The sequence below is a fragment of the Nostocoides vanveenii genome (genome assembly GCF_039531165.1).
Lineage (GTDB): Bacteria > Actinomycetota > Actinomycetes > Actinomycetales > Dermatophilaceae > Nostocoides_A > Nostocoides_A vanveenii.
Map to the genome: position 1 here is coordinate 1 of NZ_BAAAPN010000045.1, position 115,343 is coordinate 115,343.

Genomic DNA, 115,343 nt, shown 5'->3' on the forward strand with positions numbered 1-115,343 from the left:
GTCCGGGGTCGTGAACGTAGTGTCAGACATGTCGAGGTCTTTCGAGTGGGCAGAGTCGTAACTCCCATCATCGGAAGACCTCGACCCATCAACCCGACACCGACAGGCCCCCACGCCGACAACCGGCTACACCCTCAAATCGGAAGAGCCGGTTATCGTGACTGCGTGATGCGGGCGGGGGAAGTTGAGCCACTGGGCACGGTGGCCAATGTCATCACCGTTGCCCGGACCCTCGCCGGTGTCGGCCTGGGGATAGCGGCGCTGGCCGCGGGCTCGTGGCACCTGCTCATCGCCGCGTATGCCTGCTATTGGATCGGCGATATCTGCGACGGGATCGCTGCCCGCCGGCGTGGTCAGGAAACGATCTTCGGGGCTGTTTTCGATGTCGTTTGCGATCGGGCCTGCACGACGGTGGCGGCAGCGGCATTTGTCGCCCTCGAGCCGCATGCGGCGTGGCCGATCGCGCTCTTCCTCATCCAGTTCTGCATGCTCGATACGATGTTGACGCTGGCCTTCCTCTATTACCCGGGTGTGATCAGTCCCAACTATTTCGCCCGCGTCGATCGCCCGATCTATCAATGGAATTGGTCCCCGCTCGCGAAGGCCGCCAATACGTCCGTCGTTGTCCTGCTGTGTCTGGTCGGCGCGATAGTGCCCGCCCTCCTGTGGGCGGCCGCGATGACCGTCGTGAAGGTGATCTCGCTGCATCGTCTGTATGCGATTCGTCACGGCCGAGTCGAAGCGCGGCCGTCCTCGCCGGGTGCGTCCGCCCCATGATCACCACGCTTCTGGCGGCGATATCCCTCAGCGCAACGAATGCCGTTCCCGTGGCATTCGCCTATGGCATCGGTTCGGCGTTCATCCCGGTGCTCAATGCCGAGGTCTTCGTCGCGGCAGCGGTGGCGGCGATGCGGCACGCCTGGTGGTGGCCGGTCATCGCCCTGGCCCTGGGGCAGACCCTGGGCAAGTGTTTGATGTTCCTCGGGGCGCGGCGGGGCGCGACCTGGTTTCAGGGTCGCGAGCGGCGCCGCGAGGGGCCGGCAGAGCCTGGACCCTGGCGCACCCGGATCGCGCTGTGGAGCCGGCTGATGCTGGAGTTGTTGGACAGGCCTGTGCAGGGCTTTGCCGCGGTGCTCCTGGCCGCGAGTGTCGGCATCCCGCCGCTGGCGGTGGTCAGCGTAGTGGCAGGCACGCGCAAGTTGCCCTTCCCGATCTTCCTGCTCGCTTGCGCCATCGGACGTGTCGGCCGATTCATGACCATCGCCTGGCCGGTGGCTGCGGCCCTGACCTGATGGCGGACCGGCGAGGTTCCTCGCGGTAGCACGAGGGTGATCGTCCTGACCGCGAAACGTGGGTCGTCACAATGTTCCGTGATTTCCCGGTCACTCGTTACCATGACGCCGCCCGCCGTGCTTTTCCGGGCAAACGGCTAACAAGGAAGTTGGAGTCGATATGGCTCGGCAGCGCGGCGCACATGCCGCCCCATCGGCAATGGGTGGTTCGGGGAAATGGGTTGCGGCGGTCGCTGCTTTGGCCGCCACGGGTGGCTTGATCGCCTGGTCACCCTGGAGTTCTTCAGCCTCCGGGGATCCCACGACCAAGGCGGAAGCGACGACCTCGGGCTCGAGCCGCTCGAGCAGCACACCGACCACGAACTCCTCCTCATGTCCCAGTGCCTTCGCGCTATGGGCGGGGGCCGCGGACGACGGGCTGCTCGAGACCGGGTTCGCCGGAAGCGCCGGTGCCGGGTGCCCGATGCCGTAACCGCCGAGTTCACCGCTGCGTCGCCGGAGCAGGCCAAGATCGTCATCGGACCGGCAACGGCACCCACCACCGAAGCGGTGGCCACCTCGCAGGTCGTGCTCGGTATGCCGCGTGAGCTGGCCCGGGCCATCGGTTGGCCGAAGGCCCTTACCCCTGCCACCACCCAGAACCTGCTCAACCGCGATGTGACCTGGAAGAGTCTGGGCCACCCGGACTGGGGGACCTTCCGCATCACGAGCGCCGACCCCACCAAGTCCCTGGTGGGGGCGGTGGGCTTCGGGGCACTGACGACGCTGGCCAATGGAGGAAAATTCCTCACCAAGGCACCGAACTACGCCAATCCCACGAAGGCCGACTACGCCGTCGTGCACTGGGAGCAGCGCATCGAGACCGTCACCGACACCCAGGATGCGGCGGACGCGGCGATGGATGTCGACACCGTCGCGAAGTTTGTGAAGTCGACATCGGCGGTCGTGACGACCGAGCGTGCGGTCATTGCGCACAACCAGGCATTCCGGGCAATCCCTTCGTCGCCGTCCCGCTCCTGGACGGCGCAGCGAGCGTCCCGATTGTCGTGACCCCGGCCGAGTCCGCGGGTGCGGAAGGGGAGGCCTTCACCACATTCCGCACCTCGCCGGCGGGCGCTGCGGCCCTGCGGGACGCGGGCTATCGCAGCCTGATGGGCCAGGAACCGTTTGTCGGGGCAGCGGCCATCGCGCCGACCGCGACCGGGCCATTCCTTTTCACCCAGGAGATGGTCGACGGCATTCACTCCGCGTGGTCGCTGATGCACGCTCGCAACTCCACGCTCGCCGTGATCGACCTTTCGGGTTCGATGCGCTATCCCTTCGGTGACAGCAAGGTCTCCAAGATCGACCTCGTCCGACAGTTGGCGGCCCGGGCCTTCGACCTGGCCTCGCCCCGAGCAAATTCGTCCGTGTGGTTCTTCCACACCGTCGACGGCAAGCCGGTGACCGAGGACACGCTGCCGTTGCAGCGCAATGACACCCCCGTCGGCGGCGGCAAGGTCCACTCCGACGCCATGAAGGCGCAGATCGCGACGGTTCAACCCGGCGGCGGCACTCAGCTCTACCGGGCCGTTCAGGATGCCTTCGGCGAGGCCAACAAGAAGTATGCGGACGGATACCTGAACCAGGTGCTGATCATCTCCGACGGCAACAACGAGGACTCGGGGTCGAGCGTGACCCTGGCCAAGCTGTCGGCCTATGTCAAGGCGAACTACCACAAGGACAAGCCGGTCGTCGTCAACTTCTTCCTCATCGACCCCGGTGAACTTGGGGCCCCTGAAGAAGGTGGCCGCACTGACCGGGGGCATCGCGACGCACGTGACCAAGATGAGCCAGGTTCCCGACGACTTCGCGCAAGCGCTTTTCAGCTCCTGACGTCGGCATCCCGCACGGTCGAGCCCGGAAGGGGCCGTGAGCGCACCGCGCTCACGGCCCCTTCACTATGGCGAGGAGCTACTTCTGCACGAAGACCGCGACTGTCCGGGCCGGAACAGTCGCCGAGCCGGNCCGGGTCGCTGCCGCCAGCTTGCACCGGCGACAGGGCCAACGTCGTGCCGCTCATCCCGGGTACGACCTGAGTGACGGCGTTCGGGGTGGCATTGAACACCACGACCAGGCCTTTGAGCCCTGGGTCGAGGTCCGCGCCCACGGTGTCGTCGATGCGCATGACGATCACCCCGGGCGTGGCGTCCGCGGTGCCGCTGGCCGGGAAGGTGAGCTTCGCCTTGATCGCACCCGTGCTGCCGAGCCGGAAGAGGCGGGTGGAGTAGCGCAGTTCCAGCATCTGCTGGGCCTGGGCGGTTGCCCTGGCAACGTCCTGGGCGGACGGCTTGAGCGCGGCATTGCCCAAGAGCGGCCGCATATACGACCACTTGGCCTCGTTGTCGCCCTTGAGCGGCAGGCCATGGCCAAAGCCGTTGTCGTTGCCGGTCCAGTCGAGCCGGTTGAACCAGTCCCCGCTGTCGTAGGAGTTGCGATCGAGCGACTTGCTGCGCAACAGGTCCGCCCCGGCATGCCAGAAGGACGGCGTCTGCGCGAGCGCGGTCGTCGCCAGCGACAAGGTGTTCATCCGCACACGGTCGGACATCGACGTCGCGACGGGCAGCTTGAAGGTCAAGCTGTCGAAAAGCGTCTCGTTGTCGTGGGCGTCGACATAGGTGATGACTTCGTCGGGGTTGCTGGCATAACCGGCGGGGGAGCCGTTGTAGTCGACCTGTTTGCCGGTGGCGACCTGGCCCGAGGAGTTGAGCCGGAAGCTGAAGTCCTTCAGATTGCCGGCCAGCCCGAGTTGCACCAGGTCGGTGTCGTGCTGGAGGCTCGACGGGGCCCCATCATTGATTGCGGCGCCATTGGGGTCGGTGAACTCACCACTGCCGAAGCCCTGTTTGCGCGGGTCGTCGTCGAAGGGTCCACCGCCGCGGACCGCGTCGCGCAACCGGTCGCTGAAGGTGCCGATATGGGTCCCGCCCAGTTGGCCTTGGGTGGCCTGGGTGAAGAGCGCATTGTTCGCGACTTCACCGAAGTTCCACCCCTCCCCGTAGAGGTAGACCTTGGACCCGTCGACCCCGCTGTTGGCGGTGGTGAGCTTGTTCAGAGCCGCCCGGATCGCGAGCATATTGGCCTTGCTGTGGTGGCCCATCAGGTCGAAGCGAAAGCCGTCGATCTTGTAGTCGCGCGCCCACATGACCACGGCGTCGACCATGATCTGCTGCGCCAGCTGGTGTTCGGTGGCGATGTTCTGGCAGCAGGTCGAGGTGTAGATGTCTCCGCGCGCGTCGAGCCGCTGGTAGTAGTCCGGCACGACCTTGTCCAGCACGCTGGTCGGGGCCAGCCCCGACGTGGGGGTGTGGTTGAAGACCTGGTCGAGGACGACCCGCAGGTTGGCCTTGTGGAGCGCGCCGACCATGGTGCGGAACTCGGCAACGCGCGTGCCGCCGTCGGCCGCCGCGGCGGTCGATGCGTAGCTGCCCTCCGGTGCCAGCCAGTGGAAGGGGTCATAGCCCCAGTTGAAGGCATCGTTGGCGCGGATCGCGTCGATGCAGGCCTGCTGTTGCTCACTGTCCGGCGGGAAGTTGCCCAGGTCACATGCGGGAGTGGTCTGCTTGGCCGGGTCCTCCTGGATCGAGGCGATGTCGAAGGTCGGCAGCAGGTGGATGGTGTTCAAACCGGCGGCAGCGAGGGCCTTGAGGTGCTGCATGCCCTTGCCATTCGTGTTGAACGCGAGATACGAGCCGCGCAACTCTGCCGGCACGCTGGTGTCGCTGATCGAGAAGTCGCGGACGTGGAGCTCGTAGATGGAGGAGTCGACATTCTGCGCAATCCGCGGCTGCGGTGTCCTTGCCCAGACGCTGGGCCGGAAGGCGACGTCCTTGAGGTTGGCCGCGACCGACTTGGTCGAGTTCAGGCTTAGTGCGACCGAGTAGGGGTCGGTGACCTGGACGGTCTCGATGTTCCCGGTGGAGCGAACGTAGACCACGATCTCGTAGAGGTAGCGGGCGTTCTTCACACCGGTCGTCACCGACCAGGACCCGTCTGCGGCGCGCGTCATCGCCGTGCGCTTGGCCGTGCTCAGCGGCGCGTCCCCGGGCGCCGTCGCTGCCCACGTCAGCAGCGTGACCGTCTTTGCCGTCGGCGCCCACACCCGATAGGTGGGGCTGGTGCCGGCGAAGGACGCGCCATACGTGCGCGTCTTGGCGGAGGCGGCGTACAACGCATCCAGGACGTATGCCGTTTGCACCCCCGTCGCGTCGAGTAGCCCGCCCGCATTGGAGTAGAGGGCGACAGCGACTTGACCGCGCAAGATGGTCGGCGCCTTGGCCGCCGTGGTCGACCCCAGGCGCAGGGCGAGATAGCCCTTGAGCTCCGGGCGTGAGGCGGTGACCGAGGAGGGCAGCCCGGCCGGGTCGTAGGCTAGGCCCGCGGACGTGCTGCCCGGCAAGTCCTCGGCGTCGATCGTCATCCCCGCATTCGGTGCCCAGTGCAGTCGCCACTTCAGCAGCGCCGGGTTGGCGCCGTCGGGGACGGCGTCTGCCGGCCACGCCAGCAGGCCGGGCTGCACCCAGAAGGCCCTGGCCGCCTTCAGATTCGGGGCGGCACCCGATGCCGAGGTGGTCACGGTGATCTCGTGGGTCGCGAGGACATAACTGATGGTTACCACGACGCCATCACGAGGCAGGCTGAACGGGACATTGGCGCCGCCGAGCGCGCCGCCGGCCCCGTAGTTCTCGTCCCAGGTGAGGTTGTGGGCGATCTTGAACTCGTAGTCGCCGGCCGGGATCTGGTCGGAGGTCCAGGTGTAGGTGCCGTCACCATCGAGGTCCTGCAGCCAGGGGTTCATGCAGTCCGGCTGCCAGTCGCCGCCCGAGGATCCACCCGTACATCCGAGTTCGGATTGCATCGACCCGGGAGCAGTGATGATCGGCCCCTGGACGTTGCTCGTCACGCCGTGGGTGGCGGGGTCGTAATAGAAGGTGATCTGACCGCCCGGGTGGTGCAGTGCGATGTTGCCGCCGTTCGGCGCGCCGCCCGCTCCGTAGTTCTCGGTCCAACTCTTATTGATGGCCGCCTTGTACTCGTAGTCCCCGGCCGGCAGGTCGAAGGTGCCCTTCCAGATGCCGTCCTTGACATCCAGCGTCAGCTGGTCGAAGGCACAATCAGGCTGCCAGTCGCCCGCATCGGTGCCGGTGCATCCCAACTCAGAGTTGAAGGAGCCGGGCACTGACACGAAGTCGGGCTGCGTCACCGGGCCGATCGACCAGGCAGTGACGCCGGCATCCTTGCCCGGCTTGTCGGACCGGTTACTTCCGGCCACCGGGATGGCCGCCGCCGAACGGGCAGCGATCGAGGAGTCGGCGGGCTGCGTGATGGCGACGGTCGCGCGTTTCGTGCCCTTCGTTCCTGGAGCCGGGACGCCGTCGACAGTGGCATACGAGGACGACGCGCTGTAGTTGCCGCTGGAATCCTTGACCACGACGCGATACTCCAGCAAGGTCCCCGTCGTGAGCCCGGAAACGTCCTGGTAGACGCTGTAGGGCGCCGCGTCATCGGTGCCGATCGTCTGCCACGTGGTCGTTCCGACGGGCCGGTAGGCGAAGGTCGTCTGGGCGAAGGCGTTCTGCGTGGTCGCGGCCGAGATCTGCGCCCGACCCTTGATGACCTCACCGGGCGCCGGCGAGGTCAGGTAGACAGGCGGCGCGGACGTCCGAGCGGCCACCTTCGCGCCGGCCTTGTAGACACGCACGGCGAGTGCCGGGACCGTCACCGACACGCGGCTGCCCGGCCCAGAGGTGAGGGCCGTCCCGCCGAGCAGGGGCGCAAAGCGCACGCCCGTGGTGAAGGTGTCGAAGCTGGCGGACTTGGCGCTGGTCGCATTGTTGACCACGACGAGATATTCGATGCCGCTGGCCCGGTCCACGCGGGAGAAGGCGTAGATGCCGGCGCTGTTGCTGGCATACCGGTGGACCTGTGCGCCATCGGCGAGGGCGGGGTTCGCGGCCCGGAGGGCTGCGAGCTTCGTGAGCTGCTGATAGAGGGGCGCCGTCGTCGCGTATCGGTTGCGGGAGCCGGAGGCGCCGGTGAGGTTGGACTCGCCGGCATACTGCGCGACCTTGGTGGCGAACATGTCCTGCCGGGCATCCTTGTCGCCGCCGGAGCCGATGAAACCCTGCTCGTCGCCGTAGTAGACGACCGGTTGGCCCCGCGTGAGGTACATCAGGGAGTTGGCCAGTTTGACCCGCGCCAGCAGGTCCGCGCCGCTGAAACCCTTGCCCGCGAGCATCATTCCCACACGACCCATGTCGTGGTTGCCGAGGAAGGTCGGGGTCTCGTAGACGTTCGAATCGGTGTCGGTGTACCAGTCATCGGTGCCGAAGAAGTCGCGCAGTGAGGTGGTCTCCTTACCCCCTGCGAAGTTGACGGCATTCGCCTGGAAGCCGAAGTCCAGGGTGGCGGGCAGCCTGCCGGTCGTCGTGTACTGGCTCATCAGCTTCGCGGCGCTCTCGTAGACCTCGCCGAACATGAAGAAGTCGGAGTTGCCGATCGCTGTCGCGTGTTCGAGCACGGCCGGCGCAAAGCGCTGCCAGAACTGCATGTTGACGTGCTTGACGGTGTCGATGCGGAAGCCGTCGATGCCGAGGTCGACCCAGGCGCTGTAGATGTCGGTCATGCCGTCGACCACTTCGGGCCGCTCGGTGAACAGGTCATCGAGGCCGACGAAGTCGCCGTACTCGCTGGACTCACCGGCGAAGGTCGAGTTGCCGCGGTTGTGATACATGGTCCGGTCGTTCAGCCACGCCGGCACCTTGACCGAGGCGTCCGCGGGAGTGCGGAAGGCGGGGGTGTAGGGGAAGGACGTGCCGGGGTCGAGCGTCGGGAAGGTGGTGGCGCCGGCATACGTCTTGTCGTCGAAGGTCTGGCCGGAGGCGTCCTTGTAGGGATAGGCGTCCTTCGAGCGGTAGTCGTCGCTGTGTTCGGCGTAGTCGATGACGTCGGCCGTGTGGTTGGTGATGATGTCGAAGAAGACCTTCATGCCCTTGGCGTGGGCCTTGCTGATCAGCGACTTCATCTCGGCGTTGGTGCCCAGATGGGGGTCGATCTGGGTGAAATCGGTGATCCAGTAGCCGTGGTAGCCTGCGCTGGCGTCGGTGCCGCTGCCCTGGACGGGGCGGTTCTTGAAGCTCGGCGTCAGCCAGATCGCCGTCGTCCCCAGACCCTTGATGTAGTCGAGTTTGTCGGCGATGCCCTTGAGGTCCCCGCCGTGATAAAAGCCCTTGTCGGTGGGGTCGAAGCCGGTGACCAGGCGGTCGCCGCTCAGCCCGCCGCGGTCATTGGCCGTGCTGCCATTGGCGAAGCGATCGGCCATGACGAAGTAGAAGCGTTCCTTGGTCAGCCCATTGCGCAACGAGTTGCCGGCCAGCGCCTTGTCGGCCGCGGTCACCGCACCTGGCAGGTCGGTCGGGGCGAGGCCCACCTTGTGCGTGGTGTCGTCATAGCTGAAGCGCAGTTGCGCGGGACCTTGGATGACCAGGGGCAGGTTGCCGCCACCGGGCCCGCCGTAGCTCTCGTCCCAGCCGTGGTTGATGGCGACTTTGAACAGGTAGCTGCCGGCCGGGACCGTGAAGACCTTCTCGTAGGTCGTGGTTCCCGCGATCGGGGTCAGGTCGGTCGTCGTGCACCCCGGGTCCCAGTCGGCGCCGCAGCCCAGCTCGTCCTGCAACGTGCCGACGAGCGTCGCGGTGCGGTCGGCGGCCGTCGCCTGCGCGACATGGGGGCCGGCCAGGCCGAACACGGCGAGGGCGAAACCGAGAACGGCGGCGATTGACCTGCGACGTTGCATAGTCGCTCCTTGATCGGGGAAGCTGTCGTCGTCACCCTAGTGCAATCACCGACAACGGCACCCCGAGCGACCGGGCACTATCCGGTCCGTCGGCAGGTCAGGGCACGACCGTGCGTCGCATTACCCAGCGCCACTTCGCAATCCGACGATCGCGGGTGAACCCAAGGTCGGCGAATAAGGTCTCGGGACCGGTGTGGAAGTAGGCGCCACGCTGTGGTGCGCGACCATCGACCTGCTCGGGATAGGCCTCGACGATCCCTCCACCGGCGGCGGCTATCTCGTGCAGCGCAGCGTCGACGGCGGCCCGGGCCACCCCGCGACCCCGCTGCCTGCCGGTGGTGAAGATGCACCCGATCCGCCAGGCCGGCAGTTCCGTCACGTCCTTCTCGTAGGCCTTGACGTTCTTGATATTCGGCAGCTCGGCCGGCGAGCCGAACTGACACCAGCCAATGCAGGCGTCGCCCTCATAGACAAGCACATTGGTGCACTATCCCGCGCTCGACGAGAGACTTCTTGGCGGCCCGGTTGCCCTCCGGGCTGCCGGCCGAGAAGCCTTCGGGGTGGAATCCCATGCACCAACAGCCGCCCCACACGCCATGGTTGGTCTCGACGAGTGCGGCGAAATCGGGCCACGTCTCAGCGGTGAGCAGGCGGGTTGTCAACTGCCCGGGTACGGGCGAGTCACCCACGGTCAGGCCTTGCCCAAGCGTCCACACGTCCTATCCTGCCCCTCCCGGCCGGCCCGTCGTTTCCAGCCGCGCCAGCACTAGTGCCCGTATGCCGTGTGCTGCGCTCGCGGACACCTCACCGAGTTGTCGGTGGGACTTTGTAGAGTCGCTGATCGTGACCACGACCTCGAACGATCGGCAACTCCACCGCGACACCCTGGCGGTGCGTGGTGGCATGCGTCGCAGCCAGTTCGAGGAGACGGCCGAGGCGATGTACCTGACCTCCGGCTACGTCTACGCCAGCGCGGAAGAGGCCGAGGCGACCTTCAAAGAGGAGATCGAACGCTTCTCCTATTCGCGGTACGGCAACCCGACTGTCGCGATGTTCGAGGACAGGCTGGCTCTCCTCGAAGGCGCGGAGGCGGCATACGCCACGGGGACCGGGATGGCCGCGGTGTTCGCGGCGCTCGGCGGCCTGTGCGGTGCCGGCGACCGGATCGTCGCCAGCAAGGCACTCTTCGGCACGTGCTACACGATCTGTGCGCAGGTGTTGCCGCGCTGGGGCGTCGAGGCGGTCTTCGTCGACGGCAGCGATCTGAACGCGTGGCGCGAGGCGCTCTCGGTGCCGACCACGGCGGTCTTCTTCGAGACCCCCAGCAATCCGACGATGCAGTTGGTCGACATCGCCGCCGTGTCCGAGATCGCCCACGCGGCCGGTGCTCAGGTCGTTGTCGACAATGTCTTCGGCACGCCGGTCTTCTCCGCGCCGCTGGCCCACGGCGCGGATGCCCTCGTCTATTCGGCGACCAAGCACATCGACGGCCAAGGGCGCACCATGGGTGGCGCGGTGCTCGGTTCGGCGCAGTTCGTCACAGAGATCGCCCAGCCGATGATCCGCAATCTCGGGCTGGCGATGTCGCCGTTCACGGCGTGGGTGCTCGTGAAGTCGTTGGAGACCCTGGACCTGCGAATGGCCAAGCAGGCCGACAACAGCCTGCAGGTCGCGCAGTGGCTGGAGGCCGATGAGCGGGTGGCTCAGGTGTGCTACCCGTGGCTCGCCTCGCATCCCCAGGCTGACCTCGCGCGCCGCCAGATGACCGGCGGCGGGTCCGTCGTGACCTTCACGCTGAACGCCGACAAGGCCGCAACTTTCCGCGCGATGAATGCCCTGCAGATCGTCGACATCTCCAACAATCTCGGCGATTCGAAGTCGTTGATCACCCATCCCGCGACGACGACGCATTTCCGGATCCCCGAGGAGGAGCGCCTGAGCCTGGGCATCACCGAGGGGACGATGCGCCTGTCGATCGGGCTGGAGGACCCGCGCGATCTCATCGCCGATCTGGACAGGGCCTTCGCCCAGCTGGCCTAAGGAGCGGCCTGGAACGAGCCTCAGCCGAGGATGCCCCGGAAATAGGGCGCGACCTCGGCGACGTCCGGCCCTGGCCCGATGACATAGGCCCTGATCCCGCCCTGGTCCTTCGCCCAGGGCGCCATCAAAGCCTTGGTGACGGACAGCGGCACGAAGCCGCCGGGCTCGGTGCCCGCGACGGGGACGATCAGCTGGGCACCCTGCATCAGATCCCACCGGGTGGTCTGCGTCCCTGCGGCATCCTGCCCGTGCAGGCCGATGCGCACGCTCGCCGTATGCCCGTATGCGCTTATCACGGTTCTCGCCGTCTTCCCCGACGCAGCGGCCGCGGTGGCCTTGCGGTAGTCCGTGGCCTCCTGGGCGGACGGCGTCGTCGAGAACAGCAGGCTCGGCGAGTTCCGGGCCGTGTTTGCGAGGTCGTAGACGCACACCGACAGACTCTCGGCGGACGTGATGGTCGTGGCCGATGGGCTCTGACCGGATGGCGGATCGGCGGCACAACCGTTGGCGTCGATCGCCACCTCCCGAGCCGACTCAAGGATGCGGTGCCGCAGATCGGTGTCCTTGCCGAAAACGGTCACGGTCACCTCACCGACCGCGCGGGTCTCGCGCACCACGCCATCGCCATACGTCTGCGTGCCCACGTCAACGGGCGCGCCGAGCCAGGCGGCGTCGACGACTGGGTGGGAGTCGGGCCCGCCGTCGCCGCAGGCGTCGGTCATCATCACCGGCCGACCGACGTATGGCGTGTTGTCCGGCACGAACTCGTCGGTGGAACTGCCCGGCACAGTGAAAGCCCGCAGGCCGCTGCAGTCCATCCGGCCGCCACCATTCCATTCCGGCGTGGTCGGCGTGCCTCCCCAGCCCCACTCGGCAGGCACCCAGATTTGCACCCCGCCATAGGACTCGGGCCGCCAATCCGCCGGTATGCCGTTCGGTCGCGTTGCGCCATCGGCTCCGGTCGCGCTCGCCGCTCCTGTCGCTGACGCCGACCCGCCCAGTGCCGCCGTCGGGTCGGCCGGTGCGGCCGGACCGCGCCATTGCGCAGCGACCGGGATGGCGATGACGGCGGCGGCGACGGCGGCGGGCACGGCCCAGCGCCATGGCGAGCGGGTCGAGCGGGTGCGGCGGGTCGGCAACTCCACCCCTGTGCCGCCCGGGCCACCCCAGCCACCCGCGGCGGCCTCGGCAGCGTCGTTAGCCAGGTCGGCCGCGCTGCGCCCCGCTTTCGTCGCGGTCCGCGGCAACCGCTGGGTCAGCTGCACGGGGGCATCGGCGGCGTGGTGGGTCAGGCCGGCGCGGAAGATTCGCTTCAGGTCGTCATCGTCATAGGTGGTCATCGGTCCTCCTCGGCCAACAAGGTGCGCAGCGCGATCAGCGCGCGATGGATGGGCGATCGGGCGGTCGCCGGCCGGCAGCCGAGCATCCGGGCGATCTCGTCGTAGTCCAGGTCCTCGGAGAAGCGCAGCACCACGGTAGCGCGCTGCTGCGGTGGCAACTGGGCACAGACCCGCCAGACCGCGTCCTGCTCGATCAGGCGCGTGCCATGGTCCGGGTGGTCCAGCACTGCCGGCTCAGCGACGACGACCTGACGCTTGCCGAAGCGGCGCCACGCCGAGATGCGGGCATTGGCGATGGCCCGCCGCACATACGCATCGGCGTCGCCCGGTGACTCCAGTCGCTCCCAGCGCTCGAATGCGCCGGCCAGCGCGCTCTGCACCGCATCCTGCGCGGCCGTCGCCGACCCCGTGACGAGATGCCCGAAACGCAGGAACGCGGGCAGACGGGACGCACCCACGTTTCGAACGTCAGCCCCTCCACGCCGGTCCCCATGCCGTATGCACGCCCGAGCACCGGTTCCTGTTGCACGCGCAGGGCGCAAATGTCCGCCGCACCTGCGGCGCGCGCCCCACGACGGTGGGGTGCCAGCCCGCCCCGCCACGCCTCACCGCGGCAGGGCGTCCAGCACCCACGGCCGGCCCGCGCGCTCGGGGCCGGTCAACGAAACGTCGAATTCCGCCGCCAGCAGGTCCACCAGCGCCGCCGGCCGCCGGGGGTCGGCGGGACTCTCGCACAGTGCTCGAGCCACCAGCCCGCGGGTGTGCTTGGCCCAGTGACTGGCCCCGGGCACGCGCACCGCGACCCAGCGGCCGGCGAGCGGCCCGCTGGGGGCCCAGGTCGCGGCATACGGGCCCGACCGGCAGTCGACGATCAGGCCAGGACCGGCGGCGGGTGCGAGCACGGCGTCCAAAGCCGCCTTCCACCGGTTTGTGGGGCGTCCGGCCCCCGGCAGGTCAGCGTCGATCGCGGTCCGGTAGGGCGCGATTCGGTCGCCCGGGCGGGTCACGCCGTAGACCGCCGAGGAGATGAGCAGGCGGCGTGCGGCTCGCCGGCGGCCCGCGGGGGAGAGGGTGGCCCAGGACAGCGCGTCATACAAAACGCCCGTGTAGATCTCGATCGCGGGCTTGGCGGGTGCGACCCGGAGGCGCAGGTTGGCATCGACTTCCGCGCCGAGCGTCGCCGGCACGCCGAGCACCTCCATCGCGTCCGGCAGACGGGATGCGTCGATCAGCCCGTCGATGATCTCCTCGCGCACACCCGTCAGCGCGGGGAAGGAGAGCGATTCGAGCCGCATCGGCGTTCCCCGTCGCGAGCGGGCCTTGGTCTCCGAGGGGGGCAACAGGATCAGCACGTGCCCGAGTATGCCCAGGGGCGCGGTGCGCACGGCTTACCCCGCGTTCGCAACGGATATTTTCCCGTGCGAACGAGGGGTTTGTGGCATCGGGCGGGAAACCTGCACCGATAGGTTGGCCGTCATGACCGAGCAGCCGATGCGGACGCGATTCAGCGACGAGGGCATCACCCAGGTGCTCGGGGACGATCGGCTCCGGGCACGCTTCGCGGCGATCCGCGCAAGCTTCGAGGTGCCCGAGGATTTTCCCGAGGCGGTCCTCGCGGAGGCCGACGCGGTGGTCACGGCCCCCCTTGATCGGCCCGAGCGCGACGAGAGCGCCATCCCGTTCCTGACCATCGACCCACCCGGCTCGATGGATCTCGACCAGGCCCTGCACATCGAGCGCGCCGAGGGCGGCTTCCGGGTGCGCTACGCCATCGCCTATCTGCCGGCGTATGTCGCGCCAGGCGGGGCCATCGACGCCGAGACGCGCGAGCGCGGGCAGACGATCTACTGCCCCGATGAGCGGACGCCCCTGCATCCGACCCAGCTCAGCGAGGGCGCGGCCAGCCTGCTCCCGGGGCAGGTCCGGGCGGCATACGTCTGGGACATGCACGTGCGTGACGACGGCGAGGGCGACGCCGTCGAGGTCTACCGGGCCCTGGTCCGCAGCGTCGATCGCTTCGATTACGCCCAGGTGCAGGACCTGATCGACGGCGGCACCGAGGACGAGCGTCTTCTGCTGCTGAAGGAGGTCGGGGAGCGGCGGATTGCCTTCGAGCAGCGTCGCGGGGGGGCCAGCCTGCCGATGCCGGAGCAGGAGGTCACCCAGGATGCCGAGGGTCATTTCGTCCTGGGCTTTCGGCCCCCGCTGCTCGTGGAGGAATGGAACGCCCAGATCTCCTTGATGACGGGCATGGCGGCGGCCGAGTTGATGGCCACGGGGGGCATCGGGATCCTCCGCACGCTGCCCGACCCCGACCCGGGCGCGGTGTCCCGCTTCCGGCGGCAGGCGCACGCGCTCGGTATCGTGTGGCCCAAGGACGAGCCCTATGGCGCCTTCCTTCGCCGTCTCGACCGGACCGATCCCAAGCATCTGGCGCTGATCTACGACGCGACCTCGCTCTTTCGCGGGTCCGCCTATCAGGCCTTCGACGGTCAGTTGCCCGACCACCCCGAGCACGGCGCGCTCAACGCGATCTACGCCCACGTCACCGCTCCGTTGCGCCGGTTGGTCGACCGCTTCGGGCTGGCCGTCGCGGAGGCGCTCTCGCAGGGTGGCGAGGTGCCGGCCTGGGCGCGCGAGGCCCTGCCCGGCCTGCCGGCCGTCATGGCCGAGTCGGGCACCCGAGCCAGCGGCGTCGAGCGGGCCTGCACGGATGCGGTCGAGGCCGCCGTTCTCGAGCCCCGGGTGGGTGAGAAGTTCGAGGCCGTGGTCGTCGACAGCCTCGCCAAGGGCCGCCTCCTGCTGCAGTTGACCGATCCCGCGGTCGTCGCCTCGGCCAAGGGGCAGGCCGAGATGGGTGCCGTCGTCACGGCCCAGCTGGTGCGCGCCGAGGTCGAGACCGGCGCCGTGGGCTTCGAGCTCGTCCCCGCGTCACGTGCCGCGAACAACGGGCCGGAGGATTCACGCCCTGGGTTCTGAGCGGCATACGGCAGGTGGTGGAAGAGTCGGCCGATACGCCGGATTCTGTTCCCGCGCCGCGGAATCCGCGACACGGGCGACGGTCATCCATCTCGGGTCGCCGTTGCCGACGACCTCTTGCGTCCTACCCGTGTGCTCGGGCGGGCCGCCCTCGAACGCACACTGTTCGGACTTGCTCCCGGTGGGGTTTACCGAGCCGGCCTGGTCACCCAGGCCGCTGGTGGTCTCTTACACCACCCTTTCACCCTTACCGCACCCAGCACGTATGCCGTGTGCGGCGGTCTGCTCTCTGTGGCACTGTCCCGCGGGTCACCCCGGGTGGCCGTTAGCCACCACCGCGCCCGACGGAGTCCGGACGTTCCTCGGCCGCGGCCCAGGGGCCGCGGACGCGACCGCCTGGCCGACTCTTCCGCCCGTAATGATAGGTGCCCGCCATGGGCGGCCGAGATCGCGCCGAGCCCACATTAGGGTTGGCGGGTATGAGGCTGACCCACCTGGGCCATTCGTGTGTCCTGATCGAGATTTCCGACGCCCGCATCCTCACCGACCCGGGTGCCTTCACCCCGGACCTGACGGGGATCACCGGGCTCGACGCCGTGATCATCACCCACCAACACCCCGACCACTTCGACCAGGCCCGGCTGCCCGCCTTGATGAAGGCCAACCCGCACGCCCGCCTGATCTCCGACTCCGAGAGCCTGATGGTCCTCGGTGGGCTCGGCCTAGATGCCACCGGCCACGACGCGAGCACCGCCAAGATCGGCGAGGTCCACGTGACCCCGATCGGCAAGCAACATGCCCTGATCAACGACGCAGTGCCCCGGGTCGCGAATGTCGGTGTCCGGCTGGAGGCCGAGAACGAGCCGACGATCTATCACCCCGGCGACACCCTCGATGAGGATCCCGGCCGGGTCGACATCGTCCTGTTCCCGCTCAACGCCCCCTGGCAGCTGGCGCGCGATATGGCGGCTTTCCTCAAGCGGATCAACGCCCCGACCGCGGTGCCCATCCACGACGGTCTCCTGCGCAAGAACGGGCGCGACATCTACCTCGACCACGCTCGCAGTTTCGGCAACCGCTCCACCGAGATCCTCGACCTCGCCGGCGAAGGTGAGTACGTCGTTCGACAGGACCTCTGAGCCGGCCGCTCCGCCCCCGGTCCTTGCGCCCCTGCTGCCACGCCAGGCCCGGGTGTTGCTCCTCGGTGTCGATCTGGCCCCGTTGGCAGGCCGGCTGACGACAAGTAGCGCCCATTGCCTGCTTCTCGACATCGATGCCGACGCGCTGCGTGGCCTGCACCTGAACGCACACACGCAACCGGTCGTCGGCGACCCGGGGCGGCTGGCTATCGGCGGCCGAACCGTCGATCTCATCGTCGCCGGCGACCAGGCCAGGCGCCTACCTCGGGCCACGCTCGCGGGCGCGATCGCCGGGTGGTCCGGACACCTGCATCCGGGCGGTCACCTGGTCAGCGCGATCGTCCGCGCACCCACGACGGCATCAGTGCCGGCCGACCGGCTCGGCGAAGCGGCATACGACCGGCTGTGCGAAGCGGCGGATCTTGCCTATCTCGCGCGCTACTCCGACCTGGATGGCGGGCCCTTCCACGACGGGGCCCCGTTCGCCGTCAGTGTGCACCGCAAGCGCTGACCGCCGTGGAAGAAGCGGGGACGTGGCGCATTCCACGTCCCGCACCGCGGAACATGGCACGCGGCACGACTTAGGGTCACCTAAGCTGGTGTCGTGCCGAAGACGCGGTCGGTCGCCGCCAAGAAGAAGTGCTGCAAGGACAAGCCGCGCTGCAAGAAGTGCCCCGTCACGCTCAAGCGCCTGACCGAACTCGGGTATGCCGAGCGGGAGGACAAGCGCACCTACAGCGTGCTGACGACGGTGCCGGCCAAGGCGCTCAAGATCGCCCGCCAGCGCTGAAGCGTCAGTCCTCGAGCCCCTGCTCGTCCCACGCCCGGTCCTCGTCGTCCCAGGCCTTGGTGCGGGCAGCGGCGCTCTCCAGTGCCTTTGCGGCCTCGTCCTGCGTCGCATAGGGACCCATCAGGTCATCGCCCTGACTCTTGTTCTCGTCGGACTCAACCTGACCGCTGACGACGTTGTACCAGAAGGCCACGGGGGGCTCCTTTCGCGTGATCGCGCACCGGCGCGTGCTTAGACTCCACCGTATGCCGCTGACCTACGCAAGTGTGACTCCGGGCGTGATCTCTGCGCGCCGGCCCGTCCCGGGGGCCATCGCTCGCCCCGAGTATGTCGACCGGCCGGCACCCGCGCGCTACACCGGGCCCGAGGTCAAGGACGCCGAGACGATCGAGAAGATGCGGATCGCCGGCCGGATCGCCGCCCAGGCGATGGCGGCGGCGGCAGCGGCCATCGCCCCGGGCGTGACGACCGACGAGATCGACCGGGTCGGGCACGAGTTCCTCCTTGACCATGGCGCCTACCCCTCGACCCTCGGCTACCGCAGCTTCCCCAAATCGCTGTGCACCTCGGTCAACGAGGTGATCTGTCACGGCATCCCGGACTCGCGCCGGCTCGAGCAGGGCGACATCGTCAATATCGACATCACCGCCTTTATCCACGGCGTGCACGGCGACACCGATGCCACCTATGCCGTCGGCGAGATCGACGAGGAATCCCGGCTGCTCATCGAGCGCACCCATGAGGCGATGATGCGCGGCATCAAAGCCGCCACCCCGGGCCGCGCGATCAATGTCATCGGCCGGGTGATCGAGTCGTATGCCCGCCGCTTCGGTTACGGCGTCGTGCGCGACTTCACCGGCCACGGCATCGGCACGGCCTTCCACAGCGGCCTGATCGTGCCGCACTACGACGCCGCGCCGCACTATGCGACGCTGATCGAGCCCGGTATGACGTTCACCATCGAGCCGATGCTCAACCTCGGCACGCACGAGTGGGAGATGTGGGACGACAAGTGGACCGTCGTCACGGGGGACCGCCGCCGCTCCGCTCAGTTCGAGCACACGATTCTCATCACCGAGCGCGGCAACGAGATCCTCACCCTGCCCTGAGCGGGACCGCCGCGTGCACGCCGCGCAAGGGGTCTTAGGCGATGGAGTCACTCCCAGAAGGAGTGCTCCTCGGCCGGGAAAGTGCCGGCGGCCACGTCGGCGGCATACGCGCGGGCCGCGTCGGTCAGGGTGCCGCGCAGGTCGGCATACTTCTTGACGAAGCGGGGCGCGCGGCCACCGCGCAGGCCGGCCATGTCCTGCCAGACGAGTACCTGGGCGTCGCAGTCGGGCCCGGCGCCGATCCCGATCGTCGGGATGTGTAGCGCCTCGGTCACCGCCCTCGCCCCAGGCGCGGGGACCATCTCCATGACGACCGCGAAGCACCCGGCCGCCTCCAGTGCCAAGGCGTCATCCATCAGCTTCTCGGCGCCCGCACCGCGCCCCTGAACCCGGTAGCCGCCGAGCACGTGCTCGCTCTGCGGGGTGAAGCCGATGTGCCCCATGACCGGTATGCCGGCCCGCACCAGCAACTCGACCTCGGGAACCATGGCGGCGCCGCCCTCGAGCTTGACGGCGTGGGCTAGGCCCTCCTTCATGAAGCGGGTCGCGGTGGCGAGGGCCTGTTGCGGGCTGGCCTGATAGGAGCCGAACGGCAGATCGGCGACAACCATCGCGTGTTTGGCGGCGCTGGTAACCGCGCGACACAGCGGCACCAGGTGGTCGACAGTCACCGGGACAGTGGTCTCGAAGCCGTAGACATTGTTGCCGGCGCTGTCGCCGACCAGGAGCACAGGAATGCCGGCCTCGTCGAAGATCTCGGCGGCATACATGTCGTATGCCGTGAGCATCGCCCACTTCTGCCCCTTCTCCTTCATCGACAGCAGATGGGGGATGCGCACCCGGCGCTGCGGTGCCGCCTGGGCGCCGGTGCCATAGGGGGCGGTGGTCTCGGGGGCTGGCGTCGTCATACGCCCGATCCTAGGGTCGGCAGGAAATCAGTCGCGTGCTAGCGGCCCTGGACCGCTCGTCATTGCGATAGAACACCCTGGCGAGCAAAATTGTCGTTACCCCAGGGTAGATATCCGCGGCTCTTCGTGCTTGCCTAAGACCGGTCGCCTACCGACGACCAAAATTCCATGGGAGGAAGCACGTGAAGAGACGGCACGTGGGAGCAGTGTCAGGGGTCGCGGTCGCCGCGGTTGCCCTGGCCCTTGCCCCGTCGAGCGCACAGGCCGGGTCATCGCCGGCCGCGTCGCCGAAGGACAGCAGCATCAAGTTCCGCCCGGGTGGGGACTCGCTCCCCAACCCGCTCGCCGACGCGCAGGCCAAGTTGCGCCAGGACGCGGTCGCCAAGCTGCTCAGCGGCCAGGCCACCCTCGAGGGCAGCGGCGCGAACCGCACCATCAAGATCCCCGGCAGCACCGCCCCGGAGGCGCGCGGCACTGCCGCCGCGAAGGGCCGCTGGGTCTGGTACCCGACCAACCGGGAGGAGACGATCTTCTCCATCCTCACCAATTTCGGGTCCAAGACGATGGCGGCCACCGGTGGCTCGGCCGGCCCGATGAAGAACCAGATCCCGAAGCCGGACCGCAACTGGGACGGCAGCGCGACCGACGACAACAGCACCTACTGGGTCGACGACTTCAACCGCGCGCACTACCTGAACATGATGTTCGGCAAGGGCGAGTCGTTCAAGGACTTCTACCTCAAGCAGAGCCAGGGCCGCTTCCTGGCCAAGGGCGACGTCTCCGACTGGGTCACCGTCCCCTACAACGAGGCCCGCTACGGCCATAACCCGGTGGCCGGCGACGGCACGTCCGAGGCTGACGGTTACTGGAACTACGTCAAGGACACGGGCAACTCCTGGTACGACGCGCAGAAGCAGGCCGGCAAGACTGACGCCCAGATCAAGACCTATATCAAGCAGTTCGACAAGGTCGACCGTTACGACTACGACGGTGACGGCGTCTATAACGAGCCGGACGGCTATATCGACCACTTCCAGGCCATCCACGCCGGTGAGGGCGAGGAGGCCGGTGGCGGCGCTCAGGGCGAGGACGCCATCTGGAGCCACCGCTGGTATGCCTTCTCCACCGACTACGGCAAGACCGGCCCGGCCTTCAACAAGGCCGGCGGCACGCAGATCGGCAACACGGGCATTTGGATCGGTGACTACACCACCGAGCCGGAGAACGGCGGCCTCGGGGTCTTCACGCACGAGTTCGGTCATGACCTCGGCCTGCGCGATTACTACGACACGGCCGACGGCACCGGCATGGGCAACAGCACCGCCTTCTGGACGCTGATGTCCTCGGGTTCGTGGCTAAACAAGGGCGGCGACTCGATTGGCACCACGCCCGGCTACATGGGCCCCCACGAGAAGCTGCTGCTCGGCTGGCTCGACTACGACCTGGTGACCTACGGCCAGAACCGCGACGTCCGCGTCGGCATCGCCAACAAGGACGGCGAGCAGTTGCCGCAGGCCGTTGCTGTGCTCCTGCCGAAGAGGCAGCACGTCGAGGTCTACAACACCCCGTATGCCGGTGCCAGCGAGTGGTGGAGCGGGTCTGGTGACAACCTGCAGAACACCATGTCGCGTTCGCTCGATCTGACTGGCGCCAGCACCGCGTCGGTCTCGGCGATGATGTGGGCCGAGATCGAGGAGGGCTACGACTACCTCTACGCCGAGGCCTCCACCGACGGTGGGAAGAACTGGAATACGGTCTGGAGCTACACGGGCGTCAACCCGAAGTGGGCCCCGGTCACCATCAGCCTCAACGCCTACGCGGGCAAGAAGATCGACTTCCGCTTCCGCTACGGCACCGACGGCGGTCTCGCCGAAGCCGGCGCCTTCCTTGACAATATCGTCGTCAAGAAGGGCTCCACCACGATCTTGACCGATGGCGCCGAGAACGGCGACAACGGCTGGACGCTGAACGGCTTCAAGCGGACCACGGGCACCGAGACCGTGCTCTCGACGAACTACTACCTCGCCGAGAACCGCGTCTACAACGGCTACGACGCCACCTTGCGGACCGGCCCGTACAACTTCGGCTGGTCGAACACCAAGCCCGACTGGGTGGAGCGGTTCCCCTTCCAGAACGGTCTGCTCGTCTGGTACGTCGACAACTACTACGCCGACAACAACACCTTCGCCCACCCGGGCTCGGGCTTCGCCCTTCCGGTCGACGCCCGTCCGGCCCTGATGGCCATCGCGGGCAGCCCTCTGACCAACCGGCGCAGCTCCTACGACGCCACCTTCGGCGTGGAGAAGACCGACGCGGTGACCCTGCACAAGAACGGCATCGCGCGGACCTGGCCGTCCGTGATGGGCATCCGGACCTTCGACGACACCAACCCCAACAAGTACTGGAGCGCGGGCAACCCGCAGAACTCGGTCAAGGTTGCGGGTACGGGCACGAAGATCACCGTTGCCAAGTCCAACAGCTCCGGCTGGGTCCTCGACCTGCAGGTGCGCACCAAGTAGGCCGCCTCCCGGCCGAGCGGGTGGGCATCGCCCGAGCGGCCGAACGGCATACGTCACGAATAGCGGCAGTGCCCCGGGAGCGATCCCGGGGCACTGCCTCGTTTACTTCCGCGTAACACGGGTGGGGTTGGATGGGCGCATGGATCGTCAGCAGGAGTTCGTCCTGCGGACCATCGAAGAGCGAGACATCCGGTTCGTGCGCCTGTGGTTCACGGACGTCCTCGGCACGCTGAAGTCCGTGGCCATCGCCCCGGCTGAGCTCGAAGGGGCGTTCGCGGAGGGCATCGGCTTCGACGGCTCGGTCATCGAGGGGTTCGCGCGGGTCTTCGAGTCCGACATGCTCGCCAAACCGGACCCGGCCACCTTCCAGGTGCTGCCGTGGCGGGGCGAGGCGCCCGGGACCGCGCGGATGTTCTGCGACATCATGCTGCCCGACGGCACCCCGAGCATCGCCGACCCCCGCAACGTGCTCAAGCGCACCCTGGCCCGCTGCGGCGAGCTCGGCTACACCTTCTACACCCACCCCGAGATCGAGTTCTTCCTGCTCAAGAGCGGCTTCGCCCCGGGGCAGCGACCGGAGCCGATCGACCAGGCCGGCTATTTCGATCATGTCCCCAAGGGCATGGCGCACGACTTCCGGCGCGCGGCGATCTCGATGCTGGAGTCGATCGGCATCTCCGTGGAGTTCAGCCATCACGAGGGCGCGCCCGGCCAGAACGAGATCGACCTGCGGTATGCCGATGCGCTCACCACGAGCGACAACATCATGACCTTCCGCACGATCATCAAGGAGGTCGCCTATGAACGAAACATCTACGCGACCTTCATGCCGAAGGTCTTCGCCGAGCACCCGGGCTCGGGCATGCACACGCACATGTCGCTCTTCGAAGGTGACGCCAACGCCTTCTACGAGGCCGGAGCGCCCTATCAGCTCTCCGCGGTCGCCCGGCAGTTCATGGCCGGCATCCTGCGGCACGGCGCGGAGATCACCGCGGTGACCAATCAGTGGGTCAACTCTTACAAGCGCCTCTGGGGCGGCGGCGAGGCGCCGGCCTATCTGACATGGGGCCACAACAACACCTCCGCCATGCTGCGGGTCCCGATGTACAAGCCACTTAAGGGCCAGAGCAGCCGGGTCGAAGTGCGTTCGATCGACCCCGCCTGCAACCCGTACCTCGCGTATGCCGTGCTGCTCGCCGCCGGTCTGAAGGGCATCGAAGAGGCCTACGACCTCCCGCCGGAGACCGAAGAGGACGTATGGACGCTCACCAATGGCGAGCGCCGCGCTCTCGGCATCGAGCCGCTGCCCGGGTCGCTGCACGAGGCGATCGCGGTCATGGAGCGCAGCGAGTTGGTCGCCGAAACCCTCGGTGAGCACGTCTTCGACTTCTTCCTGCGCAACAAGCGCCAGGAATGGGAGGACTACCGGCGCCAGGTCACGGCCTACGAGCTGGAGCGCTACCTGCCCCGGCTGTGATCGCCGATTCCCGTTATAGGTTGCTGCCTGTGGCTGCCGCGCGGACCGAGAGTGCCGGAGCCATGTTTGCCCGGCTCGGCTTCGCCGACCCGGCGAGGGCCGAGCGGCTGGTGGCTGACTCAGCTCTGACGGGTCTGATCGATCCGTTGGACGACGACTTCGCCGACGGCGTGATTCAAGCCCTGGCCGATGTCGCCGATCCGGACCTGGCGCTCCTGACCTTGGTGCGCCTCATGGAGTCGCTGCGGACCAAGATCGCGTCGTCGCCGGATGATCCCGCGCTGGGACGCGAACTCCCCGCCCTCATCGCGACACTCCGCCACCCCGGTCCCGGGCGCGAGCGGATCCTGGCGGTGCTCGGTGCCTCGATGGCGCTCGGTGATCACCTGATCGCCCATCCTGAGCACTGGCGCAGCGTCGCCGAAGCGCGCACCCGGACGGTCGAGGAGCGGGTCGAGCGCCTGGTGAGCAAGGTGAGCCTCCCTCCGGAGGGCCTGACTCCCGAGGACGCCCTGCGGGTCTACTACCGGCGCGGCCTGTTGGGGATCGCCGCGCTGGATCTGGTGGCACCCGACCCCCTGGTGCAGTTGCCGACGACCGCTGCCGCGCTCGCCGACCTGGCCCAAGCCGCGCTGGAAGCGGCGCTCGCGCTGGCGCGGGCCGAGCTGCCCGAGGAGGCGGAGCAGTGCCGTCTGGCCGTCATCGCGATGGGCAAAGCTGGCGGGCGTGAACTGAACTACATCTCTGACGTGGACGTCATCTTCGTGGCCGAACCGGCTGGCGGGGCCGACGAGCCGGCCGCCATGGCGGCCGCGACCAAGGTCGCGACCCGGCTGATGACTGCCTGCTCGGCGTCGACCTCCCACGGCACGCTGTGGTCGGTCGATGCCGCCCTGCGCCCGGAGGGCAAGCACGGGCCCCTGGTGCGGACGGTCGCCTCGCACCAAGCCTACTACGAGCGGTGGGCCAAGACCTGGGAGTTCCAGGCGCTGCTGAAGGCCCGGGTCGTCGCCGGTGATCGCGAGGTCGGCGAGGACTATCTCGCGACCATGATGCCGATGGTGTGGCAGGCCGCATCCCGCGAGAACTTCGTTGACGAGGTTCAAGCCATGCGCCGACGGGTCGAGGCGCACATCCCGAGCGCGGAGGCCGGCCGGCAACTCAAACTCGGCCCGGGCGGCCTGCGCGACATCGAGTTCAGTGTCCAACTGCTGCAACTCGTCCACGGGCGCACCGATCCCTCCCTGCGGTCGGGGACCACGCTCGACGGCCTGGCCGCCCTGGCAGCCGGTGGTTATGTGGGTCGCGACGACGCCGCGGTGCTGGGATCGGCATACCGGCTCCTGCGCACGCTGGAGCACCGGATCCAGCTGTTGCGGTTGCGCCGCACGCACCTGATGCCTACCTCTCAGTCGGAATTGCGCCGCCTGGGGCGGGCGCTCGGTCATCGGCAGGATGCCGCGACCACCCTCCTCGCCCAGTGGAAGGCCGAGTCACGCGAGGTGCGCCGGCTGCACGAGCGGCTCTTCTACCGCCCGTTGCTGAATGCCGTTGCCCGCCTGGACAGCGACGAGGCCAGGCTGACCCCGGAGGCGGCCCGAGAACGCTTGCAGGCCTTGGGTTTCCGCGATCCGAAGGGAGCCTTGCGCCACATCGAGGCGCTCACCGAGGGCCTTTCGCGGCGGGCAGCCATCCAGCGCCACCTGCTGCCGGTAATGCTGGGCTGGTTCGCTCAGGAGATCGACCCCGACGGCGGGCTGTTGGCCTTCCGCGATGTCAGCGAATCCCTCGGCACGACCCACTGGTACCTGCGGTTGCTGCGCGACGAGCCCCAGGCGGCGGAGTATCTCGCCCGCACCCTCGCGCGGAGCCGGTTCGCCGCCGACGTCCTGCGCTCAGCCCCCGAGGGCGTGCAGATCCTCGGTGACGCGGGCGGGCTGGTCCCGCGCTCGCGCGCGGACATCGAGCGCCGGATGCGGGTTGCCGCCTCGATCAAGAAAACGCCCGAGCAAGCCGTCAAGGCGGCCCGCCAGATCCGCAAGGTCGAACTTTTCCGTGTCGCGGTCGCCGACCTGATGACGGGGCTGGGGTCGTCCGCCGTCGGCGTCGCCCTCGCCGACATCACCGAGGCCACCATCGAGGTTGCCCTCGAAGCGGTGTCGCGGGCCACCGAGGCCCGCACCGGCCAGTCCCTGCTCACCAAGATCCTCATCATGGGGATGGGCCGGCTCGGGGGCCGCGAGTGCGGTTATGCCTCGGACGCCGACGTCATCTACGTCCACGATCCGCTCGTCGGGGTGGATCAGGGCGCGGCGCAGGCGCAGGCGCTGGAGATCGTCAAGGACTTGGTGCGGGTGCTCGGCGAGCCCGGACCCGACCCAGCAATCGGACTCGATGCCGACCTGCGGCCGGAGGGCAAGAACGGCCCGCTCATCCGCAGCCTGGACTCCTATCGCAGCTATTACGACCGGTGGGCGGTGACCTGGGAGGCCCAGGCTCTGATCCGGGCCCGACCGGTGGCGGGCGACAACGACCTGGCTGCCGAGTTCCTCGACCTCATCGACCCGATCCGGTGGCCCGACAGCGGTCTGGATCAAGCCCAGGTGCGCGAGATCCGGAGGCTGAAGGCCCGGATGGAGGCCGAGCGGCTGCCCCGCGGCGCCGATCGGCGCACGCACTTCAAGCTCGGCACTGGCGGGCTGTCCGATGTCGAGTGGACCACCCAGTTGCTCCAGCTCGAGCACGCGCACACCTACCCGACCTTGCGCACCACCTCGACGCTGCCGGCCCTGCAGGCGCTGGCCCAGGCGCGCCTGATCAGCAGCGCCGACCACGCGACGCTGAGCGAGGCCTGGCAACTCGCCGCCCGGGCGCGCGATGCCGCCATGCTCTATCGCGGGCGGCCAGTCGATCAGATTCCCAGCGATGCGCGCGAAGCCGACGGGACGGCGCGGATCATGGGCTTGGCGCCCGGCTCGGGACAGGAACTGGCCGAAAATTACCGGCGCGTGGGTCGTCATGCCCGGGCCGTCGTCGACCGGCTCTTCTACGGCGAGACGGAGGACGGCCCGTTCGGGGGGCACGCCTAAACTGGCGGCCATGATGCAGCGACTGGATCTGCGCGGCCGGTCCCTGTCCCTGCGCGAGCTGCGCGAGGGCTTGCCCAGGGCGCAGTTCGACGTGGACGCGGCGCTGTATTCGGTCGAACCGATCTGCGCCGAGGTCCGGGCGGGCGGCGGCGACGCATTGCGCGACCTGGCCGAGCGGTATGACGGCGTTTGCCCTCCGCGCTTGCGCGTGCCCGACGAGACCTTGCAGGTGGCCCTCGGCGCACTGGACCCCGACGTGCGCGCCGCGCTGGAGATCAGCATCGCGCGAGCCCGGATGGTGCATCGCGACCAGGCCCGCCGCGATACGACCACGACGGTCAGCGACGGCGGCACCGTCACCGAGCGCTGGATCCCCGTGGACCGGGTCGGGCTTTATGTCCCGGGTGGCCGGGCGGTCTATCCGAGCTCGGTGGTGATGAATGTCGTCCCCGCCCAGATCGCTGGCGTCGGCTCCCTGGCTGTCGCGAGTCCGCCGCAGAAGGAGAACACCGGCGCCCTGGCGGGCTACCCGCACCCGACGGTCCTCGCTGCCTGCGCGCTGCTGGGCGTCGATGAGGTCTATGCCATGGGCGGCGCGCAGGCCATCGCCGGCTTCGCCTACGGCTTCACCGATGGGGCGGATGTCTGCGAGCCGGTCAGCCTGGTCACGGGGCCGGGCAATATCTATGTCGCCGCGGCCAAGCGCCTGCTCAAAGGCCGCATCGGCATCGACGCCGAGGCCGGCCCGACCGAGATCGCCGTGCTCGCCGACGCGAGCGCCGACCCCGAGCTCGTCGCGGCCGACCTGATCAGCCAGGCCGAGCACGACCCGCTGGCCGCGTCCGTGCTCGTCACCGACTCCCCGGAACTCGCGGATGCGGTGTCGCTCGCGGTCGAGCGCCGGGCGGCGGCGACCAAGCACAGCGAGCGGGTCTGCGAGGCTCTGCGTGGCCCGCAGTCGGCCATCGTGCTGGTCGACGACATCGAGCAGGGCCTGGCGGTCGTCAACGCCTATGCCGCCGAGCACCTGGAAGTCATGACCCGCGACGCGGCGAGCGTGGCCGCTCAGGTGCGCAATGCCGGGGCGATCTTCGTCGGGTCCTTTGCGCCGGTCTCGCTCGGCGACTATGCCGCGGGCTCCAATCACGTGCTGCCGACCGGCGGTTGCGCCTGTCACAGCAGCGGGCTGTCGGTGCAATCCTTCCTGCGGGGCGTGCACGTCGTCGACTACACCGAGGCGGCGCTCGCCGAGGTCGCCCCGTATGTCGTGACCCTGGCTCAGGCCGAAGACCTCCCGGCCCACGGTGAGGCTGTGACCGCGCGTTTCGAGTCGGTGGGGGAGCGCTGACCCCGATGGCCGACGATCGCCCGCCGAGCGGGCTGCGCTCACTGCTGCGCGACGATCTGCGTGGTGAATCGCCCTATGGCGCACCGCAATTGGCCGTCCGCGCGGCGCTCAACACCAACGAGAACTCGTATCCGGTCCCGCCCGAGGTCGTGGCCGACATGCTCGCCGAACTCGGCGAGACCCTGCCCGGCCTGAATCGCTATCCCGATCGCGAGTTCACCGATCTGCGGTCTGCTCTTGCCGCCTATCTCTCCAGGGGCGGGGAGCCTATCGACCCGGTGCAGGTGTGGGCCGGCAATGGGTCCAACGAGGTGCTCCTGCACCTGCTCCAGGCCTTCGGCGGCCCCGGTCGCCGCGCCATCGGCTTCACCCCGTCCTATTCGATGCACGCGATCATCGCGACGACGACGGGCACCGCGTGGACGCACGGCCGACGCAGCACCGAGCCCGGGCGTCTGTTCACGCTCGCCGCGGCGGATGTGGCGGAGCAACTGGGCGCCCTCGACCCGCACCTGGTCTTCATCTGCTCGCCCAACAATCCGACCGGCACGGCGGTCGGCCTCGACGTCATCGAGGCGGCGTATGAGGCGGCGCCCCGCGCTGTCGTCGTCGTCGACGAGGCCTATGCCGAGTTCGCTCGCCCGGGCACGCCCAATGCGTTGACCTTGCTCGCCGGGCGCGAGCGGCTGGTTGTCACCCGCACCCTCAGCAAGGCCTTCGCGCTCGCGGGTGGCCGACTGGGCTATCTGGCCGCCGACCCCGAACTGGTCGACCTGCTCCGGCTGGTCCGCATGCCCTATCACCTCTCGGCGCCGAGCCAGGCGGTCGCACGGGCGGCGCTGCGGCATACGGACATGATGCTGTCCACGGTCGGTGTGGTGAAGGCACAGCGCGACCGGCTGGTCGCGGAACTGACCGCGTTGGGGTTCGCTCCGGTGCCGAGCGATGCGAATTTCGTGCTCTTCGGCGGCCTCGCCGACGCCGCCCGCACCTGGCAGGCGCTGCTCGACGCCGGGGTTTTGGTCCGCGACGTCGGCATACCCCACTATCTTCGGGTGACGGCCGGGACTCCCGAGGAGACCACGGCCTTCCTCGATGCACTGGCCGCACTCGGGCCGGAGCACCACCTGGGCACGGAGAAGGCGAGTTAGGTATGGCGCGCACCGCAGAACGCACGCGGCGCACGAGTGAATCCTCGGTGCGGGTCCGCGTCGACCTCGACGGCACTGGCGAGGCGCAGATCAGGACCGGTGTCGGCTTCTACGACCACATGCTCACCGCGCTCGCACGCCACTCACTCATCGACATCGAGGTCGAGGCCACCGGTGACTTGCACATCGACGCCCACCACACCGTCGAGGACGTCGCGATCGTGCTGGGCGAAGCGCTCGCGGAGGCGCTCGGGGACAAGAAGGGCATCGCGCGCTTCGGCGACGCGACCGTGCCGCTGGACGAGGCGCTCGTCCAGGCCGTCGTCGATGTCGCCGGGCGGCCCTATTGCGTGCACACCGGCGAGCCCGAGGGTCAGATCTATGTCGTCATCGGGGATCGTTACCTCGGCTCGCTGACCCGGCACGTCTTCGAGACCCTGGCCTTCCGCGCTCAGATCGCCCTGCACGTGCGGGTGCTTGCGGGCCGTGATCCCCACCACCTCGTCGAAGCGCAGTTCAAGGCACTCGCCCGGGCGCTGCGGGCGGCAGTCGCGCTCGACCCCCGCATCGGTGGGATCCCCAGCACGAAGGGCGCGTTGTAGATCGTGGCCAGGGCCAGCGACAACGGTGCGCCGGCGGGACCGGTGGGCGGCCTGCTCTTGGTGCGCGCGCGTGCGGATCAGGTGACCTCCTGGGTGGGCAAGGGCTTGGTGAGCGCCCATGTCACCCCGTTGGGGGACTGGACCGCCGTGACTCCCGCCGGCGACCACGCCGCGACGGCAGCGCCGTATGACGATGCCCGCACCACGCTCGCCGCTCGGCCCCTGAGCACCTCGCTGCGGCCGGCCATCGGCTTCTTCGTCGCCGACCGGCGCGGCTTCGTGGTCATCTCACCGCCAGGCTGGCGGGCGGTCAAGCGCTGGCTGGTCTGGAGTCCCGAGGACGGCACCGTGCGCACCCCCAGGCTGGCCGGGGCCCGGCCGGCCGACCTGGCCTCGGTCGCCGGAGTCGGTGCTGGCGCGCTGCCGGCACTGGTCGCGGCCATCCGGTCGGCGCACGCCGGGCCGATCCCCTGGCTGGCCGGAGTGCACTCTGCCCTCCAACTGCCTGGTCAGACCCTGCTGACCGAGCGCGATGCCCCGCGCGGGGCACTGGTCCCGGCGTCCGCGAAGCGCGTCGCGCAGTTCGATGCGATGGCTCGCGAAGAGGCCGCACACCTCGCCGAGGTCGCGGCCCCGCCACCGCCGCGCCGGCTCCGGGGCCGCCACGCGCGGGAGGAGTCATGAGCGCACGCGTCGTCGTCCTCGACTACGGCAGCGGCAATGTCCGCTCGGCCGTGCGGGCGCTCGAACACGTCGGTGCCGAGGTCGAACTTTCCGCGGACCCGAAGCTCGTCGCGGCGTGCGATGGCCTCTTCGTCCCTGGGGTCGGCAACTTCCATGCCTGTATGGCCGGGCTGCGTGCCGCGGACGGGCCTCGCCTAATCGACGTGCGACTGGCGGGCGGTCGCCCCGTGCTCGGCGTCTGCGTCGGTATGCAGGTGCTCTTCGACGGCTCCGAGGAGCCGAGTGCCGCGGTCGAGGAGGGCATCGGGGAGTGGCCCGGGATGGTGCGCCGGCTGCCCGCCGAAATCGTCCCCCATATGGGCTGGAATACCGTCCGGGCGCCGGCCGGGAGCATGCTGTTCGCGGGCGTGGAAACCGAGTCGTTTTATTTCGTGCACTCCTATGCCGCCTTGGAGTGGGAGTTGCCCGTGGCCGACGGCGCCATGGCCCGCCGCGCGCCGCTGATCACTACCTGCGATTACGGCACCAGCTTCGTCGCCGCCGTCGAGAACGGCCCGCTGAGCGCGACTCAGTTCCACCCCGAAAAATCCGGGGCCGCCGGGCTGCAGTTGCTGCGCAACTGGGTGGGGTCGCTGTGACCACGCCCAAGCGAGCCTCCGCGAAGTCTTCCGGCCGACGACGCACGAGCGCCACATCCACGACGACGGGTTCCCGCTCCGCGAGCAGCCGCTCGACCGGCCGGCGGCGGACCACCCGCAGCCGGTCGACGACGCGGCGGCGCACGACGCCGCGTGTCGCCACCACGGTCGGCTCGGCCCTCGGCCTGCTGCTGGTGACCGCCTTGACCTCGATGACGTGGCCGCAGCGCCTGGCGCTCGCTGGCGCGGTCCTGGTGGCCGGGCTGGCCTACGTCCTGTGGCGCAACCGCGCCGAGATCCTCGCTGCCGCGGACGGCTCGGCCGCCCCGCCCGCCGACCTAGCCCCGCCCACCGATATCGCACCGCCCCCCGACCCAGCCCCGCCCACCGACACGCCACAGACTTAACCTCTGCTAGCAGAGGTTAAGTCGAGGGCCCAGGAGCTCACCCCGCCACGAAAGGGTGCACATGACCGAGCCAGCCCAAAGCGCGCAGCCGGCGCGCCTCGAACTACTGCCCGCCGTCGACGTCCGTGAGGGTCGCGCCGTCCAGTTGCAGCAGGGCATCGCCGGCAGCGGGTGGGAGTTCGGAGACCCGATCGACGCCGCGCTGACCTGGCAGGAGCAGGGGGCCGCGTGGATCCACCTGGTCGACCTCGACGCCGCCTTCGGCACCGGCTCCAATGCGGACCTGCTCGCCGAGATCGTGGGCCGCCTCGACATCAAGGTCGAGATGAGCGGCGGCATCCGCGACCAGGACTCGCTGCACCGCGCGCTGAGCACCGGCTGCCGCCGGGTCAACGTGGGCACCGCCGCCCTGGAAAATCCCGAGTGGACGCGCACCGCGATCGCGACCTATGGCGACCGCATCGCCATCGGGCTCGACGTGCGCGGCGAGACGCTGGCCGCGCGCGGGTGGACGACCGAGGGAGGCAACCTCTGGGAGACACTGGCCCGGTTGGATTCCGAGGGCTGCGCCCGCTATGTCGTCACCGACGTCAACAAGGACGGCATGCTCGCCGGCCCGAACGTCGACCTGCTCAAATCCGTTGCCGCACAGACGAATGCGCCGATCGTCGCCTCGGGTGGCGTCTCGACCTTAGCCGATATCGTCTCGATCCGCGGTCTCGTCGGCGACGGCGTCGAAGGCGCGATCATCGGCTCCGCTCTCTACAGGGGCGCCTTCACCCTGCCCGAGGCCCTCGATGCCGCAGGCCGCCCCTGAGCCGACAGGCGGACGGCTGACGCCCGTTCTCGCCTGGCTGCGCGAGCGCACGCGACGGCTGCGGCAGCGAGTCCCGCTGGTCGATCACGGCTGGCGCGCCACGGAGCACTATGTCGAGGTCCAGGGCTCGCTGCTCGCCGCGGCCGTGACCTACTACGGCTTCTTGTCGATCTTCCCCTTGCTCGCGCTGGCCTTCGGCGCGGTCGGCCTCGTGGCACGGATGGTCCCGGACGCCAAGGCTGACCTCGAGCGGGCCCTGCAGGAGATCGTGCCCGGCGTCATCGGCAACGGGCCGCATCAGCTCTCCCTGGCGACCCTCGAGGGCACGGCCACCACGGCAGCCGGGCTTGGTGCCCTCGCCGTCCTCTACTGCGGCGTGAGTTGGATGTCCGATGTGCGCGAGGGCCTGACCACGATCTTCCGCGTGCCCAGGCAGGACCAGCCCAATGTGGTCGTGGGCTATCTGCGAGCGCTCGCCTCGCTGGTCGAGGTCGGCGGCATCCTGCTCGCCAGCCTGGGAATCAGCGCCGGGCTGACCGCCCTCTCCCGACACCTGCCTGAGCAACACGCCACCGTCCGCGTGCCGCTCGCAAGTTTGTCGGTTGTCACCGGAATCGTCGTGAGCAGCATCTTCTTCCACGTCCTCTTCCGGCGCGCGGCGCCCCCCGACCTGCCGCGTGGCGCGCTGTGGTCCGGTGCCGCTCTCGGGGCAATGCTCTTCGAGATCGTCAAACAACTCTCGGGCCGGCTGCTCGCCTCCACAAGCAGTCAGCCGGCCTTCCAGGCCTTCGGGATCTCGCTGATCCTGCTGGTGTGGATCTACTACTTCTCGCGGATCGTGATGTTCGCGACGTCCTGGGCGGCAACGGCCCCGGCATCCAGCACGCGGACCCCGATGCCCGCCGACGAAACCCTGGTGACCCCATGACCAATCCCCGCGATCACGCTCGGCACCCCCAGCGCGTGGGTCCGGATGCCGCCACCGACTCGGCCGGTCTGCCGTGGGCTCGCCGCGACCTGACCCCCTCGGGGTTCGAGAACGACTCCGGCGCAAGCGATCCCGCGGTGCTCGCCGCCCTCGTCGCCGACGACGAGGAGGCCATGATGGCGATGCTGGCCGCCGCCAGATTCCTCGTCGCCGTGGTGGCTCACGCGGATGAGATCGTCCACGACGCGGCGGGCCTCGCGCACGACACGGCGGTCGATATGGCCCTGGTCACCCTGACCGCGCCCGACGGGCGACGGGCCCTGCCGGCATTCACCGGAGTGGCCGAGCTGGCGGCCTGGGACCAGGCCGCGCGGCCGGTGCCCGTCGCCGCCGCCACCTTGGCCCAGGCCGCGATCGCCGAGTCCTGCCAGGTCGTCGTGGTCAATCTCGGCCTCGCGAGCGCCCGCGAGCTGCGCCCCAGCCAGGTCTGGGCGCTCGCCATGCAACGGACCTGGCTCCCTCCCGACCGCGACCCCTTCGTGCACGCCGCGCTCGGCGCGGCGGTTGCCAGCGAGCCGGACGTCGCGGCATACGGCACGTATGCCGCGAAGCCGGCCGGCACCGTGGGCGTCGAACTGACCCTGGTCGCGGGCCTCGACCACGCGGCCATCGAGTCGCTCGTCACGCGGGTGGGGGAGCGACTCGCGACGGACGGTGAGTTCCGCGCCCGAATCGACGGCCTCGCCTTCCGTCTCGCGGGGTGACACCGCCCGCCCAGCCGATGCCGACGCTGACCGTCGGTCGCCGGTGTGCGGCATACTCGCCGCCAGAGCGCCCCGAGCCGAGACGACGGAAGGTCACCGATGAAGTTCCGCCACGAGTCTACCTATCACGCGCCGATCGATCAGGTTTTCGCCATGCTGGGCGACCCGGACTTCCGCGCGAAGGTCTGCGACTACCAGGGTGACCTGCGCTATGACGTCGCCATCGACGCCGCCGACGACACCATGTCGGTTGACGTCGACCGGGTGCAGTCGGCGCAGGGACTACCCCCGGTGGCCTCGAAGTTCGTCGGGGACGAGATCGAGATCGAGGTCCGCGAGGAGTGGTCGTCGCCCGCCGCCGCGACCATGGAAGTCACCATCCCCGGCAAGCCCGGCCAGGTGCGCGGCACCATCGCGATGCGCGAGAACGCCGGCGTGACCATTCAGAATTTCGCTGCCGAGATCAAGGTCTCTCTCCCCTTCATCGGCGGCAAGCTCGAGGAGATGATCGGAGCGTTGCTGACGGCCGCGCTACGGGCCGAGAACAAGGTCGGCGCCGCCTGGCTCGCGGGGGAGTAGCAGCACTTGGCACTACGCTCACGGTGCTAGAATGAAGGTCAAACCGATTCTCCATGCTCTCGTGGCGTGGCGAATGCTCAAGTGAAGTCGACGGCAGTCACTTCCACCCGCGTCCACCGCAACAGGTGGCCGGGTCCCGGGTTCCGACAGGCGTCCTGCACCTCGCTTCGGCGTGGTGACCGCGGCGGCTGTACCACGGCATACGGCCGTATGACGTGTGGCGACTCATGTGCTGCCACTGACCTCCCTCGAGCCATCGCGGGAGGTTCTTTCCATTCCGGAGCGAGCCGCCGGCGGTGCAGGCCCCACCGACACGAAGGAGCAGCACATCAGCGAGCCTCGCATCAATGACCGCATCCGCGTCCCCGAAGTGCGCCTGGTCGGACCCAATGGTGAGCAAGTCGGCATCGTCCGGGTCGAAGACGCGCTTCGCCTGGCCGCCGAGGCCGATCTCGACCTGGTCGAGGTCGCCCCGATGGCCAAGCCTCCGGTGGCCAAGCTCATGGACTACGGCAAGTACAAGTACGAAGCCGCCATGAAGGCCCGGGAGGCCCGCAAGAACCAGGTCAACACGGTCATCAAGGAGATCAAACTCCGGCCGAAGATCGACATCCACGACTACGGCACCAAGAAGGGCCATGTCGAGCGGTTCTTGAAGGCCGGCGACAAGGTCAAGGTCACGATCATGTTCCGTGGCCGCGAGCAGTCCCGCCCCGAGCTGGGCTTCCGCCTCCTGCAGAAGCTCGCCGAGGACGTGGCCGAACTCGGTTTCGTCGAGTCCGCGCCCAAGCAGGACGGTCGCAACATGGTCATGGTCATCGGCCCGACCAAGAGGAAATCCGAGGCCCGCGCGGAGCAGCGCCGGCGAGCGGCCGAGGTGCCTGCGGCTTCGGCCGACGCCTCGGTGATCGACACCGACGCGGAGTAGTCCGCACCGACCCACCGAAGTCGGCAGTCCCGTGCTGCTGACCGACCCGCATACGAAGGAGATCGGCGCCATGCCGAAGAACAAGACCCACAGTGGGGCCAAGAAGCGCTTCCGGGTGACCGGCAGCGGCAAGCTCATGCGTGAGCGCGCCAATGTCGTGCACAAGTTCCACGAGAAGACCCCGCAGCACGCCCGCCGCCTGTCCAAGGACGTCGAGGTCGCTCCCGCCGACCGCAAGGCCGTCAAGCGCATGCTCGGCCGCTGAGCCGACTCCCTCGCGGCCTTCGCCGCACCCACTGCGAAACGAACGAAGCACTTAGGAGAATCACGTGGCACGCGTGAAGCGGGCGGTCAACGCCCAGAAGAAGCGCCGGGTCGTCCTCGAGCGCGCCAGCGGCTACCGCGCGCAGCGCGGTCGTCTCTACCGCAAGGCCAAGGAGCAGGTCCAGCACTCGCTGGTCTACAGCTACCGGGACCGTCGCGCCAAGAAGGGTGACTTCCGTCGCCTCTGGATCCAGCGGATCAACGCGGGCGCTCGCGCCAATGGCATGACCTACAACCGGTTCATCCAGGGCCTGCGCGCCGCGGAGATCGACGTCGACCGCCGTATGCTCGCCGAGCTCGCGGTCAACGACGAGGCCGCCTTCGCCGCGCTCGTCGAGATCGCCAAGGCGCATGTCCCGGCGACCGACGACGCCGCCAAGGCTGACGCCTGAGCGGTCCGCAGCAGCCGATGCCGTCCGAGCGCCGGCCCAGTGCCCTGACCAACCCCCGATCCGATCGGGTGCGGGCGGTCACGGCCCTGGGCCGGCGCTCGATGCGTTCGGCCACCGGCCGGATTCTGATCGAAGGCCCGCAGGGTGTGCGTGAGTTGATCCGGTATGCCGGTCCCACCGTCGTCGACGTCTATGTCACCGCGGCCGCCGCGGACCGGTATGCCGACGTCGTGGGCGATGCCCTGAGCGCCGGCTGCTACGTCCACGAGGCGACCGAGCCGGTGCTGGCGGCGATGGCCGACGCTCAGGCGCCGCAGGGGATGCTGGCCGTCGCCCAGTGGGCGCCGCCGACCCTGGAGTCGGTCCTGGCCGCCGGCCCGCGATTGCTGGTCTTGATGACCCAGGTGCGCGACCCGGGCAATGCCGGCACCGTGATCCGTGGCGCCGACGCGGCCGGTGCCGATGCGGTCCTGGTGAGCGACAACTCCGTCGACATCACCTCCCCGAAGGTCGTGCGCTCGACCGCGGGCTCGCTTTTCCACCTGCCCGTCGTCACCGGGCTGGACACGTCGGCGACCTTGGCCGCGTTGTCGGCACACGGCATACGGACTCTGGCGACGGAGGGCGGCGCTGCCCGGACCCTGCACGACGTGGATCTGACCACGCCGCACGCCTGGGTGATGGGCAATGAAGCCTGGGGGCTGCCGCCCGAACTCGCCGCCGCCTGCGACGCGCGTGTCGCCATCCCGATCTACGGCAGGGCCGAATCGCTCAACCTGGCCATGGCGGCCACCATCTGCCTCTACACCTCCGCCACCGCCCAGCGCGCGGGGGGCTGAGGTCGCCCGAATGTGTCAACGGCATGGCACATTGACACATTGCGTCGGATGCGCTTTCATCGCTATGACCGCTGCGACATCGAGACCTGGAGGGCGGCATGGGTCAAGGATTCGGCCGCATTGTCACCATCGTGCTGCTCATCGGATTGCTGGCGAGCATCCTGGCGCTGATCTTCGGTGACTCGACCCGAAGCCGGGCCGACCGGCTGGCGAATTTCACCCGACGCCAGGGTGTCAAGGTCACGGCGACGAGCGCGCCATACGTTTCGAATGCGTTGGCGCGCAGCCGCTTCTGGCGGCGGGCCGGCCTGGTCCTCGCCTTCGTCAGCGGCGCGGGCGTCCGTATGCCGTTCGGTGCCACCCACGACGCGGACACCCCTCGGGCCCAATGGCTGGTTCTCTTCGGTGGCTGGTTCCTCGGCCTGATCATCGCCGAGTGGCGGGCGGCCGGGACCGCTGGCGACGGCGCCCACCGAGGAGCGTCGCTGACGGCTCGCCGGTTCGGCGACTATCTCTCGCGGTCCGCGCGCGTGTGGCCCCTCGTGTCTGGGCTGATCGCCCTCGGCACCGGCGTCTGGCTCGCGGTGCGGGTCGCGACGGATAGGGAGGCGGCTGCGACATCAGACATCGCCGGACCGGCCTGATCGTGCTGGGAGTCGCCGCGCTGGCCGGCGCGCTCCTCTTCGTCACGGGGCGCCGCATCGTCCGTCGTCCGCAGGCGGGCGGGGATGACGACCTCCGGCTCGCCGACGAGGGGCTGCGTTCGCGCAACCTCCAACTGCTTTGCGGCGGAGCGGTCGCGTGCGCGAGCTTCATCGGCGCCGCCTTCCTGGCGCTCGTCGGGCGTACTGTCGACGTCCCCCCCGACGGCCTGGGTGGGACGCTGGCCAATGTCGGTGGCTTCGGTGTCTTCCTCGCCGTGTTCGGCGCTGCCGCGGGCATCGCCCTCGGCACAACCGCCACGCCGGTGCCCCCCGCCAGCGTGCCCGCCGTGGAACCGGTCGAGGAGCCCGCCGGATGATCCTCGATGTCGACCTGACCAGTCCGGTCCCGCCGTTCGAGCAAGTGCGTCGGCAGCTGGCGTCGATGATCACCGCCGGCACCCTGCCCGCAGGGCACCGGCTCCCGCCGATCCGGCAACTCGCCGGAGATCTGCGTCTGGCGCCCGGCACGATCGCGCGCGTCTACAAAGAGTTGGAGGCGCAGGGGCTGGTTGCCAGCCGGGTGCGCACCGGCACGGTCGTCCAGGCCCCCCGCCGGCTGCCCGCTGCAGCCACCCGCGACCAACTCGACGATGCGGCCCGCGGGTATGCCGCCACGGCCCGCCGGCTGGGGAGCGACCTCGACGCGGCGATCGCGCGCCTGCGCGCGACCTGGCCCTCTCTACCCGCCGACTGAAATCTCACAGCACGGCCGAACCCGCGATCACGTGCGGCAATGCCCAGAATCTGTGGGTAGGGTCGGACGGCGGGAGGGTGAGATGGCACGAAATGACGAGGTGACGCTCGGGTGGGCGGCCCATCGGGGCGCCGTGGACGACCTGGCCGGTCAACTGCAGGAACTTCCCCCCGGGGCGCCGGTGCGCCTGGCCAAGCGCACCTCCAATCTCTTCCGTCCACGCACCGAGACCGGCAGAGCGGGCTTGGATGTCTCCCGGCTCAGGGGCGTCATCGAGGTCGACCCGCAGGCCCGGATCGCCCAGGTCCAGGGGATGTGCACCTATGAAGACCTCGTCGACGCAACTCTCGCCCACGGACTGATGCCGCACGTCGTGCCGCAGCTGAAGACGATCACCCTCGGCGGCGCGGTCACCGGCCTCGGGATCGAGTCCTCCTCTTTTCGCAATGGCATGCCTCACGAATCGGTCCGCGATCTCGACATCCTCACCGGCAGCGGCGAGATCGTCACCGCAAGTGCCACCAACGAGCACGCCGACCTCTACCGGGCCTTCCCCAACTCCTATGGCACCCTCGGCTACAGCGTGCGGCTGGCCATCGAGCTGGAGGCGGTCACGGCATACGTGCACCTGCGGCACATCCGCGCGCACTCGGTCGACGAACTCGTCGCAACCCTCGGCCGCGTTCTCGAATCCCGCGAATTCGACGGGGAGAGTGTCGATTTCGTCGACGGCGTGGTCTTCACCCCCACCGAGTCGTATGCTGTTCTGGGCACGTTCACCGCCACCGCGCCCTATCTTTCCGACTACACCGGGCAGCGCATCTTCTATCGCAGCATCCAGGAACGCACCGAGGACTATCTGACGATCCGCGACTATCTGTGGCGCTGGGACACCGACTGGTTCTGGTGCTCACGCGCGCTGAAGGTCCAGCACCCGCTCGTGCGCCGGTTGGTCCCGCGGCGCTATCTGCGCTCCGACGTCTATGGCCGGATCATTCGCTTCGAGAACCGGCACGGTTGGTATGCCGCGCTCCACCAACGAGGCGGCGCGCTGCCGCAGGAGCGAGTCGTGCAGGACATCGAGGTGCCGATCGAACGCACGGCGGAGTTCGTGGACTGGTTCCTGGCCACTGTGCCAATCGAGCCGATCTGGTTGTGCCCCATCCGTATTCATGATCGCCAACACGGCGTGCGGCCGTGGCCGCTCTACCCGATCGAAGCCGGCCGCGACTATGTCAACATCGGCTTCTGGTCCGCGGTCGATATTGCGCCCGGCGCCGTCGACGGGGACGTCAACCGGGCCATCGAGGCCAAGGTGAGCGCGTTGGACGGCCACAAGTCCCTCTATTCCGATGCCTACTACGACCCCGAAACCTTTCGTTCGCTCTATGGCGGTGAGGAGTATGCCCGCGTGAAGAAGCTCTACGACCCCGACGGCCGGCTGCCCGACCTCTACGCGAAGGTGGTGGGCCGTCGATGACTTTGACCATCGGTGAACTCGCCGACGAGATCTTCGGCAGCGAAGCGCCGTTCGCGCTCGCGGCCTATGACGGCTCGCGCGGCGGCAACCCCAACGCCGACATCGTCCTGAAGCTGAAGACCGAGCGCGGCCTGCGCTACCTGGTGACGGCCCCGGGCGAGCTCGGGCTGGCCCGCGCCTATGTCCAGGGCGATCTGGACATCGACGGGATCGACCAAGGCGACCCCTACGACCTGCTCGTCCGGGCCAAGGACAAGCTCGCGCCCAAGATTCCCGACCCGCGCCGGCTCGCGGACATCGTGCGCACCCTCGGGCCGCGGATGTTCGTGCCGCCGGAGTTGCCGGCCCAGGAGAATCCGCCCGGTTGGCGGCGGCTCGCCGAGGGTGCGCGCCACTCCAAGGCCCGCGACGCCCAGGCGATCGCCCACCACTATGACGTCAGCAACCGGTTCTACGAGCTGGTGCTAGGCCCGTCGATGGCTTACACCTGCGCCTGCTACCCCAGCCAGGGCGCGACCTTGGAGCAGGCCCAGGAGTTCAAGTTCGACCTGGTCTGCCGCAAGCTCGGCCTGCGCCCGGGGATGCGCCTGCTCGATGTCGGGTGCGGCTGGGGCGGGATGGTGCGGCACGCGGTGAAGAACTACGGCGTACGCGCGCTGGGGGTGACGCTCTCGGGTGAGCAGGCGGCCTACGGCCAGGAGTGGATCGAGCGCGAGGGCTTGGGCGACCTCGCGCAGATCCGGCACGGCGACTACCGCGATGTCACCGAGTCCGGCTTCGAGGCGGTTTCCTCCATCGGGCTGACCGAGCACATCGGGGTCAAGAACTATCCCGCCTATTTCGGCTTCCTCGCCGAACGGCTGGTCTCCGGGGGCCTGCTGCTCAACCACTGCATCACCTCGCCGAATACCGCCTGGGGGCAGATCACCAAGGGGGGCTTCATCAACCGCTATGTCTTCCCCGATGGCGAGCTCGCCCCGGTTGGCACGATCATCGGCGCGATGGCCGATCAGGGCTTCGAGATGCGGCACGCGGAGGACCTGCGCGAGCACTACGCCCGCACGTGCCGGGAATGGGCCCGCAATCTGTCGGCCAACTGGGAGGCGGCGGTTGCCGAGGCCGGCCCGGGGACCGCCCGCATCTGGGGGCTCTACCTCTCCGGGAGCTCGCTCGGCTTCGAGCGGGGCGAGATCCAGTTGCATCAGGTGCTCGGCCAAAAGGTCGGCCCCGGCGGCGTCGCCCCCTACCCGCTGCGCCCGAGTTTCGGTTCCTGACGTCACCGTCAATGTGCCGGCGCGCGGGCGATCGGCCTGCGGACGGCACCCTAGGCAGGTGAAACTCGGTCGGCCCCGCGCGCCGCGTTACGTAGACTCGGGCGCCGAAGCCTCCAACGCGCGTGAAGTGAGCCATGTCCGGACCCAATAGCAACTACGACCCCGTCGAGGTCGCCGCCCTGGCGCCCGAAGCGGTCGAGGCCGCGGTCGCTGCCGCCCTGGCGGCCGCAACGGCCGCGTCGACGCTTGCCGACCTCAAGGCCGCCAAGCTCGCCCACCTCGGCGACAAGTCGCCACTGGCCCTCGCCAACCGCGAGATCGGCGCTCTGCCACCGAGCGCCAAGGCCGAAGCCGGCAAGCGTGTCGGGCAGGCCAAAGGCCAGGTCAACGCCGCGTATGCCGCCCGCCAGGCCGAGCTCGAAGCCGACCGCGACGCCCGCATCCTCATCGAGGAGGCCATCGACGTCACCTTGCCGACCGGTCGCCGGCCGCTCGGCCGCCGGCACCCGATCGAGTTGATGGGGCAGCGGATCGCCGACATTTTCGTCGGCATGGGCTGGGAGATCGCCGAAGGCCCGGAGATCGAGGCGGAATGGTTCAACTTCGACGCGCTAGGTTTCGATGTCGACCATCCCGCTCGCCAGATGCAGGACACCTTCTACATCGAGCCGCCGGAGGGCGGACTGGTGCTGCGCACCCATACCTCCCCCGTGCAGGCGCGCGCGATGCTCGATCGCGGTGTGCCGCTGTATGTCGCCTGCCTGGGCCGAGTCTTCCGCACCGACGAACTCGACGCCACGCACATGCCGGCCTTCCATCAGGTTGAAGGACTCGCGGTGGACGAGGGCATCACGATGGCCAACCTCAAGGGCACGCTGGATCGGCTCGCCGCCGAACTCTTCGGGGAGGGCATCACGACCCGCCTGCGGCCGTCGTTTTTCCCGTTCACCGAGCCGAGCGCCGAGATGGACCTGCGCTGCTTCGTCTGCCGGGGCGCCGACCCGGCCTGCCGCACCTGCAAGGGGACCGGCTGGATCGAGTGGGGCGGCTGCGGCATGGTCAACCACAAGGTGCTGCGCGCCTGCGGTGTCGACCCCGAACGCTACTCCGGGTTCGCCTTCGGGATGGGCATCGACCGGGCGCTGATGTTCCGCTCCGGTGTCTCGGACATGCGAGACATGATCGAAGGTGACGTGCGCTTCGACGCACAGTTCGGGATGGAGATCTGATGCGTGTCCCCGTCGACTGGCTGCGCGAATATGTCGCTGTCCCAGCGGAATCCACCGGCGTCGAGATCGCTGCTGCTCTGGTCAAGGTCGGCCTGGAGGAGGAGGGCCTGTATACCAGCGAGGTGCAGGGCCCGGTCGTCGTCGGCCGGGTGCTCACCCGCGAGCCCGAGCCGCAGAAGAATGGCAAGACCATCAACTGGTGCTCGATCGACGTCGGCGAGGCCAATGGCACGGGCGAGCCCCAGTGGGTCGTCTGCGGGGCCCACAACTTCGAGGTCGGCGACCTGGTCCCGGTGATCCTGCCCGGTGGCGTGCTGCCTACTGCCCAGGGCCCGCTCACGGTCACCGCGCGCAAGACCTATGGGCACCTCTCGGCCGGCATGATCTGCTCCGAGCGTGAGCTCGGCCTGGGCGAGGATCACGACGGGATCATCGTGCTGACGCGGCGTTTCGCCGGCGACTCCGAGACCCTGGCCCGGCTGATCCCCGGCGCCGACGTGCTGCCGATCCTCGGCCTGGACCGCGAGACCGTCGAGGTCAATGTCACGCCGGATCGTGGCTACTGCTTCTCGATTCGCGGCATCGCGCGCGAGTACGGTCACGCCACCGGCGCCGCCTATGTCGATCCGGCTTTGGCCCTCGCCGCGGCCGCCCCCGCACCGACCGCCGACGGCTATTGCGTCCGTCTCGTCGAGGACGACCCGATCCGCGGGCGCGCCGGATGCAGCCGGTATGTCGCGCGGATCGTTCGTGGCCTCGACGTCTCGGCGCCCACGCCGGGCTGGATCAAGACCCGGCTCACCGAGGCCGGCATGCGTCCCATCTCGCTGCCCGTGGACGTCACCAATTACGTCATGCTCGGCCTCGGCCAGCCCTTGCACGCCTTCGATCTGCACCGGCTCGGCGAATCGATCGTCGTGCGCCGCGCGCGTGCGGGGGAGCGGATGACGACCCTCGACGGCGCCGACCGCGCCCTGGACCCGCAGGACCTGGTGATCACCGACGGCGGCGAGACCCCCATCGCCATCGCCGGTGTGATGGGTGGGGAGTCCACCGAGATCTCCGCCACCACGACCGATGTCCTGATCGAGGCCGCGCACTTCGACGCGGTGACGATCGCGCGTTCCGCGCGCCGGCACAAGCTGCCCTCGGAGGCCTCGCGCCGCTTCGAGCGGGGCGTGGACCCGCTCCTCGCGCCCGCGGCCGCGGAACTCGCGGTGCAACTCCTTGTCCACTACGGCGGTGGCACGGTCGATCCCGCGGTCACCGACACCATCGAGCAGGAGTGGGTCGCTCCCGTCATCCCGCTCGATGCCGACTACCCGAGCCGGCTCGTCGGTGCCCCGTATGCCGCATCCGACGTCCGCCGCATCCTTACCGAACTCGGCTGCACCGTCGACGGCGCGGGCGAGGCGACGCTTCGGGTCAGCCCGCCGTCCTGGCGCCCCGATCTGTTGACCGCTCCCGATCTGGTCGAGGAGGTCGCCCGGATCGACGGCTACGACAAGATCCCGTCGGTGCTGCCGACCCCGCCGGGCGGGCGCGGGTTGACCCACGGCCAGCGCACGCGGCGCATCATCGCGGATGTGCTCGCGGCACAAGGACTCCACGAGATCTGGGGCGCACCCTTCGTCGGTGATGCACGGCATACGGCAATGGGATGGGACGCGACGCAGGCGCGGGCACGAACGGTCGCCATCGCCAACCCGCTCTCCGACGAGCAGCCGCTCTTCCGGATCAGCGTGCTCTCGACCATGGTCGACGCGGTCCTGCGCAATGTGGCCCGGGGCAGCAAGGATGTCGGGCTCTTCGAGCTCGGCCTGGTCGCCGCCCTCGACGCGCCACAACAGTCGGCGCCCACCGAGGACGTCGGCGTGCACCCCGACGCCGAGACGCTCGCTGCGATCCGGGCAGCCGTGCCCGCCCAGCCGCGTCACCTCGGGATCGTCCTGGCCGGGGAGCGGGAGCGCTCGGGCTGGTGGGGCGACGGCCGCCCCGCGGACACCGGTGACGTCATCGCCCTGGTGACCAGCGTGCTCGACGCCCTGGGCGTCCGTGCCGAGATCACCGCGGCCGACCCAATGCCCTTCCACCCGGGCCGGTGTGCCCAGTTCACGCTTGCCGACGGCAGCCTGATCGGGCACGCCGGTGAACTGCATCCCAAGGTGACGGCTGCCCTCGGGCTGCCTGCCCGGACGGTCGCCGCCGAAGTCGACGTCGATGTGCTCATCGCTGCCAGCAAGAGCCGGGCAACCGCGCGGACGCTCGTCACCTCACCGGTTGCCTACACCGACATCGCGCTGGTCGTCACCGAGGCCACGCCGGCCGCCGGCGTCGAAGCTGCGGTGCGCGCGGGGGCGGGGGAGCTGCTGGAATCGGTGAGCCTGTTCGACATCTACCGCGGTGCTCAGGCCGGGGACGGCAAGAAGTCGCTCGCTTACCGCCTGGCCTTCCGCGCACCCGACCGCACCCTGACCACCGATCAGGTCAGCGCCCTCCGCGACGCCGCAGTCGCCGCCGCGCGTTCGGCCGTGGGCGCCGAGCAACGCGTCTGAGGACCGCTGACCCCCCGGACCTAAACTCTGCTAGCAGGGTTTAGGTGACGTCGGACAGGGTCTACCCTGCTGGAGGTCACCTAGCCTGTGCTGAGTCGCGGGGTCTCAACCAATGTGCATGAAGTTGCCGAATCCGGTATAGTCATGCAATGTGATCAGCGTTGCCGTCGCCGGGGCCAGCGGGTATGCCGGTGGCGAACTCATCCGCCTCCTGCTCGGCCACCCCGAGGTCATCCTCGGCGCCCTCACGGCAAGCAGCAACGCCGGGCAGCGACTCGGGGCGATCCATCCGCACCTGACGCCCATCGCCGACACCCCCTTGCAGGAGACGACCACCGACGTGCTGGCCGGGCACGATGTCGTCTTCCTCGCCCTGCCGCACGGGCACAGTGCGGCGTTGGCCGCTCAGCTCCCGGCGGACGTGACCGTCATCGACTGCGGTGCGGACTTCCGGCTCGAGCGCGCCGAGGCCTGGACCACCTTCTACGACACCCCGTATGCCGGCTCCTGGCCTTACGGACTGCCGGAACTCCCGCTCGCCGAGGGCGAGCAACGCGCTGCCCTCGCCGGAGCGCACCGGATCGCGGTGCCGGGGTGTTACCCGACCGCGGTCAGCCTGGCCCTGGCGCCGGGCCTGAAAGCCGGTGTCCTCCAACGCGATGACATCGTCGTCGTCGCCGCGTCCGGGACATCCGGCGCCGGCAAGTCGCTCAAACCGCAACTCCTGGGGGCGGAGGTGATGGGCGCGATGTCGCCCTATGGCGTCGGGGGAGGGCATCGGCATACGCCAGAGATGGAGCAAAACCTGTCCTGGGCCGCGGGGGAGCCCGTGAGTCTGTCCTTCACCCCCACCCTCGCGCCGATGGCGCGCGGCATCCTGGCCACGTGCACGGCGCGGCTGGTCCCGGGGACGGATCCCGACGGCATCCGGGCCCATTGGGAACAGGCGTATGCCGGCGAACCCTGCGTCACCCTGCTGCCGCCAGGTTCCTGGCCGCGCACCAGCGATGTGTTGGGCGCCAACGCCGTTCACGTCCAGATCGCTGTCGACAAGCGGATCGGGCGGGCGATCGGCATCGCCGCGGTGGACAATCTGACGAAGGGCACGGCCGGTGCGGCCGTGCAGTGCATGAACCTCGCCCTGGGGCTGCCGGAGCTGACCGGGCTCTCCCTCGTCGGCGTGGCGCCCTGAAAGCCCCGAAGGAGATCCGATGTCCGTCACTCATCCCGCCGGCTTCCGCGCCGCCGGAGTCACTGCCGGCCTCAAGGCCAGCGGCCGGCCCGACCTGGCGCTGGTCGTCAACGACGGGCCAGATCACGTGGCCGCGGCCGTCTTCACGTCGAACCGGGTGCAGGCCGCCCCGGTCTTGTGGTCCCGGCAGGTCCTGGCCGACGGCCGGGCCGACGCGGTCGTGCTCAACTCGGGCGGCGCCAATGCCTGCACGGGTGCCGGTGGCTTCCAAGACACCCACGCGACCGCCGAGCGGGTGGCCGCCGAGCTCGGCATCTCGGCCGGCGATGTGGTCGTCTGCTCCACCGGCCTGATCGGTGAGCGGCTGCCGATGGACCTGCTGCTCGCCGGCATCGACGCCGCGGCAGCCGAGCTTTCGAACGCGGGCGGCGCGGAAGCCGCGACCGCCATCATGACCACCGATACCGTCCCCAAGACCAGTTCCTATGACGCGAGCGGCTGGAGCGTCGGCGGCATGGCCAAGGGGGCCGGCATGCTGGCCCCGGGATTGGCGACGATGCTCGTCGTCCTCACGACCGACGCCGTCGTCGACGCCGGCGTCCTGGCGACGGCGCTACGACGGGCAACCTCCCTGACCTTCGACCGCGTGGACTCCGACGGCTGCATGTCGACCAATGACACCGTGGTCGTCCTAGCCTCTGGTGCCTCCGAGATCCCCGTGCCCGACCACGCGATCGAGCGGGCCCTGACCGAGGTCTGCGCGGATCTGGCTATGCAATTGGTGCGGGACGCGGAGGGAGCCGCGCACGACATCCGGATCGATGTGCGCTCTGCGGCAACGGAATCCGATGCGCTTGACGTCGCCCGGGCCATCGCGCGCAACAACCTTTTCAAGTGCGCGATCTTCGGTCGCGATCCCAACTGGGGCCGCATCCTCGCGGCGGTCGGCACCACGTCGGCGGCCTTCGAACCGGACGCCATCGACGTCGCGATCAATGGCGTGACCGTATGCCGTTCCGGTGGCGTCGGCGACGACCGCGCCCTGGTCGACCTCGCGCCGCGCGACGTGCAGATCATTCTCGACCTGCACGCGGGGGAGCAGGCGGCCACGGTCTGGACCAACGACCTGACGCACGACTATGTCCATGAGAACTCCGCCTACAGCACCTGATCGGCGACCCACCCCATGTTTTCGGAATCCGCGGTGCGCCGTCCCGCCGACCCCGCCACTGTGCGTGCCGCCCACGACAAGGCGGCCACGCTTGTCGAGGCGCTGCCGTGGCTCGAGCGCTTCCGCGACGCGCTCGTCGTCGTCAAGTACGGCGGCAACGCGATGACCGAGCGGGAGTTGCAGGTGGCCTTCGCCCAGGACATCGCTTTCCTGCGGCTAGCCGGGCTGCGCGTCGTCGTCGTGCACGGGGGTGGGCCGCAGATCAAGGCCATGCTCACCCGCCTGGGCATGAGGAGTGAGTTCAAGGGTGGCCTGCGCGTTACGACCCCGGAGGTCATGGACGTGGTCCGCATGGTTCTGACTGGTCAGGTCGGTCGTGAGCTCGTCGCCCTGATCAACCAGCACGGGCCGATGGCGGTTGGGCTGTCCGGCGAGGACGGGGCGCTCTTCGGGGCCCGGCGTCGCGGCGTGGTCATCGACGGGGTGGAAGAGGACATCGGCCTGGTGGGGGAGGTCATCCAGGTCGACCCGTCGGCCGTCGAGGACTTGCTGGCCGCCGGCCGGGTGCCAGTTGTCTCCACCGTCGCGCCCGATCTGGACGGCGACGGACAGGTCCTCAATGTCAACGCCGACACGGCCGCAGCTGCGCTGGCTGTCGCACTCGGCGCCCGCAAGCTGGTCATCCTCACCGACGTCGAGGGGGTCTATGCCGACTGGCCGGATCGCGACAGCCTGCTGTCGCAGATCTCGCTCAGCGGGGCACGCGACCTGCTCACCCGAGTGGACGAGGGCATGATCCCCAAGCTCGAGGCCTGCTGCCAGGCCGTCGAGCAGGGCATCCCCCAGGCGCACGTGATCGACGGGCGCCAACCCCACTCGCTGCTGCTCGAAGTGTTCACCAGCGCGGGGATCGGCACCATGATCGTGCCGGATTCCGTTGCCAGCCAAGGAGTCTCCTGACGTGACCGCGACTAACGACCTGCTGAACCGGTATGCCGAGGCCCTGCTCGGCGTGTTCGGCCGCCCGGCCCTCGTGCTCGACCGCGGCGAGGGCTGTTACGTCTGGGATGTCGACGGCGTGCGCTACCTGGACCTGCTCGGGGGGATCGCCGTCAGTGCGCTGGGCCACAACCACCCCGAGTTGGTCGCCGCCGTCTCGAAACAGGTCGCCAGCCAGATCCACATCTCCAACTTCTTCACCAGCCGCGCCCAGATCGAGCTCGCCGAGCGACTGCTGAGTCTCGCCGAGGCGCCGGCCGGCTCCCGGGTCTTCCTCACCAACTCCGGCACCGAATCGCTCGAGGCAGCGATCAAACTCGCACGCCGTACCGGCCGGCGCGGGATCCTCGCCATGGCTGGCGCCTTCCACGGCCGCAGCACCGGCGCCCTCGCGCTCACCGCGAAAGCCGCGTACCGGGAACCCTTCGAGCCGCTGCTGCCGGGCGTGCGACACATCCCGTATGACGACCTCGACGCTCTGGAGGCCGCGCTCGGCCCCGACGTGGGAGCCGTTGTCCTGGAACCGATCCAGGGCGAGGCCGGCGTGATCGAGCCACACCCCGGATATCTGGCCGGCGTGCGCGAACTCACGCGTCGCCGCGGCGCACTCATGATCGTCGACGAGGTGCAGACGGGGGTCGGGCGCACCGGTGACTGGTTCGCCTTCCAGGCCGCCGGCATCAGGCCGGACGCGATGACCCTGGCCAAAGGCCTCGGTGGCGGGGTGCCGATCGGCGCTCTGGTGACCTTCGGGCCCGAGGTCTCCGCGATGCTGCAGCCCGGCATGCACGGCTCGACCTTCGGCGGCAACCCGCTCGCCGCCGCAGCCGCCCTGGCGGTGCTCGACACCATCGAGCGGGATGGCCTGCTGGCCAATGCCACCGCCATGGGCCACTACTTTGCCGAAGCCGTTGCCGCATTGCGGCATCCGGCCATCAGCGGCACCCGCGGTCGCGGTCTGCTCCGCGCTGTCACCTTCGAGCGCCCGATCGCCGCCGTGGTCGCCACCCAGGCGCGCGATGCGGGCTTCATCATCAATCCGGTCGCCCCCGACGCGATCCGGTTGGCGCCACCGCTGATCATCGGCCGGCCGGAGGTGGACGCCTTCGTCTCGGCCCTGGGGCCGATCGCCGACCGAGCTATCGAGGAGATGTCATGACCGTCCGCCACTTCCTCAAGGACGACGACCTGAGTCCGGCCGAGCAGGCTGAGGTGCTGGCCCGCGCCGCGGCGATGAAGGCCGACCCCTTTGGCGACACGGCCCTCGCCGGACCGCAGGTTGTAGCCGTGCTTTTCGACAAGCCGACGCTGCGGACCCAGGCCTCGTTCACCGGGGCGATCGCCCATCTGGGTGGTCACCCGATGATCATCGACGGCAACCTCGCCCAGGTGGGGGTGCGCGAGTCGATCGCCGATGTCGCCAGGGTCCTGGGCCGTCAGTCGGTGGCCGTCGTGTGGCGCACGTTCGGCCAGGAGCGCATCGCGGAGATGGCGGCGCACGCCGGCGTCCCCGTCGTCAACGCGCTCACCGATGACTACCATCCGTGCCAGATCCTCGCCGATCTGTTGACCATCAGCGAACACAAGGGCCGGCTCGCCGGTCTGACGATGGCCTATCTCGGCGACGGCGCGAACAATATGGCGCACTCCTATCTCGTCGGCGGGGCGACCGCCGGCCTTCACGTCCGTGTCGCCACCCCGCCGACCCATCAGCCGAAGGCCGAGATTCTTTCTCGGGCAACGGAAATCGCTGCGTCGACCGGTGGTTCGGTGATGCTGACAAAGGATCCGTATGCCGCGGCATACGGTGCCGACGTCGTCGTCACGGACACGTGGGTATCGATGGGGATGGAAGCCGAGAAGGGGGAGCGGCAGGGGATCGGCTCGCCCTTCGAGAAGTTCCGGGTCACCCCCGAGGTGATGGGCGTGGCCGACCCGGCTGCGATCTTCCTGCACTGCCTGCCGGCCTATCGCGGCTTCGAGGTGAGCGCCGAGGTGATCGACGGGCCGCAGTCGGTCGTCTGGGACGAGGCCGAGAACCGCTTGCACGCGCAGAAGGCCGTGTTGTCCTTCCTCCTGCAGCACGCGAGCGCCGACGCGGTGACACCGTGACGGTCTCGCCGTCGCGGGCCGGACGACAGCAGCGGATCATCGAACTCGTCGGTGAGCGTCTCATCCGCTCGCAGTTCGAGCTCGTGGAAATCCTTGCGGCAGAGGGCATCGAGGTCACGCAGGCGACGCTGTCCCGGGACCTCAAGGAGATCGGTGCCGAACGCGTGCGCGTCGGGACCGACTTGGTGTATGCCGTGCCCGGCGAGGGCGGTGACCGCACCGCCCGACCCGCAGCGGATCCCGCCGAGGTCGAAGGCCGGTTGCGCCAGCGCTGCCAGGAACTCCTTGTCTCTGCCGCTGTTTCCGCCAACCTGGTCGTCCTGCGCACCCCACCGGGCGCCGCCAGCTTCCTGGCCTCGGCCATCGACCACGGGCAGTTGCCCGACGTCCTCGGCACCATCGCCGGTGACGACACGATCATGATCATCACCTGCGGCGAGGAGGCCGGCCACGCCCTCGCGCGCCGGTTGCTCGTCACCTCCCGGAAGGACAATGCGTGAGCACCGAGCCCACCACCGAACGCGTCAGTCTCTGGGGCGGACGATTTGCCGGTGGCCCGGCGGATGCCCTTGCCGCACTGTCCAAATCGACGCACTTCGACTGGCGGCTCGCGCGCTACGACATCGCCGGATCCCGAGCCCACGCTCGGGTTCTACACCGGGCCGGGCTACTCGACGAGGCGACCCTGATGGCGATGCTCGACGGCCTCGAGCGCCTCGACGCCGATGTGGTCGCCGGCATCTTCGTCGCCGCAGAAGACGACGAGGACGTGCACACCGCGCTGGAACGGGGCCTGATCGAGCGGGTCGGCGCCGACGTCGGCGGGCGGCTGCGGGCCGGCCGGTCGCGCAACGACCAGATCGCGACGCTCTTGCGGATGTATCTGCGTGACCATGCCCGCGTCGTGGCCGCCCTTGTCCTGGACGTAGTGGATGCTCTTGTGGCGCAGGCGGATCGGCACCTTGGCGTGGCCATGCCCGGCCGGACCCACCTGCAGCACGCGCAGCCGGTGCTGCTCTCGCATCACCTGCTCGCCCATGCGTGGGCGCTGCTGCGCGATGTCGATCGGCTTCGCGACTGGGACCGGCGGGCTGCGGTCTCGCCCTATGGGTCGGGTGCTCTCGCGGGCTCTTCGCTGGGGCTCAATCCCGAAGCCGTGGCCGCCGATCTGGGCTTCGCCGCGGCGGTCGACAACTCCATCGACGGCACGGCGGCGCGGGACTTCGTCGCGGAGTTCGCCTTCGTCGCAGCGATGATCGCCGTCGACATCTCTCGGCACGCGGAAGAGGTGATTCTTTGGGCGACAAAGGAATTCGGGTTTGTCCGCCTCGACGATGCCTATTCGACGGGGTCGAGCATCATGCCGCAGAAAAAGAATCCCGATGTCGCGGAGTTGGCCCGCGGCAAGGCCGGCCGGCTGATCGGCGATCTGTCCGGCCTGCTCGCGACGCTCAAGGGTCTGCCGCTGGCCTACAACCGCGATCTGCAGGAGGACAAGGAGCCCGTCTTCGACGCTGTCGACACCCTGGAGGTGCTGCTGCCGGCCTTCTCGGGGATGGTGGCGACCATGGAGTTCGACACTGACCGACTCGAATCTCTTGCCCCGCAAGGATTCTCGCTGGCGACCGATATCGCCGAGTGGTTGGTGCGCAGTGGCGTGCCCTTCCGTATCGCGCACGAGGTGGCCGGCGCCTGTGTCCGGGCCTGCGAGGAGCGCGGGATCGAGCTGTGGGAGCTGAGTGACGCAGAATTGTCGGCGATCAGCCCGGCGCTCACGCCCGACGTGCGGCGCGTGCTGAGCGTGGCCGGGTCGCTGGCCTCGCGCGACGCCAAGGGCGGCACGGCCCCGGCGCGGGTGGCCGAGCAACTCGACGCCGCGCGCACCGCAGCCGGGACCGCCAGAGGCTGGGCCACCACCGCCGGTTGAGCCATCAGGGCAGCGAGATCCGCATATCTGTCGTCGCCGTGAGCCCGAGCGCCTCGTAGAGCGGCCGCCCGGCGTCCGAGGCGTGCAGACGGAGTCGACGCCGGAGGCACGGCATACGGCCAGCGACTCCTCGATCAGCCGGCGGGCCAGGCCCCGCCGCCGGTGGCTCGGCTCGATATACATAGTGAGCAGCTAGCCGCGCCGAGGAACGGTCGTGTGCGTGTTCGGCGGCAGGTCCAGCCACAGCACGCCGACCCCGCCCACGACGGCGCCTTTCTCGTGCGCGAGCACGCCGACATACCGGCCGTCCGCGAGCGCCGACGCGAGCGAATCGCGCGCGGGCGCGCTCGCCGCAGCGACCACGTCCTCGCTGATTCCCATCTCGCGAAGCATCGAATCCCGGTGGTGGCCGATCCGATCGACGTCGTCGGTGTGCGCACGACGCAGGGTGATCGACATGCTGCGAGCCTCTTGGGCCGCTCGCGTCGCGCAGACTGTTACGTATGCCGCGCCCGCCCCGCCTGCCGCGCCGATTCTTCGCGCGCGAAGTCCTGCAGGTGGCCCCCGATCTGCTCGGGTGCACCATCACCCACGCGGGCGTCACCGTCCGCGTGACCGAGACCGAGGCGTATGCCGGCTACCTCCACGACCCGGGTTCGCACGCCTTCCGCGGCCGGACGCCACGGACGGAGCCGATGTTCGGCCCGGCCGGCTTAACCTATGTCTACTTCACCTATGGCATGCACTGGATGTTGTGTCTGGTCACCGGGCCCGTCGATCTCGCCCAGGCGGTGCTCATCCGGGCCGGCGAGGTCGTCGACGGCCTCGATGTTGCCGCCCAGCGGCGCCCCGGTATTGCCCCGCGGGACTGGTGCCGGGGACCGGCTCGACTGGCCACGACCCTGGCGCTCGACGGCGGCGACACCGGCCGGGACTTCTGCCGGCCGGCGCTGCGTGCCCCGGCCATGCCGGTCGAGCCCATCGACCTGGTCGTGCGGGCAGCGTCGAACTCCATTGTCCCGCAACAGATCCGCACTGGACCGCGGGTCGGCGTGAGTGGTCCGGGCGGCGACGGAGCGAGCTACCCCTGGCGCTTCTGGCTCGACGGTGAACCCACCGTCTCCACCTATCGCCCCGGCGTCACCCGCTCGGGCAGGCGCACGCTCGCCAGGAAGTGAAGGCGACCGTCGTCCGGGGAGCCATCCCGTGAGCGGTCACGCGGGGACGTAGCCGGCGATGTCCGCCCGAAGGCGCGTCTTGACGTCGTGCGGGGCGAAGCTCGCGTCGACGGCCGCCGCCACCAGATCGCGCAGGCCGGTCTCGTCGAGATCCAGCAGCTCGGCCGCCAGCGCGTATTCGCGGCCAAGCGTGGTCCCGAACATCGGCGGGTCGTCACTGTTGACGGTCACCACGACCCCTGCGTCACGCAGCGCTTTGATGGGGTGGTCCTCGATGTTTTTAACGACCCGGGTGGCGAGATTCGAGGTCGGCGAGATCTCCAGAGGGATGCGGCGCTCCGCCAGGTGGGCGACGAGCGCCGGATCGTCGATCGCGCGGATACCGTGACCGATCCGCTCCGCGCCGAGGTCGCGGATCGCCGACCAGATCGTCTCCGGCCCGGTCGACTCGCCCGCGTGGGGCACAGAGTGCAGGCCCGCGGCTCGGGCGCGCTGGAAGTGGGGCGCGAACTGGGCTCGGGGCACACCGATCTCCGGTCCGCCCAAGCCGAAGGCGACGAGGGCATCGGGGGCGTGGTCGACGGCATACCTGATCGTCGCGTCGGCCGCCGGAACACCGGATTCGCCGGGGATGTCGTAGATCCAGCGCACGGCGACGCCGTGGTCGCGTTCGGCAGCCATGCGTGCATCCTCGATCGCCTCGGTGTACGCCTCGATCGGGATGCCACGGATCACCGAGGTATAAGGCGTCATCGTCAGTTCGGCATATCGAACCCGTTGTGCCGCAAGGCCTTCGATGACCTCATACGTGAGCAACCTGATGTCCTCCGGGGTCCGCAGCAGGTCGACGACCGCCAGATAGACCTCGATGAAGTGACCGAAATCGGTGAAGGTGAAGAACTCGCGCAGCGCGTCCAGCTCCGTCGGCACCCCTGCGTCTGGGTGCCGGGCCGCGAGGGCGGCGACCGTCTCCGGCCGCGCCGACCCGACGTGGTGGACGTGGAGTTCGGCCTTCGGCAGGCCGGCGATGAAGTCGGCGTGGTCGGCACGCGCTCGCAGTTCGCTCACAAGCGCCGAGTATGCCGTTTGCCCGATCCTGCGTTGCGCTCATCCTCGCGCATTGGTTGGCTTGCGCGGTGACGCGAGCAGACCTCTGGCCCCGGCGCGCCGAGCGGCTGGTGATACGCCCACCCACCGACGCCGATCTGACGCCGAAGGCTCGATCGGCTACCTGCTCGACCCCGCCGTGCACGGGCGCGGGTTGAGCACCGAGATCGGCGCGGCCCTGCTCGCGCTGGCGTTCGAGGACCTCGGGCTGCACCGGGTCACGGCCGGCTGTTTCGCCGGCAACATCGCGGCTACACCAACGCGATCCTGGGGCACTAATGGCGCGCCCGTTCGAGCAGCGAAACCTGGTAGGGCGCGGCCACAGCGACGTGGCAGGCTGAGCACGGACGCGGCATACCGACCAAGGACGCCGGCCGACGACAAGAGGTGAGGTATCCCGTGAGCAGCGTCTTCGACGAGCTGCAGTGGCGCGGATCGGTGGCCCTGTCCACCGACGAGTCCGCGCTGCGCGAGGCGATCGAGAACGGGCCGATCACCTTGTATTGCGGTTTCGATCCGACGGCGCCCTCACTGCACTTCGGCAACTTCGTCCAACTCGTCGTGTTGCGACGCTTCCAACTCGCCGGGCACCGGGTCATCTGCCTGGTCGGCGGGTCGACCGGGCTGATCGGCGATCCGAAGCCAACCTCCGAGCGGGTGCTGAAGACCAGGGAGCAGACGGCGGCAAATGTCGCCCGGATCAAGGCTCTGGTACGGCCCTTTCTCGACTTCGACGGCACGACGGGTGTCGCCCACCCGGCGATGCTGGTCGACAACCTCGACTGGTTCGGTCCGATGTCCGCTCTGGACTTCCTGCGCGAGGTCGGCAAACACTTCCGCGTCAACCAGATGGTCAAGAAGGAGGCCGTGGCCCGCCGGCTCGAGAGCCAAGAAGGGATCTCCTACACCGAATTCAGCTACCAGCTGCTGCAGGCGTTGGACTACCTCGAGCTCTACCGGACGCACGGGTGTGTGCTGCAGACGGGGGGATCGGACCAGTGGGGCAATATCACCGCGGGCGTCGACTTGGTCCACAAGGTCGAGGGCGTCTCGGTCCACGCGCTCGCGACGCCACTACTGACGGACGCCGCCGGGGTCAAGTACGGCAAGTCGGAGGGCAATGCCATTTGGCTGTCGGCCGATATGACCAGCGCGTACGCCTTCTACCAGTACTTCCTCAATGTCGATGATGCCAGTGTCGGCGCCCTGCTGCGCTTCTTCACCGACCGGTCGCAGCCCGAGATCGAGGAGCTCGAGCGCGCCGCACGGGAGGAGCCTTTCCGACGTGCGGCCCAAAAGGCCCTCGCGGCGGACATCGTGACCCTGGTGCACGGTGATCCCGCTCGTCAGGCGGTGGTCGCGGCGTCAGAAGCTCTCTTCGGCAAGGGGGATCTGCGCGCCCTGGACGCGGCCACGCTTGTGGATGCGACGGCGGAGCTGCCCGGCGGCGAGGTCCACGCGGGCATGTCCGTGGTCGATGCGTTGGTGAGCGTCGGCCTGGTCGACTCGCGCAATGCCGCGCGCCGGGCCATCGCTGAGGGCGGTGCGTCGGTTAATGGCGTCAAAGTGACCGATGCAAATGCCGTGCTGGCGGAGGCCGACCTCCTGGCCGGCCTGGTAACGATCCTTCGTCGCGGCCGGAAGTCGCTTGCCGCGGGGCGAGCCGCAGCGCTCTGATCAGCACGTATGACGTTCCAGCGGCCCCCGGTGCACTCCTCGAACAGGCGTGCGACACGCCCGGGATGCAACGCCGATTTTGCAAGATCGGCGAAAGCCCCGTAATGTTTTCCACGTCAGCCCGCAAGGGAGGAACGGACGCCACCGCAGGAGCGATACTCCTGACGAAGCCGGCCGGTCCCGCAGGCAAACTGACTCCAACAGCCGGAAGCACCCGAACCGCAAGGTGAGGCACGTCGGCGAAGCAGGCCGGTACACCGGTTTGGAACAGTCCCAGCAGACTGTTAGAGTAAGACCACCGCGCAGATCCAAGCGCTTCAACAACGGCCGCCGTCGAGCGGATCACGAAGTTGACGCCCAAGCATGGGTGCGGTAAGCTTGAACGGTTGCCCCAAACGAGCATTGATCGAAAAGATCGGTGATCTTAGGTGCGCGTCCGAACCTTGAGAACTCAACAGCGTGTCAAAAATCGATGCCAATAACCTCGTCACGGGGCGAACCGATAGATCGCATTAGCGATCGAATCGATTCATCTCGTACGAAATCCTTTTGGTTGACAACGATCATCTAGCAATAGCTAGTTGTTCTTGCTCAGCCAGTGAAACAACCCTTCGTGGGTAGTGTTTTCTTGGGCTTGCCCGAGAGCAAAACATCAACGGAGAGTTTGATCCTGGCTCAGGACGAACGCTGGCGGCGTGCTTAACACATGCAAGTCGAACGGTGACGAGGAGCTTGCTCCTCTGATCAGTGGCGAACGGGTGAGTAACACGTGAGTAACCTGCCCCAGACTCTGGAATAACAGTTGGAAACAGCTGCTAATACCGGATACGAGACAGAGAGGCATCTCTCCTGTCTGGAAAGTCTTTCGGTCTGGGATGGACTCGCGGCCTATCAGCTTGTTGGTGAGGTAATGGCTCACCAAGGCGACGACGGGTAGCCGGCCTGAGAGGGCGACCGGCCACACTGGGACTGAGACACGGCCCAGACTCCTACGGGAGGCAGCAGTGGGGAATATTGCACAATGGGCGAAAGCCTGATGCAGCGACGCCGCGTGAGGGATGACGGCCTTCGGGTTGTAAACCTCTTTCAGCAGGGAAGAAGCGAAAGTGACGGTACCTGCAGAAGAAGCACCGGCTAACTACGTGCCAGCAGCCGCGGTAATACGTAGGGTGCGAGCGTTGTCCGGAATTATTGGGCGTAAAGAGCTTGTAGGCGGTTTGTCGCGTCTGCTGTGAAAATCCGGGGCTCAACCCCGGACCTGCAGTGGGTACGGGCAGACTAGAGTATGGTAGGGGAGACTGGAATTCCTGGTGTAGCGGTGAAATGCGCAGATATCAGGAGGAACACCGATGGCGAAGGCAGGTCTCTGGGCCATTACTGACGCTGAGAAGCGAAAGCGTGGGGAGCAAACAGGATTAGATACCCTGGTAGTCCACGCCGTAAACGTTGGGCGCTAGGTGTGGGACCCTTTTCACGGGTTCTGTGCCGCAGCTAACGCATTAAGCGCCCCGCCTGGGGAGTACGGCCGCAAGGCTAAAACTCAAAGGAATTGACGGGGGCCCGCACAAGCGGCGGAGCATGTGGATTAATTCGATGCAACGCGAAGAACCTTACCAAGGCTTGACATATACCGGAAACATCTGGAGACAGGTGCCCCGCAAGGTCGGTATACAGGTGGTGCATGGTTGTCGTCAGCTCGTGTCGTGAGATGTTGGGTTAAGTCCCGCAACGAGCGCAACCCTCGTTCTATGTTGCCAGCGCGTTATGGCGGGGACTCATAGAAGACTGCCGGGGTCAACTCGGAGGAAGGTGGGGATGACGTCAAATCATCATGCCCCTTATGTCTTGGGCTTCACACATGCTACAATGGCCGGTACAAAGGGCTGCGAAACCGCGAGGTGGAGCGAATCCCATAAAACCGGTCTCAGTTCGGATTGGGGTCTGCAACTCGACCCCATGAAGTCGGAGTCGCTAGTAATCGCAGATCAGCAACGCTGCGGTGAATACGTTCCCGGGCCTTGTACACACCGCCCGTCAAGTCACGAAAGTCGGTAACACCCGAAGCCGGTGGCCCAACCTTTTGGAGGGAGCCGTCGAAGGTGGGACTGGCGATTGGGACTAAGTCGTAACAAGGTAGCCGTACCGGAAGGTGCGGCTGGATCACCTCCTTTCTAAGGAGCACTGGTCGCGCAAGCGATCCAGGGCCTCGCTCGTGACGAACGCTCACGAGGAGGAGCTCATGGGTGAAACATCGATTACTTGGCAGCGCGCAACGCGCCGGCCTCTAGTACAAGTCCTCCGGGACAGTGGAACGAGACGGAGTGGGCACGCTGCCTGACACGTTGTTGGGTCCTGAGGGCTCGGACGCTTTGTCGTTTCGGACTTCAAGGGCCGATGGAATCGGCTCGGACCGAGATCCCAACTGCGAACCGCGCGGCATGTCCGTAGCAGGCGCGCCCGGGAGACGGATCCGCCCGTATTTTGAGAACTACACAGTGGACGCGAGCATCTTTGTGGCTCAAGTTTATAAGGGCACACGGTGGATGCCTTGGCACCAGGAACCGAAGAAGGACGTAGGAATCTGCGATAAGCCTCGGGGAGTCGATAACCAGACTGTGATCCGAGGATTTCCGAATGGGGAAACCCGGCTGGAGGCAAGTCCAGTCACTCTCACCTGAACACATAGGGTGAGTAGAGGGAACGTGGGGAAGTGAAACATCTCAGTACCCACAGGAAGAGAAAGCAACCGCGATTCCGTTAGTAGTGGCGAGCGAAAGCGGAACAGGCCAAACCGATTGCGTGTGATAGTTGTCAGACGTTGCGTGATCGGGGTTGTGGGATTTCTCAGTCGGCACTGACAGGCCGGCACGGAGTCAAAAATTTGCGTCATAGTCGAAGGGCATTGAAAGGCCCGGCACAGAGGGTGCGACCCCCGTAGACGAAATGGCGTGAACTCCGGAGAAGTATCCCAAGTAGCACGGGACCCCTGAAATCCCGTGTGAATCTGGCGGGACCACCCGCTAAGCCTAAATATTCCCTGGTGACCGATAGCGGACAAGTACCGTGAGGGAAAGGTGAAAAGTACCCCGAGAGGGGAGTGAAATAGATCCTGAAACCGTGTGCCTACAATCCGTTGGAGCCTCCTTGTGGGGTGACAGCGTGCCTTTTGAAGAATGAGCCTGCGAGTTAGTGCTCGGTGGCGAGGTTAACCCGTGTGGGGAAGCCGTAGCGAAAGCGAGTCCGAATAGGGCGTTTTAGTCGCCGGGTCTAGACCCGAAGCGGAGTGATCTACCCATGGCCAGGTTGAAGCGACGGTAAGACGTCGTGGAGGACCGAACCCACTTAGGTTGAAAACTGAGGGGATGAGCTGTGGGTAGGGGTGAAAGGCCAATCAAACTCCGTGATAGCTGGTTCTCCCCGAAATGCATTTAGGTGCAGCGTCACGTGTTTCTTACCGGAGGTAGAGCTACTGGATAGCCGATGGGCCTCACCAGGTTACTGACGTTAGCCAAACTCCGAATGCCGGTAAGTGAGAGCGTGGCAGTGAGACTGCGGGGGATAAGCTCCGTAGTCGAGAGGGAAACAGCCCAGACCACCAGCTAAGGTCCCTAAGCGTGTGCTAAGTGGGAAAGGATGTGGAGTTGCATTGACAACCAGGAGGTTGGCTTAGAAGCAGCCACCCTTTAAAGAGTGCGTAATAGCTCACTGGTCAAGTGATTCCGCGCCGACAATGTAGCGGGGCTCAAGCACACCACCGAAGCTGTGGCATTGACACACTGCCTGGCGAAAGTCCAAGCGTGTTGATGGGTAGGGGAGCGTCGTGTGGCGAGTGAAGCGGCGGAGTGATCCAGCCGTGGACGCCACACGAGTGAGAATGCAGGCATGAGTAGCGAATGACGGGTGAGAAACCCGTCCGCCGAATAACCAAGGGTTCCAGGGTCAAGCTAATCTGCCCTGGGTAAGTCGGGACCTAAGGCGAGGCCGACAGGCGTAGTCGATGGACATCCGGTTGATATTCCGGAACCGGCGAAGAACCGCCCATGATGAACCTTGTGATGCTAAACGCCCAAAGCGTGATGACGTCTTCGGACTGACTCAAGTGGAGCGCGTGACCCGAACTTGTAGTAGTCAAGCGATGGAGAGACGCAGGAAGGTAGCCTCCGCGTGGCGATGGTAGTCCACGTCCAAGGGTGTAGGGAGCGAGATAGGCAAATCCGTCTCGCACATATCCTGAGACCTGATAGTGACCGCGAATGCGGGAAGCAGGGTGATCCTATGCTGCCAAGAAAATCTTCTAGCGAGGTTCTAGCCGCCCGTACCCCAAACCGACTCAGGTGGTTAGGTAGAGAATACCAAGGCGATCGAGTGAATCGTAGTTAAGGAATTCGGCAAAATGCCCCCGTAACTTCGGGAGAAGGGGGGCCCGGATTCTGAAGTCCTTTACGGACTAGGATGATGGGCCGCAGAGACCAGGGAGAAGCGACTGTTTACTAAAAACACAGGTCCGTGCGAAGTTGCAAAACGAAGTATACGGACTGACGCCTGCCCGGTGCTGGAAGGTTAAGAGGACGGGTTAGTCGCAAGACGAAGCTCAGAATTTAAGCCCCAGTAAACGGCGGTGGTAACTATAACCATCCTAAGGTAGCGAAATTCCTTGTCGGGTAAGTTCCGACCTGCACGAATGGCGTAACGACTTCTCCACTGTCTCAACTGCGAACTCGGCGAAATTGCATTACGAGTAAAGATGCTCGTTACGCGCAGCAGGACGGAAAGACCCCGGGACCTTTACTATAGCTTGGTATTGGTGTTTGGGACGGCTTGTGTAGGATAGGTGGGAGACTTGGAAGCATGCACGCCAGTGTGTGTGGAGTCAACGTTGAAATACCACTCTGGTCGTTCTGGATATCTAACCTCGGTCCGTGATCCGGATCAGGGACATTGCCTGGTGGGTAGTTTAACTGGGGCGGTTGCCTCCTAAAATGTAACGGAGGCGCTCAAAGGTTCCCTCAATCTGGTTGGCAATCAGATTTCGAGTGTAAGTGCACAAGGGAGCTTGACTGCGAGACAGACATGTCGAGCAGGGACGAAAGTCGGAACTAGTGACCCGACGGTGGCTTGTGGAAGCGCCGTCGCTCAACGGATAAAAGGTACCCCGGGGATAACAGGCTGATCTTGCCCAAGAGTCCATATCGACGGCATGGTTTGGCACCTCGATGTCGGCTCGTCGCATCCTGGGGGTGGAGTTGCTCCCAAGGGTTGGGCTGTTCGCCCATTAAAGCGGTACGCGAGCTGGGTTTAGAACGTCGTGAGACAGTTCGGTCCCTATCCGCTGTGCGCGTAGGAAACTTGAGAAGGGCTGCCCCTAGTACGAGAGGACCGGGGTGGACGAACCTCTGGTGTGTCAGTTGTCCTGCCAAGGGCACGGCTGATTAGCTACGTTCGGAAGTGATAACCGCTGAAAGCATCTAAGCGGGAAGCACGCTTCAAGATGAGGTTTCCATGGGCGCAAGCCCGAGAGGCTCCCAGTAGACGACTGGGTTGATAGGCCAGATGTGGAAGTGCGGTAACGCATGTAGCTGACTGGTACTAATAAGCCGATAACTTGACCACACATCGCAAGATGTCGAAGATTTTGCTCGCGTCCACTGTGCAGTTCCCGAGATATGGTCGGGAACGATTGATATCTCCATAGAGTTTCGGCTGTCATAGCGAAGGGGAAACGCCCGGCTCCATTCCGAACCCGGAAGCTAAGCCCTTCAGCGCCGATGGTACTGCACTGGTGACGGTGTGGGAGAGTAGGACGCAGCCGGACATACTTCATGAAAGCGCCCTCCCGGAAACGGTTGAGGGCGCTTTCGTGTTTCCCCTACGCTTTGCGCAAGGGCCAAGATGAGCCGATGGAAGGATTTGCGCGTGAACCAGGACAATCGCGACGGTCGTGGTGGCCGCGGTCAGGGGGGTGAGGACCGCCGCGGTGCTCCTCGCCGCGATGAATCCGGCCGGCCGAGCGGTGCTCGGCGCTCCGGCGACGGGCGGTCCGTGGGCGGCGCTCGGCGCGATGAGACCGCTGAGCGCGGTCGCGGGGGACGGGATGCGGCATACGGAGCTCAGCGCGCTAGCGGTGAACGTCGTGACCGGAGTGGCCGGTCGGCACGTGGCGACGGCGGCGAGCGGGGTGATCGTCCGCGCGGCGATCACCCCGACCGGACCGGCGGAGACCGCCGGGAGGGGCCACCGCCCGATGGTGACCGCGGCGCACGGGGGCTCGGTCCACGCCTCGTGCCGACCAAGCGGCGCCTGCCCGAGCCGGCCATTGCCGAAGGCGTCACCGGTGCCGAACTCGATCGCGATGTGCGGGGACAGTTGCGGACGCTGTCGAAGGAGAACGCGGACGGGGTTGCGCAGCACCTGGTCATGGTGGCCTTGTTGCTGCAGGCGGAAGATCTCGACGGTGCCCTGGCGCACGCCGAGACCGCGGTCCGGCGCGCCGGCCGGGTGCCAGCGGCTCGAGAAGCCCTGGGCATGGTCGCCTATCGGCTGGGCGACTTCGCACGCGCCCTCGCAGAGTTCCGCACGGTGCGTCGCCTCAGCGGTTCGGATCACCTCCTCCCGTTGATGGTCGACTGCGAACGTGGCCTGGGCCGGCCCGAGCGCGCTCTCGAGCTGGCCAACGGCCCCGAGGCGGCGAACCTCACGGCCGCGGAACGCGTGGAACTCGCGATCGTCATTTCCGGCATTCGCCGCGACCTCGGCCAGCTCGATGCGGCGGTGCTCGGATTGGAGCGCGGCATCGGTGGCCCCGTGCGTCCCTGGAGTGCCCGGCTCTACTACGCCTACGCCGATGCGCTGGCCGCGCGCGGTGATCATGCGAGCGCCCGCACGTGGTTCGGCAAGGTTGCGGAGCTGGACCACGACCTGGAAACCGATGCGGCAGAACGACTTGACGAACTCGATGGTTTGGTCTTCACCGATCTGGATGACGATGTCGATGAGGACGGGTGGGCGCAGGCGTGACCGCCGACGCGACGCCGCTGGCGGGCTACCGTGGGATTGTCTGCGACCTCGACGGAGTCGTCTACCGCGGTCCGGATCCGGTGCCCTATGCCGTTGACGTGCTCGGTGGATTGCCGACCCCGGTGGTCTACGCGACCAACAATGCCTCACGCACTCCCGATGAGGTCGCCGCTCACTTGACCTCCTTCGGACTCACCGCCAACGCTGAGCACGTCGTGACCAGTTCCATGGCCGGGGCGGCGGCCATCGCGAAGCGCGTTCCGTCGGGCTCTAAGGTCCTCGCCGTCGGCGGGTCAGGAGTCGCGATCGCCCTGCGCGCCGCGGGCTTCGAGCCCGTCGAGTCCACGGGCGACGGCGTGGTGGCCGTGCTGCAGGGATACGGGCCGCGCGTGTGCGCCGCGGATCTGGCTGAGGCGGCATACGCGATCGAGTCGGGGGCGCTCTGGGTCGCGACGAATGACGATCTGACGCTCCCGACCGATCGCGGCATCGCCCCGGGCAATGGCTCGCTGGTGCGCTGTGTGGCGATTGCGAGCGGTGCCGAGCCGGTAGTCGTGGGCAAGCCGCAGGCGCCGTTGTACCTGATGAGTTCGGCTGTCCTGGGCATCGAACCCGCGGCTGTGCTGGGTGTCGGTGATCGTCTGGAGACCGACATCGCCGGGGCCACGGCGGCAGGGATGGACTCGCTGCTGGTGCTGACCGGTGTGCACGGCATCCGGGACGCGTCCCTTGCGCCGGTCGCCGAGCGGCCGAAGTTCGTGGTCAGCGACCTGCGCGGACTCATCGAGCCGTATGCCGCACCCACCCCCACGCCGGACGGGTGGGCGTGCGACGGTGCGACGGTCCGCGTCGATGGGGACCGTGTGCTGGTCGCCTGCGGCGGTCCGGATATTGCTGTGGGGCGGGCGGGGCTCGCGGCGATCTGGGCCGCGGTGGACGCGGGCTTGCCCACCGATCGTGCCGCTTCCCTGGCTGCGTCCCTGCCCGATCGCGCCTGATAGGGCTCGACACGAGGCGAGGCGGCTCGTGGCCTGGCCGCAAGAACGCGTTTAGGCTCGACCCAGGTCACGGCATTTCATTTTGACGAGGAGACATTTGTGAACGGACTAGTCCGCTGGGCGGTCACGACATCCCTGGCGACCATCGAACTCGTCCTGACCAAGACACTTGACGGCGTCCGGGTGGCCAATGTGATGCTGGCGTCCCCCGGACCGGAGCAGCGCCAACTGGCTGCTGCACCGTCGAGCGCGCCCGCGTCATCCGAGGCGGGCGCGCGGCCGGGTTGGCGCTCCCCGGAGCGCGGCAATCTGGATGCCACGTCCGCGGCGTTGCGCGCCCGTGCGGCTGCCCGGCCGGTGCCCGGAACGCTCGTTCCGCGTGCCGAGCCGGTGGGGGCAGCGGAGGTGACGTCTGAGGCAGCGTCGCGGACGCGACCGCCGCGGCGGCGGGTGGTCGTCGCCTCGGCCTCCGCCGGATCGCTGGCCGGCCGGGTCGTGCCGGAGCCTGAGGCGCCCCGCCCGATCGCGTCCGAGACGCCCGCTATTGCCGATCCGGCGGCGATTGCCGAGGGACTGCCGACGACGCCGTCGCTGCGTTCGGCGTCGGTGCGCCTGGCGCCCGCAAAGCGTGGCTCGGCGAAGAAGGTGGCATCCTCGAGGCTCGCTACGCCGACCCGTGCGACCGACGGCGCCAACCGTGCTGACAGCGCCACGACCACCCCGGCCAAGCGTGGCGTGAGCCGGAAGTCCGGTGCGACCAAGGTGTCAGCCACCAAGACGTCGGCGGCCAAGGCGGACACGGCCAAGCGGGCGACGAAGAAGGTGGCCACTACGGCGCCGGCAGGCAGGGCGGCCGGTGTCGAGGCGCCCACCAAGAAGGCGGCTTCGAGGGTCTCGACGGCGAAGACGACGCCGGCGAAATCCACGGCCGCCCGCGGGTCTCGCCGCGCGGCCAAAAAGGCCGGCCCGCCTGCCGGGGTGGAGCCGTCGTGAGTGATGCCGGGCACCCGCGCCCGGGGCCGCTCGGAGCCGTGAAACCTGATTCGGTCGGCAGGAGCGGATCGTCGACGCTCCCGGTGATTCGGCAGACCGGGACGGACCCGAGCGCGCAACCCACCGTCCCGACGTCGTCGGGCAATTCGTCCGCTGCGGCAGGCGCGGCGCCCCCCACGACCGGAGATCTGGTGATCGACGGCGCCCTGGCCGAACTCGCTGCTGTCGCCCCGGACGATCTGGACACCCTTCTGCGTGCCGGAGCCATTGTGGAGGATGTGCTCCGCGGTCGCTTGCGCGACCTGTCGAGTTGACTGAGCCCGACACCGGCGCCGACGAGGGGAGCGCACCTGCGCAGCGGCTGGACGTCGAGCTGGTCCGCCGGGGCCGAGCCCGATCGCGAGGCCACGCCCGGGACCTCATCACGCGCGGGGCGGTGCAGGTCAACGGCATACCGGCGCTGAAACCGGCCCAGCCGGTGACGGCAGGGGATGATCTCGACGTCACCGACGCGCACCGGTGGGTCGGACGAGGTGCGGAGAAGCTCGACGGGGCGCTCACGGCATACGGGCTGGATGTCCGTGGACGTCGCGCGCTGGACGTGGGGGCGAGCACCGGCGGATTCACCCAGGTCCTGCTCGAGCGTGGCGCGCGCGAGGTGGTGGCCCTCGACGTAGGCCACGGGCAACTCGTCCCGCAACTGCGCGACGACCCCAGGGTGCGGGAGTTGTCGGGAACCTCGGTCCGCGGACTGACCGAGCCGATGATCGGCGGGCCGGTCGACCTCGTCGTCGTCGATCTCAGCTTCATCAGCTTAACGGTCGTGCTCGATGACATCGCCCGGGTCTGCGCGGCCGACGCGGACGTGATCCTGCTGGTCAAACCCCAGTTCGAGGTCGGGCGCGGACGGCTGGGCAAGAAGGGGGTAGTGACTGCGCCCACCGACCGGGCGATGGCGATCCGGAACGTGGGCCGAGTTGCCGAGGTAGCGGGTTTCGCGCTGCGCACGCTGGTTGCGAGCGGGACTCTCGGGTCGCACGGCAACCGGGAGTACCTCTTGTGGGTGGCGGTGTCGGAGGTTGTCGGTGGCTCGTGGCAGGCTCGGGATGAGTTGATCGATCGGGCCGTCAGATAAGGACCAGGCATGACACCACCGCGCCGCATCCTCATCGTCGTGCATCCCTATCGTCAGGACGCGCGACAGTTGGCTGCCGACGTCATCGAACGGCTGACCCTGGCGGGCATCGAGGTGTGCGTCGACCCGCTGGTGGCCGAGTCGCTCTCCGGTTCGGTCGGTCCGGTGAGCCTGCCCGCCGACCCGGCACGCGCTGCCGACGGCTGCGAGCTGGTGCTCGTCCTCGGCGGCGACGGCACGATTCTGCGCGGTGCGGAGTTGTCGCGCGGCTCCGGCGCCCCGCTGCTCGGGATCAATCTCGGGCACGTCGGCTTCCTGGCCGAGTCCGAACGCAAGGACACGCATACGACCATCGACCGAATCGTCGCCCAGGACTACACCGTCACCGAGCGGATGACGGTCGACGTCGTCAGCTATCGGCAGGGGCAGGAGTTCTACCGCACCTGGGCACTGAACGAGGCCACCGTGGAAAAGGTCGCTCGTGAGCGGATGCTGGAACTGACGGTCGAGGTCGACGGCCGGCCGCTGTCGACGTGGGGGTGCGATGGCGTGGTGATGGCCACCCCGACCGGCTCGACCGCCTATGCGTTCTCCGCGGGCGGCCCCATCGTCTGGCCCGATCTTGACGCCATCCTCCTGGTCCCGATCAGCGCGCACGCGTTGTTCACCCGGCCGCTGGTGCTGGGTCCGCGCTCGCGCATCGCGGTGGAGGTCATCCCCGGCACGCAAGGCTCCGGGGTGCTGTGGTGCGACGGGCGCCGAAGCGTCGATCTGCCGCCCGGTGCCCGGATTGAGGTATGCCGTTCGGAGCAGCCGGTGCGGCTGGCCCGGCTCTCCGGCGATCCTTTCACCGACCGCCTGGTCGAGAAGCTGCGCCTGCCCATCCACGGCTGGCGAGGCGCGCCGGCCGCTGACGCTATTCCGGTGCTCCGGCACAGCTTCGAGCCCGGGCCATGATCAGCGAGCTACGGATCGGCGCCCTCGGGGTGATCGACCAGGCGGTGTTGGCCCTGCACCCTGGCCTGAATGTCGTCAGCGGCGAGACCGGGGCCGGCAAGACGATGGTCGTCACCGGGCTGGGCCTGCTCTTCGGTGCGCGCGGCGACTCGGGTCTGGTCCGGGCACCCGCCGATGCGGCCAGCGTCGAAGGACTGATCGACGTCGCCACCGGGCATCCGGCCCTGGCGCGGGCGGCGGACGCCGGCGCCGATACCGCCGACGGGCTGATTCTTGTGCGCACCGTCGGCGCGCGCGGCCGTTCCCGGGCGTATGCCGGGGGCCGCTCGGTGCCGGTGTCGGTGCTCGGCGAACTTGCCCAAGACCTGCTCGTCGTCCACGGCCAGGCGGATCAGTGGCGGCTGCGCTCGGGCGAAGCCCAGCGAGCTCTGCTGGACGACTTCGGCGGCCCCGACCTGCGGGCCGTGCGGGAGCGCTATGTCGCCGATCTCGACGCCTGGCGCTCGGCGTGCGCGCAACTGGAGCGGCTCACTGACCTGGTCGCCAGTCGGACCGCCGACCTCGACGTGCTGCGGGCCGGGGTGGAGCGCATCGAGCGGATCGACCCCCAGCCGGGTGAGGATGCGGCGCTGCGCGCCGAGGAGGACCGCCTCGCGCACGCCGAGCAGCTGCGCTCGGCCGCGTACGCGGCCGGGGCGCACCTGCTCGGCGACGACGCGAGCGGCCCCGAGGCGCCCGGCGCCGCCGAGTTGCTGGCGGCCGCCGCCTCGGCGCTCAGCCCCGTGATCGACCACGACCAGGCCCTGGCCGACCTCCACGTCCGGCTCCAGGAGGTCGCCATGCTGGTCTCGGATCTAGGCAGTGACCTAAGCGCCTATGCCGACGGCGTCGACGTCGATGACGAGCGGCTCGGAGCCATCTTGGCCCGGCGCTCCGAGTTGGCCACCCTCACCCGCGCGCACGGCGGCGACCTGAACGCCGTCCTGACCTGGCTGGGGCAGGCCAGCGCTCGCCTGCTCGACGTTGACACCGCCGCCGACGAGTTGCCGCTGGCGCAGGAGCGAGCCGACGCGGCGCTCGCCGCCCTCGGCGTGAGCGCGGCCGCGTTGACCCGGGCCCGGTCGCTGGCCGGCGCAGACCTCGCGCAGCAAGTGAGCGCCGAGCTTCGGCACCTGGCGATGGGCGCCGCGGAGGTCGATGTGACGGTGAGCTCGCGGGGGGAGGGGGCCACGGCATACGGGCCGGTCGGGGCGGATGATGTCGAGTTCGTGATGCGGGCCGGATCCGGCCTGCCGGCGCGGCCGATCGCCAAGGCCGCGTCCGGTGGTGAGTTGTCGCGGGTGATGCTCGCGATCGAGGTCGTCCTCGGCACGCGGGCGGCCGTGGTGCCGACCTATGTCTTCGACGAGGTCGACGCCGGGGTGGGCGGGCGCGCCGCGCTCGACATCGGCGCGCGGCTCGCGCGGCTGGCGATCAATGCCCAGGTGCTGGTCGTCACGCATCTGCCGCAGGTGGCCGCCTTCGCCGACGCGCACCTGGTGGTGACCAAGGCCGACGACGGTCAGGTGACGCGCAGTGATGTGCGCCTCGTCGCCGGTGAGGCGCGCGAACGCGAGCTTGCGCGGATGATGGCCGGCGGCGATTCCGAGGTGGCTCTTGACCACGCCCGGGAGCTTTTGGCGTCGGCGGCGGCGCGACGCGCCTCGTGGGACAATTGACCTGATGCGAACCTCCCTGTCCCGACGTTCGCGCGAGCCTGGCCCCGGGGAGGGAACCGCTCGCGCGCGCGTCGACCGGCGCACCAAGAACCTCACCAAGCGGCTGGGCCCGGGACAGATCGCGGTGATCGACCACGAGGACATCGACCGGGTCAGCGCGGAGGCGCTCATCGCGTGCCGGCCGGGGGCCATCGTCAATGCTGCCGCCTCCATTTCCGGCCGCTACCCCAATATCGGTCCGCAGCTGATCGTCGAGGCGGGTATCCCGTTGATCGACGCCTGCGGGCCGGACCTGACCAAGGCCATCGCCGAGGACACGCACGTCCGCCTCGAGGACGGCGTCGTCCGTGACGCCGCGACCGGGACGATCCTGGCCGAGGGCACCGTGCTGACGGCAGAGGGCATCCAGAGTGCCATGGCCGTCGCGCGCGAGGGCCTGTCGGGGCAGTTGCAGTCCTTCGCGCAGAACACGATGGAATACCTCGTCCGCGAGAAGGATCTGCTCATCGACGGAGTCGGCGCCCCCGACATCATCACCAAGCTCGACGGCCGGCACGCGCTGATCGTCGTGCGCGGCTATCACTACAAGGAAGACCTGCAGGCGCTGCGGCACTACATCCGGGAATACAAGCCGGTGCTGATCGGCGTCGACGGTGGAGCCGATGCCCTGCTGGAGGAGAAGCACCGACCGGATCTGATCGTCGGTGACATGGACTCGGTGTCCGACGCGGCTCTCACCAGTGGCGCGGAGATCGTCGTGCACGCCTACCGCGACGGCCGGGCCCCCGGGGCCGAGCGGGTCCGCGAACTCGGCATCGACCCGGTCGTCTTCCCCGCCACTGGCACGAGCGAGGACGTCGCGATGCTGCTCGCCGACGACAAGGGTGCGACCCTGATCGTTGCCGTCGGCACCCATGCCACGCTGGTCGAATTCCTTGACAAGGGGCGCTCGGGCATGGCCAGCACCTTCTTGACCCGGCTGCGGGTCGGCAGCAAGTTGATCGACGCCAAGGGCGTCAGTCGCCTCTATCGCTCGCGGATCTCCGGCGCGACGATGCTGACCGCGCTCTTCATCGGGTTGCTGGTCCTCGGGCTGGCGATGTACAACACGCCCGGCGGCGCCATCATCCTGCAACTGATCGGTGCCCGCTGGGACGACCTGTGGGCCGCAATCGTGGGGGTATTCACGTGATCGACTTCCGCTATCACCTCGTCTCGCTGGCCTCGGTGCTGATCGCGCTGGCCATCGGGATCGTGCTAGGCGCCGGACCGCTCAAGGAAGGCATCAGCGAGTCGCTCAACTCCCAGGTGGTGCAACTGCGCGCCGAGAAGCAGGACTTGCGCACGCAACTCGATGCGGCCAACAGCAGCATCGACACGCACCAGAGCTTCGACAAGACCGTGTTGCCGGCCGCCGTCGCGGGTCGCCTCGCCGACCGCACGGTTGTCGTCGTCGCCCTGCCCAATGCCGATTCCGGCGTCACCACCAGCAGCGAGGACACCCTCGGCGCGGCCGGCGCGAGCTTGCAAGGGCCGGTCCAGATCGGCGAGAAGTGGACCGACACCTCCGAGGCGGCGAGCAGTGAGCGTGCGGGCGTGGCCACGACGATCGCCGGCGCGCTGGGGCTGCGAACCACCGCGACCGGTGACGATCTGCTCAACGATGTCCTGGGGGCCACCCTGCTCACCAAGGTCACCGATGCGACGGCGGAGCCGGCCATCCCCGAGGATCGGCGGCGCGCCTCCTGGGACGCCCTGCGGACGGCCGGCCTGGTTGCCGGGGACTACCCGAGCACCCCGGGCTCCCTCGCGGTCGTGATCGGCGCGCCGGAAGTCAAAGTCCCGACGGCGACGAGCACAGGTGCCCAGTCCCTGCCCAGCCTGGCGGCACTCGCCGGGGCCCTGGACGCGGCGGGGACGGGCGCCGTGCTCACGGCCCAGATCGACCCAAAGGCTACTGACAGCACCTCGGTGATTGCCGCCGCTCGCGGGGAATCCGCCCTGCGCCAGCGCCTGTCCACCGTCGATGACGCGGGCAGCAGCATCGGCCAGATCAGCATCGTCTGGGCGCTCGTCGAGCAGGCCGCCGGACGGGTCGGCCAGTATGGCCTGCTCTCCGGCGCGCGCGCCGTGTTCCCGTCGGCCGGCTGAGCCAGGGATGACCGGACCCACGCTCTCTTCAGCGGCCGCGACGATCACGGCTGCGGCCGCTGCGCGGTGGGGCGGCCGGGCGCTGCGCGCCCATCCCCCCGGCGGCGCGGGACGGTGGACACGCACCAACCACGCCGGCCGGCCGATCTCGCTGCTCGAAGGACCGGGGTATGTCGCAGGCGCCGTCCTCGGTGCCCTTGCCGGCGGCCTGGCCGCGCGTCGCGCCGGCGCACGCGGACTTGGGGGACCGCGCGAGCCTCGCGCGTGGCCCCAGGGAGCGAGCGCCCGCCCCGCCACCGGCGCCACCGTCCTGGCGGCCGTGGGTGCGGGCGCCTTCGGCCTGCTCGACGATCTCGCCGGCGACGCCAGTAGCAAGGGGCTGCGTGGCCACCTCGGCGCGCTCCGGGAGGGCCGCGTCACGACGGGTGCCGTCAAGATCGCCGGGCTTGCTGCGGCGGGGGCGGCCACGGCATACCTTCTCGACCGGCCGGGTGCGCGCGGCACGCCGGCGTTGCGGACCCTGCCGGCGACGCTCATCGGGGGCGCGGTGATCGCTGGGAGCGCAAATCTTGCCAACCTGCTGGACCTGCGCCCGGGGCGTGCCCTCAAGGTCGCGATCATCGCGGCTGCGCCCTTCGCCATCCTCGCAGATCGCACCGCAGGGGCGGCGCTCGGGGCGGCCCTGGGGTCCCTGCCCGATGACCTGGCCGGCGCGACCATGCTCGGCGACACCGGCGCCAACGCCGCGGGCTCCCTGGTCGGTGCGGCCGTGGTCGCCCGCACCGGCCCCGTCGGGCGCGCACTCGTCCTCGGCACGCTCGCCGGGCTGACCCTCGCCTCCGAGCGAGTCAGCTTCACCACGGTCATCGAGTCCACCCCGGTGCTGCGGGAGCTCGACGCCTGGGGTCGCCGATGAGCGAGGCCGCCAGCCGGCCCGCGCGGCATCCCGGCATCGGGTCCGCGGCCCGCTCCATCGCCGTCCTCAACCTCGCCTCGCGGGTGGCGGGTTTTGCGCGCACCCTCGTCTTTGCCGCCTGCGTCGGGACCACGGCCGTCGGCGCCCCGTATCAATCGGCGAACACGGTCCCGAATGTCGTCTACGAGGTCGCGGCGGGCGGCATCCTGTCGGCTGTGGCGGTGCCACTCCTGGCCGGCCGGGTTGCGGACGGCGACCGGGACGCCGCCGATGGCATCGGCTCGGCCCTGTTGACGTGGGCGATGGCGATTCTCGTGCCGGTGACCGTGGCGGTCGCGCTTGCCGCGCGGGCGATCGCCGGTGTCATCTACCCGCCCGGTGACGCCCGCGACCTTGCCGCTCGCATGCTGCTCATCTTCGCCCCGCAGATCGTGCTCTATGGCATCGGGATCGTGGTGACCGGCATTCTCCACGCCCATCGGCGCTTCGTCGCGGCCGCACTCGCCCCGCTGATCTCCAGCATCGTGGTGATCACGACCTACCTGGCCTATGGCGCCCTGGTCGCCAGCGGTCACACCTCATCGGAGGTGGCCGTCGCGGTCCTGGCCTGGGGGACCACCGGTGGCGTGCTCGCCCTGGTGGCGACGCTGATTCCGTCCCTGGGTCGGGTTGGTGTTCGTCTGCGCCCGACCTTCCGCTTCCCGTTCGACAGCGCCGTGCGGGCCAGGCGGCTGGCGAGCGCCGGGCTGCTCGCTTTGCTGGCACAACAGGCGAGCGTCGCCGTCGTGCTCTGGTTGACCAATCAGCGTGCCGCGCTCGGCACCATCAACGCCTATCAGTACGTTCAGGCGACCTATCTGCTCCCGTATGCCGTGCTCGCCGTCCCCATCGCGACCGCGGCTTTTCCTGTGCTGGCGGCCGGCGATGGCCGCGACCCGCGCGCCGGGCCGGCCCTGGCCGGGTCGCTCGGGGCAATCATCGTGCTCAGTGGTGCCGCGGCTGCCGCCCTGATCGCCGCCGCGCCCGCACTGGGTGCCTTCTTCTCGGCCGTCGACGCGGGTCGCTCCGGCCCGGGAGCGACGGCGCTGGCTGCCCTGCCGACCGCCATGACCGCCTTCGCGCCCGGCCTGGTCGGGTTCGGCGTGTGCGCCCTGCTCACGCGCGCGCTCTATGTCCGTGGGCGCGCGCGGACCGCGTCCACCGTCGTCGCCGCCGGCTGGGTGCTCGCAGCCGTGGTGCCGGTGGTGTTGACCATCGGGCGCACGGACACGGCGTGGACCCTGACGGTGATCGGTGTCGGTTCGAGCGTCGGCATGACTCTGGCCGCGCTCGGGCTGCTGGGACTGGTGCACCACGCATGGGGGAGCGCCGCACTCGCCGGTCTGCCGCGTGTCGTTATCGGGCTGGCCGTCGGCAGCGTCGCCGGCACGCTCGCGGCCCGGGTGCTGGCGCATCTGCTCCCGGATCCCGACGGTGTCGTGGCCGCCGTGTCCAGCGGGGTGGTCACCGGCGGGCTGGCCGCCCTGATCACAGTCTCGGGGGTGGCGCTCGCCGCACCCGCACAGGTCCGCGCCCTGCGCTCCCGTCTCGGTCGAACGCGATGAACGCCCTGCACATCGTCCTGGTGCTCGGCAAGTCCACCGGCGGCATCGGCACCCACGTCGTCGACCTTGCCGCAGGCCTGCGCGCTGCCGGCCACCACGTCACCGTGGTGACCGATCCGCTCACGGCAACGACCTTCGGGATCGACGATGCCGTGCTGGCCTGGCCCGACCCCCGGCGGCCGGATCCGCGCTCCCTGCGGCGGTTGCGCGCGATCCTGCGCGATGGCGACATCGTGCACGCCCACGGGCATCAGGCCGGAGCGCTCGTCGCGGCGCTCCTGCCGAGACTCGGACGTGGCGGATTCGGCGCGTTCCGGGGCGCCCGCACCTCTGGTCGCCCCCATCGGCGAGCCAACCGGGCAGCGGTTGTGCTGAGCCTGCACAACGCATCACCCCCGATGACCGGTCTGCGCTCCCGGCTGGCCGAACGCGTCGAGCGTGCGGCGATCACGTCGGCCGATCTGGTGACCGGGGCCAGCAGCGACCTCGTGGATCGGGCCCGAGCGCTCGGCGCGCGCCGCGCCGAGCTGGCGCGCGTACCCTCGCCGCGGGTGCCCGCACTGCTTTCGGCGACGGACGCGGACCGGCAGGCGGCCCGCGACGCTGTGCGCACGGCATGCGGGATCGGGGAGCAGGAGCCCCTCATCGTGACGATTTCGCGGATCGCGCCGCAAAAGGACCTCGGCACCCTCGTCGCCGCGGCGCAGCTCCTGGACACCCGGCCGGCTTGGCTGGTCGCCGGCGGGGGGATCCTCGAGTTGCAGCACGATCTGGAGCTGCGCGCACGCGAGACCGGTGTCCGGTTCGTCGGACCGGTCGCCGATCCATTGGGGTTGCTGCTGGCCGCCGACGTCTTCGCGCTCACCAGCACCTGGGAAGCGCGCGCGCTGGTCGTGCAAGAGGCGCTCGCCGCCGGCTTACCGGTCGTCGCGTCCGCGGTGGGCGGACTGCCTGACCTGCTCGACGGTCTCGGTGTCCTGATTCCCCCGCGCGATCCGCAGGCTCTTGCCCGTGCCCTGGAATCGCTCCTGAAGGATCCCGAGGCCCGGCGCACGGCCGGCGACCGCGGCCGGGAACGAGCGGCGGTCTGGCCGACCTCACCGCAAATGGTCGCCCAGTGGGGCGTTGACTATTCCGGCCTGATCGAGGCAGTAGGGTAGAAGCCCGTGGCGACCACGACCAAACACATCTTCGTGACCGGAGGCGTGGCCTCCTCCCTCGGCAAGGGACTGACGGCATCCAGTCTCGGCAATCTGCTCCGGGCCCGTGGGCTCTCGGTGGCGATGCAGAAGCTCGATCCCTACCTCAATGTCGACCCCGGGACGATGAATCCCTTCCAGCACGGCGAGGTCTTCGTGACCGAGGACGGCGCGGAAACCGACCTCGACATCGGTCACTACGAGCGCTTCCTCGACGTCTTCTTGGCGGCGAATGCCAATGTGACGACCGGCCAGGTCTACAGCGAAGTGATCGCCAAGGAACGGCGCGGCGAATACCTCGGCGACACCGTGCAGGTCATCCCGCACATCACCAACGAGATCAAGGCCCGGATGCGGGCTCAGGCCTCCGGGAGCAACCCGCCCGACATCATCATCACCGAGATCGGTGGCACGGTCGGCGACATCGAATCGCTGCCCTTCCTCGAGGCCGCCCGCCAGGTCCGGCACGACCTGGGCCGGGACAACTCGATCTTCCTGCACGTCTCGCTGGTGCCCTATCTCGCCCCCAGCGGCGAGTTGAAGACCAAGCCGACGCAGCATTCGGTGGCCGCGATGCGCCAGGTCGGCCTGCAACCCGACGCGCTCGTGCTGCGTGCCGACCGCGAGATTCCCGAGCCGATAAAGCGCAAGATCTCGATGATGTGCGATGTCGATATCGACGCCGTCGCCGCCGCCGTCGACGCCCCGTCGATCTACGACATCCCCAAGGTGCTCCACGCCGAGGGTCTGGATGCCTATGTCATCCGGCGGTTGGGACTCGGCTTCCGCGATGTCGGCTGGCGGGACTGGGACGAGCTGCTGCGCCGGGTCCACCGGCCCGCCCACGAGGTGGAGGTCGCGCTCGTCGGCAAGTACATCGATCTGCCGGACGCCTATCTCTCGGTGACCGAGGCGCTGCGGGCCGGCGGCTTCGCCAATGACGCCCGCGTCCGGATCCGTTGGGTCGCCTCCGACACCTGCGAGACTCCGGCCGGTGCGGCCAAGGCGCTCGGCGGCGTCGACGCCGTGCTGGTGCCGGGCGGTTTCGGCGTTCGGGGCATCGAGGGCAAGCTCGGTGCGCTGACCTGGGCGCGCGAGCGCCAGGTTCCGACCCTCGGCATCTGCCTCGGCCTGCAGTGCATGGTCATCGAGTACGCCCGGCACGTCGCCGGGATCGAGGGGGCGTCATCGAGCGAGTTCGACCCGCAGACGCCGGCGCCCGTCATCGCGACCATGGCCGAGCAGCGCGCCTTCGTCGATGGTGCCGGCGACCTCGGCGGCACGATGCGCCTCGGCTCGTATCCGGCGCAGCTTGCCCCCGGATCGGTCGTCGCCCAGACCTATGCGGCCACCCAGGTCGAGGAGCGGCACCGCCACCGCTACGAAGTCAACAACGCCTACCGCGACCAGATCGCCGACGCCGGACTGTTCTTCAGTGGCACCTCGCCTGACGGTCAGCTCGTGGAATTCGTCGAGCTGCCCGCGGATGTGCACCCGTACTACGTTGCGACACAAGCACATCCGGAGTTCAAGTCGCGCCCCAACCGGGCCCACCCGCTCTTCGCCGGCTTGATCGGCGCGGCCTTGGACCGCCAGCGCGGCTCGCGCCTGGTGGAGGTGGACCCGCCTGCGGTCCCGGCGGACGCCTAGTGGACGAGCTATTCGCCGACCGGCCGGATCCACAGCCCGTCGTCGCGACGCGCACGACCTATGCCGGTCTGGTCTGGGATGTCCACCGAGACCGTGTCGACCTTGGGGCCGCAGGCATCGTCGAACGCGACTTGATCGCGCATCCCGGGGCGGTGGCGGTCCTCGCTATCGACGACGACGACCGGATTGCGCTCGTCCAGCAGTATCGCCACCCGATCGGCTGGCGCAGCTGGGAGATCCCCGCCGGCCTGCGCGATGTCGCGGACGAGCCCCTGCTCGACTGCGCCCGGCGGGAGCTGGCCGAAGAGGCCGACCTGATTGCGGCGGACTTCTCGGTGCTTATCGACTACTTCACCACGCCCGGCTTCACCAGTGAGGCCATCCGGATCTTCCTCGCGCGCGGGCTGACGCAGGTGCCGCAGGAGGAACGGCATACGCGCACCGCTGAGGAGGCCGGTATGCCGTTGCGCTGGGTCGCGCTGGACGAAGCGCACGCCGCGGTGCTCGCCGGGCGCCTGCACAACCCGCATACGGTGATCGCCGTCCTGAGTGCGCACGCCCTGCGCGCCGACGGGTGGCGCGGGCTGCGCCCGCTGGACACCCCCTGGCTGCGGTAGGTCAGCCCCACCAGAACGAGGCGGCGATCACGGCATACACGGCGATCAGCGCGGCGCCCTCGGCCCAGGTCGACTCGCCGTCGAAGGTGATGAAGGCCGTCAGGATCACCGCGACGACGACGGAGATCACCAGCATCGGTGAGAAGACCAGGGTCAGGGCCGCGAAGCCGAAAACGTGGCTGAGGATCACCAGCAGCGGCGCCAGCACGAGGGCAATCTGCATGGGCGAGTTGATGACGACCGAGAACGCGTACTCGGAGCGGTTTGCCGCAGCGAGCTGGATGCCGACGACATTCTCGATCGCGTTGCCCGCGATGGCGACGACGACGAGACCGGCGAAGGCCTCGGAGATGCCCAAGGAGGCCATCGCCGGCTCCAGGGCCGTGACGAACCAGTCGCTGACGAAGGCGGCGAGCACCGCGGCCGCGGCGAGGAGCGCGACGGCGAGCCAGAGCGGCCACCGCGGCGGCTCCTGGTGCATGTCGACCCCCTCGGCCTCGGTCTCGCCGCCGCGCTTCAGCGACGCCGGCAAGGTCACGGCGAAGACGAGCAGCAGGATCACGGAGACGAAGATCGAGAAGGTGCTCTCGTGGGCGCTCACGGGCGTGTGCACATAGTGGGCGATGCTCGGGATGACCATGGCGGCCACCGAGAGCACCATGAGCACGATGATCGACTGGGCGCGCTTGGAGTCCAGGTTCTGCGGGCCGTGCTTGAGCCCACCGACGACGAAGCACATGCCCAGCACCAACAGCAGATTGGCCAGGATCGAGCCGATGAGCGCGGCCTGCACCACGGCGACCAGGCCGGCCTTGAGCGCGAAGAGCGCGATGAACAGCTCGGGCAGATTGCCCAGCGCGGACTGCAGGACGCCTGTCGCGCCAGGCCCGAAGCGATCCCCCAATTGCTCGACCGAGCGTCCGACAAGGGCGGCCAATAGGGTCACGGCCACCGCGGAGCAGAAGAAGGCGAGCACCTCGCCCCCGCCGGCATACCGGGTCACACCGGCCAGCAGGACGGCGGCGGCACCCCCGGCGAGCACGACGTAGTCGGAGCGGACGAAGACGGGACCGGTCGCGGTTGCAGGGTGACTCACGAGCGCAGTTTCCCACCGGCGGGACGCACATGGCGTCAGCCCGGCCCGCACAGGCTGGGATAATGGTCGGGCGCCATCGACCCGCGCGACCTCCGAGAACGAAGGAAGATCAGTGCTTCGCACCCACGAAGCCGGCACCCTGCGTGCCGAGCACACCGGCCAGACCGTCACCCTCACCGGCTGGGTGGCCAAGCGGCGCGATCACGGTGGCGTGGCCTTCATCGATCTGCGGGATGCGAGCGGCATCGTCCAGGTCGTCGCGCGCGACGAGGTGCTGACCGGGGCGGCGCACGACCTGCGCAATGAGTACTGCGTGCGGGTAATCGGTGCGGTCGTGGCACGCTCCGAGCACAATGTCAACGCCGACCTGCCCACCGGCGAGATCGAGGTCGTCGCCGAAGGCATCGAGGTGCTGGCGCCGAGCGCGCCCCTGCCCTTCCCGATCGACGAGCGCACGAGCGTCGGCGAGGAATCGCGCCTCAAGCATCGCTACCTCGACCTGCGCCGGCCGGGCGCGCACAACGCCGGCCACGCCATCCGGTTACGCTCCAAGGTCAACGCCGCCGCACGAAAGGTGTTGGGAGAGCGCGACTTCGTCGAGATCGAGACCCCGACGCTGACGCGGTCCACCCCCGAGGGGGCGCGGGACTTTTTGGTGCCGGCGCGCCTGGCGCCGGGCTCCTGGTATGCCCTGCCGCAGAGCCCGCAGCTGTTCAAGCAGCTGCTCATGGTCGCCGGCATGGAGCGCTACTACCAGATCGCTCGCTGCTACCGCGACGAGGACTTCCGCGCCGACCGTCAGCCGGAGTTCACCCAGCTCGACATCGAGATGAGCTTCGTCACCGAGGACGACATCATGGAGCTCGGCGAGGCCGTCGTCGCCGAGATCTGGAAGATCATCGGGGTCGAGTTGGCGGCGCCCTTCCCACGGATGACCTATGCCGACGCGATGGCCCGTTTCGGCACCGACAAGCCCGACCTGCGCTTCGGCGTCGAACTCATCGACTGCACGACCTACTTCGCCGACACGACCTTCCGCGTCTTTCAGGCCCCGTATGTCGGTGCGGTCGTCATGCCCGGCGGGGCGAGCCAGCCCCGAAAAACCCTCGACGGCTGGCAGGACTTCGCCAAGCAGCGCGGGCACAAGGGGTTGGCGTATGTCCTGGTCGGTGCGGACGGCACCCTCGGTGGGCCGGTCGCCAAGAACCTCTCCGAGACCGAGATCGCCGGGCTGGCCGCGCACGTCGGCGCGCAGCCGGGCGACTGCGTCTTCTTCGCGGCCGGGCCGGCCAAGGGCGCCCGGGCACTGCTCGGTGCCACGCGTCTGGAGATCGGCCGCCGGTGCGGGCTGATCGACGAGTCCGACTGGCGCTTCCTGTGGGTCAAGGACGCGCCCCTTTTCGAGCCGGCCTCGGACGCGGTCGCCGCGGGCGATGTCGCCGTCGGCGGGGGTGCTTGGACCGCGGTGCACCACGCCTTCACCAGCCCGACCAAGGAGTTCGTCGACGACTTCGAGACCCGGCCCGGCGAAGCGCTGGCCTATGCCTACGACATGGTGCTCAATGGCAATGAGATCGGCGGTGGGTCGATCCGTATCAACGTCCGCGAGGTCCAGGAGCGCGTCTTTAGGGTCATGGGCCTGACCGCCGACGAGGCGCAGGAGAAGTTCGGCTTCCTGCTCGACGCCTTCAAGTTCGGCGCGCCACCGCACGGCGGCATCGCCTTCGGCTGGGACCGGATCGTCATGCTGCTGGGCGGCTACGACAGCATTCGCGATGTCATCGCCTTCCCCAAGTCTGGCGGCGGCTACGACCCGCTGACCGAAGCGCCGGCCCCTATCACCCCCGAGCAGCGGGCCGAGGCCGGTATCGATGCCTCGCCCGAACCCGAGGACGAGGCCGGCGATGACGCAACGCCGGCAGCGAGCTGAGCAGGCCATCCTCGAGGTGACGGCGTCCGGACCGTGCCCCTGCGGCACGGACCGGACGTATGCCGCGTGCTGCGCGGCCTATGTGATCGACGGCACCCCGCCCCCTACGGCGGAGGCGACGATGCGATCGCGCTACACGGCATACGTCGTGGGCGCGGCGGATCACCTGCTGCGGACGTGGCACCCGAAGTCCCGACCGTGCGACGTGGACCTGGCGGCGGGGCCCGAGTGGAAACGGCTCGACGTCATCGATGTGGTCGCCGGCGAGGCGGGCGATGCCACGGGTGAGGTCGCGTTCTCCGCGCACTGGCGCGCCGGTGACGACAGTGGCGTACTGCGCGAACGCAGCACCTTCACCCGTCGCGGCGGCCGATGGATGTATGTCAGTGGGGTCACCTCGTGACCACCGCGCGTGGGCGCACGAGCGCCGGGCTGTTGCCGGTGCGGGTCGGTGAGGCAGGGGCGATCGAGGTGCTGATCGCGCACATGGGCGGGCCCCTGTGGGCGCGCAAGGACGACCGGGCGTGGAGCATCGTCAAGGGTGAGTACGACCTAGGGACCGAGGAGCCGCAGGCCGCGGCCGCGCGGGAGTGGCGCGAGGAGACGGGCAGTGCGCCGCCGGCAGGGGAGTGGTTTGACATCGGGACGGTGCGGCAGTCCGGGGGGAAGGTCGTGCAGGCCTACGTCGTCCTCGTCGCAGGCGACATTGACGTCGACCTCTCGGCCGGTGCCAGGGTCATGATGGAGTGGCCGCCGCGGTCCGGCCGCCAGGTGACGTTCCCTGAGATCGACCGGGTCGAGTGGTGCGGGCTCGACGTCGCGCGCCGGCGCTTGGTCGCAGCTCAGAGCGGCTTCCTCGACCGGCTCGGCGAGCTGGCGTGAGGCTGCCCCGCCGCGATATCGACCCGTATGCCGTTCTCGCCCAACTCGATCCGACGCTCGCCGGCGCCCTGCTGGTCGAAGTCGGCGAGGGTGGGACAATGTCGCGTGGTCGGGCGAGACCGGAGACGAGCCGCTGATCTTGCGGATCGGCAAGCTCACCGACCAGGCGGAGCAGGGGAGCCGTCACGACCACCGACGCGGCTTTGCTCGAGTTCGTCGGTGCGCATTCGAGCCTGACGACCAATCACGTGCTAGCTTTCGACCCCGGCGCGGGAGCGTTGCTCCTGACCCAGGTCCCCGGAGTGCCGGCCAACCTCGTTGCGGTCACCGATCCGGTGAGCCTCGGCGGGACGCTGGGTGTGTTCCTGCGACGCCTGCACGCTGCGGAACCGCCCGCGGGCCTGGTCGAGTCGGGATCGCAGGCGCTGCGCTTGCGCGAGAGGACAACGGCGGCTTTCGTAACGGTCGCGGATCGCGTCGAGCCGGCCGGTCCGGTCGTGGCCGCGGCGCTCGCGGCCCATGGTCTCGTCGATCAGGACTTCGGGGAACGGATGCGGTGGTATGCCCTGCACGCCCGGGGTTGCGGGCGTGGCCGACCGGGCGGCGAGCGACGATCCCGGACTAGCGGCCGTGCTGGAGCGGCCGTGCTGGAGCGGTCGTGCTGGAGCGCCTGCGCGAGCTGTCAGCGGAGGAGCCGGCGCCTGCGGGCAGCGGGCGGGGCGTCGTCGATGGTGGTGATGACGCTGGTCACGCTCGGGCGTGACGGGGTCGAGGAGAAGCCGAACCGGCAGGGCGGCTCGACGGGGGCCAGGGCGCCGAGCTGCTGGCCGTCCAGGGTCGCGCCCACGCGGGTGATGGCCCGGTTATCGCTCGCGCCGTAGTACTCGACCCGGCCCGCGCGTGCAGTCCCGACCGTGCGCACGCCGGGGACGATCAGCGAGGCGATGGGCCCGATCAGGCGAGCCCATCGCGGGCTGCCGGCGAGCGGCCGCGGAAGGGCACGCAGCATACGGCCGAGGACTGTTCGCCCGCCGAGGTCGAATGTCGCTCGCAGACAGGGGCTTTGGATGATCCATTGGTCATCGGTCGCATCGACCGTCACGGGGACGAGGCGGACCTCGTCGAAGGTGTAGGTGCTCGCGACGAAGTCGGCCACCTCATCGATCGGTGCCAGCAGCAGCCGGCGGCCGTCCCCGGTCTCGATCATCACGTCAGCGAAAGCGCCGAAGGGGCTCTGCGTCCAGCGCCCGATCACGATCCGCGTCCCGCTGGTGGTGCCGAAGCCGGCGATCTGGCCGCGGAAGCGTTGACGGGATTCAGAGACCACCCCCGCATCGTAGATACGGCGAACGCGCCCCACGAGGTTCGCCCACGCAGAGCGTGGGACTCAGCTCCAAGACGTCGCGGCGTCCCCGACCCTCTCGACGTGTGGCGACAGGTCCTAGGGTCGTAGGTATGGACGGGTTACCGGTTCTCGACGCGCTGGACCAGCGGATCCTCGGCGCGCTGATGGAGAAGCAGGTCACGGTGCCAGTGAGCTATCCGCTATCGCTCAATGCCCTACAGACCGCGTGCAATCAGACGACCAGCCGCGATCCAGTGAGCGCCTATACCGCGCAGGAGATCGAGACGCGCTGCCGAGAGCTCAAGGACCGCGACCTGGTGCGAATCGTCTGGTCCGGTGCCGGGTCACGGGTGCTGAAGTACCACCAGCGGCTCGCGGAGTCGCTCGACCTGGCGAACGACGAGCGGGCGCTCATCACGCTGTTGCTGCTGCGGGGTGAGCAGGCGCCCGGCGAACTCAAGACCCGTGCCGAACGCCTCCACGCGTTCGGTGATCGCGCCGATGTCGAGGAGGTCTTGGAACGGCTGGCCGACCGCCCCGATCCGCTGGTGTGGCAGTTGCCGCGCAAGGCCGGTCAGCACGACCTGCGTTGGATGCACCTGCTCGGGCCCGCTCCCGCGGTCGCCGAGTCCGCGGAGCTAGCCGTCGACCGCGACATCGTCCTCGCCGACGGGGCGGACGCGCGTGACGCGCGGGTGCGAACGGCATACAACAATTCGGCGGTCGCTTATGCCCACGAACTCTCGGATGAGTTGGCGCACAAGCCATTCGACCGTTGGCTGCTCGCGCGCATCGCCCAGGAGAGCAAGGGGCCGGTCGCCGACATCGGCTGCGGGCCCGGTCAGACGACGGCCGCGCTCGCCGATGCGGGCGCCGAAGTCGTCGGATTCGACTTCGCCCCGGCGATGATTGCGCAAGCGCGCGAGTGCCATCCGACGCTCACCTTCGAGGTCGGCGACTACGGCCGGTTGCTGCGGCCGGCGCAGGCGAGCGCGTGGGGCGCGATCACCGCGTGGTACGCGTTCGTGCACCTGAGTGGCTCCGAACTCGCCGGCGTGCTCGCGGCCCTGCGTCGGATCACGGCGCCGGACGGACTGATCGCGTTCAGTGTGCATGTGGGCAACGCCATCCATCACGTCGACGAACTCTTCGGTGTCGCAACGGATCTCGATTTCGTGCTGCACGACCGGCAGGACGTCCTCGCAGCCGTCGTCGCTGCGGGGGCCCAAGTCGATGAGTGGTATGTCCGCGGCCCAGGAGCCACGGAAGCAGCGACCGAGCGGCTCTATGTCGTGGCGCGCGCCTGAGCATGCGAGTCCTCCGGATCGGGACGTATGCCGAGGCGCTGGCCGCGAGCGGCGCTCACCCGTTCGTCCGCTACGAGTTCGCGCCGGAGGCACCGCTGGAGGGGCTTGCCCATCCCGGCGGGGGTGCGGTCGCCCTGGTCCGGCACAGCGCGAAGCGCGGGGCGGTGCTCTCCCTGATCGGCAGGCGGCTCGATGCGCTGGCGCAGATGTTGGCACAGCCCGAGGTGGCCGAGCTGCTCTTTGCCGAGGCGAGGGCCGGCCTGATCAGTGTGCCGGCGCCGCTGCTCGACGATCTGCGGGAGCGCTTCCGCTTGGGGCCGGGTGGCGACTGGGAGTGGATGGTCACCACGGTCAACCCACCGCTGTCGAGCGCCGAGGGCAGGGTGCTGGAGCTTGGACCGGAGTGGGCCGAGCGATTGATTGCCTTTCTCGCACAGCACAATCCGCGCACCGACGGAGAGCCTTTCGCGCGAGCTGGCCAGCGCTGGGTGGGGGTCGTCGACGATGGTGTGGCGGGCGCGGTTGGAGAGCTGGCCGCGTGCGGGTGCGCCGAACCCAATCAGGGCGGCATTCTCGCGCTCGCCGGCATCACTGTGCGCCCTGACCGGCGCGGCGAGGGGCTGGGCGCGGCCGTGACCGCTGCCTTGACCCGGCCAGGTGTGCGGGCCGACGGCGCCGTGACGCTCGGGATGTACGCCGACAATGACAGCGCCCGGCGGATCTATCACGCGCTGGGGTACCGGACCGAGGTCGTCTTCGCCAGCCGCGTCGTCACCGCGCGCGAAAGGCGCGGGTGAGGGGGCGGCATACGGGGCAAGGCGCCGGACGGTGCCGGCGGGCGGTTCGGGGGGCGGGCGAGCGCGTCGTTGGGGGTGGCGGGTCCGGATCAGATGGCCAGTCGGTAGCCGCGCTTGACGACCGTGTGGATCAGGTCGGGGCCGACCGCGTCGCGGACGCGGGCAACGGCGACTTCGGCCGTATGCGGATCAGCGCTGTCGCCGGGGAGCGCTGCCAGCAGTTCCTGACGCGAGACGACCCGGCCACCGGCGTCCGCCAGCACGCGAAGCACCGCGAGGCCGCCGGGGGTCAGCGGGATCGGCGTGCCGTCCAGCAGCGCCGCCGAGCGCAGCACCCGCAGAGTGCCGGCCCGGGTTTCCACATCGCCCTCGCGACCCTGGACGTGACCGACGAGGGCGCGGATCATCGAGCCGAGCCGGCCGCGGTCCGGGGCCACAGGCACGATGCCCGCGGCAACCAGGGGAGCGGCGGTCACCGGGCCGACGGCCAGCGCGATGGTGTCGCCGCTCGTGCACCGCTCGACGATTGTCGGCAGCGTCCCGGCGGCCTCGGCGGCGGCCAACCACGCGGTCGCGCCGGGTGCGGAGGTGAAGAGCACGACATCGATCTCGCCCGCGGCCACGGCCACGGCCGACTGCGCGAGCGCGCCGGGGTCCTTCGGCGGTCCCCACCGATAGACCACCAGTGGCACGACCCGCGCACCCGCGCCAGCCAGTGCCTCATCGATGCCGTCCGACCCGGCCCCGTGGTGCTGCACCGCGACGCACTGCTCCGACACACCTTCTGCCAGAAGGTATTCCAGCAACTCGGCCGAGGTCTCCGACTCCGCCACCCAGTCCGGCCGCAGGCCCGCCTGCTGCACGGCGCCATTCGCCTTCGGCCCCCGGGCCACGATTCGGGCGGCCGCCAGCACTGGGTGCAGTCGCTCACCGAGACCGGCCGCGTCCGCCGCCTCGAGCCATCCGCGGAAGCCGATCCCGGTCGTCGCGACGATGACATCCGGTGGATCGTCCAGGAGTCGCTCGGTGGCCGCGACCAAGGCCGCATCGTCCAGGTGGGGCACGATCGACAGTGCCGGTGTATGGCGCACGCTCGCGCCACGGCGGGTCAGGGCAGCCGCGATATCGCCCGAACGGCGGTCTGCGGTGACCAGGACGACATAACCGCCGAGGACGTGCTCCAGAGTCGTTGCACTCATCAGGACGCGTGGGCCACCTTCGGCTCGAGCGCCGCGGCATGAGCCACCCCGCCGAGGACGACGACCGCGGGTGCGCGCACCTCCGCCGTCGCCGCTGTGAGAACCAGCGTCCACAAGCAGGTCCGCGTGACCCGTTCGTCCGGCATGCTCGCGCGTTCGATGATCGCGGCCGGACACTGCGGGTCTACCCCGGCAGCGAGCGCGTCGGCGACATGTCCTTGCAGATTGCCGATCGCCATGAGGAGCACCAAGGTGGTGGTGCCGTCGGCGAGCAGGCCCCAGGCCTTGGGCGCGATCGGCCGGTGCCCGTGGACGACCAGCGCGCCGTCCGCAAGCCCGCGGTGGGTCACCGGAATTCCGCCGGCGGCGGGCGCCGCCAGGGCACTGCTGACCCCAGGCACGACCTCGACCGGTATGCCGTGTTCGTGGCAGGCGGCGACTTCCTCACCGCCGCGGCCGAACAGGAAGCCGTCACCGCCCTTGAGCCGCACCACCCTTCGGCCCCGAGTGGCGTGATCGATCAGGAGCGCGTTGATCTCCTCCTGTGTGGCCGTGTGCGCATCCGGCCGCTTGCCCACATCGATCACCTCGATCTCCGGCGGCAGATCGTCGAGCAGCGTCGTCGGCCCCAACCGGTCGGTGATGACGACATCGGCGGACATGAGCGCCCGGAAGCCCCGCATGGTGATCAGGTCCGCGGCACCCGGGCCGCCGCCGACGAGGACGACTCGCCCGCGCGTGCTCATGCGACCTCCCCCTCGGTGCGCGCGGTGATCCCGATGGCCACTTCGGTGCCGCGGACGAGCACCGACCAGGTGCGCAGGGCGATCGGCTCCTTGCCCTGTGGCTCCAGGCAGGCGCCAGTGGCGAGGTCGAAGACCTGCTTGTACATCGGCGACGCGACGGTCGCTGCGGGACCGCGCGTGCCTACCAGACCGCGGGAGATGACCATCGCCCCGCAGTAGGGATCATGTTGTTGCACGGCGAAGACGCTGTCGTCGAGGGTGCGGAACAGCGCGATCTGGACGCCGTGGACAAGGGCGGCGACGCCGCGCTCATACGGCAATTCGTGTAGATCGCACACGGGGATCCACTCCGTGTCGGCGAGATCGGAGGGCACTATCGGTTCGGTGGTCGTGGTCATGACCGCACTCCCAGGGTCGTTCCGGCAATGAGGACGGCGCTTGTGCGCTCGTCGGTTCGGGCCGGGCGGGGCTGGCCGCGCTCGGCCACATAGGCGAAGGAGTCGTCGGGCACCTCGGGGGCGTTGATGAAGGACGCGAACCGCGCGAGGGTCTCGGGGTCGTCCAGGGCGGCAGCCCACTCGTCTCGGTAGCTGCCGACGTGGCGACTCATCGCGTCATCAAGGTCTTCGGCGATCCCGAGGGAATCCTCGAGAATGACACGACGCAACGCGTCAATCCCGCCTTCGTAGGCGTCGAGCCAGGGGGCGGTGCGCTGCAACCGGTCCGCCGTGCGGACGTAGAACATCAGGAAGCGGTCGATCGCCGTCACGAGTTCTTCGGTGCTCAGATCCTCGGCGAAGAGTTGCGCGTGCCTGGGGGTGAAGCCGCCGTTGCCGGCGACATAAAGATTCCATCCGTTCTCGGTGGCGATGACCCCGACATCCTTGCCGCGGGCCTCGGCGCATTCGCGGGCGCATCCGGAGACGCCGAGCTTGAGTTTATGCGGCGAGCGCAGGCCGCGATAACGCAACTCCAGTAGGATCGCCAAGCCGACCGAGTCCTGCACGCCGTAGCGGCACCAGGTCGAACCGACGCAGGACTTCACCGTGCGCAGCGACTTGCCGTAGGCGTGCCCGGACTCGAAGCCGGCGTCGATCAGTTTGCGCCAGATCTGCGGGAGTTGGTCGATGCGCGCGCCGAAGAGGTCGATGCGCTGTCCGCCGGTGATCTTGGTGTAGAGCCCGAACTCCTGGGCGACCGCGCCGATCGCGATCAACCCCTCGGGGGTCACCTCGCCGCCGGGGATGCGGGGGACAACCGAGTAGGAGCCGTCCTTCTGCAGATTGGCCATGACGTGGTCATTGGTGTCCTGCAGTGACCCGCGGTCGCCGCCGAGGATGTGCTCGTTGAAGAGGCTGGCGAGGATCGAGGCGACAACGGGCCGGCAGATGTCGCAGCCGCGCCCGCCGATGCCGTGGCGCTCGATGATCTCGGTGAACGTATGCAGTTCGGTCACCCGGACCGCGTCGAAGAGTTCCGCTCGCGAGAGCGCGAAGTGCTCGCACAAGGCGGTGCTGACCTCGATACCGGCCTTTTCCAGCTCGGTGGTGACGAGCTTCTTGACCAACGGGAGGCACGAACCACAGCTCGTGCCGGCGCGGGTGCAGGCCTTGACGGCGGCCAGATCGGTGCAGTGGTGCTCGGTGACGGCACGGCGCACGGTGCCGGCGGCGACGTTGTTGCAGGAGCAGACGGCGGCATCGTCGGGCAGGTCGAGAGCGACGGGCGCCCCCGCCTGCTCAGGCACGAGATAGCTGACGGGATCGCCGGGCAGGGGGCGGCCGAGCATGGGCCGCAGCCCGGCATACGCACGCGCATCACCGACGAGCAGGCCCCCGCGCAGGGTGCGTGCGTCATCGGAGAGGACGAGCTTCTTGTAGACGCCGGCCACTGGGTCGGACATCACGACATCGAGGCAGTTCTCGCCGGTGCTGAAGGCGTCGCCGAAGCTCGCGACATCGACACCGAGCAGCTTGAGCTTGGTGGCCGTGTCGGCGCCGGGGAAGGTCGCGGCGCCGCCGAGCAGGTTGTCGGCGACGACCTCGGCCATGGCGTAGCCGGGGGCGATGATGCCCCAGCAGCGGCCGTCGATGCAGGCCACCTCGCCGATCGCCCAAACCGCCGGATCGCTTGTGCGACAACGCTCGTCGACGATCACGCCACCGCGCTCGCCGACTTCGAGGCCGGTGCTGCGAGCCAATTCGTCGCGCGGGCGGACACCAGTGGCGAAGACGACGACATCCGCGCGGACGTGGGAGCCGTCGGCGAAGTGCATCGCCGCGACTCGGCCGCGCTCCCCGGTCACCTTTGCGGTCGCGGTGGAGGTGCGCACATCGACGCCGAGCCCGGCGATCAGCCGGCGCAGGGCCTCGCCGCCGCCGGAGTCGACCTGCAGCGGCATGAGCCGGTCGGCGAACTCGACGACTGTGGTCGCGACCGCCAAGGCATTGAGCGCGCCAGCTGCCTCGAGGCCAAGCAGACCGCCGCCGACGACGACGCCGCGCGGGGATCGCTCGGGCGAGCGCTCCCGCAAGTCCTCGACATACTGGCGCAGGTCGGCCACATCGTCGACCGTCCGGTAGACGAAGGCGCCGCGCAGGTCGTTGCCCGGGACCGGGGGCTTGGCGGCATACGAGCCGGTCGCCAGGACGAGCGCGTCATAGGGATAGGTGCGGCCGTCGCTGCCCGTGACGTGGTGCTCGGAGCGGTCGATTGCCGTGGCCGCGACGCCGCGACGCAGGGTGACCAGCGGGTCGTTCCAGAGGGCTTGGTCGCCGAGGGCGAGGTCCTCTGGGGCACGCCCGCTGAAGTAGGTCGTCAGAGCGACCCGGTCATAGGGCGCGCGGGGCTCCTCGGCGAGCACGGTCACCTGCCAGGTGCCCGCCTGGTCGCGGTCGCGGATGGCGTCGGTGAGACGGCGCGCCACCATACCGCCGCCGATGATCAGCAGGCGGCGGGGCGCGGTCGATTCGGAGTGCATGGTGTCCTCCATGTCCAGAACGTTAGGAAGGTGGTGTTTCACGGTCGGTGTGGCCGTGTTTCCTTGGCGTTAAATGGCTTTCACGGGGGTGACGGCCTGGGTGCGAGAGGCCAGCAGGGCGCATAGGTCGTCGCGGCAACTGCCACAACCGGTCCCGGCCCGGGTCCGATCGGCCAGGGCGTCCAGATCGCGTGCCCCTCCGTCGATGGCCTTCTCCAGATGGTCGTGGGTGACCGAGTTGCACTTGCAGACCACGCCCGCCGTGGTTGTCGCCGAGGCGCCGCCCGCGAAGGCACTCCTGTCGAGCAGCAGCGCCAATGGGTCGCTCGGTAGTGGCGTGCGCAGTGAATAGGTCGTCAGCAACTGGGTGGCCAGCCGGCCGGCGCCGACGCAGGTCGCGCCGACGAGAGCGCCGTCGTGAAGCACCAGTTCGATGTGACGGCCGATGCCCGGATCGGAGACCGACAGCCTGCGGTGACCCGGGAGATCGGGGCGGGCCACGCCGCATACGCCCATCGTCACGACGTCGAGGCCGGGGGCCTTGAGGCGGACGATGTCGTCGGCCGCCGGTGCATCCGGCGCGGGGGCGGCGCCGGTCAGGCGAGCGATGAGCCGCCGGGCCTGACTCCACCCCTGCGCGACCAGGCCGGAGCCGCCCTCGGGCGGCTGGGCACAGTCGCCAATGGCGAAAACCCTGCCATCCGAGGGGGATTGGAGCATCTCGGAGACCACGACACCGCGGTCGGTGGCCAGGCCGGCGCGTTTGGCCAGGGCGATGTCGGGCATCGCGCCAGCGGCGATGACCAGCACATCGCACGGCACGTGGGTGCCGTCGGCCAGCGTGACGGCACGCACCGCATCGTCGGCATCGAGCAGGACGCCGCGCGCGGCGATGCCCGGTCGCACCTCGATCGCCAACTCGCGCAAGGTGGCCGTCAGGGCGCTGCCGGCGGTGGCGTCGAGTTGCCGCTCCATCATGGTCGCCTTGGGGTGGACGATCGTGACCCGGACGCCACGGCGGGCGAGTCCGCACGCGACCTCCAGGCCCAGCACTCCGGCACCGAGCACGACGGCCCGGCGGGCGTTGACGCAGGCCGCGGTCAGGCCGCGGGCGTCATCGATGGTCCGCAGGGTGCGCACGCCGCGCGGCAGGTCGCCACTGCACGTCAGGCCATCGAGCGCCGGCACCCGCGCGCGGGCGCCGGTGGCGAGCACGAGTTGGTCGTAGCGCGTGCGTCGCCCGTCACCGGTCACGACGACACGGTCCTCGCGGTCGATCGCGGTCACCGCCACTCCCGGGTGGACGGTCAATCGGGGGTCGCTCGCCTGCGGCATTCCGATGGCACTGAAATCCCTTGTGCCGGAGACGACATCGCTGAGCAACACGCGGTTGTAGGGGTGCCCGGCCTCCGCGCTGAAATGGTCGATCGTGTAGCGGCCGGCGTGGTCCGCAGCGAGCAGATCGGCGGTGAAGCGGGAGCCGACCATCCCATTGCCGATGACGACGAGGCGAGTCATGCGATGACCTCCAGTTCGGGGACGGCAGCGGACACACGCGCGATCGAGGCGGCGCACACCTTGAAGTCAGGCATCCCGGAGACGGGATCGGTGCGGTCGTTGGTGAGCCGGTTGGCGCTGCCGAGCCCACCCCAGTGAAAGGGCATGAAGAGCGTGTCCGGCCGCTGGTCCGCGGTGACCCTTGCTCTCACGTATGCCGTGCCCCGCCCGGTCGTGACGGCGACGAGATCGCCCTCGGCGATGTCGTGGACGTCGGCGAGTAGGGGATGCAGGGCGACGAAGGGTTCGGGAGCCGAGGCCACGAGTTCGGCGACCCGTCGGGTCTGGGCGCCGGACTGGTAGTGATGCAGCAGGCGCCCGGTCGTCAGATAGAGCGGTGCACCGGCGCGGACATTGTCGGCGGGCTCGGCATACGTGACGGAGACAGCTCGGGCCCGCCCGCTCGGCCGGGGGAAGCCGTCCAGGAAGGGCCGGGGTGTGCCATGCCCGCCGTCCGGGACGGCGCTGGGGTCAGGGGCGTCGGGGACCGGCCAGTAGCAGCCGTGGCCGGCGGCCTCGGTGGCGTCGATCAGGTCGTGCGTGAGCCCGCTGTAGTCGGCGACGCCGCCGTGGCTGGCCTCGGCAAGCTCGGCGAAGACGGCGGCCGGCTCGGTCGGCCAGGTGCTGGGCGCGCGGAGCCGGGAGGCCAGCTCGGCCCAGATCCACAACTCCGACCGCGCCTCGCCGGGAGGCTCGATCGCCTTGCGGCGGCGCAGGATTCGACCTTCCAGGTTGGTCATGGTGCCGTCCTCCTCGGCCCACTGGGTGACTGGGAGGACGACATCGGCAAGCAAAGCCGTCTCGGACGGCACCACATCGGCAACGACGAGCAGATCGAGAGCGCGCAGACGCTCGGTGACCCGCTCGGCATTCGGAGCGGAAACGACCACATTGGAGCCGTGGACCAGCAGTGCCCGCGGGCCGCCGCTCGTGCCCAACCGACGCAACAACTCCACGGCCGGCACGCCCTTGCCCGGGATCACCTCGGGGTCGACGCCCCAGACGCCGGCGACGTAGGCGCGTGCGGCCGGGTCCTCGATGCTGCGATACCCCGGCAGCTGGTCGGCCTTCTGGCCGTGCTCGCGGCCACCTTGCCCATTGCCCTGCCCGGTCAGCGCCCCATAGCCGCTGCCGGTTCGGCCCGGAAGCCCCAGGGCAAGAGCGCAATTGATCGCGGCCGTCACAGTCGCCGTGCCCTGGCTGGACTGTTCCACGCCACGACCGGTCAAGATGTAGGCACCGCGACCGCCGTGCGCAGGCGCGGCGGCAGCCAGCCGCCGGACAGCACTCTGGAGATCGATCACCGGCACGCCGCAGACCTGCTCGACGCGCTCGGGCCACCACAGGCCGACGGACGCCGCAACCTCCTCGAAGCCCTCGGTGCGGGCCTCCACATAGGCCCGGTCGATAAGCCGCTCGGCCAACAGGAGGTGCAGCATGCCGAGCAGCAGCGCCAGGTCGGTGCCGGGGCGCGGGGCCAGATGCAGCCCGGAGCCGTCCTCGGTGAGCGCCGCAGTTGCGCTCCGGCGCGGGTCCACCACGATCAAGCCACCCCGGCCACGCACCGGAGCGAGGTGACGCACGAAGGGCGGCATCGTCTCGGCGGGGTTGCTCCCGAGCAGGAGGATGGCGTCCGCTCCGCCGAGATCGGCCAGCGGAAAGGGCAGGCCGCGATCGAGGCCGAAGGCGCGATTGGCACCGGCCGCCGCACTCGACATACAGAAGCGACCGTTGTAGTCGACGAAGCGCGTGCCCAATGCCAGGCGCGCGAATTTGCCCAACTGGTAGGCCTTTTCGTTGGTCAGCCCGCCACCGCCGAAGACAGCGACAGTGTCCTTGCCGTGCTCGCGCTGCATCTCTCGGATGGTCGCGGCGATATGGTCGAGGGCAACCTCCCAGGACACCGGGACCAGCTCCCCGCCGTTGCCGCGGAGCAACGGGCGGGTGAGTCGGTCCGGTGCCGTGACGACTCCGGTGCTGCTCCAGCCCTTCTGGCACAGGCCACCACCATTGGTCGGGAAGTCCCGCGCCTGCACGGTGAGCCCGGTCGCCGCGGTCAGCCGCATCGCGCACTGGAGCGCGCAGTAGGGGCAGTGGGTCGCCGCACTCGCGGCCGGCCGAGGCGTTCCGGGCATGATCAGACCTTCGCCGTGTGCGCGGCGGTGCCGCGGCGGGCGTAGACGGCATAGGTGAGGACGGCCATCACGGCATACGTGCCGATGAGGACCCAGAGTGCGGGCTTGATCGAACCGGCTTGCGCCAGTGAGTATTTGAATCCCTGGGGGATGAGGAAACCGCCGTAGGCGCCGATCGCGCCAGCGATGCCGATGCAGGCGCCGGCCATCCGTCGGGCCTTTGGCAAGGTGTCGGCGCTCGTGCCGAGGCGGAAGACCGCGGGGATCATCCGATAGGTCGCGCCATTGCCGATGCCGGACCCGGCGAACATCGTGAAGAAGGAGATGAGGAAGAGGACGAAGCTGTGCCGGCCCAGCGCGACGATCGCGCCGCAGGCACCGAGCGCCATGATGCCGAAGGAGGCGATCGTCAGCTTCGCACCGCCGACGCGGTCGGCGAGGATGCCGCCGAGGGGGCGCAGGAGGGCACCGATGATGGCCCCGGCGAAGGCGATATAGGGCGACTTCTCCGGGAACTGCGACTTCAGCAGCGTGGGGAAGGCGGCCGAATAACCGACGAAGGAGCCGAAGGTGCCGATGTAGAGGAAGGAGATCAGCCAGGTGTGGTTCACCCGCAGCGCCCCGCGGTAGGCCGACAGGTCGGAGCGAGCGGCGTCGAGGTTGTCCATGGCGCGCCAGGCCAGGACGGCCGCGATCAGGGCCAACGGGACGAAGATCAGGCCGGCGCGCTCGAGGTGGATGCCGGCGCCGATCGCGATGATGAGCGGGACGACCATCTGGACGATCCCGGTGCCGAGGTTGCCACCAGCGGCGTTGAGCCCCAACGCCTTCCCCTTCTCCGCCTCCGGATAGAAGAAGGAGATATTCGTCATCGAGGAGGCGAAGTTGCCGCCGCCGAAGCCGGCGAGCGCGGCGCAGGCGAGAAGCACGCTATACGACTGCTGGGTCGAGACACCCCAGGCGAGGGCCAGGGCCGGGAGCAACAGTAGGAGACTGGAGATGACCGTCCAGTTGCGGCCGCCGAAGCGGGTGACGGCGAAGGAGTAGGGGATCCGCAAGGTGGCGCCGACGAGCGCCGGCACCGAGACCAGCCAGAACTGCTGGCTCAAGGTGACGTCGATGCCCGCGGCGGGCAGGCGCGGCACGACGACGCTCCACAGCGCCCAGACGCAGAAGCCGAGGAACTCGGCATAGATCGACAGCGTGAGGTTGCGGCGGGCGATGAGGGCGCCGCCGCCCCGCCAGTAGGTCGGATCCTCGGGATTCCAGCCGTGAATCCACCGGCCGCTGGAGTGCTGCGGACCGATGTGTTGATGCTCGATGTGATGGTCGCGGGTGCCCGTCGGTGTCGGTGACGCCTCAGCCTTGGTCGGCTCGTCGCCGGTGATGGACGTGGTCATCGCGCTCTCCTTGCACAAGGTGGCAGGGGCGCGGGCCGGCTCGGACGGGCCCGCGAAAGGGTGGGGGCGCCGGCTCTGGCGCTGGTCAGGATCGTGCGTGGCGGGTGTGACAGGGAATGACGGCTCAGGTTTCCGGGGCGTGAAATGGTTTTCAGGCGGTGGCCCTGGCCGTTGTGAATCCACGGTCTCCTCGCCAGGGCCCACCTGCGGGCGGACGGAGCCTGTCGGGGGGCTCATCTAGCCTTGAGCGATGAGCACGGGGCCAGATCTCTTCGGGGCGGCGGCGGCCGAGGCCGGCCCGACCGAGGCCACCTTGGCGCCGCTCGCCGTGCGCATGCGCCCGGGATCCCTAGCGCAGGTGCGTGGTCAGGCCGAGGTGCTGCGGGTCGGCTCGCCGCTGCGGCGGCTGATCGAGGGCAGCGGCGGCCGCGCGGGGCCGATCTCGGCCATCCTGTGGGGGCCGCCGGGCACCGGCAAGACCACCCTCGCGCATCTGGTGGCGAGTGCGGCCGGCCGGGAGTTCGTCGAACTCTCCGCGGTCACGGCCGGGGTCAAGGATGTGCGCGCCGTCATGGAGGCGGCCGAGCGCAATCGTTCGCTCTACGACCGTCAGACGGTGCTCTTCCTCGATGAGATCCACCGCTTCACCAAGGCCCAGCAAGACGCGCTGCTGCCCGGGGTCGAGAACCGCCAGGTCATCCTCGTCGCCGCGACGACCGAGAACCCGTCCTTCTCGGTGATCGCCCCGTTGCTCTCTCGCTCGGTGCTGGTGACACTGACCTCGCTGGGGGAGAAGGACATTCGCGAGGTGCTCGATGCGGCGGTGACGGCGCCGGAGGGGTTGGATGCGGCATACGTGCTGGCGGAGGACGCGCGCGATCACCTGGTGCGGGTCAGCGGCGGTGACGCCCGGCGCGCGTTGACCGCGCTTGAAGCCGCCGCCGGCGTGGCCGAGGACGTGCGCGGGGTGCGGGGCGACGAGACGCCCACGCCCATCGCCCTCGCCCACGTCGAGCGGGCGATCGCCCAGGCGGCGGTGCGCTACGACAAGACCGGCGACCAGCACTACGACGTCGCGTCCGCCCTGATCAAGTCGATGCGCGGGTCCGATGTCGATGCCGCACTGCACTACCTCGCCCGGATGCTGGAGGCCGGCGAGGACCCGCGATTCATCGCCCGGCGCATCGTCATCGCGGCCAGCGAGGACGTGGGGATGGCCGACCCGACCGCCCTCCAAACGGCGGTGGCCGCGCTCCACGCGGTCGCCCAGATCGGGATGCCGGAGGCGCGGATCATCCTTGCCCAGGCCGTCGTCCACAATGCCCTGGCGCCGAAGTCCAATGCGTCGTATGCCGGCATCAACGCGGCCATCGCCGACGTGCGTGCCGGCAGGGGCGAGGCGGTGCCCGCGCACCTGCGAGGGAGCGGCTATGCCGGGGCGGAGCGACTCGGTCACGGCGCCGGCTATGTGTATGCCCACGACCAGCCGGATGCCGTTGCGGCGCAGCAATATCTGCCCGACGACCTGCACGGCCGGACGGACTACTACCAGCCCACCGATCGTGGTTTCGAGGCTCGCCTGCAACAGCGCTGGGAGTGGCTGCGCGAGCGTTTGCGCACGTGAGACAACCTGATGGCCGGCTCGCGCGTCAGGGTGCATAGGATGCGCGAGATCCGCGCGGCACCTAGGGAGGCAGTTGATGAAGGCGAACCGGAGCATGATCGGGGCCGCGGCGTTGGCCCTCGGCCTGGCAGTGACGATCCAGGCGCCTGCCCAGGCGGCCGAGGCGAAGGCCGCCGACGCCCGGGTGTTGGCCGCGCAGAAGATCATGCTGCAATACGGCATTCCGACAGGCACCGCAGACGGCGTCAGCGGGCCACAGACCCTGCGCGGGCTGTGCACCTTCCGCCGGATGAGCGGCATCGGCACCAGCCGCGCTCCCCTGGACACCAAGACCTACAACACCTTGGTTGCCTACGCGAAGAAGTACCCCCGGATCACCGACATCCCGGCGTCGTCCTATCTCGGCAATGCGACCTACCTCGTGGCGCAGGAGACCTGCCAGGCCATGGTCTATGTCAAGAACAACAACTATCAGAAGGCGATGGCGATCTCGACCGGCGTGAGCGGACATGCCACCCCCAATGGGCGGTATGTCATCGGCAGCACCGACCGCGGCTGGCACTGCAGTTCCCTCTATCCCGAAGGCTGCGGGACCCACAATGTCGGGCGCTTCGCCTACATCTCGAACTTCGGCAATATGTACAACCGCCGCCACATCACTGGCGCGGTGTATGTCCACGGCTCGACCGATGTGCCGACCTACCCCGCCTCCCACGGCTGCATCCGGGTCACGGTCACCGACTCGGACTGGATGTACGACAACGTGGGCACGATCCCCACCTATGTGACCGGCGCCTACTGACGCGCCGACCCGAGGTCGGGCTCGCGGGCGGATAGGGTCGCGGCATGTTCTCCGATGTCTCGCTCGGCGATATCGCCCTGTGCGTGCTCGCGCTCTCGGTCGCCTATCTCGTCTATCGGATCGGCTCCCTGGTCGGCAAGGCCGGCAAGATCCTCGACGAGACCCAGCTCTCGCTGCGGACAACCACCGAGAATGTGCAGCCAACGCTGGTCAAGCTCACCGACACCGTCGCGCTGACCAACGACCAGCTGGCCCGCGTCGACGGCATCACCAGCAATGTCGGCGCCATGACGACCAACGCCAGCGCCCTGACGGGGCTCTTCGCCGCCACCGTCGGCCAGCCGCTGGTCAAGGTCGCCGCCTATTCGTATGGTGTGCGGGCCGCCCTCGGCGGCATGCGCGGCACCGGTGGCGCCCACTCGCGCAAGTCCGGTGGCGACGCATGAGCCGTCGCTCGCGACTATTGCTCGGTGCCGCCGCGGCGGTGGCCGTCGGTGCCGGTGCGTATGCCGTGCACCGCGTCGGCACGTCCTATGACCGGGACAACCCGTTGGCCGGGTGGACCCGCTTCGTCCAGACGGTCAAGGCCGGCGCGGCCGAACGCGAGCGCGACCTGCGTGATGCCCTCGGCCTCGATGCCGGTATGCCCGCGCCCACCGGCCCCGGGGACGGCCGCACCCCGCCGCGCAGCACCCGGCTCCCGGTCACCAGCGAGCCGCTGACTCCCGAGCAGGCCAAGGCGTTGCTCCTCGACCCGGCCGGCCCGCGCCCGGACCGGGTCGCCGAGGAGGGCGACTGAACGGCATACGTGCCGGGTTAAGCGGGTGAAGCGGTCCTGACCGCTCGCCTAGACTGGCGTGTCGATTGTCGATCGCCTTTTCGAGAGTGCAGAGAACCGATGGAAACCGCTGAGATCCGGCGCCGCTGGCTGTCCTTCTTCCAGAGCAAGGGCCATGTCGTCGTCCCGTCGGCCCCGCTGATCCACGATGACCCCAATCTGCTCTTCGTCAACGCCGGCATGGTGCCCTTCAAGCCCTACTTTCTCGGCCAGGAGACCCCGCCGGCGCCGCGCGCGACGAGCGTGCAGAAGTGCGTGCGGACCCAGGACATCGAGGAGGTCGGCAAGACCTCCCGGCACGGCACCTTCTTCCAGATGAACGGCAATTTCTCCTTCGGCGACTACTTCAAGGCCGGAGCCATCGAGCTGGCGTGGGAGCTTGTCACCAGCGGCGTCGCGGACGGGGGCTTCGGCCTGGATCCCGAACGCCTGTGGGTCACCGTGCTCGACAACGACGACGAGGCGATCGGCCTCTGGCGTGAGTTGACCGGCATCCCGATGGAGCGCATCGTGCGCCGCGGGCTGGCCGACAACTACTGGCACATGGGCGTGCCCGGCCCGGGCGGCCCGTGCAGCGAGATCTACTACGACCGCGGCCCGGACTACGGGCCCGAGGGTGGCCCGGCAGTCGACGAGGACCGCTTCCTGGAGTTTTGGAACCTCGTCTTCATGCAGGAGTCGCTCTCGGCGGTCCGCGCGAAGGTCGACTTCGACATCGAGGCGCCGCTGCCGAAGAAGAACATCGACACCGGCATGGGGCTCGAGCGGATGGCCAGCCTGCTCCAGGGCGTCGACAACCTCTACGAGATCGACGAGGTCAAGCCGGTCCTGGTGTGCGCGGCGGAGATGACCGGCAAGGTCTATGGGGCGCATTCCGGTCACTCGGCCGGGGCGTCGCACCCCGACGACGTGCGGCTGCGCGTGGTCGCCGACCATGTGCGCTCCTCGCTGATGCTCATCGGTGATGGCGTCACCCCGGGCAATGAGGGCCGCGGCTATGTGCTGCGTCGCATGCTGCGCCGCGCGGTGCGCTCGATGCGCCTGCTCGGATATGCCGACCCCTGCCTGCCCGAGTTGCTGCCGGTCTCGCTGGCGAAGATGAAGCTCTCCTATCCCGAGCTGGAGTCCGGCTTCGGCCGCATCAGCCAGATCGCGTATGCCGAGGAGGAGGCCTTCCGTCGTACCCTCGCCGCGGGCACGACCATCCTCGACGTCGCCGTGGAGCGCACCAAGGCAGCGGGTGCGGCGACCCTGTCGGGTGACGACGCGTTCGCCCTGCACGACACCTACGGCTTCCCGATCGATCTGACTTTGGAGATGGCGCAGGAGCAGGGGCTCGAGGTCGACCGGGACGGCTTCACCCGGTTGATGACCGAGCAGCGCCAGCGCGCCAAGGCGGACGCGAAGGCGAAGAAGTCCGCGCACGGCGACACCACGGCATACCGCGGGGTGGCGGACGCGCTTGGCCACGAGGTCGAGTTCACCGGCTACACCGAGGTGTCTAGTGAGGGGCGGGTCGCCGGCGTTCTCGTCGACGGTGCTGCGGTTGGCGCGGCGCACGAGGGGCAGGAGGTCGAGATCGTCCTGGACCGCACGCCCTTCTATGCCGAGGGCGGCGGTCAGTTGGCTGACGGCGGTGTGCTGCGCCTGGCCAATGGTGCGCTCGTCGACATCGGTGACGTCCAGAAGCCGATCACCGGCTTGATCGTCCACCGCGGGGTCGTGGTCTCCGGCGAGGTCTCGCCCGGTGAGGTGGCGCTTGCGGAGGTCGACATCGCCCGGCGGCGATCCATCTCCCGCGCGCATACGGCGACGCACATGGTGCATAAGGCGATCCGAGAAGCGTTGGGGGAGACCGCGACTCAGGCCGGGTCGGAGAATTCGCCTGGGCGCTTCCGCTTTGACTTCAACGCCTCGTCGGCCGTGCCGGCGTCGGTGCTGCGCGATGTCGAGGCGCGGGTCAACCACATCCTGCTCGACGACCTCGCGGTCAGCGCCGAGGTGATGACCCAGGCGCAGGCGCGCGAGGCGGGCGCGATGGCGCTCTTCGGCGAGAAGTACGGCAACGCGGTCCGCGTCGTCTCGGTGGGCGACTGGGCGCGTGAGCTGTGTGGTGGCACGCACGCGGAGCACACCAGCCAACTTGGGTTGGTCACCCTGCTCGGTGAGTCGTCGATCGGCTCCGGCGTGCGACGCGTCGAGGCGCTGGTCGGCACTGACGCCTACTCCTTCCTCGCGCGTGAGCGGGCCATCGTCGGCCAGCTCACCGAGTTGATGAAGGGGCGTCCGGAGGAGTTGCCCGAGCGTGTGCACGGCCTGGTCACGCGCCTGAAGGATGCCGAGCGCGAGCTCGACAAGCTGCACAAGGAGCAACTGCAGGCCGCCAGTGGTGCCCTGACGGCGTCGGCCCGCGATGTCGGCGGGACGACCTTCCTCGGTCACGACGCGGGTCTCGATGCGGTCGCCGATGACGCCCGGACGCTGGCGATCGACCTGCGCGGCCGGTTCGGGAACGACCGGCCGACCGTGGTCGCGGTCGCCGCGGCTGGCGGTGGGCGGCCCGTGATCGTCGTCGCGACTAATGACGCCGCGCGTGCGGCAGGCCTCAAGGCGGGCGCCCTCGTGCGCGTCGCGGCCGGCGTCCTCGGCGGTGGCGGCGGTGGCAAGGACGATCTCGCCCAGGGTGGCGGGCAGGACGTCACAGCCATCCCGGCCGCGCTCGCGGCCGTCGAGGCGGCCCTCGGGAGCCGCTGACGTATGCGGCGCGGGGTCCGTCTCGGGATCGACGTCGGCAGCGTGCGGGTCGGGATCGCGGCGTGCGATCCCGACGGCATCCTCGCCTACCCACTCGTGACCGTGCCGCGGGCACCCGAGGTGAGCCACGGCATACCGGCCGATATCGCCGAGGTCGCGCGGTTGGTCGCCCAGCAGCAGGTCATCGAGGTGGTCGTCGGCTTGCCACGCTCACTCGACGGCGTGGATGGCGCGGCCGCTGTCGGTGCGCGCAGTTATGCTCTCGTGGTTGCCGATGTGTGTGCACCGGTGCCGGTTCGCCTGATCGACGAGCGGCTGACGACCGTGGACGCACATCGCAACCTGCGATCCAGTGGGGTCTCGGGCCGGGCGCAGCGGCGGGTCGTCGACCAGGCGGCTGCGGTGCTCATCCTGCAGACAGCGTTGGATCAGGAACGGGCCACCGGCGCACCCGCCGGCAGCCCGGCGACCAAGCCACGGCGTAAGCCGCGACGAAAGGGCAGCGCGCAGTGACGCAGCGTCTCGATCAGGACATCTTCGGTGGTGGCGGGTCGGCCGAGGCCGCCCGGCCCAAGCCACCGCGGCGGACCTTCCAGTCCCTCACCGCGCTGTTGATCTCGCTCGCCGTCGTCATCGGCGGTGGCTACGGCGTCTACCGGATCGCCAAGCCGGCGATCGCGAAGTTCACCGCCTCGGAGGACTATCCCGGCCCAGGCAGCGGCGAGGCCGACATCGTCGTCAACGAAGGCGACAGCGGGCGCCAGATCGCCTCGACCCTGGTGCGTGCCGACGTCATCAAGACGACGTCCGCGTTCGTGAAGGCCTCCAGCGACAGCCCACGACTCGCGCAGGCGATTCAGCCGGGCAGCTACACGCTGAAAGAGCAGATGAAGGCCATAGACGCCCTGAAGTGGCTGGCCGACCCCAAGCACCGCACCAATCCCCGCGTGACCATCCCTGAGGGGCTGTGGGCGAGCGAGATCTACAAGCGGTTGTCTAAGGCGACAGAGGTGCCTGTCAAGGACTATGAGTCCGCAGCCAAGGACGTCAAGGCTCTCGGGCTCCCGGCCGCCGCGAAGGGCAATGTCGAGGGCTGGCTCTTCCCCGCGACCTACGAGTTCCCGCCCAAAGCGACCGCCGAGCAGCAACTGAAGCTGATGGTGGCCAAGGCTGTCGAGGTGATGAAGGGCGAGAAGATCGACGAGGCCGACTGGGAGAAGACGATGATCCTGGCCTCCATCGTCGAGTCCGAGGCCGGGTCGAGCAATGACCGGCGCAAGGTCGCCCGCGTCTTCATCAACCGCCTCGAGCAGCCCACCGCCGGCACCGTCGGCCGCCTGGACTCCGACGCCACCGTCTCCTACGGCGCCAAGCGGCGTGCCGTCGCGCCGACCGAGGCCGAGCGGGCCGACGCGTCGAATCCCTACAACACCAAGATCCACAAGGGCCTGCCGCCCGGCCCGATCTCGAATCCGGGCCGCGACTCCATCGACGCCGTCGCGCATCCGGCCGACGGGCCGTGGTTCTACTTCGTGACCGTCAACCCCTCGACGGGCGAGACGAAGTTCGCGGTGACTCTGGAGGAGCAGGTGAAGAATTCCGAGGAGTTCGTCGCCTGGTGCAAGAAGCACCCCGAAGCCAAGTGCTTCGGCTGACCCCTCGGGACTGACCTCGTGCCGCGGGCCTTCGTCCTCGGATCGCCGATCCGGCACTCGCTCTCGCCGGTCCTGCACCGCGCGGCCTATGCGTCGCTGGGGTTGACCGATTGGACGTATGACGCGGCTGACGTCGACGAGGCCGGCTTCCCGGCCTTCGTGGCCGGGTTGGGCGCGGACGTGCGCGGGCTCTCGCTGACGATGCCGCTGAAGGAGGTGGCGTTCACCGTCGCGTCCCTCGTGTCGGAACGCGCGCGGTTGGCGGAGGCGATCAACACGCTGGTCCGCCGCGCCGACGGCGGTTGGGACGCCGACAACACCGATATCGCGGGGATCGTGGCGGCCCTCGGGGGTGCCACGAGTTTGAGCGCGCGGTGGCGGGACGAGGCAGAAGCGCCGGGGCAGGAGACGCGACCCTCGGTCGCAGAGCGACGCTCGGGTCGCGACTGCCCCTCTGCTTCCGCCTCGCCCCGCCACTTTCCTGACTCCTCACCTTTCGCACCCAACGCATCGCGCAACAGGGAGGCCTCCTGGCGCGCGAACTCCGGAGCCGCGGATTCTCCGAGTGGGGTGATCCTTGGGGCGGGGGCGACGGCGCGATCCGCGCTCATCGCGTTGCGGGAGTTGGGGTGCCGCCGGGTGAGTGTGTGCGCGCGCAATCCGGACAAGGCGTGGGCGTCGCTGGGGGAGCTGGCGGGGGGGCTCGATGTCGAGTTGACGGTCAGGGATTTGGCGGGGTGGCCTGGGGTGGCTGGGGGGCTCGTGGTCTCGACCCTCCCGGGGGCGGGTGCGCTGGGGGCGGCGGAGGTGCTGCGGGGGAGCGGGACTGGTCCGGGCGGCGTTCGGGGTTGCGGCCTGGGCGGCGGGGTAGTGGTGCTGGACGTGGTCTATGCGGGTTGGCCGACGCCCCTGGCGCGGGCGGCGGAGGCGGTGGGGGCTGAGGTGGTCAGCGGCCTCGACATGCTCGTGCATCAGGCGGTCGAGCAGGTGCAATTGATGACCGGGCTCCGGCCCGACGCGGGGGTGCTGCTGAAGGAAGGGTGGGCCGAACTGTCCCGCCGGGCGGCCCCGGGAGATTGAGGCGCGGCCCCTGGGCGGTTGGTTCCGTCGGTGCGCATGGACGAAGGCGGAGGCTGTCGGGGGCGCGTGCGAGGATTCCGCACATGGTGCGTTGGCTGACCGCGGGTGAGTCGCACGGGCAGGCGCTCGTGGCGACGATCGAGGGCTTCCCGGCGGGGATCGAAGTGACCACGACCGACGTGCAGGGCGCCCTGGCGCGCCGGCGGCTCGGTTTCGGCCGGGGTGCCCGGATGGCGTTCGAGCAGGATGTCGTGACCTTCCTCGGGGGCGTCCGGCACGGGCTGACGATCGGTTCGCCGGTCGCGATCATGATCGGCAACAGTGAGTGGCCGAAGTGGCAGACCGTGATGGCCGCGGACCCGGTCAGCGATGAGGCGTATGCCGCGTCCGGTGACGTCAACGCTCCCCAGGAGATCGGGCGCAACCGGCCGTTGACCCGGCCGCGGCCGGGACACGCGGACCTGGTGGGGATGCAGAAATACGGCTTCGAGGATGCCCGCCCGATCCTCGAGCGGGCCTCGGCCCGCGAGACGGCGGCGCGGGTCGCGCTCGGCGAGGTGGCCGCGCGGCTGTTGGCGCAGGCATACGGGATCGGGCTGGTGTCGCACACCGTCGCGATCGGCACGGCGGCGCTCGCCGACGGTGCCGCCGTGCCCGAGCCCGGCGATGTGGACGCCCTCGATGCCGACCCGGTGCGCACCCTCGACGCAGCGGGGTCGGCAGCGATGGTCGCCGAAGTGGAAGCGGCGAAGAAGGACGGCGACACGCTCGGCGGGGTCGTCGAGGTGATCGCGTACGACGTGCCGCCCGGCCTCGGGTCGCACGTCCACTGGGACCGGCGCCTGGACGCGCGGCTTGCCGGTGCCCTGATGGGGATTCAGGCAATCAAGGGTGTCGAGGTCGGCGACGGATTCGCCACGGCGCGCCGGCGCGGGTCGCAAGCGCACGATGAGATGCAGCGCGACGCGGATGGCGTGATCCGGCGACGCACCGGCCGGGCCGGCGGGACCGAGGGCGGCATGTCCAGCGGCGGCATCCTTCGGGTGCGCGCAGCCATGAAGCCGATCTCGACGGTGCCGCGCTCGCTCGACACCGTCGACATAGCGCATCCCGACGCCGAGGCCAAGGCCATTCACCAGCGCTCGGATGTGTGCGCGGTGCCGGCGGCTGGCGTGGTCGCCGAGGCCATGGTGGCGCTGGTGCTGGCCGAGGCCTGCCTGGAGAAATTCGGCGGGGATTCCGTTGCGGAGACGCGACGGAACTTCGAGAGCTATCTGGCCGCGATCCCGGCGGGAATGCGCTCGTGGTGACGCGCCCGGTCGCCGTGCTCATCGGGCCGCCGGGATCGGGCAAGACCACGGTCGGCCGAACCCTGGCAGCACGGCTCAATGTGGCGCTTCATGACACCGACGCCGCGGTCGAGGTGGTCGCGGGCAAGACGATCGCCGATGTCTTCATCGACGACGGGGAGCCGGCGTTCCGAGCGCTGGAGCGGGCCGAGGTGGCCCGTGCGTTGGCCCAGGAGTCCGGTGTGCTCGCGCTCGGTGGCGGCGCGCCGATGGACCCGGCCACTGCCGACGCGCTCGCCGGTCATCGCGTCGTGATGCTCGACGTGGGCATCGCGGACGCGGCCAAACGGGTGGGCTTCGATCAGTCTCGGCCGCTGCTCGCCGTCAACCCGCGCGCCAGCTGGGTGGCGCTGATGAAGGAGCGCCGCCCGACCTATGAGCGACTCGCCCGCCATCGCGTGGACACCGCGGGGCGCACGCCCGAGGAGATCGCTGCCGAGATCGTGGCGTTGCTGCGCGCGGACGACGGGCAGGCCTGATGGCCGAGCTCGCGCGGGTGCGGGTGGGCACGGCATACGACGTGGTGATCGGTCGCGGCATCCTGGAGGCGGCCGCTGACCTGGTGCCGGCAACGGCGACGCGTGCTCTTCTCGTGCACAGCGGCGCCCTGCCGGAGGTCGTCGCTCGCGTGCGGGAGGCGCTCGACGCCCGGGGGGTCCGTGTGGTCGAAGGGCTGGTGCCCGATGCCGAGGCGGCGAAAACCCTTGCTGTGGCCGGAGATTTGTGGTCTCTGCTCGGGCGCGAGTCGTTCACTCGCACGGACGCCGTCGTCGGCGTCGGGGGCGGCACGGTCACCGATCTCGCCGGGTTCGTGGCGGCGTCCTGGCTGCGAGGCGTGCCCTTCGTCAACGTGCCGACGACCGTGCTCGCCATGGTCGACGCGGCAGTGGGTGGCAAGACAGGCATCAACACGGCCGAGGGCAAGAATCTCGTCGGCGCCTTCTACGAGCCGCTCGGTGTCGTCTGCGATGTCGACGTGCTCGCGACGCTGCCGGAGCGCGACTTTGTCGCCGGGATGGCCGAGGTGATCAAGGCGGGCTTCATCGCCGATCCCCGCATCCTTGAGCTGGTCGAGGAGGACCCGGCCTCGGCAAGGGGGGTGGGCCGGCATACCGTCGAATTGATCGGACGGGCCGTTGCCATGAAGGCCCGCGTGGTGTCGCAAGACCTGCGGGAGGCGGGGCTTCGGGAGATCCTCAACTACGGGCACACGCTGGGGCATGCGATCGAACAGCACGCCGGTTACACCATGCGCCACGGGGATGCCGTCGCGATCGGGATGGTTTTCGCGGCCGAACTCGCCCATCGCTCCGGCTTGATCGATTCCGCTTTGCTTGCGCGGCATCGCGACATCCTCAGCCTTGTCGGCCTGCCCACGACGTATGCCGGCGCGCCCCTCGACGCGCTGCTGGTCGCCATGGGACGCGATAAGAAGACGCGGGGTTCGACATTGCGGTTCGTGGTGCTGGAGGACCTGGCGCAGCCGACGCGACTGGTGGGTCCGGCCCCGGAACTCCTGCAGTCGGCCTACGACTCGCTTGGCACCACGGCCTGAACTGCCTCGTCGGTGGACGGCGCGGAGCCGCCGGCGGGCGCCGTCTGCGACATCAGCGCGGTGATCTCGTCGCGGATGCGCGGGCCGGGTGCCCCCCACGTCGGTTGGTAGCCATAGACCACGCGCAGCGGGGTACCCCGCCGGTTGCCGTCCATGATCTCCACGTCGTCGGCGTCGAGCAGGCTCGGATGCCACACGCCACACGCCTCGGACACCTTGAGCAGGTCGCGGCGAAGGGTGCGGATGTAGTTTGCGGCGCGCTCGGCCTTCAGGGTCGGGTCGAGGCCGCGCGCGAGCCATTTGCTCTGAGTGGCCACGCCGGTGGGGCAGTGGTCGGTGTGGCACTTCTGCGCCTGGATGCAGCCGATCGACATCATCGCCTCGCGGGCGACATTGACCATGTCCGCCCCGAGCGCGAACGCGACGAGCGCGTTGTCGGGCAGGCCGAGTTTGCCCGAGCCGATGAAGACGACGTCATCGCTGAGGCCGGCCTCGGCAAAGAGTGAGTAGACGCGGGCGAAGCCGACGCGGAGGGGGAGGGCGACGGCGTCGGTGAACACCAGCGGCGCCGCGCCCGTGCCGCCCTCGCCGCCGTCGACAGTGATGAAATCGACTCCGCGAGAACGACTTTGCATCTGGCCGGCGAGGCTCTCCCAGAAGCCCATCTCGCCGATGGCGGACTTGATGCCGACCGGTTTGCCGGTGGCCTGGGCTATCCGTTCGACAAAGTCGAGCATGCTGTCGACATCGTTGAACTCCGCGTGCCGCGACGGGCTGGCGCAATCCTTGCCCAACGGTATGCCGCGAATCTCGGCGATCTCGGGGGTGATCTTGGCGGCGGGCAGCATGCCGCCGAGGCCGGGCTTGGCGCCCTGGCTCAGCTTGATCTCGATGGCCCTGACGGGAGCGGACTCGACGACGCGCATGAGGGTGTCGAGGTCGAAACGCCCCTCGTCGTCGCGGCAGCCGAAGTAGGCGGTGCCGATCTGGAGGGTCAGGTCGCCGCCTTGGCGATGATGGGCGGACAGGCCGCCTTCCCCGGTGTTGTGCAGGCAGCCCGCGAGCTTGGCGCCGCCATTGAGCGCGGCGATCGCATTGCCGGACAGTGAGCCGAAGCTCATGGCCGAGATGTTGACGACCGAGTCGGGGCGGAAGGCGTCACGGCGCCCGCGGGGGCCGCCGAGGATCTTGCCGCAGGGCAGCCATACGTCATCCGCGGCGTGCGTGCCGGTGGGGGCGGCCACGGGGGCGAAGGTGTGGTGCTTGAAGATCACGTATTCGGCGTTCTCGACGTCGTTGTCGGTGCCGAAGCCGGTGTAGTTGTTCTCCATCTTGGAGCTGGCATAGATCCACGAGCGCTGGTCGCGGCTGAAGGGCCGCTCCTCGTCGTTGCCGGTCACGATGTACTGGCGCAGCTCGGGACCGATCTCCTCCAGCGCGAACCGGGCGTGCGCGATGACCGGGAAGTTGCGCATCAAGCTGTGGCGCTTCTGGGTCAGGTCATGGGCGGCGACTCCGGCGATGCCGGCGGCAACTGCGGACAGCACAACCTTGGGCTTCATGGCGACATGATGCCCGTTTTCGGATGCCTGCGGGCGCGGCGCAGCAGCCGTGCTTTCGACCGATTGAATTTGTGCTCTCGACCGGAGGGGAGCGTCAGGGGGTGGCCTTCTTGGTGGTGCGCTTGGCCGGGGTCCGCTCGGTTGTCGCGCGCTTCGCAGTGGCCTTCGACGCGGCGCGCTTCTGGGGCGCCTTCGTGGCCGCCGCCTTCGCGGGCGCGGCCTTCGTGGCGGGCGCCTTCGTCGCGGTAGCCTCCGGAGGCGCGGCGAGGCCCAACTCGGCCTCGAGGCGGGCTAGCTCCTCGCCGGTGTAGACGGCCAGGCGCTGCAGGCTGGGCAGGGCGTCCCGGTCACCGATGAAGCCGAAACACAGCGTCCCGCCATAGCTCTGGCAGGTGATATTCAGGGCCATCCCGTGGATCGGGATGGACACCGGGTAGTCCGCCTCCAGCCGCGCCCCGCGGAAGTAGAGCACCTCCCGCGGGCCGGGCACATTCGAGACGCACAGGTTGAAGGTGAACGGCATCGGCGTCTTCAGCCCGGTCATCGCCGCCAGGATCTGAGTCCCCGCGGGCGCCATCAACAAGGCGCTATAGGCCAGGATCGACTCCTGCGGGAGGTTGACCAGTTGGTCCTTGGCCTGACGCGTCGAGCGGGCGATCACGCCCAGGCGCTCCACCGGGTCCGCGACATCGGTGCCCATCGTGCTGAGGATCGCCCCGACCGCATTGCCGCCGCCGACATCGCCCTTCGGGCGCACATTGACGGGCAAGAAGGCGACGAGCGGCTTCTCGCCCAACTGCCCCTGCTCGCCGAGGAAGCGCCGCAACCCCCCACCACAAATGGTCAGCACGACGTCGTTGAGCGTCGCCCCGCCGGCCTTCGCCGCCGCGGTCAGACGACTGATGTCGTATTGCTGCGTGGCAAACCGGCGATTGCGCCCGATCTTGGAGTTGAGCACCGAATGCGGCGCTTCGTGGGACGAGACCAAATGCTTGAACTCCCCGTCGCGCCGCAACTGCAGCTTGACGATCGACATCGCGAGGTCGGGCACCGACTTGGTGACGTTCACCGCCCGCGACAGCACCGCACCGACGTCGGCCAGCGGCGAGGACTTCCCGGTCGATGCGGACCGCTCCCGCTTGGGCGGCGGCACCGCGAAGAACATCTGCTCAGACCGTGACGAGGGATCCGGTGACATCGACCGGTTGAGCAGTTGGATCGCGCTATACCCATCGACCAGTGCATGGTGGAACTTCACATAGAGCGCGAACCGCCCACCCTCGAGCCCCTCGATCAGGTGCATCTCCCACGGCGGCCGGGTCAGATCCAGCGGGTGTGAGTGCAGCCGGGAGACGAGGATGCCCAACTCGCGCTCGTCGCCCGGATGCGGCAGCGCGGAGCGGCGCACGTGATAGGTGATGTCGAAGTCCGGGTCCTCGACCCACTGGTGTGCCGGGTTGAGCAGGAAGCCCGGCGTCTTCAGTTTCATATTCCACGGCCGCTGCACCGCCGTCTCGGTATGGATCTCGCGCACCAGGGCCCGCAGGAAGTCCTCCGGCGCATCGGGCGCGGGCGTGAACGGCAGCAGCCCCCCGACGTGCATCATCGTCTGGGGCGTCTCCCCGTAGAGGAACATCGCATCCATCGGGGTCAACCGCTTCGTCGTCATGGGGCCATTGTTCCCGACGCGTGCGCCCCGCGGGAGTCCTCGCCCCGATGCCCCGGAACCCCCCGTCCACTCGATAGCGACGGACCCACCATGACCACGGACAGCACCTCAGCGACACGGTCCTGCGCGATGCCCTCGAACGGATCACGGTCAACGAGGTCGTCGTCGACGACGCCGACGAGACGAAGGCCGGCGAGAGCGCATCGGCACGGATCGCGTACACCCTGCGCGGTCAGCTCAATCACGTCCAGCTCCGGGTCAACCGACTGCCGAACACCTGGGGCGTGCCGCGTCACTGGCAACTCGCCGAGGACTTGGCCGTGCCGGTAATCATCGAGACCAATGTCGACACCATCGCGTCGGGGCGGCTGGGTGCGGCTACCAACCCGGTCAGCGGGCCGGGCCTCCAGGGCTTTCCCCAGCACCGCTTCATGCTGTATCCCGGCGTCTATCACGTCACCGGGATCGACAGCCTCTGGATCCGAGCCGTGCGCGATGTTGCTGTCGATGACAACCGGACCCACTACCTGTCCGACACCTCCCCGACCGCTCAGGTCTGGTACGAACCGACCGCTGCCCCCGTGGGACCGGGTGCGATCCGATGCCGACAGCCAGGCCCAGGCGCGCGTCGGCCTGTTCCAGCCTGGCCGCTCGGTAGCGGCGCCGGGTTTACCATGGTGACGATCCTGACCAGACCCTCCACGTGGGTGGCGCGTGTCCACGCGCGCCCACGGCATACGAAAGCGATTTCCGCGTGGCGACCACCAACGACCTGAAGAACGGGCTCGTCCTCAACATCGACAGCCAGCTCTGGACCGTCATCGAGTTCCAGCACGTCAAGCCGGGCAAGGGTCCGGCCTTCGTGCGGACCAAGCTCAAGAACGTCCTGTCGGGCAAGGTCGTCGACAAGACCTTCAACGCCGGCGTCAAGGTCGAGACGGCCAATGTGGACAAGCGCACGATGCAGTACCTCTACAACGACGGCACCGACTTCGTGTTCATGGACCCCGACACCTACGACCAGATCTCGGTCAGCCCGCAGATCGTCGGAGACGCGGCGAAGTACATGCTGGAGAACCAGGACGCGATCGTGGCCCGCAACGATGGCAATGTCCTTTACATCGAACTCCCGGCGTCGGTCGTGCTGGAGATCAGCTACACCGAGCCGGGCCTGCAGGGCGACCGCTCCACCGGCGGCACCAAGCCGGCCACGCTGGAAACGGGCGCCGAGATCCAGGTCCCGCTCTTCCTCGAGACCGGCACCAAGGTCAAGGTCGACACGCGCGACGGCTCCTACCTCGGCCGCGTCAACTGATCGTCCGCGACAGATAAGAGGCCCGTATGGCGGCACGCACCAAGGCGCGCAAGCGCGCCCTCGACCTGCTCTTCGAGGCCGAGGCGCGGGGCGTCAATGTCGGCGACCTTTTGCACGAACGGCTCGCCACGCCGGTCACCCAGGCGCCATTGAATCCGTATACGGCGACCCTCGTCGAGGGCGTCGTCGGGCACTGGCGCGAGATCAACGAGCTGCTCGACACCTACAGCCAGGGCTGGCCGGTCGCGCGGATGCCCGCGGTGGATCGGGCGATCCTGCGGCTCGGGGCGTATGAAGTGCTCTACAGCACCGAGGTCCCCGAGAAGGTCGCCATCGCCGAGGCCGTCGGCCTAGCGAGTGAGCTGTCCACAGACGAATCGCCGAAGTTCGTCAACGGTCTGCTCGCCCGGCTCGTGCAGGTCAAGCCGACCCTGGCCTGACGCAAGGACCTCAGGGCCGCGCAGCGAGACGTTCGATCTTGCCCGGCTCGCCGGCGACGACGAGCAGGTCGTAGGGCGTGACCTTGGTGTGGGCCTGGGCATAGACGAAGTCTTTGCCCGGGGCCTTCAGGCCCACGACAGTCACGCCATACCGCCCGCGGATCTCGGACTGGCTCAGTGTGAAGCCCTGGGTCTCCAGCGGCGGGCGCATCGTCGCGATCGCGAAGTCGTCCTCGAAGGGCATGTATTCGATCATCCGGCCGCTGAGCAGGCGAGCCACTCGGCGCCCGGCGTCACCTTCGGGATAGACGACGTGATGGGCGCCGATGCGCTCCAGGATGCGACCGTGGCTCGTCGTGACCGCCTTCGCCCAGATCTGCGGGCAGCCGAGGTCGACGAGATTCGCCGTGGCCAGCACGCTGGACTCGACGCTCCCGCCGATGCTGACGACCGCCATCGGGAAGTCCCTGGCGCCCAGTTGTTCGAGCGCCTCCAAGTGGGTCGCGTCGGCCTCGATCACGTGGGTCAGGCGCGGGGCCCACTCCTGCACCAGGACCGGGTCACGTTCGATGGCGAGCACGTCATGGCCGAGAGCGGTGAGCGCTTGCGCGGTCGCGGCACCGAACCGGCCGAGCCCGATCACCATGACCGGCTCGTGACTGAGCTTGTCCTTAGCCAATGATCGGCCTTTCCTCGGGGAGTCGATAGAGGTGGCGCCGCTCTCGCAGGGCGAGGGCAGCGCCGACCGTCATGGTGCCGGTGCGCCCTATGAACATCAACAAGGTCAGCACATATTTGCCGGCATCCGGAAGTTCGGCGGACAGGCCCGTGGACAGGCCACAGGTCGCAAAGGCGCTGAGCACTTCGAACAGGACGCGATCGAGCGATTCATGGGTCAGCTCGGTGACGATCATCGACCCGATCAGGACGATCGTGGCACCGAGCATGGTCACGGCGACCGCGAGCCGCAGGCTGCTAGCCGGAACTCGTCGAGAGAAGACCTCGACATCACGATCACCGCGGGCCTCGGCCACGACTGCCAGGAAGAGCACGGCCAAAGTGGTGACCTTGATGCCGCCGGCGGTCGAGACCGGCCCGCCGCCGACAAACATCAAGGCATCGAGCGAGAGCATGGTGGTGTGGTTCAGGTCGCCGACCGGCACCGTGTTGAAACCCGCGGATCGGGGCATGATGGCCATGAACAGGGCGTCGAGAGCCTTGTCGCTGACCGAGTGCGGCCCCATGGTGGCTGGATTGCGCCACTCGAGCGCGAGGAAGAGCACGATCGACCCCGCGATGAGGATGCCCGTCGTGGCCAATGTGAGCTGGGCGTGCAAGCCCCAGGTGCGGGGCCGGCGCCAGCGATGCCGAAGCACTTGCAGGACCGGGAAGCCGACGCTGCCGAGGAACACCCCGACGATCAGCGGCACCTGCAGCCACCAGTCGCCCGGGTGGGTCGGCAGGCCTCCCGGATGGACCACGATGCCGGCGTTGTTGTAGGCCGAGATCGCATAGAAGAGGGAGTGCCACAGCGCCGGCCCGACCCCTTCGCCTTCAGTCAGGAAACGCGGCACCAGAACGACGAAGACGAGCCCTTCGATCAGGAGCGTGGTGCCGACGACAACCTTGAGCAGCTCGGCCAACTCGCCGAGGCGCTCGGTCTTGGTCTCTCGCGCCGCCAGCACGCGATAGCCCAGGCCCATCCGACGCGAGACGACGATGCCCAGGATCGAGGCCAAGGTGATGATGCCCAGGCCGCCGACCGCGATCGCGGACAAGATGACGACATGCCCGAAGCCCGACCAGTAGCTGCCGGTGTCGTGGACGGTCAGTCCCGTCACACAGACCGAGGACACGGCGGTGAACAAGGCATCGACAAAGCGCGCCCGCTGGCCGGTCTCGGTGGCGCGGGGAAGCAGGAGCAGCGTGGTAAAGGCGAGATTGACGAGGGTGAAGATGTACAGCACGAAGCGTGCCGGATGCGCCTTGGCGCGTTCGGCCATCCGTCCCTGCGTCGAGCCGGCCGCGAGTCTGCGTCGTCGTGGCACCACAGGACCCTATGCCGAATCCTTCCGAAAGCGGGACGCCGACGCGGCCCACGACCTAGCCTGAAGCGGTGCGCTTCCGCTCGGCCGCCGTCGACGGGGTGACGGTCTTCGCCGTGACTGGGGTCAACACCGTCTCCTTCGGGTTGCGCGTGTCCGTCCGGGCCCGGCGCGGACTGCTCGGCTTCGCGGTGCAACGACGTGCCCCCGGCGGTCGCTGGCGGTATGTCGAGGGCTTCAAGGTCTTCCGCTCGGTGGTGCCCGATCCCGAGCCGGGAGCGAGCCACTCCACACACGCCCACCCCATCCAGTCGCTTGTCTGGGACGACTTCACCGTGCAGGCGGGCACGGCATACGGCTATCGCTTTATCCCCGTCCGCGGCACACCGGCGCAGCCGGCGTATGGCCGCCCGGTCGCCATCGAGGTGTCCGCCGAGCCACGCGAGTCGGAGGTCCACGACATCCATTTCAACCGGGGTGTCGCATCCAGCCAGTTCTATGCCCGTCGCTTCGGCAACCTCCGGCCCGACGAGCTCGCGACGCCCGCGCTGCGTCAACTGGCGATGGACTGGCTCAGCCGGGATCTCGATGAGGCGCTCATCGCGTTCATCCGGTCCGCCGGCCCCGGCGATGCGCTTCGGGGCGCGTTCTACGAATTCAGTTATGGGCCCGTGCTTTCCGAGTTCCGCGCGGCGATCGATCGCGGCGTCGATGTGCAACTCGTCATCGACCTGAAGGAGAACGAGCACTGGGAGAACAAGAAGCAGGACGACGGCACGCGAAAACGCACGTGGGTCGAGAGCACGCCGCGCGTTGCGAATCTCGCGGCCATCGTGGTCGCCGGGTTGCCCGACACCGCGCTCCTCCCGCGGGTCAACCGGCGCGCCGAGATCCAGCACAACAAATTCCTCGTGCTGGTGCGCGCAGGGTCGCCGGTGGCGGTTTGGACCGGGTCGACGAATCTGACGACCGGCGGCATTCACGGGCAATCGAATGTCGGTCACCTGGTGCGGGACTCGGGACTCGCGGCCGACTTCCTCGCCTATTTCTCCCTCCTGGCGAATGACCCGGGCGCGCGGCCGGGGGTGGGGCGCAGCGAGAACATCGAACTCAACCGCGAGTACGAGTCGGCGGTGCTGGCGCTGAGTCCAACGCCGGCCGCGCGGGCGGATATCGGCACCGGGTGCCGGGCGATCTTCAGCCCGCGGCCCGGACCCGAGCCGCTTGCCCTGTATGCCGATCTGCTCGCCCACCCGCAGTCCCTCGCGTGCGCGACCTTCGCCTTCGGGATCGCTCAGGAGCTGAAGGACGTTCTGGCGCAGGGAGATTCGTCCAGCCCGCTGCGGTTCTTCCTCCTGGAGACGCCGGATCGGACTCGCCCCGGCGCGCCGCGGATCGAACTCGATGCGAGCAAGAACATCTACCAGGCGTGGGGAAGCGAACTCGGCACCCCGCTGGGGCAATGGGTTGCCGAGACCACCACCCGCGAACTCGGCCTCAATGTTCATGTCGCCTTCATCCACAACAAATTCCTGCTCAGTGACCCCCTAGGCGACGACCCGATCGTCGTGACCGGATCGGCGAACTTCTCACGCGCCTCGTGTGTGGACAATGACGAGAACATGGTGGTCATTCGTGGGGACCGGCGGGTCGCGGACATCTATTTCACCGAGTTCAACCGGCTCTTCTTCCACTACTACTTCCGGTCCGTCGTCGAATCGCGCTCGCGGACCGACCGGGCGGGGGCGCGGCGGGCGGCACCTGCGGCGCTCGATCTGAGCGAGGACGACGGTTGGCTGGAGAACTACGGCCCCGGCAGCCTTCGCACGAAGCGCGCCGAGCAGTTCATCAGCATGTCGGGTGCCCGGCTCTCGCTCCCCGCCGAACCGTGAGGGCGCGGCTGCGTATCCTGCCCGGATGACCTCCGCCTCGCGTCTGCGGGTCACCAGCGTGCGGTATGCCGATCCGGCCGACCGCGCGCACCTCTCCTCAGCGATCGCGGCGCTGAGCGATGGCCTCCCGATCGCCTCGGTCCTGGTGGTAGGCACGCCGAAGGCCGGCTTCGCCGTGGTCGTCGACGACGCCGGATCGTTGCGGCTGGCCGGTGTGCGCG

At 68.9% G+C, this 115,343-nt stretch carries 103 protein-coding genes, 3 rRNA genes and 1 other RNA gene (1 of these 107 running past the window's edge); 82 read left to right on the top strand and 25 right to left on the bottom strand.

Translation table 11 applies throughout. The annotated features are described in order from the left end of the window. Positions 1 to 168: 168 nt before the first annotated feature. The 3 genes from ABD209_RS08835 to ABD209_RS08845 all read left to right on the top strand — a co-directional run bounded on the left by ABD209_RS08835 (position 169) and on the right by ABD209_RS08845 (position 2,342). Positions 169 to 777, top strand: coding sequence for a CDP-alcohol phosphatidyltransferase family protein (locus tag ABD209_RS08835; protein WP_344065415.1), 609 nt, complete (start codon positions 169 to 171; stop codon positions 775 to 777). After that, the gene (locus ABD209_RS08840; protein WP_344064955.1) at positions 774 to 1,292 is read left to right on the top strand and encodes a hypothetical protein; all 519 of its coding nucleotides are present in this window, start codon (positions 774 to 776) and stop codon (positions 1,290 to 1,292) included. The genes ABD209_RS08835 and ABD209_RS08840 overlap by 4 nt, the downstream gene beginning before the upstream one ends. Before the next feature lie 456 nt (positions 1,293 to 1,748). Continuing rightward, positions 1,749 to 2,342 carry a hypothetical protein gene (locus ABD209_RS08845; protein ID WP_344064957.1) on the top strand — a complete coding sequence of 198 codons (594 nt, stop codon included), beginning with the start codon at positions 1,749 to 1,751 and terminating at the stop codon, positions 2,340 to 2,342. An 814-nt stretch (positions 2,343 to 3,156) separates the two neighbouring features. On the opposite strand, the gene pulA is transcribed toward ABD209_RS08845, so the two are convergent. The 3 genes from pulA to ABD209_RS08860 form a co-directional block, all read right to left on the bottom strand. Continuing rightward, positions 3,157 to 9,126, bottom strand: a complete 5,970-nt coding sequence (gene pulA / locus ABD209_RS08850; RefSeq protein ID WP_344064960.1) for a pullulanase-type alpha-1,6-glucosidase — start codon at positions 9,124 to 9,126, stop codon at positions 3,157 to 3,159. A gap of 97 nt (positions 9,127 to 9,223) precedes the next feature. Continuing rightward, positions 9,224 to 9,604 carry a hypothetical protein gene (locus ABD209_RS08855; RefSeq protein ID WP_344064963.1) on the bottom strand — a complete coding sequence of 127 codons (381 nt, stop codon included), beginning with the start codon at positions 9,602 to 9,604 and terminating at the stop codon, positions 9,224 to 9,226. Continuing rightward, a complete protein-coding gene (locus ABD209_RS08860) occupies positions 9,591 to 9,842 on the bottom strand; it encodes a hypothetical protein (protein WP_344064966.1) in 252 nt (83 codons plus the stop codon). Before ABD209_RS08860 ends, ABD209_RS08855 begins: the two co-directional genes overlap by 14 nt. A 187-nt stretch (positions 9,843 to 10,029) precedes the next feature. Between ABD209_RS08860 and metZ the strand changes: the two genes are divergently transcribed. Then, a complete protein-coding gene (gene metZ / locus ABD209_RS08865) occupies positions 10,030 to 11,166 on the top strand; it encodes an O-succinylhomoserine sulfhydrylase (RefSeq protein ID WP_425564637.1) in 1,137 nt (378 codons plus the stop codon). Between the two features lie 20 nt (positions 11,167 to 11,186). Here the strand turns inward: metZ and ABD209_RS08870 are convergent, their stop codons facing one another. From ABD209_RS08870 to ABD209_RS08880, 3 genes are all read right to left on the bottom strand, one after another. Further along, a complete protein-coding gene (locus tag ABD209_RS08870; protein WP_344064972.1) occupies positions 11,187 to 12,506 on the bottom strand; it encodes a hypothetical protein in 1,320 nt (439 codons plus the stop codon). Beyond that, positions 12,503 to 12,964, bottom strand: coding sequence for a SigE family RNA polymerase sigma factor (locus tag ABD209_RS08875; RefSeq protein WP_344064975.1), 462 nt, complete (start codon positions 12,962 to 12,964; stop codon positions 12,503 to 12,505). Before ABD209_RS08875 ends, ABD209_RS08870 begins: the two co-directional genes overlap by 4 nt. Positions 12,965 to 13,111: 147 nt before the next feature. Further along, positions 13,112 to 13,891, bottom strand: coding sequence for a YaaA family protein (locus ABD209_RS08880; RefSeq protein WP_344064978.1), 780 nt, complete (start codon positions 13,889 to 13,891; stop codon positions 13,112 to 13,114). A gap of 91 nt (positions 13,892 to 13,982) precedes the next feature. Between ABD209_RS08880 and ABD209_RS08885 the strand changes: the two genes are divergently transcribed. After that, the gene (locus ABD209_RS08885; protein WP_344064981.1) at positions 13,983 to 15,485 is read left to right on the top strand and encodes an RNB domain-containing ribonuclease; all 1,503 of its coding nucleotides are present in this window, start codon (positions 13,983 to 13,985) and stop codon (positions 15,483 to 15,485) included. An 18-nt stretch (positions 15,486 to 15,503) separates the two neighbouring features. Here the strand turns inward: ABD209_RS08885 and rnpB are convergent. After that, an RNA gene (gene rnpB, locus ABD209_RS08890) (RNase P RNA component class A) lies at positions 15,504 to 15,893 on the bottom strand. A gap of 71 nt (positions 15,894 to 15,964) precedes the next feature. Here rnpB and ABD209_RS08895 point away from each other — a divergent pair. The 3 genes from ABD209_RS08895 (at position 15,965) to ABD209_RS08905 (ending at position 17,414) form a co-directional block, all read left to right on the top strand. Next, positions 15,965 to 16,624 (top strand): MBL fold metallo-hydrolase, encoded by a 660-nt coding sequence (locus ABD209_RS08895; protein WP_344064984.1) that lies wholly within the window; start codon positions 15,965 to 15,967, stop codon positions 16,622 to 16,624. Next, positions 16,596 to 17,135 (top strand): hypothetical protein, encoded by a 540-nt coding sequence (locus ABD209_RS08900; RefSeq protein ID WP_344064987.1) that lies wholly within the window; start codon positions 16,596 to 16,598, stop codon positions 17,133 to 17,135. The genes ABD209_RS08895 and ABD209_RS08900 overlap by 29 nt, the downstream gene beginning before the upstream one ends. Before the next feature lie 93 nt (positions 17,136 to 17,228). After that, positions 17,229 to 17,414 (top strand): hypothetical protein, encoded by a 186-nt coding sequence (locus ABD209_RS08905; protein ID WP_324386283.1) that lies wholly within the window; start codon positions 17,229 to 17,231, stop codon positions 17,412 to 17,414. Positions 17,415 to 17,418: 4 nt separating this feature from the next. Here the strand turns inward: ABD209_RS08905 and ABD209_RS08910 are convergent, their stop codons facing one another. Further along, positions 17,419 to 17,607: a methionine aminopeptidase gene (locus ABD209_RS08910; RefSeq protein WP_324386284.1), complete on the bottom strand. Its 189-nt coding sequence runs from the start codon at positions 17,605 to 17,607 to the stop codon at positions 17,419 to 17,421. A 52-nt stretch (positions 17,608 to 17,659) separates the two neighbouring features. Here ABD209_RS08910 and map point away from each other — a divergent pair, with 52 nt between their 5' ends. After that, positions 17,660 to 18,523 (top strand): type I methionyl aminopeptidase, encoded by an 864-nt coding sequence (gene map / locus ABD209_RS08915; RefSeq protein ID WP_324386285.1) that lies wholly within the window; start codon positions 17,660 to 17,662, stop codon positions 18,521 to 18,523. A 47-nt stretch (positions 18,524 to 18,570) separates the two neighbouring features. Here the strand turns inward: map and panB are convergent, their stop codons facing one another. Continuing rightward, a complete protein-coding gene (panB, locus tag ABD209_RS08920; protein WP_344064992.1) occupies positions 18,571 to 19,431 on the bottom strand; it encodes a 3-methyl-2-oxobutanoate hydroxymethyltransferase in 861 nt (286 codons plus the stop codon). A gap of 182 nt (positions 19,432 to 19,613) precedes the next feature. On the opposite strand from panB, the gene ABD209_RS08925 reads away from it, so the two are divergent. The 31 genes from ABD209_RS08925 (at position 19,614) to argH (ending at position 52,254) form a co-directional block, all read left to right on the top strand. Further along, positions 19,614 to 21,950: an immune inhibitor A domain-containing protein gene (locus ABD209_RS08925; RefSeq protein WP_344064995.1), complete on the top strand. Its 2,337-nt coding sequence runs from the start codon at positions 19,614 to 19,616 to the stop codon at positions 21,948 to 21,950. Positions 21,951 to 22,089: 139 nt separating this feature from the next. Next, positions 22,090 to 23,427 (top strand): type I glutamate--ammonia ligase, encoded by a 1,338-nt coding sequence (gene glnA / locus ABD209_RS08930; RefSeq protein WP_344064998.1) that lies wholly within the window; start codon positions 22,090 to 22,092, stop codon positions 23,425 to 23,427. Between the two features lie 62 nt (positions 23,428 to 23,489). Further along, positions 23,490 to 26,516, top strand: coding sequence for a bifunctional [glutamine synthetase] adenylyltransferase/[glutamine synthetase]-adenylyl-L-tyrosine phosphorylase (locus tag ABD209_RS08935; RefSeq protein ID WP_425564638.1), 3,027 nt, complete (start codon positions 23,490 to 23,492; stop codon positions 26,514 to 26,516). Between the two features lie 10 nt (positions 26,517 to 26,526). Then, on the top strand, positions 26,527 to 27,864 hold the full coding sequence (hisD, locus tag ABD209_RS08940) for a histidinol dehydrogenase (protein ID WP_344065005.1): 1,338 nt from the start codon (positions 26,527 to 26,529) through the stop codon (positions 27,862 to 27,864). Positions 27,865 to 27,869: 5 nt separating this feature from the next. Beyond that, positions 27,870 to 29,015, top strand: coding sequence for a histidinol-phosphate transaminase (locus tag ABD209_RS08945; protein WP_344065008.1), 1,146 nt, complete (start codon positions 27,870 to 27,872; stop codon positions 29,013 to 29,015). A gap of 2 nt (positions 29,016 to 29,017) precedes the next feature. Then, a complete protein-coding gene (gene hisB, locus ABD209_RS08950; RefSeq protein ID WP_344065011.1) occupies positions 29,018 to 29,617 on the top strand; it encodes an imidazoleglycerol-phosphate dehydratase HisB in 600 nt (199 codons plus the stop codon). 3 nt (positions 29,618 to 29,620) lie between these two features. Continuing rightward, positions 29,621 to 30,301 carry a hypothetical protein gene (locus ABD209_RS08955; protein WP_324386293.1) on the top strand — a complete coding sequence of 227 codons (681 nt, stop codon included), beginning with the start codon at positions 29,621 to 29,623 and terminating at the stop codon, positions 30,299 to 30,301. After that, a complete protein-coding gene (gene hisH / locus ABD209_RS08960) occupies positions 30,298 to 30,939 on the top strand; it encodes an imidazole glycerol phosphate synthase subunit HisH (RefSeq protein WP_344065015.1) in 642 nt (213 codons plus the stop codon). Before ABD209_RS08955 ends, hisH begins: the two co-directional genes overlap by 4 nt. Further along, positions 30,936 to 31,346, top strand: a complete 411-nt coding sequence (locus tag ABD209_RS08965) for a hypothetical protein (protein WP_344065018.1) — start codon at positions 30,936 to 30,938, stop codon at positions 31,344 to 31,346. The genes hisH and ABD209_RS08965 overlap by 4 nt, the downstream gene beginning before the upstream one ends. A gap of 61 nt (positions 31,347 to 31,407) precedes the next feature. Then, the gene (gene priA, locus ABD209_RS08970; protein ID WP_344065021.1) at positions 31,408 to 32,163 is read left to right on the top strand and encodes a bifunctional 1-(5-phosphoribosyl)-5-((5-phosphoribosylamino)methylideneamino)imidazole-4-carboxamide isomerase/phosphoribosylanthranilate isomerase PriA; all 756 of its coding nucleotides are present in this window, start codon (positions 31,408 to 31,410) and stop codon (positions 32,161 to 32,163) included. Beyond that, positions 32,144 to 33,091: a YihY/virulence factor BrkB family protein gene (locus ABD209_RS08975; RefSeq protein ID WP_344065023.1), complete on the top strand. Its 948-nt coding sequence runs from the start codon at positions 32,144 to 32,146 to the stop codon at positions 33,089 to 33,091. The genes priA and ABD209_RS08975 overlap by 20 nt, the downstream gene beginning before the upstream one ends. Next, on the top strand, positions 33,088 to 33,855 hold the full coding sequence (locus ABD209_RS08980; protein WP_344065027.1) for an SseB family protein: 768 nt from the start codon (positions 33,088 to 33,090) through the stop codon (positions 33,853 to 33,855). The genes ABD209_RS08975 and ABD209_RS08980 overlap by 4 nt, the downstream gene beginning before the upstream one ends. Before the next feature lie 99 nt (positions 33,856 to 33,954). Next, on the top strand, positions 33,955 to 34,434 hold the full coding sequence (locus tag ABD209_RS08985) for a DUF2505 domain-containing protein (protein ID WP_344065030.1): 480 nt from the start codon (positions 33,955 to 33,957) through the stop codon (positions 34,432 to 34,434). A gap of 217 nt (positions 34,435 to 34,651) precedes the next feature. Continuing rightward, complete coding sequence (infC, locus tag ABD209_RS08990; protein ID WP_425564626.1) at positions 34,652 to 35,362, top strand: translation initiation factor IF-3; 711 nt, start codon at positions 34,652 to 34,654, stop codon at positions 35,360 to 35,362. A 70-nt stretch (positions 35,363 to 35,432) separates the two neighbouring features. After that, positions 35,433 to 35,627, top strand: a complete 195-nt coding sequence (gene rpmI / locus ABD209_RS08995; RefSeq protein WP_324385798.1) for a 50S ribosomal protein L35 — start codon at positions 35,433 to 35,435, stop codon at positions 35,625 to 35,627. 64 nt (positions 35,628 to 35,691) lie between these two features. After that, positions 35,692 to 36,078 (top strand): 50S ribosomal protein L20, encoded by a 387-nt coding sequence (rplT, locus tag ABD209_RS09000; RefSeq protein WP_344065033.1) that lies wholly within the window; start codon positions 35,692 to 35,694, stop codon positions 36,076 to 36,078. A 17-nt stretch (positions 36,079 to 36,095) separates the two neighbouring features. Beyond that, positions 36,096 to 36,917: a TrmH family RNA methyltransferase gene (locus ABD209_RS09005; protein ID WP_344065036.1), complete on the top strand. Its 822-nt coding sequence runs from the start codon at positions 36,096 to 36,098 to the stop codon at positions 36,915 to 36,917. Between the two features lie 98 nt (positions 36,918 to 37,015). Then, positions 37,016 to 37,561: a hypothetical protein gene (locus ABD209_RS09010; RefSeq protein ID WP_344065039.1), complete on the top strand. Its 546-nt coding sequence runs from the start codon at positions 37,016 to 37,018 to the stop codon at positions 37,559 to 37,561. A 2-nt stretch (positions 37,562 to 37,563) separates the two neighbouring features. After that, complete coding sequence (locus ABD209_RS09015; RefSeq protein ID WP_344065042.1) at positions 37,564 to 37,938, top strand: hypothetical protein; 375 nt, start codon at positions 37,564 to 37,566, stop codon at positions 37,936 to 37,938. After that, positions 37,935 to 38,315 carry a GntR family transcriptional regulator gene (locus ABD209_RS09020; protein ID WP_344065045.1) on the top strand — a complete coding sequence of 127 codons (381 nt, stop codon included), beginning with the start codon at positions 37,935 to 37,937 and terminating at the stop codon, positions 38,313 to 38,315. The genes ABD209_RS09015 and ABD209_RS09020 overlap by 4 nt, the downstream gene beginning before the upstream one ends. An 82-nt stretch (positions 38,316 to 38,397) precedes the next feature. After that, positions 38,398 to 39,795: an FAD-binding oxidoreductase gene (locus ABD209_RS09025; protein WP_344065048.1), complete on the top strand. Its 1,398-nt coding sequence runs from the start codon at positions 38,398 to 38,400 to the stop codon at positions 39,793 to 39,795. Then, entirely contained in the window at positions 39,792 to 41,069 is a 1,278-nt protein-coding gene (locus ABD209_RS09030) for a class I SAM-dependent methyltransferase (protein ID WP_344065051.1), read from the top strand. The genes ABD209_RS09025 and ABD209_RS09030 overlap by 4 nt, the downstream gene beginning before the upstream one ends. A 134-nt stretch (positions 41,070 to 41,203) precedes the next feature. Continuing rightward, the gene (gene pheS, locus ABD209_RS09035) at positions 41,204 to 42,298 is read left to right on the top strand and encodes a phenylalanine--tRNA ligase subunit alpha (protein WP_344065053.1); all 1,095 of its coding nucleotides are present in this window, start codon (positions 41,204 to 41,206) and stop codon (positions 42,296 to 42,298) included. Then, complete coding sequence (gene pheT / locus ABD209_RS09040) at positions 42,298 to 44,853, top strand: phenylalanine--tRNA ligase subunit beta (RefSeq protein ID WP_344065056.1); 2,556 nt, start codon at positions 42,298 to 42,300, stop codon at positions 44,851 to 44,853. The genes pheS and pheT overlap by 1 nt, the downstream gene beginning before the upstream one ends. A 151-nt stretch (positions 44,854 to 45,004) precedes the next feature. Further along, entirely contained in the window at positions 45,005 to 46,045 is a 1,041-nt protein-coding gene (gene argC, locus ABD209_RS09045) for an N-acetyl-gamma-glutamyl-phosphate reductase (RefSeq protein ID WP_344065059.1), read from the top strand. 19 nt (positions 46,046 to 46,064) lie between these two features. Then, a complete protein-coding gene (argJ, locus tag ABD209_RS09050) occupies positions 46,065 to 47,216 on the top strand; it encodes a bifunctional glutamate N-acetyltransferase/amino-acid acetyltransferase ArgJ (protein ID WP_344065062.1) in 1,152 nt (383 codons plus the stop codon). A 15-nt stretch (positions 47,217 to 47,231) separates the two neighbouring features. Continuing rightward, complete coding sequence (argB, locus tag ABD209_RS09055; RefSeq protein ID WP_344065065.1) at positions 47,232 to 48,176, top strand: acetylglutamate kinase; 945 nt, start codon at positions 47,232 to 47,234, stop codon at positions 48,174 to 48,176. Between the two features lies 1 nt (position 48,177). Further along, positions 48,178 to 49,374, top strand: coding sequence for an acetylornithine transaminase (locus ABD209_RS09060; protein WP_344065068.1), 1,197 nt, complete (start codon positions 48,178 to 48,180; stop codon positions 49,372 to 49,374). Next, positions 49,371 to 50,327: an ornithine carbamoyltransferase gene (gene argF, locus ABD209_RS09065; protein WP_344065071.1), complete on the top strand. Its 957-nt coding sequence runs from the start codon at positions 49,371 to 49,373 to the stop codon at positions 50,325 to 50,327. Before ABD209_RS09060 ends, argF begins: the two co-directional genes overlap by 4 nt. Then, entirely contained in the window at positions 50,324 to 50,827 is a 504-nt protein-coding gene (locus ABD209_RS09070; protein WP_324385779.1) for an arginine repressor, read from the top strand. The genes argF and ABD209_RS09070 overlap by 4 nt, the downstream gene beginning before the upstream one ends. Continuing rightward, a complete protein-coding gene (gene argH / locus ABD209_RS09075) occupies positions 50,824 to 52,254 on the top strand; it encodes an argininosuccinate lyase (RefSeq protein ID WP_344065075.1) in 1,431 nt (476 codons plus the stop codon). Before ABD209_RS09070 ends, argH begins: the two co-directional genes overlap by 4 nt. A gap of 192 nt (positions 52,255 to 52,446) precedes the next feature. Here the strand turns inward: argH and ABD209_RS09080 are convergent, their stop codons facing one another. Then, complete coding sequence (locus ABD209_RS09080) at positions 52,447 to 52,713, bottom strand: hypothetical protein (protein ID WP_344065078.1); 267 nt, start codon at positions 52,711 to 52,713, stop codon at positions 52,447 to 52,449. A 44-nt stretch (positions 52,714 to 52,757) separates the two neighbouring features. Here ABD209_RS09080 and ABD209_RS09085 point away from each other — a divergent pair, with 44 nt between their 5' ends. Next, positions 52,758 to 53,432 (top strand): DNA-3-methyladenine glycosylase, encoded by a 675-nt coding sequence (locus ABD209_RS09085; RefSeq protein WP_344065082.1) that lies wholly within the window; start codon positions 52,758 to 52,760, stop codon positions 53,430 to 53,432. Between the two features lie 36 nt (positions 53,433 to 53,468). On the opposite strand, the gene ABD209_RS09090 is transcribed toward ABD209_RS09085, so the two are convergent. Beyond that, a complete protein-coding gene (locus ABD209_RS09090) occupies positions 53,469 to 54,500 on the bottom strand; it encodes an adenosine deaminase (RefSeq protein ID WP_344065085.1) in 1,032 nt (343 codons plus the stop codon). On the opposite strand from ABD209_RS09090, the gene ABD209_RS09095 reads away from it, so the two are divergent. The 19 genes from ABD209_RS09095 to ABD209_RS09185 all read left to right on the top strand — a co-directional run bounded on the left by ABD209_RS09095 (position 54,460) and on the right by ABD209_RS09185 (position 77,168). Further along, positions 54,460 to 54,930: a GNAT family N-acetyltransferase gene (locus tag ABD209_RS09095; protein WP_344065088.1), complete on the top strand. Its 471-nt coding sequence runs from the start codon at positions 54,460 to 54,462 to the stop codon at positions 54,928 to 54,930. The two genes, ABD209_RS09090 and ABD209_RS09095, sit on opposite strands and share 41 nt — an antisense overlap. An 8-nt stretch (positions 54,931 to 54,938) precedes the next feature. Then, positions 54,939 to 56,216, top strand: a complete 1,278-nt coding sequence (gene tyrS / locus ABD209_RS09100) for a tyrosine--tRNA ligase (protein ID WP_344065091.1) — start codon at positions 54,939 to 54,941, stop codon at positions 56,214 to 56,216. 652 nt (positions 56,217 to 56,868) lie between these two features. Beyond that, positions 56,869 to 58,387, top strand: a 16S ribosomal RNA gene (locus ABD209_RS09105). Positions 58,388 to 58,732: 345 nt separating this feature from the next. Beyond that, positions 58,733 to 61,826 (top strand): 23S ribosomal RNA (locus tag ABD209_RS09110). 85 nt (positions 61,827 to 61,911) lie between these two features. After that, a 5S ribosomal RNA gene (rrf, locus tag ABD209_RS09115) occupies positions 61,912 to 62,028 on the top strand. Together the 16S, 23S and 5S rRNA genes form the textbook arrangement of a ribosomal RNA operon. 467 nt (positions 62,029 to 62,495) lie before the next feature. Beyond that, positions 62,496 to 63,230: a tetratricopeptide repeat protein gene (locus ABD209_RS09120; protein ID WP_344065095.1), complete on the top strand. Its 735-nt coding sequence runs from the start codon at positions 62,496 to 62,498 to the stop codon at positions 63,228 to 63,230. Then, the gene (locus ABD209_RS09125) at positions 63,227 to 64,228 is read left to right on the top strand and encodes an HAD-IIA family hydrolase (RefSeq protein ID WP_324388614.1); all 1,002 of its coding nucleotides are present in this window, start codon (positions 63,227 to 63,229) and stop codon (positions 64,226 to 64,228) included. The genes ABD209_RS09120 and ABD209_RS09125 overlap by 4 nt, the downstream gene beginning before the upstream one ends. 99 nt (positions 64,229 to 64,327) lie before the next feature. Beyond that, the gene (locus ABD209_RS09130) at positions 64,328 to 65,221 is read left to right on the top strand and encodes a hypothetical protein (RefSeq protein ID WP_344065099.1); all 894 of its coding nucleotides are present in this window, start codon (positions 64,328 to 64,330) and stop codon (positions 65,219 to 65,221) included. After that, positions 65,218 to 65,535 carry a hypothetical protein gene (locus ABD209_RS09135; protein ID WP_344065102.1) on the top strand — a complete coding sequence of 106 codons (318 nt, stop codon included), beginning with the start codon at positions 65,218 to 65,220 and terminating at the stop codon, positions 65,533 to 65,535. The genes ABD209_RS09130 and ABD209_RS09135 overlap by 4 nt, the downstream gene beginning before the upstream one ends. After that, entirely contained in the window at positions 65,532 to 66,356 is an 825-nt protein-coding gene (locus tag ABD209_RS09140) for a TlyA family RNA methyltransferase (RefSeq protein WP_344065106.1), read from the top strand. The genes ABD209_RS09135 and ABD209_RS09140 overlap by 4 nt, the downstream gene beginning before the upstream one ends. Positions 66,357 to 66,365: 9 nt before the next feature. Continuing rightward, positions 66,366 to 67,313 (top strand): NAD kinase, encoded by a 948-nt coding sequence (locus ABD209_RS09145; protein ID WP_324388444.1) that lies wholly within the window; start codon positions 66,366 to 66,368, stop codon positions 67,311 to 67,313. After that, positions 67,310 to 69,031, top strand: a complete 1,722-nt coding sequence (recN, locus tag ABD209_RS09150; RefSeq protein WP_344065109.1) for a DNA repair protein RecN — start codon at positions 67,310 to 67,312, stop codon at positions 69,029 to 69,031. Before ABD209_RS09145 ends, recN begins: the two co-directional genes overlap by 4 nt. Before the next feature lie 4 nt (positions 69,032 to 69,035). Beyond that, positions 69,036 to 70,223, top strand: coding sequence for a putative cytokinetic ring protein SteA (gene steA, locus ABD209_RS09155; protein WP_344065112.1), 1,188 nt, complete (start codon positions 69,036 to 69,038; stop codon positions 70,221 to 70,223). Beyond that, entirely contained in the window at positions 70,220 to 71,182 is a 963-nt protein-coding gene (locus tag ABD209_RS09160; protein WP_324388508.1) for a copper transporter, read from the top strand. Before steA ends, ABD209_RS09160 begins: the two co-directional genes overlap by 4 nt. A 7-nt stretch (positions 71,183 to 71,189) precedes the next feature. Continuing rightward, on the top strand, positions 71,190 to 72,098 hold the full coding sequence (locus ABD209_RS09165) for a hypothetical protein (RefSeq protein ID WP_344065115.1): 909 nt from the start codon (positions 71,190 to 71,192) through the stop codon (positions 72,096 to 72,098). Further along, on the top strand, positions 72,095 to 73,702 hold the full coding sequence (gene murJ / locus ABD209_RS09170) for a murein biosynthesis integral membrane protein MurJ (RefSeq protein ID WP_344065118.1): 1,608 nt from the start codon (positions 72,095 to 72,097) through the stop codon (positions 73,700 to 73,702). The genes ABD209_RS09165 and murJ overlap by 4 nt, the downstream gene beginning before the upstream one ends. Continuing rightward, positions 73,699 to 74,862, top strand: coding sequence for a glycosyltransferase family 4 protein (locus ABD209_RS09175; RefSeq protein ID WP_344065121.1), 1,164 nt, complete (start codon positions 73,699 to 73,701; stop codon positions 74,860 to 74,862). Before murJ ends, ABD209_RS09175 begins: the two co-directional genes overlap by 4 nt. 6 nt (positions 74,863 to 74,868) lie before the next feature. After that, complete coding sequence (gene pyrG, locus ABD209_RS09180) at positions 74,869 to 76,551, top strand: CTP synthase (protein ID WP_324386409.1); 1,683 nt, start codon at positions 74,869 to 74,871, stop codon at positions 76,549 to 76,551. Next, positions 76,551 to 77,168 carry an NUDIX domain-containing protein gene (locus tag ABD209_RS09185; protein WP_344065124.1) on the top strand — a complete coding sequence of 206 codons (618 nt, stop codon included), beginning with the start codon at positions 76,551 to 76,553 and terminating at the stop codon, positions 77,166 to 77,168. The genes pyrG and ABD209_RS09185 overlap by 1 nt, the downstream gene beginning before the upstream one ends. Position 77,169: 1 nt before the next feature. Here the strand turns inward: ABD209_RS09185 and cax are convergent, their stop codons facing one another. After that, positions 77,170 to 78,264, bottom strand: a complete 1,095-nt coding sequence (cax, locus tag ABD209_RS09190) for a calcium/proton exchanger (protein ID WP_344065128.1) — start codon at positions 78,262 to 78,264, stop codon at positions 77,170 to 77,172. A gap of 112 nt (positions 78,265 to 78,376) precedes the next feature. Here cax and aspS point away from each other — a divergent pair, with 112 nt between their 5' ends. Genes aspS through ABD209_RS09210 form a run of 4 tightly spaced genes read left to right on the top strand, consistent with a single transcriptional unit; the run spans position 78,377 to position 81,213 of the window. Then, a complete protein-coding gene (gene aspS, locus ABD209_RS09195; RefSeq protein ID WP_344065130.1) occupies positions 78,377 to 80,194 on the top strand; it encodes an aspartate--tRNA ligase in 1,818 nt (605 codons plus the stop codon). Next, positions 80,169 to 80,597, top strand: coding sequence for a YchJ family protein (locus tag ABD209_RS09200; RefSeq protein WP_344065132.1), 429 nt, complete (start codon positions 80,169 to 80,171; stop codon positions 80,595 to 80,597). Before aspS ends, ABD209_RS09200 begins: the two co-directional genes overlap by 26 nt. Further along, the gene (locus tag ABD209_RS09205; protein WP_324386414.1) at positions 80,594 to 81,076 is read left to right on the top strand and encodes an NUDIX hydrolase; all 483 of its coding nucleotides are present in this window, start codon (positions 80,594 to 80,596) and stop codon (positions 81,074 to 81,076) included. Before ABD209_RS09200 ends, ABD209_RS09205 begins: the two co-directional genes overlap by 4 nt. Further along, the gene (locus ABD209_RS09210) at positions 81,073 to 81,213 is read left to right on the top strand and encodes a hypothetical protein (RefSeq protein ID WP_344065135.1); all 141 of its coding nucleotides are present in this window, start codon (positions 81,073 to 81,075) and stop codon (positions 81,211 to 81,213) included. Before ABD209_RS09205 ends, ABD209_RS09210 begins: the two co-directional genes overlap by 4 nt. A gap of 114 nt (positions 81,214 to 81,327) precedes the next feature. Here ABD209_RS09210 and ABD209_RS09215 read toward each other — a convergent pair whose 3' ends face one another. Further along, the gene (locus ABD209_RS09215) at positions 81,328 to 81,648 is read right to left on the bottom strand and encodes a hypothetical protein (protein WP_344065138.1); all 321 of its coding nucleotides are present in this window, start codon (positions 81,646 to 81,648) and stop codon (positions 81,328 to 81,330) included. A gap of 110 nt (positions 81,649 to 81,758) precedes the next feature. Further along, positions 81,759 to 82,403, bottom strand: coding sequence for a hypothetical protein (locus tag ABD209_RS09220; RefSeq protein ID WP_324386416.1), 645 nt, complete (start codon positions 82,401 to 82,403; stop codon positions 81,759 to 81,761). Positions 82,404 to 82,531: 128 nt separating this feature from the next. Here ABD209_RS09220 and ABD209_RS09225 point away from each other — a divergent pair, with 128 nt between their 5' ends. Both ABD209_RS09225 and ABD209_RS09230 read left to right on the top strand, forming a co-directional pair. Further along, positions 82,532 to 83,728, top strand: coding sequence for a DUF480 domain-containing protein (locus ABD209_RS09225; protein ID WP_344065141.1), 1,197 nt, complete (start codon positions 82,532 to 82,534; stop codon positions 83,726 to 83,728). A gap of 2 nt (positions 83,729 to 83,730) precedes the next feature. Further along, the gene (locus ABD209_RS09230; protein WP_344065144.1) at positions 83,731 to 84,525 is read left to right on the top strand and encodes a GNAT family N-acetyltransferase; all 795 of its coding nucleotides are present in this window, start codon (positions 83,731 to 83,733) and stop codon (positions 84,523 to 84,525) included. Positions 84,526 to 84,614: 89 nt separating this feature from the next. On the opposite strand, the gene ABD209_RS09235 is transcribed toward ABD209_RS09230, so the two are convergent. From ABD209_RS09235 to ABD209_RS09265, 7 genes are read right to left on the bottom strand one after another with little or no spacing between them, the layout of a single operon-like run. Next, positions 84,615 to 85,724, bottom strand: coding sequence for a uroporphyrinogen-III synthase (locus ABD209_RS09235; protein ID WP_344065147.1), 1,110 nt, complete (start codon positions 85,722 to 85,724; stop codon positions 84,615 to 84,617). Beyond that, complete coding sequence (gene cobA, locus ABD209_RS09240; RefSeq protein ID WP_344065150.1) at positions 85,724 to 86,470, bottom strand: uroporphyrinogen-III C-methyltransferase; 747 nt, start codon at positions 86,468 to 86,470, stop codon at positions 85,724 to 85,726. Before cobA ends, ABD209_RS09235 begins: the two co-directional genes overlap by 1 nt. Continuing rightward, positions 86,467 to 86,868, bottom strand: a complete 402-nt coding sequence (gene nirD, locus ABD209_RS09245) for a nitrite reductase small subunit NirD (protein ID WP_324386421.1) — start codon at positions 86,866 to 86,868, stop codon at positions 86,467 to 86,469. The genes cobA and nirD overlap by 4 nt, the downstream gene beginning before the upstream one ends. Beyond that, positions 86,865 to 89,462, bottom strand: a complete 2,598-nt coding sequence (gene nirB, locus ABD209_RS09250) for a nitrite reductase large subunit NirB (RefSeq protein WP_344065153.1) — start codon at positions 89,460 to 89,462, stop codon at positions 86,865 to 86,867. Before nirB ends, nirD begins: the two co-directional genes overlap by 4 nt. A 57-nt stretch (positions 89,463 to 89,519) precedes the next feature. Then, positions 89,520 to 90,968, bottom strand: coding sequence for an FAD-dependent oxidoreductase (locus ABD209_RS09255; RefSeq protein ID WP_344065156.1), 1,449 nt, complete (start codon positions 90,966 to 90,968; stop codon positions 89,520 to 89,522). Next, positions 90,965 to 93,142 carry a molybdopterin oxidoreductase family protein gene (locus tag ABD209_RS09260; protein ID WP_344065159.1) on the bottom strand — a complete coding sequence of 726 codons (2,178 nt, stop codon included), beginning with the start codon at positions 93,140 to 93,142 and terminating at the stop codon, positions 90,965 to 90,967. The genes ABD209_RS09255 and ABD209_RS09260 overlap by 4 nt, the downstream gene beginning before the upstream one ends. Before the next feature lie 2 nt (positions 93,143 to 93,144). Then, positions 93,145 to 94,542 carry an MFS transporter gene (locus tag ABD209_RS09265; RefSeq protein ID WP_344065162.1) on the bottom strand — a complete coding sequence of 466 codons (1,398 nt, stop codon included), beginning with the start codon at positions 94,540 to 94,542 and terminating at the stop codon, positions 93,145 to 93,147. 250 nt (positions 94,543 to 94,792) lie between these two features. Between ABD209_RS09265 and ABD209_RS09270 the strand changes: the two genes are divergently transcribed. From ABD209_RS09270 to aroB, 11 genes are all read left to right on the top strand, one after another. Then, positions 94,793 to 96,166 carry a replication-associated recombination protein A gene (locus ABD209_RS09270; protein ID WP_344065165.1) on the top strand — a complete coding sequence of 458 codons (1,374 nt, stop codon included), beginning with the start codon at positions 94,793 to 94,795 and terminating at the stop codon, positions 96,164 to 96,166. A gap of 76 nt (positions 96,167 to 96,242) precedes the next feature. Further along, entirely contained in the window at positions 96,243 to 96,968 is a 726-nt protein-coding gene (locus tag ABD209_RS09275; RefSeq protein WP_344065168.1) for a L,D-transpeptidase, read from the top strand. Positions 96,969 to 97,012: 44 nt separating this feature from the next. Further along, positions 97,013 to 97,414, top strand: coding sequence for a DUF948 domain-containing protein (locus ABD209_RS09280; RefSeq protein WP_344065171.1), 402 nt, complete (start codon positions 97,013 to 97,015; stop codon positions 97,412 to 97,414). Continuing rightward, on the top strand, positions 97,411 to 97,767 hold the full coding sequence (locus tag ABD209_RS09285; RefSeq protein ID WP_344065174.1) for a hypothetical protein: 357 nt from the start codon (positions 97,411 to 97,413) through the stop codon (positions 97,765 to 97,767). The genes ABD209_RS09280 and ABD209_RS09285 overlap by 4 nt, the downstream gene beginning before the upstream one ends. Before the next feature lie 99 nt (positions 97,768 to 97,866). Continuing rightward, positions 97,867 to 100,560 (top strand): alanine--tRNA ligase, encoded by a 2,694-nt coding sequence (alaS, locus tag ABD209_RS09290; RefSeq protein ID WP_344065177.1) that lies wholly within the window; start codon positions 97,867 to 97,869, stop codon positions 100,558 to 100,560. A gap of 3 nt (positions 100,561 to 100,563) precedes the next feature. Beyond that, on the top strand, positions 100,564 to 101,073 hold the full coding sequence (gene ruvX, locus ABD209_RS09295) for a Holliday junction resolvase RuvX (protein WP_344065180.1): 510 nt from the start codon (positions 100,564 to 100,566) through the stop codon (positions 101,071 to 101,073). Next, positions 101,070 to 102,215 (top strand): endolytic transglycosylase MltG, encoded by a 1,146-nt coding sequence (gene mltG, locus ABD209_RS09300; RefSeq protein WP_344065183.1) that lies wholly within the window; start codon positions 101,070 to 101,072, stop codon positions 102,213 to 102,215. The genes ruvX and mltG overlap by 4 nt, the downstream gene beginning before the upstream one ends. A gap of 18 nt (positions 102,216 to 102,233) precedes the next feature. Beyond that, the gene (locus ABD209_RS09305) at positions 102,234 to 103,295 is read left to right on the top strand and encodes a shikimate dehydrogenase (RefSeq protein WP_344065186.1); all 1,062 of its coding nucleotides are present in this window, start codon (positions 102,234 to 102,236) and stop codon (positions 103,293 to 103,295) included. 83 nt (positions 103,296 to 103,378) lie between these two features. After that, entirely contained in the window at positions 103,379 to 104,605 is a 1,227-nt protein-coding gene (aroC, locus tag ABD209_RS09310) for a chorismate synthase (protein WP_344065189.1), read from the top strand. Further along, entirely contained in the window at positions 104,602 to 105,123 is a 522-nt protein-coding gene (locus ABD209_RS09315) for a shikimate kinase (RefSeq protein ID WP_344065192.1), read from the top strand. The genes aroC and ABD209_RS09315 overlap by 4 nt, the downstream gene beginning before the upstream one ends. Continuing rightward, positions 105,123 to 106,199: a 3-dehydroquinate synthase gene (gene aroB / locus ABD209_RS09320; protein WP_344065195.1), complete on the top strand. Its 1,077-nt coding sequence runs from the start codon at positions 105,123 to 105,125 to the stop codon at positions 106,197 to 106,199. Before ABD209_RS09315 ends, aroB begins: the two co-directional genes overlap by 1 nt. On the opposite strand, the gene ABD209_RS09325 is transcribed toward aroB, so the two are convergent. Beyond that, positions 106,172 to 107,761, bottom strand: a complete 1,590-nt coding sequence (locus ABD209_RS09325; protein WP_344065198.1) for an FMN-binding glutamate synthase family protein — start codon at positions 107,759 to 107,761, stop codon at positions 106,172 to 106,174. The genes aroB and ABD209_RS09325 overlap by 28 nt on opposite strands. Before the next feature lie 94 nt (positions 107,762 to 107,855). Then, on the bottom strand, positions 107,856 to 109,430 hold the full coding sequence (locus tag ABD209_RS09330) for a WS/DGAT/MGAT family O-acyltransferase (protein WP_344065201.1): 1,575 nt from the start codon (positions 109,428 to 109,430) through the stop codon (positions 107,856 to 107,858). A 284-nt stretch (positions 109,431 to 109,714) separates the two neighbouring features. On the opposite strand from ABD209_RS09330, the gene ABD209_RS09335 reads away from it, so the two are divergent. Genes ABD209_RS09335 through nusB form a run of 3 tightly spaced genes read left to right on the top strand, consistent with a single transcriptional unit; the run spans position 109,715 to position 111,185 of the window. After that, the gene (locus ABD209_RS09335) at positions 109,715 to 110,206 is read left to right on the top strand and encodes a hypothetical protein (RefSeq protein ID WP_344065204.1); all 492 of its coding nucleotides are present in this window, start codon (positions 109,715 to 109,717) and stop codon (positions 110,204 to 110,206) included. Next, entirely contained in the window at positions 110,185 to 110,745 is a 561-nt protein-coding gene (gene efp, locus ABD209_RS09340; protein WP_324387447.1) for an elongation factor P, read from the top strand. The genes ABD209_RS09335 and efp overlap by 22 nt, the downstream gene beginning before the upstream one ends. Positions 110,746 to 110,771: 26 nt before the next feature. Next, positions 110,772 to 111,185: a transcription antitermination factor NusB gene (gene nusB / locus ABD209_RS09345; protein WP_324387445.1), complete on the top strand. Its 414-nt coding sequence runs from the start codon at positions 110,772 to 110,774 to the stop codon at positions 111,183 to 111,185. Between the two features lie 10 nt (positions 111,186 to 111,195). Here the strand turns inward: nusB and ABD209_RS09350 are convergent, their stop codons facing one another. Further along, complete coding sequence (locus ABD209_RS09350; RefSeq protein WP_324387446.1) at positions 111,196 to 111,831, bottom strand: potassium channel family protein; 636 nt, start codon at positions 111,829 to 111,831, stop codon at positions 111,196 to 111,198. Positions 111,832 to 111,856: 25 nt separating this feature from the next. Next, complete coding sequence (locus tag ABD209_RS09355) at positions 111,857 to 113,233, bottom strand: TrkH family potassium uptake protein (RefSeq protein WP_344065208.1); 1,377 nt, start codon at positions 113,231 to 113,233, stop codon at positions 111,857 to 111,859. A 68-nt stretch (positions 113,234 to 113,301) separates the two neighbouring features. Here ABD209_RS09355 and ABD209_RS09360 point away from each other — a divergent pair, with 68 nt between their 5' ends. Both ABD209_RS09360 and ABD209_RS09365 read left to right on the top strand, forming a co-directional pair. Then, a complete protein-coding gene (locus ABD209_RS09360; protein ID WP_344065211.1) occupies positions 113,302 to 115,122 on the top strand; it encodes a phospholipase D-like domain-containing protein in 1,821 nt (606 codons plus the stop codon). A gap of 25 nt (positions 115,123 to 115,147) precedes the next feature. Continuing rightward, on the top strand, positions 115,148 to 115,343 hold the start of the coding sequence (locus tag ABD209_RS09365) for an NUDIX hydrolase (protein WP_344065214.1). 809 nt of this gene lie beyond the right edge of the window; 196 of the gene's 1,005 nt are visible here — the first part of the coding sequence; the start codon lies at positions 115,148 to 115,150; the stop codon falls past the right edge of the window.

Bases quoted from the DNA above. Each gene is read 5' to 3' on its own strand.
- ABD209_RS09330 (WP_344065201.1), bottom strand. From the start codon at position 109,430: ATGACGACGAAGCGGTTGACCCCGATGGATGCGATGTTCCTCTACGGG.
- murJ (WP_344065118.1), top strand. From the start codon at position 72,095: ATGAGCGAGGCCGCCAGCCGGCCCGCGCGGCATCCCGGCATCGGGTCC.
- ABD209_RS08835 (WP_344065415.1), top strand. From the start codon at position 169: ATGCGGGCGGGGGAAGTTGAGCCACTGGGCACGGTGGCCAATGTCATC.
- nirD (WP_324386421.1), bottom strand. From the start codon at position 86,868: ATGACCACGACCACCGAACCGATAGTGCCCTCCGATCTCGCCGACACG.
- ABD209_RS09275 (WP_344065168.1), top strand. From the start codon at position 96,243: ATGAAGGCGAACCGGAGCATGATCGGGGCCGCGGCGTTGGCCCTCGGC.
- ABD209_RS09260 (WP_344065159.1), bottom strand. From the start codon at position 93,142: ATGCCCGGAACGCCTCGGCCGGCCGCGAGTGCGGCGACCCACTGCCCC.
- ABD209_RS08885 (WP_344064981.1), top strand. From the start codon at position 13,983: ATGACCGAGCAGCCGATGCGGACGCGATTCAGCGACGAGGGCATCACC.
- ABD209_RS08985 (WP_344065030.1), top strand. From the start codon at position 33,955: ATGAAGTTCCGCCACGAGTCTACCTATCACGCGCCGATCGATCAGGTT.
- argJ (WP_344065062.1), top strand. From the start codon at position 46,065: ATGTCCGTCACTCATCCCGCCGGCTTCCGCGCCGCCGGAGTCACTGCC.
- glnA (WP_344064998.1), top strand. From the start codon at position 22,090: ATGGATCGTCAGCAGGAGTTCGTCCTGCGGACCATCGAAGAGCGAGAC.
- ABD209_RS09270 (WP_344065165.1), top strand. From the start codon at position 94,793: ATGAGCACGGGGCCAGATCTCTTCGGGGCGGCGGCGGCCGAGGCCGGC.
- ABD209_RS08980 (WP_344065027.1), top strand. From the start codon at position 33,088: ATGACCAATCCCCGCGATCACGCTCGGCACCCCCAGCGCGTGGGTCCG.
- ABD209_RS08975 (WP_344065023.1), top strand. From the start codon at position 32,144: ATGCCGCAGGCCGCCCCTGAGCCGACAGGCGGACGGCTGACGCCCGTT.
- pheS (WP_344065053.1), top strand. From the start codon at position 41,204: ATGTCCGGACCCAATAGCAACTACGACCCCGTCGAGGTCGCCGCCCTG.
- ABD209_RS09010 (WP_344065039.1), top strand. From the start codon at position 37,016: ATGGGTCAAGGATTCGGCCGCATTGTCACCATCGTGCTGCTCATCGGA.
- ABD209_RS08870 (WP_344064972.1), bottom strand. From the start codon at position 12,506: ATGACCACCTATGACGATGACGACCTGAAGCGAATCTTCCGCGCCGGC.
- ABD209_RS09280 (WP_344065171.1), top strand. From the start codon at position 97,013: ATGTTCTCCGATGTCTCGCTCGGCGATATCGCCCTGTGCGTGCTCGCG.
- ABD209_RS09030 (WP_344065051.1), top strand. From the start codon at position 39,792: ATGACTTTGACCATCGGTGAACTCGCCGACGAGATCTTCGGCAGCGAA.
- steA (WP_344065112.1), top strand. From the start codon at position 69,036: ATGCGAACCTCCCTGTCCCGACGTTCGCGCGAGCCTGGCCCCGGGGAG.
- ABD209_RS09325 (WP_344065198.1), bottom strand. From the start codon at position 107,761: ATGAAGCCCAAGGTTGTGCTGTCCGCAGTTGCCGCCGGCATCGCCGGA.
- ABD209_RS09020 (WP_344065045.1), top strand. From the start codon at position 37,935: ATGATCCTCGATGTCGACCTGACCAGTCCGGTCCCGCCGTTCGAGCAA.
- ABD209_RS09235 (WP_344065147.1), bottom strand. From the start codon at position 85,724: ATGAGTGCAACGACTCTGGAGCACGTCCTCGGCGGTTATGTCGTCCTG.
- ABD209_RS09025 (WP_344065048.1), top strand. From the start codon at position 38,398: ATGGCACGAAATGACGAGGTGACGCTCGGGTGGGCGGCCCATCGGGGC.
- ABD209_RS09080 (WP_344065078.1), bottom strand. From the start codon at position 52,713: ATGTCGATCACCCTGCGTCGTGCGCACACCGACGACGTCGATCGGATC.
- metZ (WP_425564637.1), top strand. From the start codon at position 10,030: ATGCGTCGCAGCCAGTTCGAGGAGACGGCCGAGGCGATGTACCTGACC.
- ABD209_RS09230 (WP_344065144.1), top strand. From the start codon at position 83,731: ATGCGAGTCCTCCGGATCGGGACGTATGCCGAGGCGCTGGCCGCGAGC.
- ABD209_RS08895 (WP_344064984.1), top strand. From the start codon at position 15,965: ATGAGGCTGACCCACCTGGGCCATTCGTGTGTCCTGATCGAGATTTCC.
- ABD209_RS09200 (WP_344065132.1), top strand. From the start codon at position 80,169: ATGACGCAACGCCGGCAGCGAGCTGAGCAGGCCATCCTCGAGGTGACG.
- ABD209_RS09005 (WP_344065036.1), top strand. From the start codon at position 36,096: ATGCCGTCCGAGCGCCGGCCCAGTGCCCTGACCAACCCCCGATCCGAT.
- recN (WP_344065109.1), top strand. From the start codon at position 67,310: ATGATCAGCGAGCTACGGATCGGCGCCCTCGGGGTGATCGACCAGGCG.
- pheT (WP_344065056.1), top strand. From the start codon at position 42,298: ATGCGTGTCCCCGTCGACTGGCTGCGCGAATATGTCGCTGTCCCAGCG.
- map (WP_324386285.1), top strand. From the start codon at position 17,660: ATGCCGCTGACCTACGCAAGTGTGACTCCGGGCGTGATCTCTGCGCGC.
- ABD209_RS08945 (WP_344065008.1), top strand. From the start codon at position 27,870: ATGGCCGACGATCGCCCGCCGAGCGGGCTGCGCTCACTGCTGCGCGAC.
- nirB (WP_344065153.1), bottom strand. From the start codon at position 89,462: ATGGAGGACACCATGCACTCCGAATCGACCGCGCCCCGCCGCCTGCTG.
- ABD209_RS09265 (WP_344065162.1), bottom strand. From the start codon at position 94,542: ATGACCACGTCCATCACCGGCGACGAGCCGACCAAGGCTGAGGCGTCA.
- alaS (WP_344065177.1), top strand. From the start codon at position 97,867: ATGGAAACCGCTGAGATCCGGCGCCGCTGGCTGTCCTTCTTCCAGAGC.
- argF (WP_344065071.1), top strand. From the start codon at position 49,371: ATGACCGTCCGCCACTTCCTCAAGGACGACGACCTGAGTCCGGCCGAG.
- nusB (WP_324387445.1), top strand. From the start codon at position 110,772: ATGGCGGCACGCACCAAGGCGCGCAAGCGCGCCCTCGACCTGCTCTTC.
- hisB (WP_344065011.1), top strand. From the start codon at position 29,018: ATGGCGCGCACCGCAGAACGCACGCGGCGCACGAGTGAATCCTCGGTG.
- ABD209_RS09285 (WP_344065174.1), top strand. From the start codon at position 97,411: ATGAGCCGTCGCTCGCGACTATTGCTCGGTGCCGCCGCGGCGGTGGCC.
- ABD209_RS09085 (WP_344065082.1), top strand. From the start codon at position 52,758: ATGCCGCGCCCGCCCCGCCTGCCGCGCCGATTCTTCGCGCGCGAAGTC.
- panB (WP_344064992.1), bottom strand. From the start codon at position 19,431: ATGACGACGCCAGCCCCCGAGACCACCGCCCCCTATGGCACCGGCGCC.
- ruvX (WP_344065180.1), top strand. From the start codon at position 100,564: ATGCGGCGCGGGGTCCGTCTCGGGATCGACGTCGGCAGCGTGCGGGTC.
- ABD209_RS08935 (WP_425564638.1), top strand. From the start codon at position 23,490: ATGTTTGCCCGGCTCGGCTTCGCCGACCCGGCGAGGGCCGAGCGGCTG.
- cobA (WP_344065150.1), bottom strand. From the start codon at position 86,470: ATGAGCACGCGCGGGCGAGTCGTCCTCGTCGGCGGCGGCCCGGGTGCC.
- aroB (WP_344065195.1), top strand. From the start codon at position 105,123: ATGGCCGAGCTCGCGCGGGTGCGGGTGGGCACGGCATACGACGTGGTG.
- ABD209_RS09095 (WP_344065088.1), top strand. From the start codon at position 54,460: ATGAAGTCGGCGTGGTCGGCACGCGCTCGCAGTTCGCTCACAAGCGCC.
- priA (WP_344065021.1), top strand. From the start codon at position 31,408: ATGACCGAGCCAGCCCAAAGCGCGCAGCCGGCGCGCCTCGAACTACTG.
- ABD209_RS09255 (WP_344065156.1), bottom strand. From the start codon at position 90,968: ATGACTCGCCTCGTCGTCATCGGCAATGGGATGGTCGGCTCCCGCTTC.
- ABD209_RS09225 (WP_344065141.1), top strand. From the start codon at position 82,532: ATGGACGGGTTACCGGTTCTCGACGCGCTGGACCAGCGGATCCTCGGC.
- ABD209_RS09165 (WP_344065115.1), top strand. From the start codon at position 71,190: ATGACCGGACCCACGCTCTCTTCAGCGGCCGCGACGATCACGGCTGCG.
- rpmI (WP_324385798.1), top strand. From the start codon at position 35,433: ATGCCGAAGAACAAGACCCACAGTGGGGCCAAGAAGCGCTTCCGGGTG.
- ABD209_RS08840 (WP_344064955.1), top strand. From the start codon at position 774: ATGATCACCACGCTTCTGGCGGCGATATCCCTCAGCGCAACGAATGCC.
- ABD209_RS09175 (WP_344065121.1), top strand. From the start codon at position 73,699: ATGAACGCCCTGCACATCGTCCTGGTGCTCGGCAAGTCCACCGGCGGC.
- argB (WP_344065065.1), top strand. From the start codon at position 47,232: ATGTTTTCGGAATCCGCGGTGCGCCGTCCCGCCGACCCCGCCACTGTG.
- aroC (WP_344065189.1), top strand. From the start codon at position 103,379: ATGGTGCGTTGGCTGACCGCGGGTGAGTCGCACGGGCAGGCGCTCGTG.
- hisD (WP_344065005.1), top strand. From the start codon at position 26,527: ATGATGCAGCGACTGGATCTGCGCGGCCGGTCCCTGTCCCTGCGCGAG.
- ABD209_RS09145 (WP_324388444.1), top strand. From the start codon at position 66,366: ATGACACCACCGCGCCGCATCCTCATCGTCGTGCATCCCTATCGTCAG.
- ABD209_RS09350 (WP_324387446.1), bottom strand. From the start codon at position 111,831: ATGGTGATCGGGCTCGGCCGGTTCGGTGCCGCGACCGCGCAAGCGCTC.
- hisH (WP_344065015.1), top strand. From the start codon at position 30,298: ATGAGCGCACGCGTCGTCGTCCTCGACTACGGCAGCGGCAATGTCCGC.